This is a genomic window from Enterococcus sp. DIV0806c (assembly GCF_051710905.1).
Taxonomy (GTDB): Bacteria; Bacillota; Bacilli; order Lactobacillales; family Enterococcaceae; genus Enterococcus_B; species Enterococcus_B mundtii.
Window position 1 is genome coordinate 2,862,817 of the sequence record NZ_JBIOLO010000001.1, and the last position, 104,684, is coordinate 2,967,500.

69 protein-coding genes, 22 tRNA genes, 3 rRNA genes, 1 pseudogene, 1 riboswitch and 1 other annotated feature (2 of these 97 only partly in view) are annotated in these 104,684 nt (G+C 38.9%); of the genes and pseudogenes, 13 read left to right on the forward strand and 82 right to left on the reverse strand.

Annotation, left to right across the window (positions count from 1 at the left end):
* The 13 genes from IGK77_RS13295 to IGK77_RS13355 form a co-directional block, all read right to left on the reverse strand.
* On the reverse strand, window positions 1-7 hold the beginning of the coding sequence (locus IGK77_RS13295) for a metallophosphoesterase family protein (protein ID WP_074801236.1). 1,208 nt of this gene lie to the left of the window's left edge; 7 of the gene's 1,215 nt are visible here — the first part of the coding sequence; it begins with the start codon at window positions 5-7; the stop codon falls past the left edge of the window.
* A 204-nt stretch (window positions 8-211) separates the two neighbouring features.
* Window positions 212-327: ribosomal RNA gene (rrf, locus tag IGK77_RS13300) — 5S ribosomal RNA — on the reverse strand.
* 89 nt (window positions 328-416) lie between these two features.
* Window positions 417-3,331, reverse strand: a 23S ribosomal RNA gene (locus IGK77_RS13305).
* Window positions 3,332-3,561: 230 nt separating this feature from the next.
* Window positions 3,562-5,122 (reverse strand): 16S ribosomal RNA (locus tag IGK77_RS13310).
* Together the 16S, 23S and 5S rRNA genes form the textbook arrangement of a ribosomal RNA operon.
* Before the next feature lie 596 nt (window positions 5,123-5,718).
* Window positions 5,719-7,281, reverse strand: a complete 1,563-nt coding sequence (locus tag IGK77_RS13315) for a glycoside hydrolase family 43 protein (protein WP_074801318.1) — start codon at window positions 7,279-7,281, stop codon at window positions 5,719-5,721.
* Window positions 7,268-7,693, reverse strand: coding sequence for a DUF4064 domain-containing protein (locus tag IGK77_RS13320; RefSeq protein WP_071867563.1), 426 nt, complete (start codon window positions 7,691-7,693; stop codon window positions 7,268-7,270). The genes IGK77_RS13315 and IGK77_RS13320 overlap by 14 nt, the downstream gene beginning before the upstream one ends.
* Entirely contained in the window at window positions 7,694-8,599 is a 906-nt protein-coding gene (locus tag IGK77_RS13325) for a pectinesterase family protein (protein WP_074801322.1), read from the reverse strand. It abuts the gene before it with no gap.
* Window positions 8,599-9,480, reverse strand: coding sequence for an alpha/beta hydrolase family protein (locus IGK77_RS13330; RefSeq protein WP_071867561.1), 882 nt, complete (start codon window positions 9,478-9,480; stop codon window positions 8,599-8,601). Before IGK77_RS13330 ends, IGK77_RS13325 begins: the two co-directional genes overlap by 1 nt.
* Before the next feature lie 5 nt (window positions 9,481-9,485).
* Window positions 9,486-10,805: a glycoside hydrolase family 28 protein gene (locus IGK77_RS13335; protein WP_071867560.1), complete on the reverse strand. Its 1,320-nt coding sequence runs from the start codon at window positions 10,803-10,805 to the stop codon at window positions 9,486-9,488.
* Window positions 10,802-11,905 (reverse strand): glycoside hydrolase family 88/105 protein, encoded by a 1,104-nt coding sequence (locus IGK77_RS13340; protein ID WP_071867559.1) that lies wholly within the window; start codon window positions 11,903-11,905, stop codon window positions 10,802-10,804. Before IGK77_RS13340 ends, IGK77_RS13335 begins: the two co-directional genes overlap by 4 nt.
* 82 nt (window positions 11,906-11,987) lie before the next feature.
* Entirely contained in the window at window positions 11,988-13,493 is a 1,506-nt protein-coding gene (locus IGK77_RS13345) for an extracellular solute-binding protein (RefSeq protein WP_071867558.1), read from the reverse strand.
* Complete coding sequence (locus IGK77_RS13350) at window positions 13,490-14,131, reverse strand: YesL family protein (protein WP_071867557.1); 642 nt, start codon at window positions 14,129-14,131, stop codon at window positions 13,490-13,492. The genes IGK77_RS13345 and IGK77_RS13350 overlap by 4 nt, the downstream gene beginning before the upstream one ends.
* 15 nt (window positions 14,132-14,146) lie before the next feature.
* The gene (locus IGK77_RS13355) at window positions 14,147-15,118 is read right to left on the reverse strand and encodes an ABC transporter permease (protein WP_074801325.1); all 972 of its coding nucleotides are present in this window, start codon (window positions 15,116-15,118) and stop codon (window positions 14,147-14,149) included.
* A gap of 283 nt (window positions 15,119-15,401) precedes the next feature.
* Between IGK77_RS13355 and IGK77_RS13360 the strand changes: the two genes are divergently transcribed.
* Window positions 15,402-16,274, forward strand: coding sequence for a carbohydrate ABC transporter permease (locus IGK77_RS13360; RefSeq protein WP_023520460.1), 873 nt, complete (start codon window positions 15,402-15,404; stop codon window positions 16,272-16,274).
* Between the two features lie 164 nt (window positions 16,275-16,438).
* On the opposite strand, the gene IGK77_RS13365 is transcribed toward IGK77_RS13360, so the two are convergent.
* Entirely contained in the window at window positions 16,439-18,628 is a 2,190-nt protein-coding gene (locus IGK77_RS13365) for a helix-turn-helix transcriptional regulator (protein WP_074801328.1), read from the reverse strand.
* A gap of 372 nt (window positions 18,629-19,000) precedes the next feature.
* Between IGK77_RS13365 and IGK77_RS13370 the strand changes: the two genes are divergently transcribed.
* From IGK77_RS13370 to IGK77_RS13385, 4 genes are read left to right on the forward strand one after another with little or no spacing between them, the layout of a single operon-like run.
* Complete coding sequence (locus IGK77_RS13370) at window positions 19,001-20,413, forward strand: tagaturonate reductase (RefSeq protein ID WP_074801333.1); 1,413 nt, start codon at window positions 19,001-19,003, stop codon at window positions 20,411-20,413.
* A gap of 5 nt (window positions 20,414-20,418) precedes the next feature.
* Entirely contained in the window at window positions 20,419-21,924 is a 1,506-nt protein-coding gene (locus tag IGK77_RS13375; protein WP_071867553.1) for a UxaA family hydrolase, read from the forward strand.
* Window positions 21,925-21,969: 45 nt separating this feature from the next.
* Entirely contained in the window at window positions 21,970-23,373 is a 1,404-nt protein-coding gene (gene uxaC, locus IGK77_RS13380; RefSeq protein WP_074801336.1) for a glucuronate isomerase, read from the forward strand.
* Window positions 23,374-23,375: 2 nt separating this feature from the next.
* Window positions 23,376-24,062, forward strand: a complete 687-nt coding sequence (locus tag IGK77_RS13385) for a rhamnogalacturonan acetylesterase (RefSeq protein WP_074801338.1) — start codon at window positions 23,376-23,378, stop codon at window positions 24,060-24,062.
* A 234-nt stretch (window positions 24,063-24,296) separates the two neighbouring features.
* Here IGK77_RS13385 and IGK77_RS13390 read toward each other — a convergent pair whose 3' ends face one another.
* From IGK77_RS13390 to IGK77_RS13400, 3 genes are all read right to left on the reverse strand, one after another.
* Window positions 24,297-24,827 (reverse strand): hypothetical protein, encoded by a 531-nt coding sequence (locus IGK77_RS13390; protein ID WP_074801341.1) that lies wholly within the window; start codon window positions 24,825-24,827, stop codon window positions 24,297-24,299.
* A gap of 172 nt (window positions 24,828-24,999) precedes the next feature.
* Window positions 25,000-25,341 (reverse strand): YlbF family regulator, encoded by a 342-nt coding sequence (locus tag IGK77_RS13395; protein ID WP_010734167.1) that lies wholly within the window; start codon window positions 25,339-25,341, stop codon window positions 25,000-25,002.
* A 67-nt stretch (window positions 25,342-25,408) separates the two neighbouring features.
* On the reverse strand, window positions 25,409-27,583 hold the full coding sequence (locus IGK77_RS13400) for a PBP1A family penicillin-binding protein (protein WP_074801345.1): 2,175 nt from the start codon (window positions 27,581-27,583) through the stop codon (window positions 25,409-25,411).
* Between the two features lie 209 nt (window positions 27,584-27,792).
* On the opposite strand from IGK77_RS13400, the gene IGK77_RS13405 reads away from it, so the two are divergent.
* Window positions 27,793-28,647 (forward strand): RluA family pseudouridine synthase, encoded by an 855-nt coding sequence (locus tag IGK77_RS13405; protein WP_074801348.1) that lies wholly within the window; start codon window positions 27,793-27,795, stop codon window positions 28,645-28,647.
* 160 nt (window positions 28,648-28,807) lie between these two features.
* On the forward strand, window positions 28,808-29,269 hold the full coding sequence (locus IGK77_RS13410; protein ID WP_074801351.1) for a GyrI-like domain-containing protein: 462 nt from the start codon (window positions 28,808-28,810) through the stop codon (window positions 29,267-29,269).
* A gap of 42 nt (window positions 29,270-29,311) precedes the next feature.
* Here IGK77_RS13410 and IGK77_RS13415 read toward each other — a convergent pair whose 3' ends face one another.
* The 5 genes from IGK77_RS13415 to IGK77_RS13435 form a co-directional block, all read right to left on the reverse strand.
* A complete protein-coding gene (locus tag IGK77_RS13415; RefSeq protein ID WP_071867547.1) occupies window positions 29,312-29,581 on the reverse strand; it encodes a type II toxin-antitoxin system RelE family toxin in 270 nt (89 codons plus the stop codon).
* Entirely contained in the window at window positions 29,571-29,804 is a 234-nt protein-coding gene (relB, locus tag IGK77_RS13420) for a type II toxin-antitoxin system RelB family antitoxin (RefSeq protein WP_074801354.1), read from the reverse strand. Before relB ends, IGK77_RS13415 begins: the two co-directional genes overlap by 11 nt.
* A 184-nt stretch (window positions 29,805-29,988) precedes the next feature.
* Window positions 29,989-30,861 (reverse strand): ROK family protein, encoded by an 873-nt coding sequence (locus tag IGK77_RS13425; protein ID WP_074801357.1) that lies wholly within the window; start codon window positions 30,859-30,861, stop codon window positions 29,989-29,991.
* Between the two features lie 3 nt (window positions 30,862-30,864).
* The gene (locus IGK77_RS13430) at window positions 30,865-33,546 is read right to left on the reverse strand and encodes an alpha-mannosidase (protein WP_074801361.1); all 2,682 of its coding nucleotides are present in this window, start codon (window positions 33,544-33,546) and stop codon (window positions 30,865-30,867) included.
* A gap of 14 nt (window positions 33,547-33,560) precedes the next feature.
* Window positions 33,561-34,850 carry a glycoside hydrolase family 125 protein gene (locus IGK77_RS13435; protein ID WP_074801364.1) on the reverse strand — a complete coding sequence of 430 codons (1,290 nt, stop codon included), beginning with the start codon at window positions 34,848-34,850 and terminating at the stop codon, window positions 33,561-33,563.
* 150 nt (window positions 34,851-35,000) lie between these two features.
* On the opposite strand from IGK77_RS13435, the gene IGK77_RS13440 reads away from it, so the two are divergent.
* Window positions 35,001-36,068 (forward strand): GntR family transcriptional regulator, encoded by a 1,068-nt coding sequence (locus IGK77_RS13440; RefSeq protein ID WP_074801368.1) that lies wholly within the window; start codon window positions 35,001-35,003, stop codon window positions 36,066-36,068.
* A complete protein-coding gene (locus IGK77_RS13445; protein WP_074801371.1) occupies window positions 36,049-38,220 on the forward strand; it encodes a GH92 family glycosyl hydrolase in 2,172 nt (723 codons plus the stop codon). Before IGK77_RS13440 ends, IGK77_RS13445 begins: the two co-directional genes overlap by 20 nt.
* Window positions 38,221-38,501: 281 nt before the next feature.
* Here IGK77_RS13445 and IGK77_RS13450 read toward each other — a convergent pair whose 3' ends face one another.
* The 14 genes from IGK77_RS13450 to IGK77_RS13515 form a co-directional block, all read right to left on the reverse strand.
* Complete coding sequence (locus IGK77_RS13450; protein ID WP_229054132.1) at window positions 38,502-38,576, reverse strand: putative holin-like toxin; 75 nt, start codon at window positions 38,574-38,576, stop codon at window positions 38,502-38,504.
* Window positions 38,577-38,984: 408 nt separating this feature from the next.
* A complete protein-coding gene (locus IGK77_RS13455) occupies window positions 38,985-39,059 on the reverse strand; it encodes a putative holin-like toxin (protein ID WP_248299565.1) in 75 nt (24 codons plus the stop codon).
* A gap of 236 nt (window positions 39,060-39,295) precedes the next feature.
* On the reverse strand, window positions 39,296-40,750 hold the full coding sequence (locus IGK77_RS13460; RefSeq protein WP_071867540.1) for a response regulator transcription factor: 1,455 nt from the start codon (window positions 40,748-40,750) through the stop codon (window positions 39,296-39,298).
* Window positions 40,740-42,485, reverse strand: coding sequence for a sensor histidine kinase (locus IGK77_RS13465; protein ID WP_074801381.1), 1,746 nt, complete (start codon window positions 42,483-42,485; stop codon window positions 40,740-40,742). The genes IGK77_RS13460 and IGK77_RS13465 overlap by 11 nt, the downstream gene beginning before the upstream one ends.
* On the reverse strand, window positions 42,478-43,092 hold the full coding sequence (locus IGK77_RS13470) for a YesL family protein (protein ID WP_074801384.1): 615 nt from the start codon (window positions 43,090-43,092) through the stop codon (window positions 42,478-42,480). The genes IGK77_RS13465 and IGK77_RS13470 overlap by 8 nt, the downstream gene beginning before the upstream one ends.
* A 250-nt stretch (window positions 43,093-43,342) precedes the next feature.
* The gene (locus IGK77_RS13475; RefSeq protein ID WP_071867538.1) at window positions 43,343-44,803 is read right to left on the reverse strand and encodes an ABC transporter substrate-binding protein; all 1,461 of its coding nucleotides are present in this window, start codon (window positions 44,801-44,803) and stop codon (window positions 43,343-43,345) included.
* 25 nt (window positions 44,804-44,828) lie between these two features.
* Window positions 44,829-45,749 carry a carbohydrate ABC transporter permease gene (locus IGK77_RS13480; protein WP_071867537.1) on the reverse strand — a complete coding sequence of 307 codons (921 nt, stop codon included), beginning with the start codon at window positions 45,747-45,749 and terminating at the stop codon, window positions 44,829-44,831.
* Between the two features lie 11 nt (window positions 45,750-45,760).
* Window positions 45,761-46,708, reverse strand: coding sequence for an ABC transporter permease (locus IGK77_RS13485; RefSeq protein WP_034689760.1), 948 nt, complete (start codon window positions 46,706-46,708; stop codon window positions 45,761-45,763).
* Between the two features lie 1,141 nt (window positions 46,709-47,849).
* Complete coding sequence (locus IGK77_RS13490; RefSeq protein ID WP_074801389.1) at window positions 47,850-48,542, reverse strand: cell division ATP-binding protein FtsE; 693 nt, start codon at window positions 48,540-48,542, stop codon at window positions 47,850-47,852.
* 462 nt (window positions 48,543-49,004) lie between these two features.
* Window positions 49,005-49,724 (reverse strand): pseudouridine synthase, encoded by a 720-nt coding sequence (locus tag IGK77_RS13495; RefSeq protein WP_074801393.1) that lies wholly within the window; start codon window positions 49,722-49,724, stop codon window positions 49,005-49,007.
* 31 nt (window positions 49,725-49,755) lie between these two features.
* Window positions 49,756-51,405, reverse strand: coding sequence for a putative polysaccharide biosynthesis protein (locus tag IGK77_RS13500; protein WP_074801397.1), 1,650 nt, complete (start codon window positions 51,403-51,405; stop codon window positions 49,756-49,758).
* Between the two features lie 151 nt (window positions 51,406-51,556).
* Window positions 51,557-52,024 carry a hypothetical protein gene (locus IGK77_RS13505; protein ID WP_074801400.1) on the reverse strand — a complete coding sequence of 156 codons (468 nt, stop codon included), beginning with the start codon at window positions 52,022-52,024 and terminating at the stop codon, window positions 51,557-51,559.
* Between the two features lie 132 nt (window positions 52,025-52,156).
* Window positions 52,157-52,762, reverse strand: coding sequence for a hypothetical protein (locus IGK77_RS13510; RefSeq protein WP_074801403.1), 606 nt, complete (start codon window positions 52,760-52,762; stop codon window positions 52,157-52,159).
* Window positions 52,763-52,884: 122 nt separating this feature from the next.
* Complete coding sequence (locus tag IGK77_RS13515) at window positions 52,885-53,451, reverse strand: hypothetical protein (RefSeq protein WP_177187696.1); 567 nt, start codon at window positions 53,449-53,451, stop codon at window positions 52,885-52,887.
* 454 nt (window positions 53,452-53,905) lie between these two features.
* On the opposite strand from IGK77_RS13515, the gene IGK77_RS13520 reads away from it, so the two are divergent.
* Window positions 53,906-55,408, forward strand: coding sequence for a UDP-N-acetylmuramoyl-L-alanyl-D-glutamate--L-lysine ligase (locus tag IGK77_RS13520; RefSeq protein WP_071867530.1), 1,503 nt, complete (start codon window positions 53,906-53,908; stop codon window positions 55,406-55,408).
* A 431-nt stretch (window positions 55,409-55,839) separates the two neighbouring features.
* Here the strand turns inward: IGK77_RS13520 and IGK77_RS13525 are convergent, their stop codons facing one another.
* The 14 genes from IGK77_RS13525 to IGK77_RS13590 all read right to left on the reverse strand — a co-directional run bounded on the left by IGK77_RS13525 (window position 55,840) and on the right by IGK77_RS13590 (window position 79,853).
* Window positions 55,840-56,217 carry a hypothetical protein gene (locus IGK77_RS13525; protein ID WP_074801409.1) on the reverse strand — a complete coding sequence of 126 codons (378 nt, stop codon included), beginning with the start codon at window positions 56,215-56,217 and terminating at the stop codon, window positions 55,840-55,842.
* Between the two features lie 145 nt (window positions 56,218-56,362).
* Window positions 56,363-58,087, reverse strand: a complete 1,725-nt coding sequence (locus tag IGK77_RS13530; protein ID WP_074801411.1) for a hypothetical protein — start codon at window positions 58,085-58,087, stop codon at window positions 56,363-56,365.
* A 112-nt stretch (window positions 58,088-58,199) separates the two neighbouring features.
* Entirely contained in the window at window positions 58,200-59,093 is an 894-nt protein-coding gene (locus tag IGK77_RS13535) for a hypothetical protein (protein WP_071867527.1), read from the reverse strand.
* A 143-nt stretch (window positions 59,094-59,236) separates the two neighbouring features.
* The gene (locus IGK77_RS13540) at window positions 59,237-60,016 is read right to left on the reverse strand and encodes a cyclase family protein (RefSeq protein ID WP_071867526.1); all 780 of its coding nucleotides are present in this window, start codon (window positions 60,014-60,016) and stop codon (window positions 59,237-59,239) included.
* 486 nt (window positions 60,017-60,502) lie between these two features.
* Window positions 60,503-61,858: a PTS cellobiose transporter subunit IIC gene (celB, locus tag IGK77_RS13545; protein WP_019722564.1), complete on the reverse strand. Its 1,356-nt coding sequence runs from the start codon at window positions 61,856-61,858 to the stop codon at window positions 60,503-60,505.
* Window positions 61,859-62,377: a hypothetical protein gene (locus tag IGK77_RS13550; RefSeq protein WP_071867525.1), complete on the reverse strand. Its 519-nt coding sequence runs from the start codon at window positions 62,375-62,377 to the stop codon at window positions 61,859-61,861. It abuts the gene before it with no gap.
* Between the two features lie 21 nt (window positions 62,378-62,398).
* Window positions 62,399-62,719: a PTS cellobiose transporter subunit IIA gene (locus tag IGK77_RS13555; protein ID WP_071867524.1), complete on the reverse strand. Its 321-nt coding sequence runs from the start codon at window positions 62,717-62,719 to the stop codon at window positions 62,399-62,401.
* A gap of 12 nt (window positions 62,720-62,731) precedes the next feature.
* Window positions 62,732-64,711 carry a BglG family transcription antiterminator gene (locus IGK77_RS13560; protein WP_071867523.1) on the reverse strand — a complete coding sequence of 660 codons (1,980 nt, stop codon included), beginning with the start codon at window positions 64,709-64,711 and terminating at the stop codon, window positions 62,732-62,734.
* Between the two features lie 20 nt (window positions 64,712-64,731).
* Window positions 64,732-65,046: a PTS cellobiose transporter subunit IIB gene (locus IGK77_RS13565; protein WP_010734143.1), complete on the reverse strand. Its 315-nt coding sequence runs from the start codon at window positions 65,044-65,046 to the stop codon at window positions 64,732-64,734.
* Between the two features lie 158 nt (window positions 65,047-65,204).
* Window positions 65,205-68,975 (reverse strand): hypothetical protein, encoded by a 3,771-nt coding sequence (locus IGK77_RS13570; RefSeq protein ID WP_074801413.1) that lies wholly within the window; start codon window positions 68,973-68,975, stop codon window positions 65,205-65,207.
* Between the two features lie 719 nt (window positions 68,976-69,694).
* On the reverse strand, window positions 69,695-70,150 hold the full coding sequence (tnpA, locus tag IGK77_RS13575; RefSeq protein WP_100917284.1) for an IS200/IS605 family transposase: 456 nt from the start codon (window positions 70,148-70,150) through the stop codon (window positions 69,695-69,697).
* 260 nt (window positions 70,151-70,410) lie between these two features.
* Window positions 70,411-74,448, reverse strand: coding sequence for a hypothetical protein (locus IGK77_RS13580; RefSeq protein WP_438713221.1), 4,038 nt, complete (start codon window positions 74,446-74,448; stop codon window positions 70,411-70,413).
* A 583-nt stretch (window positions 74,449-75,031) separates the two neighbouring features.
* The gene (gene leuS / locus IGK77_RS13585; protein ID WP_074801970.1) at window positions 75,032-77,446 is read right to left on the reverse strand and encodes a leucine--tRNA ligase; all 2,415 of its coding nucleotides are present in this window, start codon (window positions 77,444-77,446) and stop codon (window positions 75,032-75,034) included.
* A 90-nt stretch (window positions 77,447-77,536) separates the two neighbouring features.
* Window positions 77,537-77,749: a binding site (T-box leader), on the reverse strand.
* Between the two features lie 70 nt (window positions 77,750-77,819).
* Window positions 77,820-79,853, reverse strand: coding sequence for a LysM peptidoglycan-binding domain-containing protein (locus IGK77_RS13590; protein ID WP_074801973.1), 2,034 nt, complete (start codon window positions 79,851-79,853; stop codon window positions 77,820-77,822).
* Window positions 79,854-80,218: 365 nt separating this feature from the next.
* Here IGK77_RS13590 and IGK77_RS13595 point away from each other — a divergent pair, with 365 nt between their 5' ends.
* From IGK77_RS13595 to IGK77_RS13605, 3 genes are read left to right on the forward strand one after another with little or no spacing between them, the layout of a single operon-like run.
* Complete coding sequence (locus IGK77_RS13595) at window positions 80,219-80,875, forward strand: phosphatase PAP2 family protein (RefSeq protein WP_071867920.1); 657 nt, start codon at window positions 80,219-80,221, stop codon at window positions 80,873-80,875.
* Entirely contained in the window at window positions 80,875-81,837 is a 963-nt protein-coding gene (locus tag IGK77_RS13600; protein WP_071867919.1) for a TIGR01212 family radical SAM protein, read from the forward strand. Before IGK77_RS13595 ends, IGK77_RS13600 begins: the two co-directional genes overlap by 1 nt.
* Complete coding sequence (locus IGK77_RS13605; RefSeq protein ID WP_074801976.1) at window positions 81,831-82,406, forward strand: tRNA (mnm(5)s(2)U34)-methyltransferase; 576 nt, start codon at window positions 81,831-81,833, stop codon at window positions 82,404-82,406. Before IGK77_RS13600 ends, IGK77_RS13605 begins: the two co-directional genes overlap by 7 nt.
* Window positions 82,407-83,207: 801 nt before the next feature.
* Here the strand turns inward: IGK77_RS13605 and IGK77_RS13610 are convergent.
* The 32 genes and pseudogenes from IGK77_RS13610 to IGK77_RS13765 all read right to left on the reverse strand — a co-directional run.
* Entirely contained in the window at window positions 83,208-84,977 is a 1,770-nt protein-coding gene (locus IGK77_RS13610; RefSeq protein WP_074801979.1) for an ABC transporter ATP-binding protein, read from the reverse strand.
* 2 nt (window positions 84,978-84,979) lie between these two features.
* The gene (locus IGK77_RS13615; protein ID WP_071867916.1) at window positions 84,980-86,692 is read right to left on the reverse strand and encodes an ABC transporter ATP-binding protein; all 1,713 of its coding nucleotides are present in this window, start codon (window positions 86,690-86,692) and stop codon (window positions 84,980-84,982) included.
* 436 nt (window positions 86,693-87,128) lie between these two features.
* Window positions 87,129-87,584 (reverse strand): IS200/IS605 family transposase, encoded by a 456-nt coding sequence (gene tnpA / locus IGK77_RS13620; RefSeq protein WP_100917284.1) that lies wholly within the window; start codon window positions 87,582-87,584, stop codon window positions 87,129-87,131.
* Window positions 87,585-87,799: 215 nt separating this feature from the next.
* Window positions 87,800-88,342: pseudogene (locus IGK77_RS13625) on the reverse strand (acyl-CoA thioesterase).
* 6 nt (window positions 88,343-88,348) lie between these two features.
* Window positions 88,349-89,140 carry an alpha/beta hydrolase gene (locus tag IGK77_RS13630; RefSeq protein ID WP_071867915.1) on the reverse strand — a complete coding sequence of 264 codons (792 nt, stop codon included), beginning with the start codon at window positions 89,138-89,140 and terminating at the stop codon, window positions 88,349-88,351.
* A gap of 57 nt (window positions 89,141-89,197) precedes the next feature.
* Window positions 89,198-90,676, reverse strand: coding sequence for an MDR family MFS transporter (locus IGK77_RS13635; protein ID WP_071867914.1), 1,479 nt, complete (start codon window positions 90,674-90,676; stop codon window positions 89,198-89,200).
* Between the two features lie 185 nt (window positions 90,677-90,861).
* On the reverse strand, window positions 90,862-92,055 hold the full coding sequence (gene metK / locus IGK77_RS13640) for a methionine adenosyltransferase (RefSeq protein ID WP_071867913.1): 1,194 nt from the start codon (window positions 92,053-92,055) through the stop codon (window positions 90,862-90,864).
* Window positions 92,053-92,133: riboswitch (SMK box riboswitch) on the reverse strand. It overlaps the preceding gene by 3 nt.
* 171 nt (window positions 92,134-92,304) lie before the next feature.
* Window positions 92,305-95,082 (reverse strand): hypothetical protein, encoded by a 2,778-nt coding sequence (locus IGK77_RS13645; protein WP_074801987.1) that lies wholly within the window; start codon window positions 95,080-95,082, stop codon window positions 92,305-92,307.
* Between the two features lie 360 nt (window positions 95,083-95,442).
* A complete protein-coding gene (locus IGK77_RS13650; protein WP_074801985.1) occupies window positions 95,443-98,304 on the reverse strand; it encodes a hypothetical protein in 2,862 nt (953 codons plus the stop codon).
* Window positions 98,305-98,457: 153 nt separating this feature from the next.
* Window positions 98,458-101,259, reverse strand: coding sequence for a hypothetical protein (locus IGK77_RS13655; protein WP_074801982.1), 2,802 nt, complete (start codon window positions 101,257-101,259; stop codon window positions 98,458-98,460).
* A gap of 1,493 nt (window positions 101,260-102,752) precedes the next feature.
* Window positions 102,753-102,824, reverse strand: a tRNA-Glu gene (locus IGK77_RS13660).
* Between the two features lie 20 nt (window positions 102,825-102,844).
* Window positions 102,845-102,918: transfer RNA gene (locus IGK77_RS13665), tRNA-Ile, on the reverse strand.
* Between the two features lie 11 nt (window positions 102,919-102,929).
* Window positions 102,930-103,000 (reverse strand) — tRNA-Gly (locus IGK77_RS13670).
* A gap of 4 nt (window positions 103,001-103,004) precedes the next feature.
* A tRNA-Phe gene (locus IGK77_RS13675) sits at window positions 103,005-103,077 on the reverse strand.
* A 3-nt stretch (window positions 103,078-103,080) separates the two neighbouring features.
* A tRNA-Asp gene (locus IGK77_RS13680) sits at window positions 103,081-103,153 on the reverse strand.
* Between the two features lie 18 nt (window positions 103,154-103,171).
* Window positions 103,172-103,245: transfer RNA gene (locus IGK77_RS13685), tRNA-Met, on the reverse strand.
* Window positions 103,246-103,257: 12 nt separating this feature from the next.
* Window positions 103,258-103,347, reverse strand: a tRNA-Ser gene (locus IGK77_RS13690).
* Window positions 103,348-103,360: 13 nt separating this feature from the next.
* Window positions 103,361-103,432 (reverse strand) — tRNA-Glu (locus IGK77_RS13695).
* Between the two features lie 14 nt (window positions 103,433-103,446).
* Window positions 103,447-103,534 (reverse strand) — tRNA-Ser (locus tag IGK77_RS13700).
* 24 nt (window positions 103,535-103,558) lie between these two features.
* A tRNA-Ile gene (locus IGK77_RS13705) sits at window positions 103,559-103,632 on the reverse strand.
* A gap of 12 nt (window positions 103,633-103,644) precedes the next feature.
* Window positions 103,645-103,715 (reverse strand) — tRNA-Gly (locus tag IGK77_RS13710).
* A gap of 1 nt (window position 103,716) precedes the next feature.
* Window positions 103,717-103,792: transfer RNA gene (locus IGK77_RS13715), tRNA-Asp, on the reverse strand.
* A gap of 18 nt (window positions 103,793-103,810) precedes the next feature.
* Window positions 103,811-103,884, reverse strand: a tRNA-Met gene (locus IGK77_RS13720).
* 11 nt (window positions 103,885-103,895) lie between these two features.
* Window positions 103,896-103,985: transfer RNA gene (locus IGK77_RS13725), tRNA-Ser, on the reverse strand.
* Between the two features lie 22 nt (window positions 103,986-104,007).
* Window positions 104,008-104,081, reverse strand: a tRNA-Ile gene (locus tag IGK77_RS13730).
* A gap of 14 nt (window positions 104,082-104,095) precedes the next feature.
* Window positions 104,096-104,169 (reverse strand) — tRNA-Met (locus tag IGK77_RS13735).
* A gap of 28 nt (window positions 104,170-104,197) precedes the next feature.
* Window positions 104,198-104,270, reverse strand: a tRNA-Ala gene (locus IGK77_RS13740).
* 17 nt (window positions 104,271-104,287) lie between these two features.
* A tRNA-Pro gene (locus IGK77_RS13745) sits at window positions 104,288-104,361 on the reverse strand.
* Between the two features lie 9 nt (window positions 104,362-104,370).
* Window positions 104,371-104,444 (reverse strand) — tRNA-Arg (locus IGK77_RS13750).
* A gap of 10 nt (window positions 104,445-104,454) precedes the next feature.
* Window positions 104,455-104,540: transfer RNA gene (locus IGK77_RS13755), tRNA-Leu, on the reverse strand.
* A gap of 17 nt (window positions 104,541-104,557) precedes the next feature.
* A tRNA-Gly gene (locus IGK77_RS13760) sits at window positions 104,558-104,629 on the reverse strand.
* 10 nt (window positions 104,630-104,639) lie between these two features.
* Window positions 104,640-104,684: transfer RNA gene (locus tag IGK77_RS13765), tRNA-Thr, on the reverse strand (it continues 28 nt past the right edge of the window).

A 104,684-nucleotide genomic window follows, 5' to 3' on the forward strand; every position in this document is an offset into this window, starting at 1 on the left:
TGACCATTAAGCTACTACCTCCCTATATACAAGATAATAAAATATAAGTTTGTCTGTATCGCTTTACTAAAACAGATCGATATCTGTTGACATTTTTTGTTTATACATGATTTATCATAACATTTCCATTGCTTTTTTTCAGCAAAAACCGAAAATTTGTTCGCATCCAGACAAAAAAAACAGCTGAACTTTCGTTCAACTGTTTTCATTTGCGTGGCGGCGTCCTACTCTCACAAGGGGCAACCCCTCACTACAATCGGCGCTAAGAAGCTTAACTTCTGTGTTCGGCATGGTTACAGGTGTATCCTTCTCGCCATCGCCACCACACTTGGTGTTATCTATATTGAGTAAATCTTGTTCACTCAAAACTGGATTTGAAGTATCAGTAAGAAACTCTCCGAGTTTTTCATTTTATTTTGGTTAAGTCCTCGATCGATTAGTATCAGTCCGCTCCATACATCACTGTACTTCCACTCCTGACCTATCTACCTGATCATCTCTCAGGGATCTTACTTTCTTAAAGAAATGGGAAATCTCATCTTGAGGTGGGCTTCACACTTAGATGCTTTCAGCGTTTATCCCTTCCCTACATAGCTACCCAGCAATGCCCTTGGCAGAACAACTGGTACACCAGCGGTAAGTCCATCCCGGTCCTCTCGTACTAAGGACAGCTCCTCTCAAATTTCCAACGCCCGCGACGGATAGGGACCGAACTGTCTCACGACGTTCTGAACCCAGCTCGCGTGCCGCTTTAATGGGCGAACAGCCCAACCCTTGGGACCGACTACAGCCCCAGGATGCGACGAGCCGACATCGAGGTGCCAAACCTCCCCGTCGATGTGGACTCTTGGGGGAGATAAGCCTGTTATCCCCAGGGTAGCTTTTATCCGTTGAGCGATGGCCCTTCCATGCGGAACCACCGGATCACTAAGCCCGACTTTCGTCCCTGCTCGACTTGTAGGTCTCGCAGTCAAGCTCCCTTCTGCCTTTACACTCTTCGAATGATTTCCAACCATTCTGAGGGAACCTTTGGGCGCCTCCGTTACTCTTTAGGAGGCGACCGCCCCAGTCAAACTGCCCATCTGACACTGTCTCCCACCACGATAAGTGGTGCGGGTTAGAGTGGCCATAACGCAGGGGTAGTATCCCACCAGCGCCTCCATCGAAACTAGCGTTCCGACTTCTACGGCTCCTACCTATCCTGTACATGCGGTACAGACACTCAATATCAAACTACAGTAAAGCTCCATGGGGTCTTTCCGTCCTGTCGCGGGTAACCTGCATCTTCACAGGTACTAAAATTTCACCGAGTCTCTCGTTGAGACAGTGCCCAAATCGTTACGCCTTTCGTGCGGGTCGGAACTTACCCGACAAGGAATTTCGCTACCTTAGGACCGTTATAGTTACGGCCGCCGTTTACTGGGGCTTCAATTCGTACCTTCGCTTACGCTAAGCACTCCTCTTAACCTTCCAGCACCGGGCAGGCGTCAGCCCCTATACTTCATCTTACGATTTTGCAGAGACCTGTGTTTTTGATAAACAGTCGCTTGGGCCTATTCACTGCGGCTGATCTGACGATCAGCACCCCTTCTCCCGAAGTTACGGGGTCATTTTGCCGAGTTCCTTAACGAGAGTTCTCTCGCTCACCTTAGGATTCTCTCCTCGACTACCTGTGTCGGTTTGCGGTACGGGTCGTTGTTTTCTCACTAGAAGCTTTTCTCGGCAGTGTGACGTCAGGAACTTCGGTACTATTATTTCCCTCCCCATCACAGCTTGTCCTTAAAGTTAGAAGCATTTGACTCCTATCAAGACTTACTGCTTGGACAGACATTTCCGATCGTCTGCATTCCTTAGCCTCCTGCGTCCCTCCATTGCTCAAACAAAAACAACGAGTACAGGAATATCAACCTGTTGTCCATCGCCTACGCCTGTCGGCCTCGGCTTAGGTCCCGACTAACCCTGGGCGGACGAGCCTTCCCCAGGAAACCTTAGTCATTCGGTGGACAGGATTCTCACCTGTCTTTCGCTACTCATACCGGCATTCTCACTTCTAAGCGCTCCAGCAGTCCTCACGATCTACCTTCAACGCCCTTAGAACGCTCTCCTACCAATACACCTAAAGGTGTACTCCACAGCTTCGGTAATATGTTTAGCCCCGGTACATTTTCGGCGCAGGGTCACTCGACTAGTGAGCTATTACGCACTCTTTAAATGGTGGCTGCTTCTAAGCCAACATCCTAGTTGTCTGTGCAACCCCACATCCTTTTCCACTTAACATATATTTTGGGACCTTAGCTGGTGGTCTGGGCTGTTTCCCTTTCGACTATGGATCTTATCACTCACAGTCTGACTCCCGGATATGAATGAATGGCATTCGGAGTTTATCTGAATTCGGTAACCCGAGATGGGCCCCTAGTCCAAACAGTGCTCTACCTCCATCATTCTCAATTCCGAGGCTAGCCCTAAAGCTATTTCGGAGAGAACCAGCTATCTCCAAGTTCGTTTGGAATTTCTCCGCTACCCACACCTCATCCCCGCACTTTTCAACGTACGTGGGTTCGGTCCTCCAGTGCGTTTTACCGCACCTTCAACCTGGACATGGGTAGATCACATGGTTTCGGGTCTACGACTACATACTCAAACGCCCTATTCAGACTCGCTTTCGCTGCGGCTCCGTCTCTTCAACTTAACCTCGCATGCAATCGTAACTCGCCGGTTCATTCTACAAAAGGCACGCCATCACCCATTAACGGGCTTTGACTTGTTGTAGGCACACGGTTTCAGGTTCTATTTCACTCCCCTTCCGGGGTGCTTTTCACCTTTCCCTCACGGTACTGGTTCACTATCGGTCACTAGGGAGTATTTAGCCTTGGGAGATGGTCCTCCCGGATTCCGACGGAATTCCTCGTGTTCCGCCGTACTCAGGATCCTCCTAGGTGCCTTCCAAATTTCATCTACGGGGCTTTCACCCTCTCTGACTGACTTTTCCAAGTCATTCGACTATCTGAAAGAACTACCATATCGGAGTCCTACAACCCCAATGAGCAAGCTCATTGGTTTGGGCTTTTCCCGTTTCGCTCGCCGCTACTCAGGGAATCGAATTTTCTTTCTCTTCCTGCAGGTACTTAGATGTTTCAGTTCTCTGCGTCTACCTCGTATACGCTATGTATTCACGTATACGTAACATCCTATAAAAGATGCTGGGTTCCCCCATTCGGAAATCTCTGGATCATAGCTTACGTACAGCTCCCCAAAGCATATCGGTGTTAGTCCCGTCCTTCATCGGCTCCTAGTGCCAAGGCATCCACCGTGCGCCCTTATTCACTTAACCTTATCAACCTTACGGTTGGGTTTTGATCTTTCTTCTAGCGATAGAAGTCCAATCAAGAAAAATAAGCAATTGAACTTATTAAAAAACTCATTCAACGCGGTGTTCTCGGTTTGTATTACTTACATTTTTACTTCAATATCCAGTTTTCAATGAACAAAATTTTGAGAGTAGACCTCTCAAAACTGAACAAAGTATCGACAAACGTGTGTAGTCTCCGTAATATTCCTTAGAAAGGAGGTGATCCAGCCGCACCTTCCGATACGGCTACCTTGTTACGACTTCACCCCAATCATCTATCCCACCTTAGGCGGCTGGCTCCAAAAAGGTTACCTCACCGACTTCGGGTGTTACAAACTCTCGTGGTGTGACGGGCGGTGTGTACAAGGCCCGGGAACGTATTCACCGCGGCGTGCTGATCCGCGATTACTAGCGATTCCGGCTTCATGTAGGCGAGTTGCAGCCTACAATCCGAACTGAGAGAAGCTTTAAGAGATTAGCTTAGCCTCGCGACTTCGCGACTCGTTGTACTTCCCATTGTAGCACGTGTGTAGCCCAGGTCATAAGGGGCATGATGATTTGACGTCATCCCCACCTTCCTCCGGTTTGTCACCGGCAGTCTTGCTAGAGTGCCCAACTAAATGATGGCAACTAACAATAAGGGTTGCGCTCGTTGCGGGACTTAACCCAACATCTCACGACACGAGCTGACGACAACCATGCACCACCTGTCACTTTGCCCCCGAAGGGGAAGCTCTATCTCTAGAGTGGTCAAAGGATGTCAAGACCTGGTAAGGTTCTTCGCGTTGCTTCGAATTAAACCACATGCTCCACCGCTTGTGCGGGCCCCCGTCAATTCCTTTGAGTTTCAACCTTGCGGTCGTACTCCCCAGGCGGAGTGCTTAATGCGTTAGCTGCAGCACTGAAGGGCGGAAACCCTCCAACACTTAGCACTCATCGTTTACGGCGTGGACTACCAGGGTATCTAATCCTGTTTGCTCCCCACGCTTTCGAGCCTCAGCGTCAGTTACAGACCAGAGAGCCGCCTTCGCCACTGGTGTTCCTCCATATATCTACGCATTTCACCGCTACACATGGAATTCCACTCTCCTCTTCTGCACTCAAGTCTCCCAGTTTCCAATGACCCTCCCCGGTTGAGCCGGGGGCTTTCACATCAGACTTAAGAAACCGCCTGCGCTCGCTTTACGCCCAATAAATCCGGACAACGCTTGCCACCTACGTATTACCGCGGCTGCTGGCACGTAGTTAGCCGTGGCTTTCTGGTTAGATACCGTCAAGGGGTGAACAGTTACTCTCACCCTTGTTCTTCTCTAACAACAGAGTTTTACGATCCGAAAACCTTCTTCACTCACGCGGCGTTGCTCGGTCAGACTTTCGTCCATTGCCGAAGATTCCCTACTGCTGCCTCCCGTAGGAGTTTGGGCCGTGTCTCAGTCCCAATGTGGCCGATCACCCTCTCAGGTCGGCTATGCATCGTGGCCTTGGTGAGCCGTTACCTCACCAACTAGCTAATGCACCGCGGGTCCATCCATCAGCGGCACCGTAAAGCGCCTTTCAAAACGAAACCATGCGGTTTCGATTGTTATACGGTATTAGCACCTGTTTCCAAGTGTTATCCCCTTCTGATGGGCAGGTTACCCACGTGTTACTCACCCGTTCGCCACTCCTCTTTTCCCGGTGGAGCAAGCTCCGGTGGGAAAAGAAGCGTTCGACTTGCATGTATTAGGCACGCCGCCAGCGTTCGTCCTGAGCCAGGATCAAACTCTCATAATATGCTAGTTCCTCACAGCGAAAGCTGATGTGGAACTGTAGTTCGAAATTTACTTTCGAACATCATAATAGTTCATTTGTTAAGCTCAATTGTTTGCTAGCATATTGCTTGCTTGTTAAAAATGTTTGTTGTCTTGAATTGAATCAAGACGCCCTACACATTTGGTTTGTCTTACTTTGTTCAGTTTTCAAAGGTCTACGTGATAAATGAAACACAACTGCCTCAACTTATCGTTTGTGATTGCCGTAGCAACTTTTATATCTTAGCAAACCCTCGGATGATTGTCAACTATTTTTTAAAAGTTTTTTGAACTCGTTTTTCACGAGGTCGTTTTAGCAACTCACTTATCATAACTTATCGTTTGTTATTTGTCAACAGTTTATTTTGTTTTTTTCTTTGCGAAATCAACACGTATGAACTTATCTCTCATAACCAACTTCGTTATATTATCATAAGAAAATATGATTGTCAACAAAACTTTTAAACAAATTTCATGATTGTTTTCATGTTTCAGCAACGTTGACTATACTATCATTAAAAAAAAGATTGGTCAAGGTAAAATTTAACTTTCACTGCACCTAATCTTTTTTTATTTATTTCACTCCATTTCTATTTCCTGATAGTTAAAATAATCAAAATCAGCATAGCTCCCTCCTCTTACATTTAAATCATGCACACCTATGCCAACAAAGTTTCCTGTAAAACCACCTGATAGTGTCTGCACATCAATTTTAGCACCGATTTTTTTCCAGTCTTGCGAACGTTTCACATAAAATTGCCCAAAAGTCTTTTCAACAACTACTTTGATCACTGTCTCTCTTCCTCTTAGCGGATAAATGTCAGGGCTAATCGTAACATGGCCTTCAACTGCACTAAGTAATCGGAGACACTTTCCTATCATTTCATCCCAGGTCAAACAGCAATAATAGTAATTTTCTTCATTTAGAAAAAGAAGTAGTCCAGCCATTTGGTTGAAGTGCTTTGGCTCATATTCCATTTTAGTTTGTGCAATAAATGAAAACGTTGTTTGTCGTACCGCTAATAAGTGTTGGTCAAACATTGACTGCAGTGATTCTCCTGCGAGCATCCTTAAGTAGCCATATCGACTAGTCAAATCGCACCAAGTTGTGTCTGGTAAACAACGACGAGCGTTCCAACTTTGTTTCATTTTACCTTCAAAATCATCAAAAAAACAAGAATTGATCTTTTGGATCACTTTCTCTTGTGTTGGAATGGTGACGCTCTCTCTTGGTTCATTTCCTCCTTCTTTTATACGCAACCAATTGTCTTCTGTCCAATACACTTCTTGAATAGCTGTTTCTCTACCTAAGATAGCAACGCCTTCGATAGGACGAGTACAAAGATGGACTATATACCATCTGTCGACTTCTGTTTGAACCAAACTTGCATGCCCTACACATTGTAAGCTTGAGCTTGGGTAACCATTTGCTGTCAACATTGGATTTTGGGGATCAACTTCGTAAGGGCCTAACAAATCACGACTACGACAAACGGTAACGGCATGTCCACTACCAGTACCACCTTCAGCAGTCAGCAAATAATAGTAATCATTGACATAGTAGAGATGAGGTGCTTCGGTCTTTGCGAGTTCCGTGCCTGTAAAGATCGTGTGAATCGGCCCGACCAGTTGTTTTTGTTTTGCATCATATTCTTGAATGACGATCCCTGCAGATTTATTAGGTGTCTTTAGTCGATAGTCCCAGATTTCATTCAACAGCCATTTCTTACCTGTACGCGGATCATGAAAAAGAGAGGGATCAAAACCACTACTATTTAGATAAATTGGATTCTCCCAAGGTCCCTCGATATCTTCCGCAATCATCATGTAGTTGTGAACATCTTTAAAAGGACGTGTTACGCTTTTAACATCTGTATAAACAAGATAAAACCGTCCATCTGAGTAACTGATTTGAGGCGCCCAGATACTTCCATTGATTGGATGATTCTTTAATGATACTTGATTCGTTAAAATATCCGTTTTATGTTCCCAATTGATTAGATCCGTTGACTCATATACACGAATGCCTGGTAACCATTCAAAAGAAGAAACGATCACATAATAGAAGCTACCCACTTTTAAAATATTCGGGTCAGGATTAAATCCACGAATGATTGGATTGATTGCTTTACTTTGAAACATCTGCTTCCCACCTTTGCTCTATTTTTTGGCGATACATACTTGAACCCGCTGCTAATAGATAGAAAAAGACAAAAGGATAAGCAATGAATTGTGTACCGAACAACAGCAAGACTCCTGAAACTAAATAAATGAGCGCTGCCATCGGACTTGCTTTTCCCTTCAACGATAAATAAAGAGCCAAACATAATCCACTCAAAGAGAGGAACAGACTCACACTAAACAATCCTGTTGTTTTTCTTAATAACTCAAACGTTTCTTCCACACTGCCAATGTACTCTAGTGAGAGAGCCTGATAGGTTTCTCGAAAATTTGAAAGAGACATTTGATTGAACGTTACAGCAATTCCACCGAAAAACAACAAAGCAGCAGATCCACCGATCAAACCAAAACTTATTTCCCATTTTTTCGTCATCTAATCGTCCTCCGTTTCAACAGTGATCCATGATTCGCGACAAATTTCCCCTTGGTATCTATTATTTTTTTCGTAATAGCGTGCGGTTTGTCTGTTTTGTTTCTCATCCCAATCATGCCAACCACTTTGGTGGACATGCGCTCCTACATCACACTCTTCAAATGTCACCTGAGCATATGGACGCCAAGGCCGGCCTAAATAGATAGAAGGCACCTCGAAATCTGCAACGATTGCACACCTAAAAAAAAGAAAACCTCGTTCTTGTACTTTTACCGTTGAAGCGGCTGTGATATAGCCATTAGAAAAACAAGCTAAACTCTTGATGGTACAATGGTCAAATACCGCATCTGCTCCACCAAAAATAAAATCGACAGTCCCTTCGATCCAACATCGTTCATAATATTGTCGACAATACTTGCGTTCCTTCGTCACTGGTGTAAGAAAGAGACGACCATCTTTTTGTGTAGCCGGCAACGGTCCTGTGCACAATGTATCTTGTTGCCCACACAATCGACAATTGATCAACTGGACTTGATGAGCATGATTGAACAGCGCGACTGCTTGCCCCACTTGTTCTCCTGCACCGGCGTTATTGATGATCTGTATATTTTCGAGACGAATGTTTTCTCCTTCAAGAAATAGCGTCGCGGTTCGAAACGTTTCTCTTGCTTCACCAGATGAAAGTGTTTGTTTCGAAAAACGGCACCCAACAATCTGTACTTCTCCTTGTCCTAGCATTTGGAAATTCGATAGCCGACATTCGACATATTCATGATAGACACCTTCTTGAATAATCATGGTCTTTTTTACGCTATCCGGCAATGAACTAAGATGAGCAATTCCTGCTTGGATGGTCTGATAGTCTGCTTGCTCTGAGAATGGGTCGATCACGATTTCTGTTTCCATTACAGGTGCTCCTTTAAAAATGCTTGCCACTTACTTCGCATGTCACGTGTTTCAAAGTGTCCACCATTTAAAGAGTGTCCTTGAAAATTCATTGGTACTCCCAGTTGTTGATAATACAAATCTAGCTGTTTATTCAAGTGATAGACGCCTTCTGTTGGACACATTCGATCGTTTGTCCCTACTATAGTAAGCCGTTTACGAGGAGCAATTTTTTGCTGGATAGCTAGGGTCGTATATTCCTTCAATAAATTAGGAATATAATAATAGTAACCGTGGCAATCTAACATCTGATGTTTCAAGAGCGTTTCAACCTCTACTTGGCTAGCTAGGTCAATACATACTTTCACACGTTCATCCAATGCACTTGTCCACCAACTTAATAGGCCACCCATAGATAACCCCATCGTTGCGATACGTTGTGTGTCAATATCTTCTCGTGTTTCCAAATAATCGATCAAGCTTAGCACATCAAAGATCCGCATTCCCCAAAGTGTTCGTCCTGTTAATAAGAATTGCTTAAAAAGTTCACTTTCAGCAATTCCGCTGCGTTCTTCAAATCCCCAAGCATCGATCGCCCATACCCCATATCCCATACTCGTCAAAACCTTCGCAAACGAAGGTTCCACAAAATAGGATGCACCTTCTAACAATTCACTTTTTCCAAGTGAAAAATCGCCACCATGCGAGTGCAGATAGATCACAACAGGCAGAGGCTCCCTCTTTTTTGCTGGATAAATATAAATGGCAGGAACAGGTTCAAGATCATTTAATGCCAATTGATAATACTCAATTACTTGATCATCGTTGTTTTTTTGTGATAAACAGCTACCACTCGGTCTCAAGCAACGTGCGTCTCTCCCTAAGTACTCGATCAACTCCATTTTATTTAAGTTCCTTCTATAATAGATACATTCTTTTTATCCAACTCTGTCGATCGCATACGTTTAATTTCGATATCTTCCGAATCTTCAATCATGATTGCTGGTCCTTCATGATGATTGATCGTGATCTGATGGAAAGAAATATGTTTACCAAACCGCACATAAAATCCCTGTTGGCGCATGGGTTCTAAACCCGTCATCATAGCTGGCACTCCCACTTTTGCATCTTTTGCCATTGATATATCGACATGATCGAAAGAAATGTCTTGAACCGCTTGTTCTGCTAACCCGTAAATAAAACCTGCGGAAGCATGGACATTTCTAGCAGTTATCGATGAAAAATGAATACGCCGAACTTGTGGCGTTCGCTCATCGATTGGATACACTTCTTTGTCCCAGACGTAAGGATCTTTGCCACGAGGCCCGCAAAAATAATAAAGATTGATGACAAACGGACACAGTACTTGGTCCATGATCAAATTAGTTACTCGGACATCTTCGATCATCCCCCCTCGACCTCGGCGTGTCTTTAATCGAATCCCACGATCGGTTTGTTGGAATACGCAGTTCGAAATCGTTACATTCCGAATCCCGCCACTCATTTCACTTCCTAACACTACGCCACCATGACCGTGTACCATCGTACAATTGGTGATCGTGATATTTTGACAAGGTACCTTATTAACGGCATCCTCTGTCCCTGCTTTGATTGCAATACAGTCATCCCCAACATCAATATGGCAGTTACTGATATGCACATTGTGACAAGACTCTGGATCAATACCATCTGTGTTCGGGGAATCAGCAGGATTACAAATGACTACATGATCGATCGTCACATCTTGGCAATGATTCGGATGGATCGTCCAACTTGGTGAGTCGACCAACTGGATATCACGAATTGTTACTCGTCGACAATGATCAAAACCAAGCAATTTTGGCCGAGGGTACTCAAGTGTTTCATGCTCCTCTCGAAAAATGCGCCACCAGCTAGGACCACTACCATCTAATTTCCCTAAACCAGTGACAGCAATATTTTCTGCATGTTGCGCATAGATACATGAAGCATAGACCTTTTTAGGTACACCCTCCCAGCTGGATAAAATAGCTGAATACTGAGCTGGGTCATCTGTAAATTTCAATACTGCTCCAGGAGAAAGATACAACTCCACATTACTTTTCAAGCACAATGGCCCCGTTAAAAACTGCCCACTTGGAATGATTACTCTTCCCCCACCTGCTTCGGCTACTTGATCAATGGCTTGTTGGATCACCGTCGTGTTGAGTCTATCGACTGAGGCACCTAAGCTTAAAATATTTATCACTTAGATACACCTTCCACTTCTACTAAGGCTTGCAAAAAGGCACCAACACCTTTTTGATCGTTACATACAATTGGTTCACTAATATAGTAAGCATAAGAACCATCTCTTTGGTCTGCACCGCCTAGACCTGCAACTTGGCAATTTTTATTCAGATTCAGCCAGCCTTCTTTTGTTTCCAAAACAAATTCATCAAACAAACCTTGATAAGATTTTTTCAACTGAGGAAACCACACTTCTTTCTCCAGTATTCCTAAGCGAATCCCCTTTGCCATCGCATAAACGAACATACTGCTTCCTGAAGCTTCTAAATAATTCCCTTTACGTTTCGTTTCGGTTGTTACTTGGTACCAGGTGCCAGTTTCTGATTGATAAGGCAATAATGCTTCCAATGTGGATGTCACAATTTGCCCCAATAATCGACAGTCCACTTCTTTATGCAACAACTCGTAAGTATCGACACACGCCATCAAATACCAACCAATTGAGCGGCTCCAAAAATGATGGGATAATCCCGTTTCTAGATCTGCCCAAGGTTGCTTCATCTTTTCATCCCATGCATGGAACAATAAATTCGTTTTTGAGTCGAACAATCGCTGATAACTGATCTCAAATTGACGTAAGACATCTTGATAATCTTTTTTCGGCGTAAAGGTTTGGATAAATTCTGCATAAAAAGGCGCTCCCATATACAAACCATCTAACCATATTTGCCAAGGATAGATCGCCTTATGCCAAAACACACCTTCAGAGGTCCTTGGATGATTCGACAATTGTTTGGCGCAATTTTCTGCTGCTTTGCGATATTTTTCATCTCCTGTTTCTTTATAGAGGATAAAGAACAGTTTTCCAGTATTGATATGATCGATATTGTATTCTTCTAATTTATAGCCTTTGATCGAGCCATCTTCTTGTACGAAGTAGTCAATATTTGTTTGAATAAAGTCTAAGTACTTCTTCTCCTTCGTTTTCAGCCATAACAACTGAAATCCTTTCAAAACGACACCATAATCATATGACCATTTTCGTTCATATCCTTTATCTTGATACAAATAAGGTGTACGTGCCATAATACTATCTGCTAATTTCTCTGACCAATTCAATCTTCTTCCTCCAATCAATCATTTTAAAAGAGAAAGGGCTGCGGTTGGAATAGTTACAGCCCTTTCTTTGATACATCTACTATTACTGTGCAGCTTTATAAGCCTCTTCATATTCTTCAGCAATTTGATCGCCACCTTGGGCACGCCAATTGCTGATTGCTTGTTTGAATCCATCTTCATCTATTTGTCCCATAATATACTGGACAGTTGCATCGATCATGATTTTTTCGATTTCTGAACCGACTTCATTGTTTTTCTCTGAATCTAATGGAACCGTTGGATCTAACACAACAAACTGTTCATTTTCTTTGACTAATTGATTGGATAATTCTTTCTCTGGATCAGCATCTTTAAATGAAAATGTAACTTCACTTGGTCTTGAACTGGATAATGGTTGCACTTCCTGTTGCCAAAGATCCATGTCGATGTATTCAATCGCGCCATCTTCTTGCAATTGGTAGTGTGTTCCTTCAATACCACCTGTCATCAATTTATACATATCTTCTTCTAATAAATCATCGACAAACTGGAGTAATTTCTTCAATTGTGCTTCATCTTTGACCGAGGATTTAGGAAATGCCAATAGTCCCCCTACGCCATTTCCTTCTGACCATACATGGTAATCCCCATCTTCACCATCTGATATTTTATTTACTGGCACAAGCTCCATCTCTGGTTGAATATCTTTCCCCATATTTTTTAGGTTTTTGATATCGATCATCCCGGTATAGATCCCTGTTTTACCTTGTGCAAATTGTTCCTGTTGATCTGTCTTTTGAGTCACTGCAAAGTCTTGCGCTAAGTAACCGTTTTCAAATAAGTCTCTAGAAAAATTCATCGCTTTCATATACTCATCTGTATCAAATTCAGGTGTAAATTGACCGTTACTCTCTACTTTCCAACCATTCGGTGCACCGTAATACGATGTAAATAATTTGAAGCTCGTGTAACGGATATCACTCGGGGCGCGATCGCCAAAACCAACTGTATCATCGACACCATTGCCGTCTGGATCATTTTCTGTGAATTGCTTCGCTACTTCATAAAGTTCATCCAATGTATCTGGTACTTCCAATCCTAGATTGTCCAACCAATCTTTTCGGATAACTAAACCTGCACGAGCGTAATCTTTTTGCATAGGTACGCCATATAGTGCACCATCGATACTTGCCGCTTCGATTCGATCCTCTGATATCTTACTTAAATTTTTGTAGTCAGCTAAATAATCAGACACATCCCAGAAAACACCGGACTTTAACGCATTTCGCACAGAGGAATTTTTCAACATAGCAATTTGTAGTGTTACGATATCTCCCAGCTCATTTGAAGCTAATGCAGTGGTCAACCGTTCCTCTTTTGACGCATCAGGAATCCAGTTGAACGTCAATTCTGAATTGGTTTTCTCCTCGATTTTATCAACGATCGTATCATTAGGCGGCGAAGCTGTATGTAAAATGTTCAACCACGTGATTCGTGTTTTTCCATCCTCTGTATCTGCGGATGTATCACTTGAATCATTGCCACAAGCTGATAAAGCAAGTATGCTGAGCAAACCGATTCCTGCTGTTACTAACATTTTTTTCTTCATAATTGTTCTCCTTCACTGAATGTATTTTTATCTATTGCTACTTCTTTCTTTTTAAGACGATCAAATAGTTGCACCGCTGTCCAAGTGATGGCAAAAAAGAAGAAGCTACTCCCCATGAATGTCAACATACCAGGCACTAAGCGAATAATTACCGCATAACTGCCAATAATGATTAATAGTAAAACAAGTGAATAATGTAACTGAGAAAAACCAAACAAAAAAGCCATTTTGATTTTATAAAACATCCCTTGCCATTGGTAATGGGCCATAATCGGGAAAATATACAGCGCAGATAACACGTAAAAAAAGCTGATGACCAAAATCACTACGCGTAAGTACCAATTTTGGATATAGGCAAGATCTACGTACAGGACGAAAGCAACTGCAAAATATAACCAACTGATCAACAACGTTTCTTTGTAATTTTCTTTAAAATAGCGAAAGTACGTATGTGTCAGTGGAAAATCTTCAGATGAGCGTAGCCACTTTCGGATCACTGAGACCATTGCGTAAGACGCTGGACCAAAAGTGAATAGTCCGAGACCCAAAACGACTAATATTCCCCACAAAAAATTTAAGTAAACGAGTTGCAGGAGTCTGATCAAATTTTTATTTGTACTCTCTAACTTTTGCAACATCTGTTTGCTCCTTTTCTAGTACACACCGTCTTCACCCAATTTTTTTGCTACCTTGTTCGCAAGTACGACCATAAACAAGCCCACTACACCTTTGAATAAGCCCATTGAAGTACTAAAACTTAATTGTCCATTTTTCAATCCAGCAGTATAGATATATGTATCAAAAATCTCTGCCACACTGCGATTCAATGAATTGAGTAGTAAGTACATATGCTCAAATCCTAAGTCAAGTGTTTGACCAATTTTTAAAATCAACAAGGTAATGATCACTGGACGGATCGCAGGTAATGTCACATGCCACGTCTTACGTAAACGTCCTGCCCCATCCATTTCGGCTGCTTCATATAATTGCGTATCTACTGCGGTGATTGCAGAGAGATAAATGATCGTTGACCACCCTAGTTCTTTCCAAATCACCTGTCCAATGTAGACTGTTCGTGTCCAGTCAGGCGACGTCAAAAAACTTATTTTATCTAGCCCAATACTGGCCAAAAATTCATTGATGACCCCACCGTCCACATTCAAAAAGACATAGGTGATTGAGACGATGATGACCCAAGACATGAAATGCGGAATGTAAATGATTGTTTGGATACTATTCTTGAATCGCTTGTTCGTTACTTCATTCAATAGAAGTGACAGAATGATCGGCATTGGGAAAAAGACAAAAATATTCAGTCCAAACAAAATCAGCGTATTCCTCAACAGCATAAAAAATGTTGGCTCAGTAAATAATCGAATGAAGTGCTTGAAACCAACCCAAGGACTACCAAGAATCCCCAGATAAGGTTGATAGTCTTGGAACGCAATCACTAAGCCACCCATAGGTAAATATCTGAAAACAATGAAATAAAGGATTCCTGGAAGAATCATCAAGTACAAAAATTTATTCGTTTTGATTCCAGCAATCGTCTTCCTTCTTCTTTTTATTCGTTCTTCCTTTTTTGATAAAGTAATTGAACCCAGCTCTCTTTTTACACTCTCCATAAGCCCTCCTTGTTAAACATTGTGTGACTTTAACCGCTATCCACAGCATAAAGGAAGAAAAGTAATTCCGTATATAATCATTTTCACTGACGTAGGTAACTGCCGATCATCACTTGATTCCTCACTTTCCGCTTCATCTGATCGATTTTTTAGGTAATGCCCGTTGCAGCTATATGAAACCTCATGATTTTCCTTCCCTAAAAAATGATTATGTACGTAATTTCAAGCAGATGATAGATTGGAGGTACAAAAATACTTATGGTTTAAGGAGGGTTCTCTCTAAATGAAAAAAAAGGTTTCGCTTGGAGAAAAAAGCTTTACGATTTTTAATTCCATTTTTCTACTATTATTAGCTTTGATCTGTATCGTACCGTTTTTAAATATCATCGCCACTTCATTTGCTTCTACACAAGAAGTCGTAGCAAAAAAATTCATCCTTTTCCCTACTACGTTTTCTTTAGATGCCTATCGTTACATCTTATCTACACCAACGATTTTCCGAGCTTTAGCTGTTTCTATTGGGGTTACTGGGCTTGGGACGGTCGTCAGCATGTGCGTGACTTCATTGATGGCCTATGGATTATCACGTAAATATCTTTTTGGGCGAGGATTTTTTAACTTTATGGTTGTCTTTTCCATGCTCTTTAGTGGTGGAATGATCCCGACATTCTTAGTGGTGCGCTCCTTGGGATTGATCAATTCGTACTGGTCGATGATCCTACCTGTAACTGTCAACGCCATGAACATGATCATCATGCGTAACTTTTTTCAAGCTTTACCTAATAGTTTAGAAGAATCTGCCAAAATGGATGGCTGTACTGATTTTGGAGTCTTTTTCAAAATTATGTTGCCCCTTGCTTTACCTTCCATTGCGACGATTTCACTTTTTTATGCTGTGACCTATTGGAATACTTATATGACGGCGATTTTATACATTAACGATTCCTCAAAATGGCCGATTCAAATCTTGTTACGTCAAATCGTGATCGTGTCAAGCGGGATGCAGGCAGAAAGTAGTGCTGTCGATATCATTCCACCGGCACAAACGATCAAAATGGCCGTCATCGTGATTGCTACAGTGCCAATGTTGGTTGCTTATCCATTTGTTCAAAAGTACTTTGTAAAAGGGGCATTGGTCGGCTCTGTCAAAGGTTGACCCTTTCATACTTAAAGATACGCTTAAAATTAATTATTCATTTAAATAGCACGATCTAAGAAAAACTAATTTTTCAAAGATCGTGCTATTCCTCACAATAAAAACAAATATTTTTCCTGAGTAACTCATGTAGGACTTTAATGATCGGTGTCACTAAGTTGTCCTCAGCGGTTTTTCTTACGGTACTCACCAGGAGTGACGGATTCTTTCTTTTTGAAAAAGCGAATAAAATTTTGTGAGTTACGATATTTGAGCCTTTCTGCTATTTCTTTCACGGATAACGTCGTCTCCGTCAACCACTTCTTAGCGATCTCTAAGCGATAGTTCTGAATGAAATCTCCAAAGTTTTCACCGGTTTCTTTTTTAAACACGTTACTCAAATAGTTAGGATTATAATGAAGGCGATCTGCCACCATGTCTAGCGACAGATCACAATCATATTCGCTATAGATGATATGGATCATTTTTTCTGATAACGATTTAAACTCTTGCTCCGTGATTTCTTGAGAGTTTTTTGTGATCGGTTGAACAAATTGTTCTAACAGCAATTGTTCAAGTTCTTGAGGATGATAAGTATATAACACCTTAACATATATTTGCTTCAATTCTTCAAACTGCGTAATATTCACACCCAATAGTTGCCCCAACTGAACAAATTCATTGACTAAACGAATAGCTACAACTTCTCGATTCAATCGATTTTTATTTTGAGTGAACATCTCAACGATCAATTCGTGAAGAAGGCAACTGACGTGTTCGTTTCCTGAACGGATTGCTTCAAATAAACGATTTTGTTTTTCCATCGGATATTTGATCAGTGTCTTCTCCTGTTGCTCTGAGATGATTTCATGGTAGAACACAATTGAATTTGGTCCAGTGTTTACCCGATGATATAAGGCTTCTTTCGCTTGGTCGACAGATTGCTTACTGTCATTCAGTGTAGTAAAACAATCACTGATCCCAATGCTAACAGTCAATTTGAGATATTCTTGAATCATTTTTTGTATCTGGCGACAGTGATCCATTACTTTTTTATTCGCGAATACTTCTTCCTTTGGACTTCGATAAATCGTTGCTTGCATTTCTTCGTTTAGCACGATAGGAATCATTCGTTCTTCTTTAGGAACAATCTCAGCAATCATTTGGTTGATAGCCAATAGCAATAAATCTCGTTCTCCTCCATGGCTCTCTTCTAAAAAATCGATCTGCACGATTGCTGTATAGTAACATTCATTTTGCGAGTCATAGTTGAACTGCTGTAATCGTTGATCCAATTCCCGTTTTTCCACACGATTTCTAAAGAGGCTCAAGACAAATAAAGTTTCTAGCTGTGGTTTCTGTGTAATCAAATTCGCACTTAATAGTTCATTTTCACCAATTACTTGGCTCACTGACTGGACAACGTTCTCTAGTTTCTTCCCAGACAAGCCTTCCGAATGGAGATTCAGTCGGTCTTGAATCTGACTGATAGGACGAACATATCGTTCAGAAAAGATATAGGACAAGCCCCCCAGTAAAATGATCAAAGTAAAGGATACAGTGGCTAATCCGATTTGCAAGTTTCGGACAGTCGTACCTATAGTTGCAGGATCGATCTCTAATTGATACTGCCATTGATTGTAATCAGATTGGAGCAAGATGAAATTCCGACCATTCCTTTGAACCACTGTTGGTACATTCGCTTCTATATTTTTGACTGTTATCATCCCTTCTCTTGATGATTCAGCATCGGTAAAAAGGATCTCTGCTCCATAATAGATCGTTAAGCGGTCTTCATTGCTTCGTTCAATGATTCGTTTCAGCGCCTGGTGGTCGATCGAAGCAAAACCTAGCGCATATTTTTCACTGACTGCTTTAGGTAATGCAACAACCATTTCAATTCCATCAGATTGTTTCGTCCAAAAAACTTGTTGATCTTGATGGACGTACTGGGCTTTTAAATCAGTCGCTTCTTGTGGTGATAGTTGATTCAGTGAACCATTGACGACACCCCAACCGCCTTTTAGGCTGACTAACTTAAACGCATTTTCCTCCATTGCGATCGTTTCAATAAAATTAAGTTCTTTTCGTACTTCGGAATAAATAGCGTAGTCGGTATGATTCAAGGGAGATTGAAATATTTCGGAGAAGTTTTTAGTGGAGCCGTATGTAGCGAAAGAATACTCGATTGTTCGAAACTTCCATTCTACATTTGTTTTGATTTGTTTCAATAGATTTTGTTTATCTAGTAAATAGTTCTCTTCAATCGAGTCATAGGTGTTGGTATAGATAAATAAGCTAAAGCCAATGACCAGTACCATACCGATAATAAAAATCGGTAAAAACATTTGATAAAACAACATTTTATTTTTCATCAAACTTCCTCTCCTCCCGAAATTAAAAGGCTTACATTTTATGTAAAATTGATTATCTTCTAAAGCAATGAGTATCTTCACTCTTTCAGATTAACATACTACTATTTAAAAACATAAGTTTTTTTGAAAGAGTCAAACCTAACGATATCAAGCTATGTTGACTAAAACTTCTATTCATATTACGATGAATGCGCCACCAATTGATTGATTTAAGCATGAACACGAGCAATAGATTTTGCTATCAACAAAAAACACCAAATTCGTGAAAAATAAGCATGTAGCCGTCATAAAAATAACAACTATTGATAATTCTCGTTACGTTTCAGAGATTTTTATCATAAAATTTTTGTCTCACAGAAAGGAAATCATTCAATGGAAAGATTAACTAAAAAGCAATACCCTAAAAATCAAGCTGCAATTACTTGTCTACAGTTTGGTGAAGGGAATTTTATGAGAGGATTCGTTGATTGGCAACTTCAGCAGTTAAACAATCAAGGCCTCTATCAAGGAAATGTTGCAATCGTCCAACCACTAGCTCACGGACTAAGTGACAAGCTGGCTGAACAAGATCAACTCTATACAGTTCTACTCCAAGGGTTAATTGATGGTAAAGTCATCGATACGACAGAGCCGATCACTGTGATCGACCGTACGCTCAACCCTTACGAGCAATGGCAAGAGTTCCTCGCATTGGCAGAAATCGATGAATTAGCCTTTGTCTTTTCTAATACGACAGAAGCTGGTATTAGTTATCATGAAGCCGATACGCAAAATGATCTCCCCCCAACAAGCTTCCCCGCAAAATTGACTGCCTTTTTGTATCATCGATTCAAAATGAATAAAAATGGACTCACGATCATCCCATGCGAACTGATTGATCGCAATGCAGAGCTTTTAAAAAAATTCGTTTTACAGTATGCAAAAAATTGGCAGCTTGAAACAGAATTTATCGATTGGTTACACCAAGAAAATCATTTTTATTGTAGTTTGGTGGATCGGATCGTTCCTGGGTTCCCGAGAGATGAAATCGATGAACTGCACCAACGATTGGGATATGACGATCAACTGTTGGTAAAAGCTGAACCATTTATGTTGTGGGTGATCGAAGCACCGGAGGAATTGAATGAACACTTACCATTAAAAAAAGCAGGTCTGAATGTTGTCTTGACTGATGATTTGACGCCCTATCGTGAACGAAAAGTCCATCTACTCAACGGTCCTCATACTGCAATGGTGGCGATTGGTCTACTGTCAAACGTCTCAACAGTCGAAGAAGTCATGAAAGATCCTCTACTATCCGATTACATCAACACATTAGTGACTAGGGAATTGATCCCAATGCTACGCTTACCTGAAGAAGAGTTGCTGGCATACGCTAGACAAATCAACGAACGGTTCTTAAATCCTTTTGCACATCATCAATTACATGCGATTGCTTTGAACAGTGTTGCCAAATTTCAAACACGATTACTACCTATTCTAAAAAAATACATTGAAAAAAGGGAAGCACTTCCTTCCTATCTGACTGTCTCATTTGCTGCCTTGATCTTGCTTTATCGTGCCGATCATTCGAAAATCCATGTAAACGATGACCCAATGGTACTCGCTAGTTTCGCTGAAGCTTGGGCTGAGCCAGAGACTGCTGTCCTTCAACTATTGAAAAATCCAACGCTTTGGGGCGAAGATCTATCCGTACTTCCTGATTTAACAGAAACAGTTTCACATTACGTGACAGAGATCGATCAAAAAGGCATTCGTAACGTATTATATGAATTGAAAGGATGAAAAACATGACTGATCCAGATTTCTCCACTCGAATCATCCAATTACACCCACAGGACAGCGTTGTCGTAGCTACTACCACGATTCCAACGAATACAACACTTCGCTTCGATGATGTTACATTAACTACCTTTGAAGAAATCCCCTTAGGTCATAAAATTGCTTTGTCTGATTTGAGCGCAGGGGCTGATGTGATCAAGTATGGCTATCCGATTGGTCATCTCTTGACGGATGTCAAAGCAGGACAATGGATACATACGCATAATATCAAAACAAATCTTTCTGGTGAGGAAAGCTACCAATACCAACCAAAATCATGCCCCATCGTCTATCCACAAGAAAATCGCACCTTTCAAGGCTATCTTCGTGAAGACGGACAAGCTGGGATTCGCAATGATCTCTTTATCGTTCCAACCGTTGGCTGTGTCAATGGAATCGCTGAATTGATCATCCAAGAATATAAAAAACGACATGCAGATGACAATCCTTTTGATCATCTCACGATTTTAAAACATCCTTATGGTTGTTCTCAATTAGGCAAGGATCATGAGAATACGAAAAAGATTCTAGCTGATGCGATCCATCATCCGAATGCTGGCGGTGTGCTTGTATTTGGATTAGGTTGTGAGAATAATACGATACAAGAATTAAAGGCTAGTTTAAATAAATATAACAAACAACGAGTAAAATTTTTAACTGCCCAAGATGTCACTGATGAAATAGGACATGGCGTCTCTTTGCTTGAAGAATTAGCAGAAATCGCACGAAGAGATTTCCGTGTTCCTGTTCCTCTGGATAAACTAACGATTGGGCTAAAATGCGGTGGTTCAGATGGGTTGTCAGGGATTACTGCAAATCCATTGCTAGGTGCCTTTTCTGACTATTTGATTTCACAAGGTGGTAGCACGATCTTGACGGAAGTGCCCGAAATGTTTGGTGCCGAACAAGTTCTGATGGCACGAGCAGAAAATCAAGCAGTCTTTGAATCGATCGTTCGATTGATCAATGATTTCAAACAATATTTTCTCTCTTATAATGAACCAGTCTATGAAAATCCTTCTCCCGGAAACAAAGCAGGTGGTATCTCTACCTTAGAAGACAAGTCACTTGGTTGCACCCAAAAAGCAGGAAATTCAACGGTAGTCGATGTGTTAGCTTATGGTGAAAAAGTACGTAAAACTGGGCTGAGTTTACTGGAGGCACCTGGTAATGACCTTGTTGCCGCATCTGCGTTAGCTTCTGCTGATTGTCAACTCGTCTTGTTCACCACAGGCAGAGGAACACCTTTTGGTTCTTACGTTCCCACGCTAAAAGTATCAACCAATACACCTTTATTCGAACGAAAACAACATTGGATGGACTTTGATGCTGGTGAATTGTTGACTCAATCCATGGCAGAGGTCTTACCTTTATTTATCGATAAAATCATCCGTGTTGCGAGCGGAGAAGAGACAAAAAACGAAGCCAACGATGTAAGAGAACTAGCTATTTTTAAAAATGGTGTCACACTTTGATTTTTCTTATCACTACCCAATCTGAAATTGAAAGAAGTGAAGTAAATGTTTTTATCTGATGATTTTTTATTAACCAATCAATGGTCAAAAAAACTGTACCATTCATCTGCTGAAAAAATGCCGATCATCGACTATCACTGTCATCTATCACCAAAAGAAATTTATGAGAACAAACCTTTCACTAATTTGACAGAAGCCTGGTTGAGTGGCGATCATTACAAATGGCGTTTGATGCGAGCCTGTGGTGTTCCAGAAGAAAAAATCACTGGTCACGCCTCAGATTACGAAAAATTTTACGCTTGGTGTCAAACGGTGCCGAAAATCATAGGCAATCCTTTGTATACTTGGACACATCTTGAATTGAAACGTTTCTTCCAAATCGATTTACTGATCAATGAAGAAAATGCTCTTAATATCTGGGAACAAGCAAATAAACGGTTAGCTGAACCAGCGTTTCGTCGACGAGAGATTGCGAAAAATGCGAAGGTGACTGTCATTTGCACAACAGATGATCCCATTGACGAGTTAGTCTATCACGAATTATTGGCAAAAGAAGAACCTGATCTCACAGTATTACCAGCGTTTCGACCAGATGCTGCATTAAATCTCACCCACGAGGGATTTTCTGAATGGTTGTCAAAATTGTCTCACGTAATTGGCAAACCAATCGCTGATTACACTTCTTTGATCACCGCATTGAGTCAAAGGATCGACTATTTCCACCTGCATGGCTGTCGCCTATCGGATCATGGATTAGATCGCTTGTCCTATCACAAAGCTTCTGAAAAAGAACTTGAACAGATTTTCCAGAAAGCATTGGCAAAAGAAACACTGACACAGACAGAAATTGATGCTTATCGAACAGAAACACTCAACCGGCTGATCCCTCTGTATCATGCGCATAGTTGGACGATGCAGTTGCATCTCCATGCTTATCGTAACTGCAATACCCAAGCATTCACACGCTTAGGGCCAGATACTGGTTACGACGGGATCAACGATCAACCACTAACCAGCCACCTGCAACAGTTGCTGGATCATGCCGAGAAAAACGATCAATTACCGAAGACCATCCTTTATTCGCTCAATCCAAATGATTATCCCTTACTGCTTGCTCTGATGGGTAGCTTTCAAAAGGAAACGGCTGGAAAACTCCAACTCGGTTCTGGTTGGTGGTATAACGATACCCGAGCAGGCATGCGTGAACAGATGACACAACTTGCCAATAGCGGTGTTTTAGGAAATTTCGTCGGTATGTTGACGGATTCTCGCAGCTTTCTCTCTTATACACGACACGAGTATTTCCGACGTGTTCTCTGTGAGCTGATCGGTGAAATCGTGGAACGAGGCGAAGCGCCCGAAGACATCCCTCTTTTAGGAACCTTAGTGGAAGATATCTGTTATACAAATGCGCGAAACTATTTCGGTTTCTTTGAGGAAGAAAAGTGACTATGCAAACGATCCATATCGCAGGCGATTCCACTGCTTCAATCAAAAACATGACTGCTCGACCAGAGACCGGCTGGGGAGAAGTCCTCGGTAAATACTTCCAACCTAAGATTCGGATAAACAACCGAGCAAAAAATGGCCGTAGTTCAAAATCATTCATTGAAGAAGGACGATTCACTTGCTTGAAAGAAGAATTTCAAGCGGGAGACTTTTTACTGATCCAGTTTGGCCACAACGACCAAAAAATCACTGAAGCAAAAGGAACAGAACCATTTGGTGGGTATCTGGAGGCACTTGATATCTATGCGCAAACAGCCTTATCCTTAAATGTACAGCCAATTTTCTTGACCCCTGTCACACGACGCCTTTACTTAAAAAATGGGGAATTAGATCCGCACTGCTTAGGAGAATATCCAAACGCAATGAGGCAATTCGCAGAAAAAAATAACTACCCTATTTTGGATGTTTTTACTCGATCACAAACTACTCTTCAACAGTATACGCAAGAAGAAACAAAAAAATTCTACTTGCATTTACCAGTTGATACTTATGAAAATTATCCCTCAGGCCTTTGTGACAACACCCATTTTAGTCCAGAAGGCGCTGCTTTAGTCGCTCAACTCGTCGTTGAACTACTAAAAGAAACAGATTTTTCATTAGTAAATTACCTTGAAACCTCTTCTATCTAAAACTCGATTCAAAGAATTTACAATTTTCCCCAGACAAAGCGTGTCTGAGACATTAGGACTCTCGCCCCCCTAAAACCGAATAAACGGCGGGAACAGAAGTAACCTCTTCGAAAAATAAGGAGCCACCCACAAAAATTTTAAAAACAATTTTCGTGGATGGCTCCTTATTTCTTGAGGCTAAACACTTCTGTCCCGACCTCATTCAGTCTATTAAATTATGACTCACCGACACAATCAAAGACTTTGTGTTTGATTGTTATTCTTTGGTTTTTCCGCTAGCGAAGGCCTTCTAGCCGTAATTGCCAAGCTGACACCCTCTTTTAATTTTTCAAACATAAAAAGATCTTTATTTTCTATTTGTGGACTTTGGCGGATTTCTTGAAAGATCATTCGTTGGTCTTTCACCGTATAACGTGCATATTCGTGGATATAACGATGAGTTATCATGAGCGAAAGAAGAGAAAAAGGCGTGTGGTTCTTTTGTTTTTCTGTTAACCGCTGGTAAATGACTCGATCCAGTTTTTCTGCCCAAATCAAACTGTTTTGATAATGCTCGAAATGCGTTTTTGTGGATACCCAACGAAAATGTTTATCATAGGCCCATGAATCTTCGACAAGTTGATGTTTCATTTTTTTTAGTGTCTGTAGTAACTCTTTTGTTCGTTTATGTAGAATAAATTGATTGAAAAGGGCTAAGTCAAAAGGTTTTGTAACATTCAATTCTTTAATAGGTGCGTTAATTTCAATTGTCATTTTTTTTCGCATAGGTTCACATCCTCTCATTTGTTTATTGGTGTCTTTCTGCAACTTAATGATAACAAAGGATGATCCTTGCCTGTCCATCACTTTTTCTTCTGAAAGAAAAAATTGTTTTTTATAAAAAAAACTGGCATGAAATCTATAAAGATTTCATGCCAGAGAGTTATTTTGCTGATGACTATTCGCTGTATAAGTCGCGTACTGGTGTCATGATGATACGGTTCAAATCATTGATGATCGTGCTGAATCCTTGTTCTTTTTGCATCAAGTCATTGATAACTTCTTCTGTTTGGATTTTCATTGCCATTTCTTGGGCTCTGGCAGCATCTTCATCGCTGAATTCTTGTCCGCTCATTTGTTTTTCTTGTAATTCGATTTGCATTGCTTGGAAATCTTTGAATAGTTGATGTGCTTCTTCATTCGCTTTTACTTTTGCATAAGCTTCTTCTAACTCTTTGAATTCTTTTAGTTCACGAATCTCACGTTCGATTTGATTTGCACTATCATAAATATTTGACATACGACGGCCTCTTTTCTTCTATTTAATAAACTCTATTGTAACATGAGGTGATTCGTTTTCAAAGTGCCTACTCTCCCTGGAATCGACGCCATAGATCTCGTGTTGCATCACCGATACCTTGTACGCCTTCTCTCAGCATATCACCAAAATTCCTTAGACCGTCTTTCGCTTGTTCGCCATAACGATCTAAATTGTCTTGCCAGTTCCCCTGATTCTCTTCATTGGTTTGTGAATTATCTGGTACTTGATCTGCTGGGACGACTTGACCACCGGTAGCATAGGCATCCGCAACATTGAATCTTGTTTGCTCAGTGTAAGGCAAGATGCCTTCTGCTGCCGATTTGAAGACTTTCCCCACCACATTGCCACTTGTACCTTCTAAGTAGTGAAGTTCACTCGTTTCTTCAAATCCCAACCAAGTAGAGATGACTACATCTGGGGTATATCCAACAATCCATTGGTCATTCGCTTTTGTTGCATCAAAATTGGTTTCTGTCGTTCCTGTTTTTCCTGCCACCGTATAACCATATGGATTCGCTGCAACACCCGTTCCATTTGAGAACGTACCTAGTAACATGCTGGTCATTTGGTTCGCCGTTTCTTCGGAAATGACCTGCTTTGGTTTACTGTTGGTATTATCAACGATGACTGCTCCAGTAGAGTCAACGATCTTGGTGATCAAATGCGGTGTATACATCTTCCCATTATTGGCAAATGAACCATAAGCCCCCGCCATAGTCATAGGAGATACCCCATTTTTCAAACCACCTAACGCTAACCCATAATACTTGTCTGAATCAGCTAAAGGTAAGCCAAATTCTTTTGTCTTATCAAAGCCTTTTTGAAGACCGATCTCATGAAGTAACCACACAGCTGGTAAATTCAAGCTTTGAGCAACCGCTTGATACATCGGTACTTCCCCTTGATAGGTCCCATCAAAGTTATGTGCATCATAATAAGATTGTGGTTTATCTTCAAGAATACTTGACGGTGTATAGCCAGCTTCTAATGCGGGAGCAAACACACTAAGCGGTTTGATCGATGAACCAGGTGAACGTTTCATCTGCGTCGCAAAGTTGAATCCTCTAAAGACATGTTCCCCACGTCGACCAACGAGCGCTGCAACCCCGCCTGTTTTCGGATCTAGTGCAACTGAACCTGATTGGACCATGGCACCATCTGTCGCATTTGGAGGGAATAACGCATCATTTTGATAAGTCGCTTCTAGTTGTTGCTGATAATTCTGATTCAATGACGTATAGATTTTATAGCCTTTATTCATGACATCTGCTTCATCTAAGCCATATTCACTAACAGCTTCATCAATCACTGCATCAAAATAATAAGGATAACGATAACCAGACTCCGAACCAGTATACGTATCATTCAAATAGTGCGTGATGTCCGTTTGAGACTCAGCAGTTGCTTGTTCTTCACTGATTTTACCATTTTCTGCCATCACACTTAGCACTGTGTTTTTCCGATTATTGGCATTTCCCGGATGATCGATTGGGTTGTAGATACCAGGCCCCTTTAGCATCCCCGCTAACGTAGCAGCTTCAGACAGAGTGACATTGTTAGCATCCACTCCGAAATAGCGTCTAGAGGCATCTTGCACGCCCCAAACCCCATTACCAAAATAGGCATTGTTCAGATACATCGTTAAAATTTCTTCTTTGCTGTACTTCTTCTCGATCTCAATCGCTAGAAAAAGTTCTTTTGCTTTTCGGTCAAACGTTTGATCTAGTGTAAGATACGCATTTTTGGCTAACTGTTGGGTAATTGTACTTCCGCCACCCCCGCCTGTACCACCAGATGTAATCATCCTTACTGCTGCTCTGGCAATCCCTTTGATATCAAAACCAGGATGTTGATAAAAATTCCGGTCTTCGGTCGAAATAACGGCATCTTGGATCAATGGAGAAATCGCATCTAACTCCACATAAGACCCTTTTTGCGCATACAACGTCCCAGCCTCTTCATTATTTTTATCATAGATCACGGTCGATTGACTCAAACCAGATTTCAGTGTTTCAACATTCGCTTGTTTTGCTAATACAAATAGATAAATACTCGTGATCAATACGAAGATCAGTCCGATCAGTAAAATCAACTTGTTGATATGATATTTTTTCCAAATACGCTTGCGCCAGCGATGGAATTGTCCAAGGTAAGGCTTAATCCATCGCCAAAAACTGATGAGCGCAGTTTTTATTCTTCCTAGCATGCTCTGAAAATCCATTCACTTCTTCTCCTGTCTATTGATCTCATTCTTCTCATTTTAACATAACTAATTATGCGTGACGTCCTGCTTGAGATGTAGGTGTACGCTTTGTTTATTCACAATGTGGATAGTTTAGCATATGAAATGACAGAAATTTTCCATTTTTTTCTTAAATATCTGTTAAAAATGTTACAATGAATCTGAATTTCAATGAAAGGTGTGAGCATGTGGACATCACGATCACGTTACCTGAATCTCATCCAACGATGACGATTCGAGAATTACTAGAAAACGAGTGGCTTGTACCAAGAAAAGTCCGTCACTTTTTGCGTATACGTAAAAACGTCTTAGTGAATCGCGAACCTGTTTTATTCCATCACGAAGCAAAAGCTGGGGACCAGATCACTTTGCACTTTGAGGAAACTGACTATAGTTACCAAGATGTTCAATTGGGGGAAGCAACAAAAGTCAGCGTGTTGTACGAGGACGAGCACTTGATCATTGTTAATAAACCAGTCGGTATCAAAACGCATCCGAATGAACCGACGGAAACGAATACGTTATTGAATCATCTGGCTGCTTACTTAGCTCAAAAAAACCAACGTCCATATGTCGTTCACCGATTAGACAAAGAAACAAGCGGGGCTGTTCTATTCGCTAAAAATCCTTTTATTTTGCCTATTTTAGGTAGAATGTTGGAACAGAAAAAAATCTACCGCCGTTATCAAGCCGTTGTCTGGGGTAAAATTTCTCAAGATGTAACAATCACAGACAAAATCGGCAGAGATCGTCATGATCGTCGCAAACGAGTGGTCGATCCAAGAAATGGGCAACCAGCCAGCACACATGTCCAAGTCGCCGAAGTTTCGGCAGATAAAACAAAGGTCTATTGTGTCCTAGATACAGGGAGGACGCATCAAATCCGCGTACACTTAGCGCATCAAGGCCACCCCATTGTTGGTGACCCGCTCTATCAAACGAAGTTAGCGAAACGTTTGATGCTCCATGCGTTGGAACTCCATATGACCCATCCATTTACACAAGAAAAAATCATTGCACGAGCATTGCCGGGATTATGGTAAACACTTGAAAATAGTCATAAAAAAAGCTGAGATTTGGGAACTTAATACGGTCCCGATTCTCAGTTTTTTCCTATTTCTATCAAAAAATATAAATCGACAGTAAGCATCTATATGTTTCACTTACATTATATGTATATAAAACATCAAGGAAATCATTCATATGAATATTGAAAGAACTAACCTTTCGTCACAAATTGCTGTAGCAACCAAAGCGACTGCTGTTACTATGGAGAACATGACCGCTGCAATAGATACTGGCTATGAAAAATTGATGCAAGCTGTTGCCCAACAAGGTGCCCAACTGATTAGCGCCCCCTACTGTGCTTATCTGAATAGCAACGAAGACTTTACCGTCTTTGACATTGAGTTAGGGATTCCTATCAATACAGCTATTTCTGCAAGTGATGAGGTGTATATGAGTCAAACGTATGGTGGAAAAGCCGTTATCGCCACACATCAAGATTCTTACGCCACACTTGAGGCAACATACGAGGCAATGCTGGTTTATCTCCAAGAAAATCATTTGGAAAATACAGGCGTTTATTATGATTACTATCTAAGTAATCCGCTTGATACACCGGAAGACCAATTATTGACACAAGTTGTTTTTCCAATCAATTAAGTTCGGATTCATGTTGCTCCAAACCAGTCTCATTTGCAACGATTATTTCTTGTAAATAATACTTCTATGACCAATAGCAAATATTTCAATTATAATTTCAGAGTCAATTATATTTGCTAGTATGCGATAATTCCCAATGCGGTACCGCCACTCACAACCTCGATTTCCCGTCAATCCTTTACCGTGTTGTCGAGGGGTGCTGGTTCCTTCCAAATTTTTTCTAATCCAAGCAACGATTATTCTTGCTTGATTTCGATCCATCTTTCTTAACTGTTTCTGCGCTTGAGGCATATAGATAACTTTATACTTCATCTAACAACTTCTCCATGCCAGACTGAGAAATCCCCTTCTCTTTTTTCTTTTTAGAAAGTGCCATTGCATCTTTTAATAATTTTAAATCAATCTCATCTTCGATTTTATCAAGTACTGAAGTCCTGTAAAGTTCCGTCAATGATGAGTTATGTGCTTTAGCATATTCTGCTACTAGTTCTTTTTCATCATCTGGAATTCTAAATGTAATTGTGGATTGTCCCATAATCTACCCCTCCCTCTAATTTGTAACAACATCGTACTAAAAATACATTCTTTTGTCAACACAACGTTAGTACGTAACATATAGAATAAAAAAGAACGGCTACCAATAATGACAGTCGTTCTCTATACCTATTTTTATTCAAGTTTCCATCTAAAAATTAAAAGTCGCTATTTTCTTCTTAGATTTATGCAAATGCGTTTGCTTCTCGATGTGCCTTTTCCGCTAACAGCAGACTTCCAATGATCCCACTTTCATTCGGCATGCCCCATTGAACAATATACTCATCTACTGGCGGTGTTTCCATGTAACCAGCCATCAATGTCATAAATTGTTCTCTCACTTTTTGTAGTAAGTGTGCTTGATTCATGACACCACCACCTAAAATGATTTTTTCTGGCGCTAACGTCAATGTATAATTGACTAATGCTTGTGCAAGATAATATGCTTGGATATCCCAGACAGGATGATCCTCAGGTAAATTTTGTCCTTTGATTCCTGTACGTGCTTCGATCGATGGTCCAGCAGCTAATCCTTCTAAACAGTCTTTATGGAAAGGGCAAGTTCCTTCGTAGTTGTCTTCTGGATGACGTTTGACCATGATGTGTCCCATTTCCGGATGCGCACTACCAGAAAGGATATCGCTATTCAACACGACTCCGCCACCAATACCTGTGCCGACAGTCAAATAGATGCAGCTATTTTTACCTTGCGCCGCCCCTTTCAACAATTCGCCATATGCCGCAGCATTGACGTCGGTTGTCCATGCCAAAGGAACGTCGTATCGTTGTTTGATGCTTCCTAAGAAATCAAAATCTCGCCATCCTTGTTTAGGCGTAGCTAAGACATAGCCATAACGCTCATTGGTTGGATCAATACCGATGGGGCCAAAGGAACCGATTCCAATTGCTTCTAATTCAAAACGATCAAAGAAATCAAATACTAACGCCAACGTTTCCTCTGGTAAAGTTGTCGGTACACTGATTTTTTCAATGATTTCTCCCTGATTTGATACTGCACAAATAAATTTTGTTCCACCTGCTTCTATTCCACCATACATCAATTATTCCTCCTCAAAGCCGACTGTCCGAATCTCATAAGGCTGGAGCATTTCGTCAATCGTCTCTTGACATTCTTCTTCAAGGAGATTCAACCGTTTGCCTTTTTTGCCATTTTTCATCAAATGTAACGATTCTAAATGACTAGACATATTGAATCCTCTCGCTACTAGTTTATCATTAAGTTTGCTTCGTTTCAAAGCAGTAATTGCAAACGTTTCCCCTTCGATTGATAAATATTGTTTTTTCGGTGATAGTTTGCCTACTTGATTGGACAATTGCTTTGTCGAAAATGGAATTTGAGCTGCATAAGCATGTTTGTATGTGTCAAATTTATCTTTTCCGGAGTGAACCTCTAAACTGTAATCGAATTGGTGAACACCTAAACACTGTGCCTCCGGTGTCGGGAAATAACCCCAGTCGCCCATCTCACCGACGCAACGCAGTAATGTCACCGCAATAGTTTTTCCATCCAAGATTTCATATTCATTCAAACCAAAATTACCAATCGTTATCCCTTGGCTTTCATCCCCTAATTGGACAAAGGCATGTTGATGCTGGGGATTGGTCGGGTTCTCCCAACTTGCAGAGACTTGATTTGGACGAGCTACGACTTCAAAAATACTATCTGCTTCGTGTTGTTCCACATGTAACTTCGTCGGGAATAAGACACGTAAGCGATGATCTTTCATCTGATTGTCGATAGTTGTTTTAAAATCGATCTTTTTGCTCTCTGCACGCAACGTAATCAGTGTTGTGATTGTCAGTGGCTTTGTTTCTTTTGCGCGTTGGGCTTGTCTAAAGCGGAACTCTCGTACCATTTGTTGCTCTTTTTCTAACCGAGCATCTGCAGAAATAGGGATGTCAATGGTTTGAGTTAGCTTGATTTGAGCGATTTCAGATGTATCCTTGATGATCTCAACAGTACTTCTCGGTTGGTCTTTTGAAAGAATCGCTTTTTCATTCTCTGGTTGCTTGAAGATATATTCGTTACCGATGTCACCGACGTCTTCAAATGTCAATAACTCTTCAAATTCTTGCCCGGTCGTTTTATCCAATAAGGTCAATGTCCCATTTTGCTCAATGGATACATGCACGAATTGATTTTCAATACAGCTTCCTGCTTGAGTAATCATCGACTCTTGTTTTTCATCCGCAACTCCTTCAACTAAAGCGAATGTTTCCCAAGAAAATGCGGGCATTTCATCAATTGGTAGCTCAATCGTGACATATCTTGCCATATATGGCACTCTAAAGCGATCTTTCGGTAAATCATAGCCAAATGATACAACTTCTTCAGAAACCAAAGCTGGGATCTGTTTTTTGTCAGACGTTTCCACATGGTAGTATTTCTTAGGTTGCTCCGCCAATTCTTGATATAGCTCCTCTGGAATCCCTTCTGCAAATCGTTTTCGTTCCAACTCTAAAGTGATTACGGCTGACCCTGTTTTGGGCATTCCAGCGGTATTAAAAACGACAAAAGGATAACTTTCCTTCGAAAATCCACTGGTATCAATAGCTGTTGCCAGTTGATCCAACGCTTCTTGTGCTAAAAATCTCCCCACTTCATTGGCTTTTTCAAAACGCGGGATCATTTCTCGATGTACGGAGTCAACTGAACATCCGCAAATGCTATCGTGAGGATGGTTTTGCATCAGTGTTTTCCAAGCATAATCTAATTGATCGTGGGGATACTTTCCTGTTACTTCATACGCCATCGTTGCTAAAGGTTCTGTGACATTTTCAAGTTGACGCTGTACTTTTGTGTTCCACTGTTTGAGATAAACTCTCGCAGAAGCTGTATTGGCTAACGTATACCAGCCATCGGTTTCTTGACTCGTCAATTCTCCTTCAACTGCGCCAAGATCCTGAGGAAGATCCTGTTGTACAGTTGCTAGATAATCCGTAAAGTTGGAATGAATAAATTCATATTCAGGATACAATTCATTGGCTAATCGAATTGCTTTTGTTATATCTTTTTGTACAGGCTGGTGATCCACCCCATTCATCATCAGTAAATGGTCCGTTGACGCATATTGCTCGGCATCTGCTAACTTCTGATCCCAAAAACGAATCGCAGCCTCTTTCTCAGCTGGAATCTCATTCCCATTACTGTACCAGTTGGCAAACAATAACCCAAAGATCTCCGTTTGATCAGGACCTTTCCACCACATCTCAGAATATTGTGACGAATAGTTCTCAGCTTCTAGTACTTGATTATCAAAGCCAATCGGTTTCACCCCACGACCAAACGCAGCAGCTTCTAGTCCTACTTGCTTCATCATTTGTGGCGTTTGTCCCATATTGCCAAAGGTATCAGGGAAATAACCTAGCATGACCGGCGTTCCCCATTTGCGACTTTCTTCCATACCGATCAACATATTCCGAACATTTGACTCTGAGCTAATTAAAAAATCATCCTGTAAAATATAAAATGGTCCAATCCGTAATTTCTCTGCATCGATGGCTTGTTGGATTGCTTCTCTTTTTTCAGGACGTACTTGTAGATAGTCATCTAAAATAATGGTTTGTCCATCTAAATGAAAGCTGTTGAAGTCTGGATCGGTTTCAAACAGCTCCAACAAATCATCCATTAACTCCACTAATCGCATGTGATGTTGCTCATATGCCATGTACCACTCACGATCCCAATGGCTATGAGAAATGATATACACTTTTTTATTCATATCTATTCTCCTCCTTATTTTTCCACTCGGATATCAAAGTAATCCATGACTAACTCACAAAACATCATGTTTGCCCAAGAAAACCACTCTCTTGTATAGTTTTGCGGGTTGTCCACATCAAAACCTTCGTGCATCAAGTGTGTCCCTGCATCGGTCGCTACTAGTAAGTCAAGGATTCGTTCTTTTTCTTGTTTGTCTTCTGTCGTCATTCCTTCCATCGCTAGGGCGATTGGCCAAATATAATTCTCGGGCGTATGCGAAGAACCAATTCCTTTTGCATACTTCCCTTCATAATAGTAAGGATTCTCTTCACTTAACAAAGTGTTTCGCGTATTTATATAGTGTTCATCTGTACTGGAGCAATAACCCAAATAAGGTGCTGAAATCAAATTAGGCACATTGCTATCGTCCATTAATGAGGCATTCCCTAAGCCGTCTACTTCATACGCATAAATCGTTTCACCTTGTTGATTTTCGATTTTTCCATAGGTGGCAATCCCCTCTTGGATGGCTGTTTTTAAGTCGTTTGCTTTTGCAACGATTTCTTGGTCTTCAAGAATTGAGGTAAAAATCTCTTCCACATATCCTAGAATAACTACAGCAAACATATTGGATGGGACAAGGTAGCCATATTGACAGGCATCATCGCTCGGACGAAATCCTGACCAAGTCATACCCGTGGGCGCAATCGCCGATCCACGTCCCTCGTTGACTAACGTATCTTCTTTTCTTGTGGTGTCTCTTGTAAAGGTGTAAGGCGATTGTCGATGGTCTTGTTCTACTTGGAAAACTTCTAAGATTTTTTTTATTCCCTCAATAAATGAGTGGTCAAATTGATCTGTACGTCCGGTATTCTTGTAAAGTAAATAAGCTAGTTGAACAGGGTAGCATAAAGAATCGATTTCATATTTTCTTTCCCAGATCCAATCGTTCATTTGAGTGTGATCGGTTTGATGCCCTGCGCCATTTGCTTGTTCATTGAACGCATTTGCATATGGATCGATCGTGATATAGTAAAATTGCTTTTTGACTAACCCACTGATCATGTCAGCTAAATCTTCATCCTCTTTCGCAATCACTAAATAAGGACGAACCTGCGCGGTGGAATCACGTAACCACATTGCAGGGATATCTCCTGTGAGTAGAAAAGTTGTCCCATCCTCTTGCCTTTTGACTGTGGTCAATAACGTATTCGCAAAGGCAGAAGAAAAATTCTTAGCCCAATCTGCATGCTCTTCTCCACATTTTTGTATCATGTCATCCATAAATCGCTTCACTGAATTAGGTATATCTTTATAAGCCATATTATATAAACTCCCTTTTATTTGATATGTCATTATGGATTATACCTGCTTATACTATAAATGTCTACGCTTTCAATAAACTTTTTTCTATTTACTTTTTCAATTATTATGCTATGATTTAGTTATGATATATCATTAAGAGGTGTAATTATGGAGCAACCATTATATAAAACAATATTTTTAGCGCTAGAAAAAGCAATACATGATGGAACTTTACCTGTCGACAGTCAAGTTCCCACTGAAAAAGAACTATCCCAACAATACAATGTTAGTCGGATCACATCCAAACGGGCATTGACAGAATTAGAACAACTAGGATTGATTTATCGTGTACGCGGAAAAGGAAGTTTTGTTAAAGCTCCCAAAAAAGGTGTTCCTTCACGTAGTCTCTCTACTCAAAAAAGAATCTTATTTCTTTTGCCTTACTTGTCTGATTTATCCGTGGGTGACTTTACTCAGGGCTTGAATCCAATCATGCAAGAACATCAATTCGAGGTCATGATGACGACTTTAGATTTTTTAGAAACAAAGACAGCCAATGATCTGATGCAAGAATTTGATGGCTTGATTTATTATGCTTTTGAAACAGATCAACATCTTGACTTGCTTTTTGAGCTTTCCTTAAAAGACTTTCCAGTGCTCATGCTAGATAAAAAAATATATGAGTTACCTTTTCCAACTGTCTTATCGGATAACTTTCAAGGTGGTTCTTTAGGAACCAATCAGCTGATTGAACAAGGACACAAAAAAATTGCTTATCTTTTTGGCGATTTATCCCATCCACAATCCGTGAGACAACGCTATCTCGGTTATCTTGAAGCACTGAATAAAGCAGAGTTATCGTTCCATACTGCATTAAATGATCCAATGGCGACCACTAATGAATTAGCTAACTACATTCATACACATGGCGTTACAGCGTTTGTTTGTGAGAATGACTTAGTGGCAATTCAAGCAATGACTACGTTAAAACAATTGGGTTACACCATTCCCAATGATTTTTCCGTCATTGGGTTCGATGATATCCAAGCTGCTGCTTTGGTTGATCCGCCTTTAACAACGATTGCCCAAGATTTTCTCCAATTAGGCGAACTTGCGGGCAAAGCGATGATCCAGTGGTTACAAACAAAAGAAAAACCGGCTGACATCAAACATCCTGTTACTTTGATCCAACGACAATCGACAAAGGAGTATACACATGGACATTCAACAAATTGATACACGTCATGGCACTGCGAATCAAGCCAACTTTTCTAATGGGAATTGCCTGCCTTATACAGGCGTTCCTTTTGGTATGAACTATTTTGCCCCACAGACAAATGAACAAAGAGGTAGTTGGTGGTTTCACCCCGATGACCGGATTTTCCAAGGCTATCGTTTGACTCATCAACCTAGTCCTTGGATGGGGGATTTCAGCCACTTTTTGATGACTCCGTTCAGTGGAGTATTACAAGAACCCACGGTGTTCCATGCCCAAAGTTCGTATCGCCCAGAAGAATGTACTTTTTGTCCCACCCACCTTTCCATTGACCAATTGCGTTACGGTATTCAATCGACATTAATCCCTAGTATGTATGGCGGCATCCTTTCCATCACTTACCAACAAAATGATAGCGGTTTATTACTAACTTTTCCTGGCCGTTTCCGTCTTACTGCAAAAGATGCCTACACGCTAGAAGGCCAAGTCACTCATTTTGCGGGTGCAGAAGATCCGAATTTCACTTTTTATTTTGTTTTGAGTCTCGATCAGCCTCTGACAAGTAGTGAACTCGAGCATTCTAGCGAAAAAGCAGACACTGTAGCTCTTAATTTTGGTCATATCAAGCAACAGACGATTCGGCTAGGGACGTCATTCATCAGTAATGAGCAAGCTCACCACAATTTGGAACAAGGGCAAGAAAAACAAGAAAAAGACTATCTTTTAGACAGTCGGGAGCAATGGCAAAACTACTTTGATCGAATCAAAATCAACCATCATGATCAAAAACAAACGCAAACGTTCTATCACAATTTATATCGGACATTCCTATTCCCACAAACCTTTTACGAAATTGATCCAGAAGGAAAAAAAATCCATTATGATACCACTAGTTGTACAGTAAAAAATGGGATTCTTTATACAAATAATGGTTTTTGGGATACGTACAAAACGGTTTACCCACTCTTTTCATTGATTGCGGTCGAAAAATATGAAGAGATGTTGGAAGGTTTTTTAAACAGTTATCGAGAAACTGGCTTCTTACCTAAATGGCTTTCTCCAGATGAACGAGGTCTCATGCCTGGAACATTGATCGATGCAGTGATCGCTGATGCTGCCATCAAAGGTATCGGCAGTCAGAATATGCCGGAATTTTTAGAAGCCATGAAAAAAGGGGCGACAGTTCAAAGTGATCAACAAAATTATGGTCGCCAAGGGACAATCGATTATTTGAAGTATGGCTACGTGCCAAACCATTACCATGAATCGATCAATCACACACTTGATTATGCCTACAGTGATTTTTGTATCAGTCAAGTTGCTCAAACACTAGCTGATGTTGAAACAACTCATCACTATCAGCAACAATCCATGAACTATCGCAATGTTTTTGATACAACAACTGGTTTTATGCGTTCAAAAGACTGCTCAGGACAATTCCGTCCTGATTTCTCCTCTATCTCTTGGGGCACAGATTACGCAGAAGGAAGTGCATGGCAAAGTAGTTTTGCTGTTTTCCATGACTTTGCAGGACTGATCGAAGCGCATGGTGGAAAACAAGCTTTTGAGAACAAATTAGTTGAATTATGTAATCAACCGCCTAAGTTTGAAGTCGGTGGTTATGGGTTTGAAATCCATGAAATGAGTGAGATGGCAGCAACTGAATTTGGACAATTAGCCATCTCTAATCAACCAAGTTTTCACTACCCTTATCTTTTCCATTACCTTGGGAAACCCGAAATGGCACAACCTTTGATCAAACAGTTGCTTACGCAACTTTTCGATGCATCACCTACTGGCTATCCTGGCGACGAGGATAATGGCAGTATGGCCGCTTGGTATATCTTTAACAGTTTAGGTTTTTACCCAGTTACACCTGGAACCGGTGAGTATGTCATTGGTATCCCACTGTTTGATCAAGTGATCTTAACACTTTCAAACGGCAATCAATTGACTATCCATGCTACGCCTAATCAGCCCCAACAACAGTTTATTCACCATGTAAGTCGAGATGGCTACACTTATGAAAAGCTATATTTTACTCATAAAGATTTACTAAACGGTGGCACGATCAACTACCATTTAGGCATTGTTCCTCATACTAAAACTTATTCAGAGGATAGCTTGCCTTATTCTTTAAGTCGCCAAGAATCATATCAGTGGTTCAGCTAGAAAAGAAGCGTGGTTAAGGAAGCTTCTACCCCAGTGCTTACTCTGTAGTTAATTCCATTTGCCACCCTCTTCAGCACTAATTTTAGAGAATGTGCGACTTCATTAGGACTTTATTGAATGATTGATTTCACTCATGACTCGTTGTTTACAGATGACTCGTTGAGATGCTATACTAATGAAAAGAAGCGATGCGTGAACATCGCTTCAATGTAGCCGTTTTGTGGTAGCATGTTTTGAGCTAAAATAAACCCGTCAACTTCTGCTAAAAGTTTATGACGGGTTTATTTTTTATCGCTTTTGCTTATTGTCAGCATAATGCCAACAAGCGCAAGCATCAACGATCCGAACTGGATCATCAATGCCAGTGCTTCCGCAACAGACAAAAGGCTACTCCCTTCGTTGAAGTAGGAAAATGCTCATAGGCATCACCCCCTGAGTAGCTACCATCATAAACAATCTACATGGTTTATTTTACCATATTTCCTTTCACATATTTTCATTTTTTGTTTTTTTATATGATTGTTTTTACTTATTCAATCATATAAAAAAAGAATATAAGAGAACAGCATCCGCACACACTATGTTTTTTTATTTCCTTACTCAAATGATTTTTTATCCATGACTCTTTATTTACAAATGACTCGCTAAGATGCTATACTAAAGAAAAGAAGCGATGCGTGAACATCGCTTCAATGTAGCCGTTTTGTGGTAGCAAAATTTTACGTAGTAAACCCGTCAACTTCTGCTAAAAGTTTATGACGGGTTTATTTTTTATCTTTTTTGCTTATTGTCAGCATAATGCCAACAAGCGCAAGCATCAACGATCCGAACTGGATCATCAATGCCAGTGCTTCCGCAATAGACAAAAGGCTACTCCCTTCGTTGAAGTGGGAAAGTGCTCATAAGCATCACCCCCTGAGTAGCTACCATCATAAACAATCTACATCGTCCATTTTAACATAGAACCCATCACATATTTTATATTTTTTGTTTTTTTATATGATTGTTTTTACTAATTCAATCATATAAAAACAGAGATAACGAGATATTAAATCTCACGATCTCTGTTTTTTATTTAGATGAAACTTCCTTCTGTTTGACCTTGATTTTCTCGGTATTCTGAAGGCGACTGTCCGACGATTTTTTTGAATAATTTTGAAAAATAGGTCGTATTATTATAGCCGATTTCATTAGAGATCTCATTGATATTTTGATTACTATGGATCAGCAACCATTTTGCTTGTTCCATTCTTAAGTGATTCAAGTACGCAGAGAAGCTTTTTTTAGTTTCTTTTTTAAACAGTTGTCCTAGATACATGACATTCAGATGCAAATGTTCTGCGACTTCTTTCAAGGTTAACGGTTCTTTATATTTCTCATGTAAGATTTGAAGAACTTTTTCGACATTTTGACTATATTTTTGATTATGCTGATTTTCCAATAAAGATAATAGGAGTTGATGCAACTCTTGGACAGATTTTGCTTGATTGATTTTTTGGATGCCTGTTAAATATTCATCATCTTCTAAACGGATCAGCTCACGATGGATATCCATAAATAATAAAAAACTGAAATGACGGATGTCTTCAGGCGACATGACCGCCTGTTGGAATTGCTCAAAAAAGTCAGAGATCATTTGTTGCGCGACCGCTAACTGACCACTTTTCAACACACGACTAAATGATACAAAATCAATTGATTGTTTGATTCCTGCTTGTTCGGCATAAAAAATACGTTGATTTCGATCCCCATAGAATTGATGTAGTTGTAAATTATCTTTAGCATGCTGGAAGCTTTGCGGTATCGTTTCCGGATCACAAGATTCATCCCCAATACTGATCAGCCAATTCTCACACATCAGCGACTGTTCGACAAAATAGCTAAACCGCTCTACTGCCTCTTCCTGAAGCAACAAAACAAATAAAACAAGTTCCCCATAATTCCGTTGGTAATAAAAAGGTTCTTTTCTTTTTGTCAGCCACTGACTGATTGTTGTTTCAGCCTGTCTAGGTACTTGTGCAAGTAAGACACGTCGCTGACGCTTGCCTAGTTTTTCTAATAGTTCTTCTTCACTAGGTTCATCCAATTCATCATTCAACCATTGGCTAAATAGAATTTCTTGGTACACTTCTTGTTGGTTTTTTTGTTGTCTTCGATGATCCAAGCGTTTCTTGACGGTTTCAAGACTAGTAATCAGTTCTGCTTTATTGACAGGTTTCATCAAATAATTAACAGCGCCTAACCGCATCCCGCTTTTTAGATAATCAAATTCTTGATAGCCCGATAAGATCATAAATTCAAAAAGATGTTCTTTTTGAGCAGCTTCAATAAATTCTAATCCATTCATCTCAGGCATCGTTACATCTGTGACGACTAGATCAATTGGCTGCGTCTCTAAAATCGATAGTCCCTGCATAGCATTTTCTGCAGTAGCAACAACGTTAAATCCTAAATTTTGCCAATTGATGATTTTTTGTAAGCCAGCCAAGATCATATATTCGTCATCAACTAGTAGTACATTATAAGACATCAGCAGCTCCCCTTTTTATTTTAAAAGTAATATGGATCGTTAATCCACCAGTTGCATTTCTAGCTAGGGTCATCTGATAACTCGGTCCAAAACTAGCACGTAACCGTTCATTGACATTTTGTAAGCCGATCGATCCACTGAGTTTTACTTTGCTTTGCGCCAACTGTGCGCTGATTTCAGCTAGTCGCTCTTCTGTGATTCCTTTGCCATTATCACGGATCAAAAGATGAACAAGTCCATTTTCTTCAAATACTTTTACACTCAATGCGTTATCAAAACGAGTAAAATCAACGCCATGTTTAAAATAATTTTCTACTAATGGCTGGATGATAAATTTCGGTACTTCAATCTCTTCCAATGATGATTCGATCGTGAAATGATAAGCGATGCGACTAGGATAACGCATTTGATAGAGGTACACATACTTCTCACAAAAATCCAATTCTTCTTTTAAATGAATCGTCTTTTCTTGATTGGTGTTATTACGTAATAATGCAGAGAAAGCATAGACAACATCTGCTAGTTCTTCACTGCCTTCACTGATGGCATACATTCGAATATATTCCAATGTGTTGTATAGAAAATGCGGATTGATTTGCGCTTGTAATGCGCGCATGTGCGCATCTTGTTGTTTGATTTCTAATTTGTAGATATCTTCCACATATTGATTGATACTGCCTAACATCTCATTGATTCCAACTGATAGGTCTTTTAGCTCGTATTCAGTGATACTAGTATCCACACGAGTATCTAAATTCCCTCTAGCCACTTCATCCATAGCTTCCATGACACGATCGATTTGTTGAGAGTAACGTTTGAACGTCTTGTATAAAAATAAAAGCAATAACCCATCCAATAAAATGACGCCAATAATCAACGGTGCTAAACTTTTTTCTGTTACTTGGCGAACCGTACGCTTATCCAATGTGGCTAAAATACGATAATCGTCGGACACCTCTTGCGATTGGATAAAATTCGATTTTTCTAATTTCTCTACTGGTAATGTAGAATCTGCTTGTAGGGTCTGACTGATCAACTTTTCTTGCTCAAAGATTCGTTCTTTGCCCAGTGCTCGATCATGAAATGTATACAGCCGATTACTCGTTCCGGAAATCATGTAAAGAGATAACCCATTAAACGTATTTAAATTCGTTAGCGCTGCATCAAGTTCATCTTTATCAAAACCTACAAACATACTGCCAATTTCTGCGCCACCTTGTGTAATCGTCATTTTGATATAAAAAGCCTGTTTTAATTGTGGCGTTCCCTTCTTGACTGTCCCGCCTTTGTTCTCTCTAGTGGACTCAAAATATTCTGGTAATTGGTTGAACACAAGGTACACACTACTTACCTCTTCATAATTGACATACATATCACGAACTACGTTAGGGAATGAAAGAAAATCAGCAGATTGTCGTTGTCGGTCATACGCATACATCAAATATTGATCGATCGGTTTAGTTAAATAAGTGGTGGTATTCTCGATTTTATCTGAATCCCCTACAAATTGATCTTTGATCACTTTACTTAACGTTGTTTTATCACTAAGCGTTCGCAACGTACTTTGAACTGCCTCATTTACTACTTGTTGTGCTTGGATTTGTCTTTGGATGAATGTATGCACACTGATGATGATCGTTGCAATCATCGTCAGAGCAATCATCATGATGGCATATTTACGCAATAAGCGGTTTAACAACGTTCCTTTTGAAAAGATGAAATCTAACCTATTCATATGTTTCCAACTGCAAGTCCAGATTTTCCCGCCATTGTTTGGTGATCGTTCCGTTCCAAACTGTAAGTAACCCAATCAATCCAAATAAAATCAACCCTTTATAATTCCACGTCACCCAAAGAATCAAACCACTACCAAGGATGATTTTTAAGAAAGTTGAAAAACTAGCGAAACTGGAAACCAAACTTAACTTTAATAGATTTCTTAAAGTCATTTGATAGCCACTATCCAAGATCATACTATATTGATACGTCGCATAAGCGTACAACATGCTGAACAGTATAATAAAATCAATCACTAAGAAAAGAATCCCTTGGATCTGTACAGATAAATACAAGTTATAACTAAGCAAAAAAAGACAAGCCGAAAAAAGACCAAATAATTGATTTCCTCTTACGAAGGATTGTTTGAACATCTGCCAACTTTCGCTGATCGTAATGTCTTTATATTCGAAACCATGGAGATAAAACTGTTCATTGACAACTTTCCAAGCTGGTCCGATTCCTAAAACGACTCCGCCACATACAGCTAAGCCCCAAAAATACAATGTCAATTTCATGATGACCCATACGCGTATGAATACTGTTTCCAATGCTCTACCTAACACAGGACTTTCCCCCTTTATTCTTCATCATATCCTATTATACAAAAACATACTGTAACATTGAGCATATTGGAACCTTTAAAACCAAATAAATGGTCTTCGAGGAGCAACACTTCGGTTATCAGCTAGATAACCGATACCAGAAGTAACTCCTTCGGAAATAAGACGGAATCCACAAAAATTCAAGAGCAATTTCCGTGGATTCCGCCTTATTTATCGGAGCTAGACACTTCCGTCACAACCTCAGTATGGATTAATCGTTTTCTTGTCGGAATGTATCATATTGTTTTTGCATTTCTGTCAGTACTTTGTCGTATCCAGCTTTATCTAAGGCATCCATTAGTTTTGGTAAGGTTTCATCTGGATCGACAGTTCCAGTGTTCAACCCATCAAGGTATTGATTCATGACATTTGAGATATTACTCAATTCAGTTTTTACACTGTCTGTATTAAAGCTGAAGCCTAAGATTGGAGAAGTTTCAGCTTCTGCAATCGATTGATCTCTTTTAGCAATCATTTCATCGGTAATCGTATCTTGTGTGTAAAGAATTTTATTATTACCGGTATTCCAAGCAGACATGTGAGTTTTTGGCTGATATCCGTCTAATAATTTCACTTTGTCATCGCCAACTTTTTCCCATGCTTCTCCTTCAATCCCCCAAACCAAGCCGTTAAGTAATTCAGGATCGCTATTCAATAACGCTAAGAACTCTACTGATTTCTCTTTGTTTTTTGACGTATTAGAGACAACAAAATTTGCCATTTGTGCTTGTCCTGTTGATTTCAACGGAACCGTGATCGGTTTAGACACTAATTCTTGATTTGCAGCATTTGTTAAAATCGTATCGCCGTAATCGTATGGTCCTTGTGTTTCTCCACGCATCAACCATGTATTACCTTCTAACGGATAATCTTTGTTACTAGTCGCTGCATCACTAGGGATCAATCCTTGATCATACCAACTATGCATCGTCCGTAACAGTTCAATGTAATTTTCGTTGTCATATTGGTTGATAATTTTTGTTTTGTCACCATTCAAATCAACCGCAAATGGCAAAGTATTTCCTAGTGGATAATCAAAATCACCTTGTACTTTAAATCCTTGACCAATGGCAAAAGCCGCTGTATTCGGTTCTTTTTTATGGAACTCTTGTAAAACTTTTTCTGCATCTGCATACGTTTCAATACCATCAATCGATAAATTGTATTTATCTAATAGTGGCTTATTGAAGGTCAACACTTGTTGTGCAAAGACATTGCCGTTTACTGGGAACGCATATAATTTCCCATTGACCAGATTACCTTTGATATATGCTTCATCCAAAGAATCATACGCTTCTTTTCCATACTCAGGAGCTAATTCAGTCAAATCTGCAAATGCGCCTTTTTGTGCATTTGATACGTAGTTGTTGGCAAAAGCAATATCGTAATTTTCACCAGATGAGATGATCACGTTCATCTTCTTCTCATAGTCACCCCAACCAATGTAATTGATATTGACTTTTACACCAATTTTTTCTTCAATACGTTTATTCGCGACTTCCAGCAGCTGGTCAAGGTTATCTGGTTTGTCACCGATCTGGTACATTTGTAATGTCGTTGTATCACTGGCCGCTGCATCGTCCTTGTCACCTGACCCGCCCCCACAAGCTGCTAAACTGATTGCTGTTAGTGCTGAGAATCCTGTAAAAGCTAATTTTTTCCATAACTTCATATCTTTTTCCTCCTATTTTAGTGCTTTATTCTTTGACGCCGCCAATCGTTAACCCTTTAACAAAATATTTTTGGAAAAATGGATAGCTGATCGCAATCGGTAATGTTGAGATAACAACGATTGCCATACGAGCAGACTCTCCAGGAACAGAAGCAAGACCGCCGGCTAACTGACTACCTGCTCCAGCATTTTGAGTAAGATATTGGATATTGCTTTGAATCTTCATCAATAAATATTGCAATGGTACGAGATTATCGTTTTGGATATACAGCAACGCATTGAACCAGTCATTCCAATAACCTAAAGCTGCAAATAAACTAATTGTCGCAATTCCTGGAATCGCTAAAGGTAAGACGATTTGTACAAAAATCCGAAGTTCACTCGCCCCATCTATCCTAGCAGATTCAATGATCGAATCAGACACCGAACGTTTAAAGAATGTTCGCATCACGATAATATTGAACGGACTGACCGCCATCGGTAAAATCAATGCCCAAATCGTATCTTTCAGTTGTAATAAATTCGTCATCACTAAGTAGTTCGCAACCATCCCTGGTGAGAACAACATCGTAATCAAACAAAAGACTGTAAAGAAACGACGAAATGGAAAGTTGGATCGAGAAATAGCATAAGCATATAAAGAAGTTGCTGTACTATTGATCAACGTTCCTACTACTGTCACAAGAACAGTGACGAAAAGAGCCTGAAAAATTTTGTTTTGCATCTGGTCAAACAAAAAAGTATATCCAAATGTACTAAGTGTTTTAGGCCAGAAACTATACCCTTGCGTGGACAAAATGGATTCATCTGTAAAAGAGATCGCAATGACAAAAATAAATGGTAATACACAAGAAAAAGCAAAAAGTGCAATCAAAATATTGGAGAAAAAGTTGGTGGTTTGACTAAACGAGCGAATCTCTACTCGTTGAACTTTCTTTTTATTCATTTTTCTCCTCCTTAGAACAATGCCGATTCGCTGTCAAAACGACGAGCAATCGTATTGGTGATCATTAATAAAACAAAGCCGACGACCGATTGATACAGCCCAGCTGCGGCCGTCATACCAAAGTCGCCAGTGGATGTCAGCCCATTATAGATATAAGTATCTAAAACTTGTGTCACTTCATAAAGCGCTCCGGAATTTCTTGGGATATTGTAGAACAAACCAAAGTCCGCTCGGAAAATATTTCCAACTGCTAATATCGTCAAGATCGTCATCAGAGGGATCAATTGTGGAATCGTCACATGTTTGATTTGTTGCCACTTGCTTGCGCCATCCACCATCGCTGCCTCGTAATACGTCGGATCGATTCCCATAACTGAAGCAAAATAGATGATACTGTTATAGCCGATCCCTTTCCATGTTCCAATAAAGACTAAAATAAACGGCCAATATTTAGGATCATTATACCAATTGATTGTTTCTCTCCCACTTGCTGCCAGCCATTGATTAAAGATCCCTTTATCTGGACTTAAAAACGCATAGACAAAGTAACTAATGATGACCCAAGAAAGGAAATAGGGCAGCAATGACATGGTCTGGTATACTTTTACCAATCGTTTATTTCGCAATTCACTCATAATGATTGCAAACACGACAGATATCAAAAGATTCAGTAAAATAAATGTCACATTATATAAAATCGTATTTTTGGTAATCAGAAAGGCTTGATCAGAAGAAAATAAAAATTTGAAATTCTCCAATCCAACCCATGGGCTCTCTCTTAAACTGGCAAGAAAGCCATCCGCAGAAATATGGAAATTTTTAAACGCAACGACATTTGCTAATACCGGGATGTAAAAGAAAAAAATCATCCAGATCATCCCAGGGATCGCCATCAAAACAAGCGCCTTATAACGCCATAAATTCCCAAAAAAACCTTTTAACCCCTTCCTTTTTCTCATATAAAAACTCCTTTCACCTCATTCGCACTGTCATTATAGCGCTTTCAAAAGATATAATAAATGAACAAATCATAGGGAAAATGAAACAAATTATAGAGAAGATTGTAAAAGAATCATTTTGATCTGAGGCGTGAGACAGAAAAACGAAAAATAGCTGTTTTAGGTTGCCATCTATAATGATTTCAATAAATAAACAAAACCTACTTACAGGATTTAGGAACACGTTCCTGAATCCTATAAGTAGGTTTTGTTTCTATTGCTCTATCTATTTTTAGTTTAAATGCAGTTAGAAAAACTTTTATGTACTTTGCTGTTGGATGCTTACATAATAATGTATGGCTGTGGTTGGATACTAGTTAAGTCAATGGATTTTCTCTGCATGTGCATATTTTTTAATAGCTCTGTACTTTTATTTAGTGAGAATGTGAAAAAAAGAACTCCGTAATAAAACTGATTACACATGTACAAAAAAAACAATAATATTTATGAAACCTTTTCACTGTATTAGTACTAATACAGTGAAAAGGTTCTCTTAAATCTCTGAATACTAATAAATTCTATTATAATAGTGTAGAATACTAACACTATAGAAAGTATTAACATAAAAAAAACCATTGAAAAGAAAATCGAGTTTCTATGATGTCCCTGTAAATCATAAGGCAAAATAGAATTGAGCAAAGAAACTAGTTTCATATTTAGAAAGATACAAATGATATAACTAAGACTTAATCCAATTATGTAGATAAAAAAATTTTTTAGTAGTAATTCTCTCAATACATATTTAGGTTGGATTCCCAAATATATTTTTGTTTCAACATCTGTTCTATCAATTACCTTGATTAGTAAAATTTTATTTCTAAAGTCAAATAATATATATATGCTAATTATCACTATTAAAAAGGATAAAATATCCCTCCCAAAAGAAATTTGCATAATTAAAAACTGATTTCCATCTAAACTTAGTTGTGCCGACTTTAAATCGCTACTCATTATTTCTTGTTCCATTATTTGAATAAATCTTTGTAAATACAGTTGCAAAAAGACACACTCAAAAAATAGGATGCCAATAATAGTAATCGAAACAACATATCTAAATCCTACTTTACATGCGCTTTTAATACTTCTCCTAACAAGATATAGGTTAGATAAAATAGTTGGACCCACATTGATCATATACCTTCTCTCCTTTAGTTAACTTAATGATTCTAAATTCAGATTCTTTTATAAAGTTAGGATCGTGAGTAGACATAATAATCGTAGAGCCAAGTTTATTCTTTTTTTTCAATAACTCAAATACTATTTTTGCATTTGCCTTATCTAAATTAGATGTCGGTTCATCAGCAATAATAATTGGGGGATTCGCAACGATTGCTCTGGCAATATTCACACGTTGTCTTTCACCACCAGATAAATTTCTAGGTAAATTTTTTATACATTGATCTATTTTTAGATCTGCTGTAACTTCCTCAACTTTCGACTGTATCAATGAGAATGGATAACCTAAATATTCCAATTTATAAGCTATATTTTCAAATACTGTCCACTCTTCAATCAATCTTGTGTCTTGAAAAACTACCCCCATCATTTCCCTTAAATTTTGTAATTCGATATAGTTATATTGACATAATTCTTTATCCTTGATTTTCAAGCTACCCGTATTATACATTCGTCTCCCTTGAATCAACTCAATTAAAGTGGTTTTTCCCGAGCCACTTTCTCCTATCAAAAATACAAATTCTCCATGTTCAATTTGCATATTTATATTTTTTAATACTTTATTGTTTTTATGTTCCACTCCAAGATTATCCATCAAGATGAAATTATTCTTTTTCATACTTCACCTCTGCATTGTTTTGAAATATTGACATAGAACCTACCTATAGATATTTTCTCTGAACTACCATCTCACATAAATAAATTATTATTCCTGGTTATAAACTAAATAAACTTTTAAAACAGCTTTTTTTCATTCGTTATGTACCTCCCATTTTGGGAAAATAGAAATATAATAGAGCATAATATTTCCTAAAATATTATTTGAGCAAATTACATAATTAATATTTTTAGTTAATAAAAAATTCAAATGATTTATACACTGAGTATAATACATTATATATTTATTATTTTGTTTTATCCGTCATAATTGGTTGATTTAACATCATAATCGTATATGGAAATTACTTTTTAGTTCCTTCTTGTGTTTAGACTTTCCACTATACACTTCTTTGTCAGCCCTAAACAAAAAGCTTATAGGATTGAGTAGTATACCCCAATCCTATAAGCTGTGTTTCAGGCTCTATTTACTTCTTACTTGTGCCAATTCATCTGGTGTCATTTGGCGATACTCTCCTAGAATTAAATCTTCTGGCAGAAGAAAATTCCCCATACGTATCCGTTTCAAGTAAGTGACTTCTTTTCCAACGGCTTTTACCATCCGTTTCACTTGATGGAATTTGCCTTCATGTAAGATCAAGCGGATACGAGAAGTGTTTGTTTTTTCATCGACTGAGTCAATGAACAGTTTTGCAGGCAGGGTCTGTTCCTCTCCATCAATGAGTAACCCTTCTGCAAAGGCTGACACATCTGCTTTCGTCATCACACCTTTGACCTCTGCCAAGTATTCTTTTTCTACGTGTTTTTTAGGAGAGAGTAATTGATGTGAAAACTGTCCATCATTGGTCAGGATCAACAATCCTTCTGTATCTTTATCTAACCGACCGACTGGAAATAGATCTTCCCGAAAATCTTCATCAGAAAGTAAGTCGATGACGGTTTGATCATGATTATCTTGAGTTGCTGAAACTACGCCGGCAGGTTTATTCAAGATATAATAAAAATCTTTTTGATAATGTAAGGATTCATCTAGATACATCACCGTGTCTTCGGTTTCTTTCACTTGATATTTATCACTTTTAATACAGTTTCCATTGACTGTGATCAAGCCTTTTTTGATTAGCCCTTTGACTTCTTTGCGGCTGCCAAGACCGATGTCAGCTAAAAATTTATCTAAACGCATGTGATTGTCCCCTTTTCAAGCAATGCCTGTCTTATTTGATGCGCAAACGTCGGCGTAAGCGAATCATCCCTTGACGACCTAATAACTTATCTGCGAGACGAAGCTTAAGTGCCAGATACGTATAAACCAAACCACCCACTCCAGCGACTAAAACAATTAATATTAGTGATTGGAACTTACTGTCTTGGTTCAAGAACATCCCAAAAATCATTTTCGTCAGCCCAGCTGCAAGGAGCATCAACAGAGTAAGAATAAAAATCAATAAGGTGCGGCGCCATACAAATTTCCGATTGAAGCGAGCCACTTGATGGATTTTCTTTAGTATCAACGAACAAGAAATGATAAATCCAATCATCGTTGCGAGCAATGGTCCATACACTTCAAAAATACGGATTGCTGGATACTGCAAGACTAATTTTACGAGAAACCCAACCAGTAAGTATTGGATCGCCGCTTTATTTTCAAACATCCCTTGGAGCATATTCGATACAAGCATATAAAGTCCTAGAAAAAGACCGACAAAACTTGCTTGGATCAATACTTGGCTTCCTAGTTGATCTGGTGTATAAAATAAAGTATTCAAAGGGTATGCCAAGAGCATCACTCCACACGTTGCAGGAAACATAATAAAGGAAAACAACTGTAAATTACTGCTTGTTAATTTTGCTAGTCCACGACGATCCTTGATCGTTACCGCTTCCGTGATCAAAGGTAAGCCTGTCGCAGCAATCGACGTCGCTAAAGCAATGACGACCATTGTCAACTTGTCAGGATTCGCACTGAAAATCGAAAAAAGATCCAATAATTGGGCATTGGAATATTCAGTGGTATCCGCCATGATTTTAATAAATGTAAATTGATCGACTAATTTAAAAATCGTGATCCCCGATCCTACGATGATAAAAGGAATCGCTTCTTTGATCGTATCCAACAATAATTCTTTCGTGGCAATGGTCACTTGGTTTTCACTGTACTGCACACGAGCTGCTGTATACGCTTGATGTTTCTTCAAAAAATATAATAAGACAGCCAAGCTGACAATCATCCCAATAAATGCTGCAAAAGTCGATTGAGTCACCGCAGTTACGTAGTCACCTGACAGGACTTTCATGATGATGAATGTAGAAAGCAACAGATAAAAAACGCGTGCAATCTGCTCAACGATTTGCGAAAGTGCATAAGGCATCATTTCCTGATTCCCTTGGAAGTATCCTCGAATAACACTCATACAAGGAAACACTAGTAGTGCTGCACTTAATGAGCGCATGATTGGAATCAATTCTTCCCCACCACCAGAGGCACGAGCTAACCAAGGCGAGGCAAAATACATAAATCCTGCAAAAAACACTCCTAAAACAGCCATCATTTGCATTGCTCTTAGAAACAACCGGTGAGACGTCCCGTATTCATTCAATGAATTGTAACGTGCGGTTTGTTTCGCAATGGCAGCTGGGATCCCTGCAGTTGAAATCATTAAGAATAACGCATAAATATTGTACCCCATATTGAATAATCCATTGGCAGCCTTTGCATTTTCGCCCATCCAAGCATACCAAGGAATAATATAGACCGCACCAAGTAATCGAGAGATCATATTACTTGCAGTCATCCAAGCAGAACCTCTAGCCATTTTCTCTTGAACTGTCAAATTTTCTACTGCTGGTTTTCTTTGATTAGTCATTGATCAGATTCCAACTTTCTTCAAAACATTACTCATATTTTAAGTGTAAATCCACAAAGTAGCAATCTTTTTATCGGCTTTTTTTATTTTGTAGCAGTTGTAGTTTTTACGTAATCACTGTTTTATTTCACTCACAGGATGAACTGGTTCTCTATCTTCGTTCTTTCGAAATCATCGCTTTTTCATTTTTTTCTAAGTTGCCATTTACAACAGTTGCATATTTTTTTGCATAATCACATTTTCTATTAAAACCTTCTATTTCGAATTTAGTATATAATTTTCTACTATTTTGATCAGAGGTAACTATAGCGTCTCTTGTCTTTCCATCATTCGTTGATTTTATAGGAAACATTTTGCTTGTAGGTACAGTCTTTTTAGATGAACGCTTGCTAGGAATTAGTTCTTCTGCAAATTTACGATCTATCTTATTTAACACATAGTCTAACGCTGCTTCCCCTTTAGTCGGACCTCCTTCTTTAGCTAACAATTCTTGCAGTTTAGGGTTAGTTTCTACTTCTTGTATTAATTTAATTAATTCATATACATCATATTTTGCACGTTGTCGCCTATACTTGTTGATACATGGGATGATCGAATTCATAGTGATTTCTGGATTCATTGTCCTATTCCTTCTTCCATTTTTTATTTAAATAACAATTTTTAGATTGAAACAAGATAGATTATTCTCTTTACCATCTACCATCCTTTTAAGGTTTTGTTTTACTTAGACTTTCACGCTCCGACCAAACGTTTATCTTCGTTCTTTAGAAATCGGATGATTTACCTTTTTAGTTAATGCGGTGTTTACTGCCTGTGCAAATTCATTCGCCGAACGAATTTTACGTGTGAAGTATATCGGACTCTCTTTCATATCCTCAATGGATTTTTTGGCCATTTGTGGGCTCTGCGGCGAATCTTCTGTAGCCTTTACATCATCAAATTTGTTTGCGTGTTTTGTTCTACTTGTAGTCAAGTCGCTTCGACTGATTCCTGCTTTTGATTGTTGTTCGTTGTTGCTTTTAGTGACAACTTGCGCCTTCTTCGCCTTTTCTAAAGCAATTCTATCGGACTTTCGATCGCCTCTTATCATTCCCCATGCTCTTCTCCACAGTAACTGAATTGCTCGACCGATTTGCTTTAGGGGTCTGAATCTTTGTTCACGATGAGGTTGATCTATCGCCTCATTAAATGAGTCTTCTTTGCGTACAAAGTTGTTTTCTAGTCTGGCTATTACATCATCTTCTGGTATATTATAATGTGAAACTATATATTTAAAGGCTATAAGCTTCTCATCTTTCGATAGATCCTTTTTGTTAAATAACTTTTCCCCAAATTCACGTATTTCTTCATCAATCATTTTCTATTCCTTCTTTCTTTTTTATTTAAGACTCGCCTTGCAGATACTATCAGATAGACCTAGTTTGTTTCTGTCCTTTTACCATTTTTTCTACTAAAAGGTTAAAGCTGAGACCAAACGATTTACCCTCGTTCTTTAGAAACCACAGCTTTTTCTTTTTTTGAAAATAAGTTATTTGCCGTTTTGGCAGCTTCATTCGCCGAACGAAGTTTATGCGGCAAGTAGCTTGGACTATCCCTTACTATCTTAGTGGACTGCTTCTCATTTTTTTGGATCGTTTTTGGCTTTGGTAACGAATAATTCCCAACTGTTCTAGGTTCTTTCCTCTTTGTTCTCCTGCCTATTTTTTGGATTTTTTCAACTATGTATGACAAAATTCTTCGTCGTTTTGATTTAAGCTGTAGAGAGGTTCTCCCTAAAGATGGAACACTGTTGACTGTTTTTTTTGTTCGTTCTTCTGAATGTTGCGTGATTCTGCCTCCACCGAACTCTTCCTTCGCCTTATTTAAGGCTACGCTATTTAAAAATTTAGAATCTAGTAGATTTCTCCACACCCTGGTCATCATTCCCAGTTGTTTCCCACTGTCTTGACTCGCTTGTTTGGCTTGTTCCCTAGGTATCAAATGATCTTGTGAACTATAGCTATCGTCTAGACTATAGTAGATTGAGTCAGATTCTATACTATACATTGAACTATCCTCTAGATGATTTTTTGAATGTAAAGATTCAACCTCTCTGCTCCGTTCAGATTGCTCTCGTTTCTCTTTAGATACAGTATTTCTCTTTGATAACTGCTCATTAAATCCGCTTATTTTTTCAGAATTCATTTTTAGACCTTCTCTCTTTTTATTTCAATCAGTGATTCCTTAGTAAGATTTCCTTATCTCGCTTGATCTGCTGTTGGATATCAGCGATGGAACACTTCTTTGCTACATTCGTTGTTTTTTTGTGCACTATTTCCTGTTGGAATATCACTTTTTTATTATGGAAATCTGCCCGTTTCTTTCGTATCCAATCATTTGTTCCTGTCCACTTTCCATATTCTATCTTCTTTCATTTTTACTTAAATCAACTGTTCCTGAAAATACGTAACAAAAAATATGCTATAATAAACCAAATAAATACAAAGTGAGGGATGATTCAATGAGCTTCTCCTTAGAAGATATCCGCAACTTATTGTTAAAAGAAAATCTGTTAAAAGAATTTGTATCACCACAGGGGTGGCATCTTTATGCTCCAGAAAATAGAGTATTCAAGAAATTAAGTTATGACTCACGTCAGGTCGACGCTGAGACATTATTTTTTTGTAAAGGATTAAATTTTAAAGAAGAATATTTAACTGTCGCAATTGCTCAAGGGCTTAATTACTACGTCGCCGAAGAACCTTATGAGAATGAAGCATGTGGCATAATCGTGACCGATATTCGCAAAGCAATGGCGATTCTTTCCATGGCTTTTTATGATTATCCACAAAACAAGATGCTAGTCATCGGATTTACTGGGACTAAAGGTAAAACCACCGCTGCATACTTTACAAAAGCCATTCTAGACCATACGACTAACTATAAAACTGCCCTTTTTTCAACAATGAATACCACATTAGACGGCAAGTCTTTTTTCAAATCGAATTTAACGACCCCAGAGTCACTTGACTTGTATCGCATGATGGCTGAAGCAGTAGAAAACGGTATGACACATCTTGTCATGGAGGTTTCTTCTCAAGCCTACAAGACGCAACGTGTTTATGGACTAACTTTAGATGTTGGGATTTTCTTAAATATCTCTCCAGATCATATCAGTCCGATCGAACATCCTACGTTTGATGATTACTTTTATTGCAAACGACAGTTGATCTTAAATTCAAAAAAAGTGATTTTAAACCGTGAGAGTGATTACTTTGATTTATTAGTGGAAACAGGTCAAGTCCACGGTATTCCTGCAATCACTTACGGACGAGCAGATACAACAGACGTTCAAGTGAAAAGTTTAGAAAATCAAACACAGGCGTTTCAATTGATCACACATGGTTCTGATTTACCTGTTGAAGCGGAGTATGAGATCAAATTAGCTGGTGGCTTCAATCAAGAAAATGCAGCTAGCGCAATCATTGCGGCGACTTTAGTCGGTGCCTCGATCACCGATGCCCAACAAGGCCTAAGAGAAGCTAGAGTACCGGGACGCATGGATCAGTTGACCCATAAGAACGGCGCCCATGTTTACGTTGATTATGCCCATAACTATTTAAGTTTAAAAACACTTTTAGCATTTGCTAAAAGTGAACATCCCAATGGTCGTGTGATCGTCGTTCTAGGAAGTCCAGGAAACAAAGCGATTTCCCGCAGAAAAGACTTTGGAGAAGTCTTGTCAGAAACAGCCGATATCGTTTTCTTGACTGCAGATGATCCTGCTTTTGAAGATCCACAAAAAATTGCAGAAGAAATCCACGCAGCAATCACCAATACAGCGCTTGCTGTTCATTATGAAATGGACCGTCCCACTGCGATCCAACTAGCATTAGCAGAAAGCCATCCAGAAGACTCTGTTGTGATTGCTGGTAAAGGCGTGGATGCGTATCAAAAAGTTGGTGGCGTAGATGAACCTTATGAAGGTGACTATGACATAGCAAAACGCTTGATCGAACAATGATTGCTTTATAGAAGAACCAGATTTTCTAATTTAGACAGCTAACACCAACTAAAAAGCCAACTCATCATGAGCTTTCCTTTTTTATGATGAGTTGGCTTTTTTATATGGTTATCTCTGTATTTTTTGAAGTAAGAGTAAGTGAATGATTTTTTCTTTAGATTTCTCACCTTTCAATCATTTTTTTATGAATCTTTGCTTTCAAGTTATTGAGAGATGGTCATTTCGAAGCACTGTATTAGGTCGTGCTTTAACGATTTTTTATTCTAAAAAAACGACTATTTCTTTTAATGCAACCTACTAGCGAAAAATATAGCGCAGTTCTTTACACGTATAATCACTTTCGTAATGTCCATAACAATTTTTCTCAGAGATATTGTGCATATTCAGTTTGTCTAGTACAACATATATCCTAAGATTAGAATAGTGGATGGCTATTTCAATGCTGTTTTTACACTCTCTTTCGATAGGCTTATTAAATATTTTTTCTTTTTATACTTGTTGCGATAGTAAAGTGCGCCCTTTTCCACGAATAATCGTCTTTCAATCACCACTTTTTTGAATCTATTCAACAAGCGATTTTTAGGGTCCCATTGCATACACTGCCAGTATCTTTTCCAATGCGGTCGATACTTATGTTCTTCTGCTAATAAGCTAGGCCACACTTTCTCAAATCCTTGCAACTCTTCTACAGTTTTAATTTTTTCCAACACTTTACTAACGATCCATTCATATAGCTCTTTATTGTAGTGATCAATGGCATATGCCGATGAGTTTAGTTCTGTCAGACTAGGAGATCCTTTCAGTGTCACTTTTCTCAAATTACACCTTGGTAAAATAGTTTTCGCTGCTCATCCATCCCAAATCATAAAAGGTACACTTTGTCTGTATCCCTTCCACTATCCCACTTTCTTAAACTTAATCATTTACACGTAAATACGAAAATTGATATTCCTCTTACTTTTCTACCTGAACGGAATGTCTCCTTACTTTTGTTTGAGCTTGTTGTCTGATCCTCTGTTCATTTAGCGCACTTGCCTGTTTGCCAAACATTTCTACTTTTTCCCGAAAGGCTGGATTCATATCTTTTCTCATTTTTTTGACCGTTTGTATGATATTCTCGTCATGAATTGTCTGTATTAATTTATTCATTCGGTTTACTTTTGTCAGAGAAGAGGGGATGTTTTTCTGTTCCAGTTTATTTTTTTTACGCTCAAAATATCTTTGCCACTCTAGAACAAATGCGCCCTTGATCCAAGGTGGAGCTACTCTTTTTCCGTTTTCAAAGAAAGTAACTTTCTCCCCTAGTTCTGAATAATTCCGGTAAATTTGTCGGAGTGCACGTAGCAAAAGCTCATTTTTAAGGACCTTCTTAGGGAGTAAATCCACATTGTGTTTTTGAAGTTTAAAACATATTCCACGCAGGTCAATACCATCTAAGGAAATATAAATCGGGATATTCTCTTTTATAGCCATATCCACTGCAATCTCATAAGCTTGTATTTCAAGCCCTTTTACAGGTGCTTTCATTTTATGATCTTTATAACAGTAAAATTCATAATATAGTTTTTTTCCATCTGTTTTTAAACTACCGGGTGATGTTTTGGTAAAAAACACTCCCATTATTTTATTTAATCGATTGAATTGATCTTCCCTCTCTAACCCCATCGTTCGAAGATACTCAGGTACATGTACTAGCTTTTCGCTTTGTGATTCCAACAAAGAAGGTAATTTATTAGTAAAAATCTCCCAATCTTCCTTGGTTATCAGTTTCCCTTCCTCAACATGTCCCATGATCAACTTTTCGATTGCTTTATTACAAGCGTCAAACATATGCGCCTTATAGTCCTTGTTGACGAGTTTCTCCTCTATTTCAGGGGTTTTAGCTAACGATTCACAGGCGCTTTCATGACCAAAAAATAATATTTTTCTATTATTTTTTGGTTCTTGATTCGTTTCTGATTCTGACTTTTTCGTGTCAATTTCTTGCTTAATGTAAGCTTGCCAATCTTTGATATAATTTCCATCAATCCAAGGTGGTGGCACACTTTCTATGTTGTTTATAAAAAGAAACTTTTCTTTAAAATTTTTTAATTGCGAAAATTCTCGATAGATATAGTGAATCGATTCGCGAAAAATAGCTGTTTCAGAGCGGTTTAAAAAATCGTAATCGCTGATATCTCTTTGATTGAAATGACTTAAAGAAAATAAAATAGTTAGCTGATGACTCATTGCCGTATCTAGAGCCGTCTTGTACCCATGTTCCTTAAGTAGATTGATTGAAATTTCATTTCCAACAGCATTGGTATAGAATAATCTTTGGCCATCTGTCTGAAGATTTCCTGCTTGAATGGCTCCTTCAAAAACGTTTGTTAAGTGATTCTCAGGATAGCGATTCATTGACTCATAGTATTCAGAAAAATAAATTAATTTTTTTTCATTTTGTGGAAATAGTAACAAAGGTAAGTTATCAGAAAAATCCTCCCAGTCTTTTAATGTAAGTAGTTTATTTTCCTTAACAAACTGAATGATCAACTTCTCTATTTCATTATTACATGCGTCAAACATTTGTACCTGATAGTCTTTACCCGGTTGGAATCGTTCCGATTCATTTGACTCAAATAACCATTGATACTCACTTTTCTTCCCAAAAAACAAAATTTTTATTTCATTTGCTATCATTCTTTTCTCTCCTGTTCCTCAGTGACGCCTGTTTATTCTACGAATACGCTTCAATAACCAAATATTTGTTGCCGTAACAGCCAATAATATATACACGAATCATCTAAATACTTCACAACGTGAACGCTCGCTGTCTACCGATAGATTTTTCCATTTTTTTTTGGATGTGTCCTTTCTCACTTACTTCTAAAAGCAGTGATTTGAAAGACTTTAATTTATTTTTCTTCTTCTCTTCTGGGAAAACATCATATGTTAGATCGTCCACAGATTTAGAGATCTCTTTCCCTAACTTTTTCTTACGATGCTCATGATACTTTTGCCATTCATGAATGTGATCTCCTTCAATCCAAGGAGCATTTACAATTTTTCGATTTAGGAAAAATAAGACTTTTTCCTTTAATTGATACCAATGTCGGTAAATATAGCGTAATTCTTTACAGGTATACTCACTTTTGTACTTTTTTTGGCGATTTTTTTTCATGACTTCTTTCATCTTTATACCATCCAACACGAAATAAATGAGAATATTGGGATAATGGATGGCCATATCGATGCCATTTTTACAGCCTCTAGTAATATGGTCATTACAACTTATTATCTCGCCTTCTGCATTTTGAAAATACAATACGACACCTTCTAGTCGAAGATTTTCATGAAAGATTGGATAATTGAACGTTGCCCATAAACAGTTCTTAGGACTCCAGTCCATACACTGCAAGTATTGTTTCCAAAGCGGATGTTCATACCAAAATCGGAATAACACAAAAGGTAGTTGTTCTATAAATAGACGCCACTGCCCAAAAGTGCGTAACCTTCCTGATCTTTTTCGTTCAACTATCGCCATATGTAGCCTGTTATTATAATAATCAATAATATGTGCATGTTCTGATTCACCAGATAAGGTTGGATAGCCTTGTAGATCAACTTTATTATTCTTTACATCGGCAAAAAAAGCTTCACGTTTCTTATATAAGCCATAAAGCAAGATATCTTTTTCTGAATCCATTGATCTATCCCTCCATGAACTTGCTTTGTCTCCGCTTTGTCTACTTATTCTTGTTCGCAGTTCTTCCATTTACAGATCTGAACATTCAGCGCCCCCACTATAGGCAGACGCTAGATGTCTAAATCCGTTCATTCTTTTTCAAATCAACATTGATTTTCTTCCATGATCGCGACCACTCGTGTCCAACCAGCACTCGCTTTTTTGATTTTAGTTGGGAAACAGCTTAGCTTGAAACCAGTGGATGGCAGTTGATCTAAGTTCGTCAATTTTTCAATATGACAGTATTTCTTTTCGATTCCAGCAAAATGACCTTCCCAAATAATCGAGGGATTGCGAGTCTGTTTAAATTCTTCCGCAATAAACGGTAATGGTCGATCCCACGACCAAGCATCCGTACCAACTAAACAGATTCCTTGTTCTAATAACCAAAGGGTTGCTTCTCGTCCGACACCACATCCACTGATCAAATAGTTTGGCGTCCCCCAAAACGGCGCAGCACCTGTCTGAATCAACACGATATCTTTTTCTTTGAGTGTATAGTTGATATTTTTCAAGGCGTGTTGAAAGTCAGTGATTGTTAACTGATAGCCATTTGGTTTATCTGAAAAATCAAGCATGACGCCTTCTCCATAACACCAATCAAGGGGCACCTCTTCAATGGTCCAAGCTGGCTGTCCATTATCCATCGTTGGATGATAATGATAAGGTGCATCCATATGAGTGCCAGTATGCGTAGTGAGCTGGACACTTTCCATCGCCCAAGCTAAGCCATTAGGTAAGTCTTCCTTTTTTGCTGTTTCAAAAAAGCGTAACATATCAGGCACGCTTTTCTCGTGGTCTAAATAGTTGATCACCGGAATCATTTCTTGCGGATCACTTGGCACTTCATTTTCAATTGTGATACTTAAATCAATCAATTTCATTTACTTGTCCTCCTTTTTCTAAACATCTTTATTTCATACTTGTATCTAGTATACGGAGGATTTCCCACATATTTGTCCTTTTTTTTCTGTTATTTGATATAAATATCAAGCATCCTTGAGTTGCTATCGACCATGTTTACATCCTTTTATGACTGTCCATATATGAACCAGACTATTCTCCTTATTTTTATCATGTTGCGCTTTTGACTCTCCTGGCAATTGAAATGTTGCGGCTTCCTTTAAGAGGGGGAGCAACTGTTTTCTACTATTTCATGCCTTACTTTGATAGTGTTCTCCCTCTAGAAGTAACTTTGTAGGTTCTATTGACCAATAGATATCTATTTTTTTGTATACAAGGTTATTTTTACAAGCTTCTCCAATTTTCTCATTATTCAACATATATAGGCTTTCCTTTTTTCATAACAACTCACTAAAAAACTCAGTTACCATCTCTAACGAATGGCAACTGAGTTTTCTTTTGAATCACTAAGCCACTGAACCTTCTCTTGCTAATTCTGCGGCTTTTTCTTGTTCTTCAGTCAATAATTTATTGTCATAAAACTTGATGAATGGCAACCAGATGATAAAGCCGAGAATCGCACATAAGACGGCTAAGACAGCGGCTTTCCAGTCACCTCCACTACCAACAAAGGCGCCGATCCCTACTGGTGAAGGCCACGGCATTTGAGCTAACATTGGTCGAACGATTTCTAGTTTGATGGCAAAGTATGCTAATGATGCGGATGCCATTGGTGCCAAGAAAAATGGTACTGCCAGGTAAGGGTTATAAACGATCGGCATCCCGAAAATGATTGGTTCATTGATATTGAAGATCCCTGGTACTAATGAAGCTTTTCCTAATACTTTTAACTGATCGGATTTTGCCATAAAAGCAATAAAGATAATTAATCCTAATGTCGCTCCAGAACCACCAACTGTTACATAAGAATTATTAAATTCGCCGGCTAAAGGATAATTTGCACCTTGCGCATTTGCTGCCATGTTCGCTAAAACGATTGGTGTCAAGAATGAGGTAATAATGTTCGCCCCATGAATCCCTACGATCCATAACGCGTGGATCAAGAAATAAATGATCATGATCCCTATCCACGTATTCGTCAATTCTGTTACAAATCCAAATGGAATAGCGATCATTTTGAAAATATCTGTTCCTAACGCAACTAATGTGCCGTTGACAATCATCACCACAAAGGCAATCACAAACGTTGGGATCAATGCAGTAAAGGAACGTGAAACCCCAGGTGGTACAACATCTGGCATCTTGATGACCCAGTTACGTTTCACACACATACAATACAACTCAACTGCAATGTAAGACATGATGATGGCGGTAAAAATACCTGACGTACCTAGACGTTCGACAAATGCGCCCATACGTACACCACTAACCACAGTTTCTGCATCGGTCATACTAGAGATCAAGCTGATTTTTCCGTCTGAAATGATCAACTCTGGAATACACATAAAGAAAGCAAAAACAGATAATAGCGCGCCAGTTAAAGGATTGACGTTCAGTGCTTGTTCATCTCTTTCGATCGACGTTAATTCATAAGCAAATACAATAGCAAAATAAACAGATAATATCCCCATCGTCATCGTGTTGACGATCATATACAAGTCGCTGACTTTAAAGAAAGTTGCATTGAAAAATCCTTCTAAAAATGGAAATGGTAACGGTAAAATATTCAAAACTAAAAACATCGAGCCTACGATCGTAAAGGGAATCGACGCCATCCCAGCAGCCATTACTGCGCGTACGATCTTGAACTGTGCCACTTTCCCCATCGGTCCCATCAAATATTTCTGTAGAAAATCAAACATCTATTTACTCCCCTTTCCAAAATGTACTACACGTTCATACTCTTTGATTCGTTGATAGTGACGATCCGTATTTGCATGGATTTTATTCAAGCGTCGCTGACAAAACAGACAGATTAGCAACCCACTGGCAATCACAAATAAAATCAATGCTTGCCCATTTGAACCATTCGCCATAAAAGGAAACAACTGAGAATACCCTGGTGAAAATACTGCTAATAGGAGAAATACGTTGGTTACCGCTTGCAAGCGGTAATAATTTCGAGTAACCGTTGCATTATTTTTATGTGTGCGATAAAGTGCCACTTGTTCTGCGACGACTGGTAAAAGAAAGAATAATAGCCCTAATGGTACCCAAAACATCTTGCTACTCGCAAGAAGTAAGGCAACCAGCCAATAAAGATTGGTAAAAAAGAACCCAGCCGTTAAGTAGCGAATGATCAAATAACGATTAAAATACAAGACTTTCAAACTAAATGCCTTTTTCTCTAATTCTCGTTGTTTTTTTTCAGCTTCACTCATTTTTTCACCCCCTGTTCTTGTTTATTTTTGATATAGATAGCTCATTTCTTTTGCAACTTCCAATAACGTCATCGTCGTCATCAGATGATCTTGCGCATGGACCATAATGATCTCCATTTCAATTTTTTGTCCACTCGCGTATTCCTTCAATAAATGCGTTTGTGATTTATGGGCTTCTAAAATTTCTTGATTTGCTTCATTTAGCTTTTCTTCTGCTTCTGTAAAATCTTCTGCTCGTAACAAAGCAAATGCCTCGTGGATCAATGTTCGTGCATTGCCACTGTGAAAAATAATATCAAAAGCGGTTACTTGGAGCTCTTCACTCGTCATTTTCTCCGTCATCAAGACTCCTCCTTAATAAATCATTTTTATAAATTGTTCATTAAAATTTTCAAACGTTGGTTCAGCTAAAATCTGCTGCTGTAGATCCAATCGATCAATAAATTTCACGATTGCTTTCGTTACAACAGTGATTCCTTCATTCTCAATACAAGAAGGAGAGACTAGAAAGACAAAATGGATCGCCCCTTGTTCATCCCATTCCATCCCATCAGGAATGATCCCCACTGCAATTTTAGCAGTAGCCCCCACTGGGATCGCTGGATGCGGGACAACTACTTGTTCACTGAAAATGATTTGCCCCATTTTCTCACGACGTTCGATTTGGTGAGCCATCTCAGACGTATAATTCTCCGTTTCATCTTCTTGTAAAAGTGCCAATAAATCATTGATAGCTTGGACTTTTGTTGGTGCTGAAGGATAAACTTTAAACCAATTTCTAGAAATCTGCTCTTCATAAAAACTTACTTTTTCCTTCATAAAAGATAACGCTTCTTGTGGTTTCACAAAACAACTTGGACGATATTCTTCAATCACTTTACGGATCTTTTGAACATCCTGATCATTCAAGAAAACACTGACATGGAGAACAGGTACTTTGAAAAACATCGTAGATAAATCAATAGAAGAAATGATTACATCAATATCTTCTAATGCCTGTTCATCGATTTCGTAGTAGCCTTTTACTTGTTTCACTGCAATGTTTTTCCCAAATTCACTCAATACCCGATTTTTCAGCAATTGTGCACTTCCATAACCAGTCGCACAGATGATCAACGCCTGTAGTTTACAATCGACCTTATTTTTTTCAATCGCTGCCATTAGGTGAAGCGCTAAATACGCCCATTCATCCTCATTGATTTTATAACCTTTCAAAGAAGGCATCTGACTGAAATAGTGTTTAGTCAATTCAAAGGCCCGGGGATCTTCTTTTTTGATCTCTTTTGTTAAAGGATTTTCCAAAGCAATCCCTCTCTTTAAACGAACCAACATTGGTTCTAAATGATTGAGCAAGCCATTCCTGAATTGATAATCTTCGACGATTGACTGACCAAGAACCTGAGCAAGTTCTTTAAGAACTGACATTAGCTCTGTCACTAACTCCTGATTCTCCCTTTTATGGCTTTGATTCGATTTAGCCATCAAATGTAAGGCTAAATAAGCAATTTCATCTTTTGGGAAACGAACATTCATTATAGACTCGATCCGTCTGGTTATATTCTTGGCTGCTTGATATTCGGTCTCATGGATTTCTTCTCCAGTGATTTCAGGCACTTGTATCTCAAATCCGGCTCGCATTCGCTTGATTGCCAATGCTAAATGTAACGCTAAATTTTGTATCACAAAATCGGACACCTTTAATTTGGATTCACGAATCTCGTCCAAGATGATGATCACTAATTCTTCAAAATTGATTTCCTTGAAGAATTGACTGTTACCGAGATATTCTTTTAAAGAATTGGTATACTTATTTCCAAAAAAGGTATCCATGATCACATGTCGCTTGTCTTGTTCTTGACCCTCGATCCACATTCCCTGTTTATGTTTCGACACAATTTTCAACGAATATTCGGCTAACTTCTCTTTGATTTCTTGGATATCATTCACTAAACTCGAACGGCTGATATATAACTCTTCTGCCAAATCATCGATCACGATTGCGCGATCTTCCAAAAGTAGTTTATTTAAAATATACTTTTTTCGATCTTCTGAACCATAGAACTCAGTCACCTGATCGCCATATTCCACAGTGACTTCTCGTTGCTTTAAAAACAGCGCAAAAGCAAGCTTGTTGACGACCTCTAATTGATACCCTTGCCCTTGCTTTGCAATGAGTCTTCCGCCATTGGTTTCGATCACTTCATTCAATGTTTTCAAATAGTTTCGAATCGTACGGTCAGATAATAATAATTCAGAAGCGAGGTACTGGCTTGTGAGGTATTCTCCTTGATGATCAATCAATTGCCGCAATAACTCTTTTTCTGTTTGTTTCATTATTATCTTCCCCTATTCGTCTATATATTTTCCTCAATCAGCTCTGCTAATTTTTGGATACCCGTAGGGATAGGAACATACGCTTGGAATGGTATACTTACGACCGGTTTCCCTACTGTTTTTCCTAGTTTAACAAATTTATCCAAGTACATTGTAGTTTGAGGACTGATCAAGAACAAATCGAAATCACTTGTCTTGATTTGGTTGTCCCCTTCTGTTGCAGAAACCGCGTCAACAAATACCTCTTCGCCTTTTCCTTTAAAATATTCTGTTGTTTTTGATGCCATCATCGAAGAAGACATTCCTGCGGCACAAATAATCAATGCTTTTTTCATTACGATCACTCCTCTATTTTTTTGATTGAATTTCTTACATTCACTATAAAATGAAATCGCTTTCTTTTCAAAATAGATTTTTCCGTATCGCTTAGGAAAATAGTTATAAAATTACGTAAAAAAAAAAGAAGTCACACGGCTGTGCAACTTCTTCTCAATTATTGCGCACTGAAATTCAAACGCATACTGTAAATCGGATTTAATGGATCATCCAAGCTTTCAAAATCAAAATTTTCGCCAACTGTACCAAATAATGAGAAGGAAAAAGAAGTGCTATGTCCTTCGATCGTTCCTAGTTCTCTGCGGTTATTGAGGTTTTTACCTGATGAGATCAACATGACTTGATTGTCATTCAGATTGTTTTTCACCCCTAGATCGATTTCTGTTAGTTTTTCGGTAGCTGATTGACTAACGACCGAACTCACTGACACTTGGACCGCACGTTCCGCATTGTTTTGGATTTGATAAGTTGGTGAGACAATACCATTACTTTCTTTACTCTCCGCAAAGGATACATTTGTAGGAATCGTCACATCAATGTACTCGGACGTATCTTCTAGAATCGTGACTTGACTGTTCAATGTCCGAGCATTGCCAGCTTCGTCTGTTAAGGTGATCGTTACACCATGATCACCTACCGCTAAATCGGTAAATTGCACATTGTTTTCATACGCAACTTCGACTTGAATATCTGGTGATAATGACCAGTTGTCGGTCGGATCACCATCTAAAAATTCACGAGGCGCTGGTGCTGTTTGCCCATTCGTGAACACTAACGGATCTTTTAATGTTCCGTCAGGTGCCGTAGTATCTTCAATCCGTGGCATGGCATTATTAAAAATATATTCATTTCCAGCTTCATCGGTTGCTGTAATATTCATTGGATGGTAGGCATTGAATCCATTCGGAGATAAGTCATATAAGTGACGATGATTTATCAACTGGATATTTTCTAACTCTGACCAATTGTCCGCTAAATCGCTGATTAGTTCCCTTAATTCTTCCTGGGTAAAATCCCGATGACGATTGGCTTCAAACACCGTCCAATGGTTTCTAACTATACCAGTTGGTGCTTGCGTATCGATTACGCGATAGTTAACCGAATAGTCCGTATAGTTTCCTCGGATATCTTCTAGACGAACATTCGCATCATAAACGGTTGTCGATGGGGCAACATTGACAATACTTACGATATCCCCGTTATCATTACACAAGGAAAGATCAATTTGATCGGTTGGTGTCGTGTTGTCCAATGGGTCCTCAGTAAAGAACTGCAATAGTTCATCTTTCGTCAATTCATCTTTTCTTCGTGCTTGAAAATCAACAGGTTGCGTGACGACATTTCCTGTCGGACCTTCGTTATCTCCCGCAAGAAATTTGACTTCTTGTAACGCCGATTGATTTCCTTGTTCATCTTCTAAACGAATAAAGCCAATATATTCTTTGTACTCTAAGTCGTCTAACTCAAATTCATTCCCTTCACTATCGACTAATTCGATGGTGATGTTTTCTGGCAAGCTCCAGTTATCATCGGGGGCACCGTTGAAAAACTGCAACAAATCCGTTCGAGAAAACGTATTCGAAGTGAGCGTAGAAAAATCAATGACTTCATCTTTGAAGCTAGCGGTTGGCGCCGTAGTATCCACTACCCGTGCCATGGTATTGTCAAAAATGTGTTCATTCCCGGATTCGTCGGATGCCGTGAGATCCAGTTGATGGTAAGTCCCTCCACTATTCGGAGACAAATCATATAAGTGACGATGATTCTTCAGTTGAATATTTTCTAACTCTGACCAATTATCTGCTAAATTATCAATTAGCTGGCGCAATTCTTCTTGGGTAAAATCGCGATGACGATTGGCTTCAAACACCGTCCAATGATTTCTGACTGTTCCTGTCGGCGCTTGTGTATCCACCACCCGATAATTGACTGAATATTCTGTCTTGTTGTTTGCTTGGTCTTGTAAACGAACTTTCGCATCATAAACAGTCGTTGACGGTGCGACATTGACAATACTCACGATATCGCCAACATTGTTACGTAAGGAAAGATCAATCTCATCGGTTGGTGTCACGTTATCTAGAGGATCATCCGTAAAGAAACTTAAGAGTTCCTCTCGCGTCAATTCTTCACTTCTTCGCGCTTGGAAATCAACTGGTGATGTTGTGACATTTCCTGTTGGACCTTCCGCATCTCTTCCCTGGAATTTTACTTCTTGTAGGTTTGATTGATTTCCTTGTGCGTCTTCTAAGCGAATATAGCCTGTATAAATGTTATCCTCTGACTCTAAATTTTGTAAATTGATCACTGAACCATTACTGTCAACGAGTTCGATTTTGATGTTTTCTGGTAATGTCCAGTTGTCATCCAGATCATTATTCAGAAATGCCAAAAGGTCTGTCCGTGAAGGAATAGCCGTTGTTACCCCAGAGAGGTCGATCGTCTCTGATTTCACTGTCCCTGTTGGCGCTATGGTATCAGTAATACGCAACTTCGTATTGAGCAATGAACGTTCATTACCAGATTCATCTGTCAATTTCACCCAATCTTGATAACTTGTACTAGGACTAAGGTTATATAATTTTTTTTCGAAAGTTAATGTGATGTTTTCTAATTCTGACCAATTATCTTTCAATCCGTTCACTAATAATCGTAACTCTTCTTGGGTAAAATCTCGGTGACGATTGGCTTGGATTGTGACGAAATCTTCGACTGCCGTTCCTTCTGGTGGTGTGGTGTCCACCACGACATAGTTTGTCGAAATGCGTTCATAGACGATTGAATTGGAAGAATCTGCTACATTGACTGTCATTGAACCAGTTCGACCTGGATACCACATATTGTTGTTTATCGTACCAGCAACATAGTAATAATAATTACGCGCATACGTAGGTACGGAATCAAACCAAGTATCACGTATTGTATCACTGGGTACACGAGCTGGACGTTGGGCTTCGATCGTCACAGGATTTTTAATTACATAAGTTATTGTTGGATTGATCGTCAATCGTCCAATCGTTTCATTTGAATAACTAAGATTCATCACTTTTCTTGGTGTCGCAATGTTTGGATATAGCGTCGCAACCCCTGTCGTACCTAAACCAACATTTCCGCGAATATCTAACGTTACAGCTTCATTTCCCGCCTGTACTCTTGTTACTGTGAAGTTGATAGTTGCAGTGAAATTGTTATTGATTGTCACCGTTGCTGCTACACTTATAGCAGCATTACTTGAAGAAATATTCGATAAAGTATACGTGTTTCCATGCGTTGAATGGTTCCCATAATACATCTGTGTGTAAAACTCGTCCGGCATTCCGGCATCACTGTCCGTGACGATCGATGAAATCCAACCATTATTTCCATTAACACGCTCAACCAATGAGTGTGTTGGTACAGTGACAGAGAAACTGGCGGTTGAGTTTGCGGCATTCGCTAAATTAATGGTTCGGTTGATCGCATTTTGTAATACACCTTCAAGATAAGAACTCCTACCATGATTCGTTAATTGAGTCACATTTTCTGTGGTCAAATTCAAGCGTGCTAAGTAATTCACCACTAGCGAATTTTCATCAAGTGGTGGTAAAACTGTTGCCTCAGTTGGTATATCCGTCGTTGGTTCTTCTGAGACAACTGGCTCTTCTTCGACCACTTGTGTTTCCTCTACAGTCGCTGGTTGCTCAGAGAGGATCGATTCCTCCGGAGCCTCTTCTTGTACTGTTGGTTCCTGTACTGTTGATTCTTGTACTGTTGGTTCTTCTATAACATCTTCTGGTGTTTCTTCAGATAAGTGGCTTTCTGACTGCTCTTCCATGATTTCCGTACTAGCAATCGTCTCATTTTCTATGGCAAATACTGCCGATGGCAACAATGTATGTTGGAACAATAGGACTGAAGTAGCGATCATCCGAATTTTTTTTGCTTTCAAAAATTCTGTCCCCCTTTCTCTTTCTTTTAGAATGTGCATGTTAAACCTACTGACTGTATGCATCTTTGAGATCAACTGGTAACTATATGTAGGCGTTAAAAAACTATGTGCTTGATCACAAAAAAGCTGCCTAATGGCTCATACAGATAGAGGATGTATCTGTTTCATTCAGTATAAACAGTTCGCAGAATCGCCTTCTCACGATCGAATAATTGTTTTATGTAATTCTTTCACTGAATGTTTTTTAATATCTAACAAAGATAGTACACATTCCACATTAAAATTATCCACAATTCCAGTATAGGAACAAAATCTTTTTTTACCGTTAGAAAGGCAAAAAAAATGGTTTTAACTTTAAATTAGAGAAACAAACATTGAATTTTAATCATATTGTTACCGAATTGCTCGATATGTTTTCTTGATATTCACTATATATTGCTGATTTCTCTTCATGTTTCCGTATTCTCACCCTCTATCTAAAACCAAAATTTCTATAAGTACAAATTAATGTTTTTTTCTATGAGAACTTCCAAACCTTTTCCTCATAAATAATTTTTTTAACTAAAATCATAACCACCCTTCAAAAGGGTGGTTTGCTCTAGGGCTATAAGCCCTTAACACCGGCCAGCGCCTAAAGACGCTGGCTTTCTCATTTCATGTTCAAGCCATATTGCCTTTGTCACTTTTGCCTACCTTTAAAAAGGTTTTTGTTCTACTCTCTAACCCTTAAAAGGGTCCTCGTATTCTCGAACGCTCAATTTATCTAGCGCTATATCATGTTTCTCTTGTTCTTGAATGTATTTCCTTATGGTCGCTTCATTCAATCCCACTGTGCTTACATAATATCCTTCTGCCCAAAAATGTCGATTGCCAAATTTATATTTTAAATTTGCATGTTTATCAAAAATCATCAATGCACTCTTTCCTTTAAGATAACCCATAAAACTTGACACGCTTATTTTTGGTGGGATACTCAATAATAGATGGACGTGATCTGGCATCATATGTCCTTCCAAGATTTCTACTCCCTTATACTTACATAGTCGTTTGATAATTTCTTGAATACTTGCTCGATATTGATTATAGATGATTTTTCTTCTATACTTTGGTGTGAATACAATGTGGTATTTGCACAGCCACTTTGTATGGGCTAAACTATTTGCTTTATTAGCCATTTCTTTTCCCTTCCTTTCGTTATCAATATGACCTGAACAATCATATTTTAACGATAGGAAGGGCTTTTTGGTAGAACCTTTTATTCCCCACCCGCATAGCAGGTGGTTTTCTGTTTCACTCGCTTTGCGAGCTCAACTTGGTCTAAAGACAATAATAAAAAAAACAGTAAGAAAGCATTTACTTTCTTACTGTTCTCTTATTATTCTATAAAGAATGCTAGGTTTTCTCTTCACCTATTTCATTTGATAAAAATTTTTTTTTACTGTGCATTGAAATTCAAGCGCATACTGTAAATCGGATTCAATGGATCGTCCAAACTTTCAAAATCAAAGTTTTCGCCAACTGTGCCAAATAATGAGAAGGAGAAAGAAGTACTATGTCCGTCAATCGTTCCTAGTTCTCTGCGGTTATTGAGATTTTTACCTGATGAGATCAACATCACTTGATTATCATTCAGATTGTTTTTCACTCCAAGGTCGATTTCTGTTAGTTTTTCCGTTTCTGATTGACTAACGACTGAACTTACTGACACTTGGACCGCACGTTCCGCATTATTTTGGATTTGATAAGTTGGTGAGACAATACCATTACTTTCTTTGCTTTGGGCAAAGGACACATTCATCGGGATCGTCACATCGATATACTCGGACGTATCTTCTAAAATCGTAACTTGACTGTTCAATGTTCGAGAATTTCTCTGTTGATCCGTCAAAGTGACTGTCACACCATACGTTCCCACTTCTAAATCTGCGAACGCGACATTGTTTTCATATGTAACTACCACTTGAATATCTGGTGACAATGACCAGTTGTCGGTCGGATCACCATCTAGAAATTCTCGTCCGCTTGGAGCTGTTTGTCCTTTTGTGAATACTAACGGATCTTTTAATACCCCCTCAGGTGCTGTGGTATCTTCAATCCGAACTTTCGTTTTTTCAAACGTAGTCGTATTTCCTGCTTCATCCGTGGCATCCACCTGTAGCTCATAATACCATTCACCAGGACTATGAGGAGGCATAGTATGTAACGGAACATTATTTGTTAACGTGATTGCTTCTCGTTCTGTCCAATTATCTTCTAAATCAATAAGTAAAGAACGTAATTCTTCCTGTGTAAAATCACGTGTACGCGTCGCTTCAAAGACAGTCGTTGTCTGATTGATCGAACCGGTCGGTGCTTGTGTATCGATCACGCGATAGTTAACAGCGTATTCCGTGTAATTGCCTCGAATATCTTGTAGACGAACGTTGGCATCATAAATGGTTGGCGAAGGTGCAACATTGACGATACTCACAGTTTCGCCAATATTATTACGTAAAGAAAGATCAATTTGATCGGTTGCTGTCGTATTATCCAATGGATCTTCGGTAAAGAACTTTAATAGCTCGTCTCTCGTCAATTCATTCACTCGACGTGCTTGAAAATCGACTGGTGTCGTGATGACGTTCCCTGTCGGTCCTTCGTTATCTCCTGCAAGAAATTTGACTTCTTGTAGATCCGTACGATTCCCGTGTTGGTCTTCCAAACGAATATAGCCTGTATATTCTTGGAACTCCAAGTCATCCAACGCAAATGCATTTCCTTGACTATCGACTAATTCGATGGTGATATTTTCTGGTAATGTCCAGTTGTCGACAGGGGCGCTACTGAAAAATCGCAACAAATCCGTTCGAGAGAACGTATTCGAAGTGAGCGTAGAAAAATCAATGACTTCATCTTTGAAGCTAGCAGTTGGCGCCGTAGTATCAACTATTCTTGGCATAGTTCCTCTAAAAATATGTTCATTTCCAGCTTCATCAATTGCCGTGATATCCATTGGATGGTATCCATTTGGATCATTCGGAGATAAAACATATAAATGGCGATGATTTTCTAATCGAATATTTTCTGGTAATGTCCAATTATCCGAAATACTATGAAATAGTAGTCGTAATTCTTCTTGGGTAAAATCGCGATGACGATTAGCTTCAAAAATTGTCCAAGTTCCTTTAGCACTTCCTGTCGGCGCTTGTGTATCGATTACGCGATAATTGATCATTTTATTTCTATTCGCATTGCCTGCTTCATCTTCTACATTTAAAAATCCTGTATATGTTTGGAGTAAGTTAGGTGCTACTCCAGCAATCGAAGTAGCCGTACCCAGCGAGTCAAGCAATGATAATTTAATCTCATCATTCAAGGTCCAGTTATCCGACATCGAATCAACAAACGGTAATAACTCTGAGCGTTCAAGTCCGCCAATTCGTCGTGCTTGTAAATCTCTAGTAGTTGTATTGGTCGTAACGTCTGGAGATATTGTATCTATTACACGATACGTAACTGGTAAATCACGAAAATTACCAAATTCATCAGTTAGACGGATTGCTGCGTCATAGACATTTGTTATTGACGGAGCAACATTTCTGATACTTACTGTATTCTCAGAACTATCGATTAATGAAATATCGATTTGATCCGTTGGTGTACTATTATCCACTGGATCATCGATAAAGAATTTCATAATGTCTTCTTTTGTCAAATCATTCACTCTTGTGGCTTCAAAATCTACTGGCGTAGTCGTGACATTTGCTGTTGGTCCTTCGATATCTCTCAGATTAAATTTCACTTCCTGTAGCGCCGATTGATTCCCAAATTCATCTTCTAGACGAATATAACCTGTATGAACGCTATTTGATGGTTCTAGATTTTGCAAATTGATAACTTCCCCATTACTGTCTAACAGTTGGACGATAATTTCATCTCTTAATGTCCAATTGTCCTCCAAATCATTATTCAAAAATTGCATGATTTCCGAACGAGAGGGAATGCTTGTTTCAACATTAGAAAGATCGATTATTTCTGATTTCACTGTCCCTGTAGGGGCTAATGTGTCTATAATACGCATTCTTGTTTCGTAAAAATTTTGTGTATTTCCACTTTCATCTGTTGCATTTAGATTAATTAAATGAGTGGAGTTAGGTTCTAATTCCATCAAGCTTCTTGTAGATGCCATTCTAATATTACTCAACGTAGACCAATTATCTTGAAGATTATTTATAACCGAACGTAATTCTTCTTGGTTAAAATCTCGGTGACGATTTGCTTGAATATTTGTCCATTCAGTTTTTTCCATACCTGTAGGTGCTTCAGTGTCTACGACCGTCACATTTGTCCAAAATCGTGTGATTCCACCAGTGGAATTATTGATAAGATAAACTGGTAATTGATTAGTATAACCAGGAAACCAACCAGATCCAAGGCTTGTCGTGGAGAAACGCCAATTTCCTGAACCTGGTAATGTATGGAACCAACTTCGGATCACTTCTTGTGATAACGTTTGATTTCTTGTGGCCTGAACCGTCACATTCACATGAACACCGACTTCTTCCTTTTCCTCCTCTTCTTCCTCTTCTCCCTCATCTTCCGCATTCACTGTCAATTGTCCAATCGTTTCCCCTGTATAACTAAGATTCATCACATGTCTTGGGGTCGCAATGTGTGTAAACTGAGTCGCAACACCTGTCGTACCTAAACCGACATTTCCACGGACATCTAACGCTACGGTCGTACTTGCCGCCTGTACTCTTCTAACTGTAAAATTGATCGTTGATGTAAAATTGGAATTGATGGTCACAGTGGCGGATACACTCACCGCTGCGTTACTTGACGAAATATTCGTCAGTGTGTAGGTATTTCGGTGAGTCGAATGGTTTCCATAATACATCTGTGTGTAAAATTCGTCGGGCATTCCGGCAGGACTATCCGTGACAATAGAAGAAATCCATCCATTACTATTGCCTACTCGCTGAACCATTGAATGTGTCGGTACGGTCACAGAGAAAGTCGCTGTTGCATTCACCTCGTTGCCTAAAGTAATGGTTCGGTTGATGGCATTTTGCAAGATAGCTTGGATATAGGAAATTCTCCCATGATTGGTTAATTCTGCTACGTTTTGTGCAGTTAAGTTCAGCCGTCCCAAATGGACAGATAGCGGACTTTCATCAAGTGGTGGCACTTCTTCTTGCGTTTCCTCCGTCGCTGGTGCTTCTGATGGTGCTTCCATAGGTGGCACTTCTTCTGCCACTTCTGATGGGGCTTCAGGAGTTTCCACTACTACTTCAGGCTCTTCGTGAGTAATTGGTTCTTGTTCTTCGACCACGTCTGTTGCTTCTTCAGATAAGTGGCTTTCTGGCTGTTCTTCAATGATCTCTGTATTAGCTATCGACTCGTTTTCTATTGCCATTACCACTGAAGGTAGCAATGCCTGTTGAAACAATAGGAATGAGGTAGCGATAATCCGTATTTTTTTTGCTTTCAAAAATTCTCTCCCCTCTCTTATTTTTTGACAATGCATGTAATCATCTATCTTTTTGGATAAGCTGATTGAGATAAGTAATCGTTTAAAACGAGCTACTCGATCGTAAGTTTTCTGCAAAGTTCAGCTATAAATAAAAGGTATGTAGTTAGCTCAGGCACCTTCGCAAAAATCATTGCGAGTTATAAGTAGGATTTTTATGTGGAATCAATGGTTCAAACCCGCTAAAAAATGAAAAAAAACTCAAAAAATAATAATGCAAATGCCATACAAATATTATCCATAATTTTAAAATACTAATAAAATCTTTTTTTACCGTTAGCAAGGTAAAAAAACATCCCACATATGAACTTCAGTTGATAACTATTTTTTCGACTTTACCTTTTACTTATCTACACTAGATTAGTTACTATTCCTTGGACAAAAGGGGATAACTATTATATAGAGTAAAATAAGAAATTATTACTGATAATAAAATTTCCCTCAAAAGGAAATTTATAAAAAAAACCACATTCTCATGAAATCCAAATGATTTTCATGAGAATGTGGCATCTCGTTTTTATTCTTTTCTATTAGTACTTACTTATTAATTTGCGACGATATTGACTAATTTATTTGGAACCACGATCACTTTTCTGATTGTTTTTCCGTCTAGTTGTTCTTTTATACTATCATCGTCCATCGCTGTTTTTTCTAGTTCTTCTTTTGATAAGTCACGTGCAACACTAGTTTTTGCACGAACTTTTCCATTGATTTGGAAGACGACTTCTACTTCGTCTTCAATCAAAGCAGCTTCATCATAAGTTGGCCATGGTGCATAAGAAAGATCTTGTTCATTTCCTAGGATCGCCCATAGCTCTTCACCGATATGTGGCGCGATCGGTGCAAGTAATTGTACGAATCCTTCGATATATTCATAAGGTAAGGCATCGACTTTATATGCTTCATTGACAAAGACCATCAATTGAGAAATCGCTGTATTGAAATGTAGATTTTCGTAATCTTCTGTGACTTTTTTAACTGTTTGGTGATATACTTTGTCAAGTTTACCGTCATTCAGTGTCGTGATACGATCACGCATTTTATTGTTTTCGTCCACGATCAAACGCCAAACACGATCTAAGAATTTACGGCTACCTTCTAAGCCATTTTCACTCCAAGCAATCGATGCGTCTAATGGTCCCATGAACATTTCGTAGAGACGTAAAGTATCCGCACCATATGCTTCCACGACATCGTCAGGATTGACGACATTGCCACGAGATTTAGACATTTTTTCGTTGTTTCCTCCAAGGATCATTCCTTGATTGAACAATTTTTCAAAAGGCTCTTTTGTTGGTACCACGCCAATATCGTAAAGGAATTTATGCCAGAAACGAGCATACAATAGGTGAAGTACTGCATGTTCTGCCCCACCGATATAAATATCTACTGGTAACCAGCGTTCTAGTTTTTCATAGTTAGCTAGCTCTTTTTTATTGTGTGGATCGATATAGCGTAGGTAATACCATGAGCTTCCTGCCCATTGAGGCATCGTATTCGTTTCACGACGTCCTTTTTTACCTGTTTCAGGATCAACGACATTGACCCACTCGTCAATGTTTGCTAATGGTGATTCCCCTGTTCCACTTGGTTGGATATTGCTTGTTTTTGGTAAACGTAGTGGTAATTCTTCTTCTGCTACTGTTGTCACTGTGCCGTCTTCCCAATGGATGACTGGGATTGGTTCACCCCAATAACGTTGACGAGAGAATAACCAATCACGCAGACGATAGCTGACTTCTTTTTTCCCAACACCATGTTCTTCCAACCATTGATTCATCGCATCAATGGCTTCTTCTTTGTTCAATCCGTTCAAGAAATCAGAATTGATATGCGCACCATCTTCTGTGTAGGCAGCTGTTGAAATATCGCCACCTTCGATGACTGGTAAGATTTCTAGATCAAACGTTTGTGCAAACTCATAATCACGTTCATCATGTGCCGGTACTGCCATGATCGCACCTGTCCCATAAGAGGCTAACACATAATCAGCGATCCAAATAGGGATTTCCTTGCCATTTACTGGGTTGATCGCATACGCCCCTGTAAATACACCTGTTTTTTCTTTAGCAAGATCTGTTCGTTTGAGATCTGATTTTTTTGCTGTTTCTGCGATATACGCTTCGACTGCTTCTTTTTGTTCCGGAGTTGTGATCTCACGAACTAAATCTAGCTCTGGCGCTAGCACAGAGTAGGTTGCCCCAAATAACGTATCTGGACGTGTGGTAAAGACCGTATATTCTTTATCTGTGCCAGCCACTTTAAACGTGACATTTGCTCCGACTGAACGACCGATCCAGTTACGTTGCATTTCTTTGATGCTTTCGGGCCAATCCACAAGCTCTAGGTCATCGATCAAACGATCTGCATAAGCGGTGATTTTCAGCATCCATTGACGCATTGGTTTGCGGATAACATCATAGCCACCACGTTCACTTTTGCCGTCGATCACTTCTTCGTTTGAGATCACGGTGCCTAGTTCTGGTACCCAGTTCACTGCTACTTCTGCTTCATAGGCTAAGCCTTTTTCGTATAATTTAGTAAAGATCCATTGAGTCCATTTGTAGTACTCAGGATCTGTTGTGTTGACTTCACGATTCCAATCGTAACTAAAACCAAGTGAATTGATTTGGCGACGGAAGGTTTCAATATTTTTTTGCGTAAATTCTGCAGGGTCATTGCCTGTGTCCAATGCGTATTGCTCTGCCGGTAGTCCAAATGCATCCCACCCCATTGGATGTAATACGTTGAAACCTTGACTACGTTTGAAACGAGCTAGGATATCTGTTGCTGTATAGCCTTCTGGATGCCCAACATGTAGACCTTGTCCTGATGGATATGGAAACATATCCAACGCATAGAATTTTGGTTTACCTGGTTCATCATGCGTATTGAAGGTGTTATTTTTTGCCCAATATTTTTGCCATTTTTTTTCAATTTCTTTGTGATTATAGCTCATCTTGAACCCCCTATTTTGATGTAATGATCTGTTTCTCTTTTAGAAGCTGGCCTTGAAAAACAAAAAAATCCTATAAAAAGATTGCTCTTTTTATAGGACGTAATCTACGTGGTACCACCTAATTTTGCCTTACTAAACAAGGCCTTGAACGTTGTAACGGTCGTCACCGCCTCTGCTTACTGGGAGAACTGTTCAGCAGGTGCAACTCAAAGGCGAGTTCAAAAGCGTCCGTACACATTTTCACCAACCATGTGCTCTCTAAAACTTTCGACTTTTTACTACTTCCTTTTCAAACGTTGATCAACTAAATTTTTAGTAGCTTCATAGTAACAAATATTATTGAATCAATCAACTATTATTTCAGTTAGAACGATTATTTTGCAACGATCAAACTTTGACCTGGGTAGATAAAGTTATTTTTGATGTTGTTCCACTCGATCAATTGAGTCATTGAGATGCCATGGCTATCAGCTACACCCCAAACGGATTCACCTGCTTTGACTGTGTAACGTTTGCCATCATTAGACGTAGGTGCTGCTGTTGTATTTCCTTTTTTCACGACCACTTTTTGGCCTGGATAGATGAAATTGTTTTTGATATTGTTCCATTCGATCAGTTGATCCATCGTGATGCCGTGTTTGTCAGCTACACCCCAAACGGATTCACCTGCTTTGACCGTATAGATCGTATCACCAGACGTTGATGTGTTCGTTGCTGCTGACGTATTCGGTGTGCTTGGAGCAGCTGCCGGTGTTGTTGTCGGTGTAGATGTTGCCGCCGCTGTACTACCGCCTTTTACAATCAGCTTTTGACCTGGGTAGATGAAGTTATTTTTGATATTGTTCCATTCAATCAATTGATTCATTGAGATCCCATTTTTATTTGCGACGCTCCACACAGATTCCCCTGCTTTGACCGTGTAGGTGCCTGAGCCTTGGCTTGCTGTGTTTGAAGTCGTTGGATTATTCGTCGTTGTTGAAGGTGCTGGATTCGTTGATGCAGTGCTTGATGCGCCACCATTTGAAACAACCAACTGTTGTCCTGGGTAAATAAAGTTGTTCTTGATGTTGTTCCATTGGATCAACTGTGCCATTGAGATGCCATGGGCATGAGACACACCCCATACAGAATCACCTGCTTTGACCGTATATTTTGCACCAGAAACTGAAGCACCTGTACTTGGTGTTGATGGTGTTGTGCTTGGTGTCGATGGTGTATTTACAGAAGCAGACCCACCATTAGAAACGATCAAGCTTTGTCCTGGATAAACAAAATTATTCTTGATATTATTCCATTGGATCAATTGTGCCATTGAGATGCCGTGGGCATTCGAGATACCCCAAACAGAGTCACCTGCTTTGACTGTATAACGCGTACCGGACGAATTGTTTGTTGTTGTTCCAGCAGAACTGCTACCTGTAGAAGCTGTATTGTTTCCTGAATTTGTTGTTGAAGAACCGCCAGCTGTACCACCTTTGATCGTCAACTTTTGTCCTGGATAAACAAAATTATTTTTAATATTATTCCATTCGATCAATTGCGCCATTGAGATGCCATGAGCATTTGAGATGCCCCAAACAGAATCACCTGATTTTACTGTGTACGTCGTTGAACCAGTAGTCGTACTTCCACTAGTATTTCCTGTATTCGTGCTTCCAGTGTTGGTGCTTCCTGTATTTGTACTTCCTGTGTTCCCTGTATTGATCGTATTGCCGCCGCCAGTAGTCGCACCACCGCCTGCATTTCCAGTTGCTGGTGTGTCATATTTAGTCAAGCCATACGTCATGATAAGATTGTTTAATTTTGTCGCATAACTTGGGTCCGTCGCATAGCGTCCTGTCAAATGGGCAGTAGCATCCGTATAAGAACGAGTATTACTCTTCCAAGCGCCTGCATAGTAGTAGCCATTACCAAATGAAGTATTTCTAAGTACATAGGCATTGTCACTAAAAGACTCTGCGAAAGAAGGATATTGACGGAAAGGTTCTTTTTTCGTCACCCATTGGTTGTTCAAGAATTCAAGCGTGTCCATATAAACAGTTTGTCCTTGGTAGCTTCCTTTGATCCCAAATAAGTTATGATACGGTGCACGTGATAATGTACTGCCACCCCAACCACTTTCGACGACTGCTTGAGCGATCATTACTGACGCATACAAATCATTCGCGTTTGCGATCGGTTGTGCAAATGTGGCAATTTCTGTGATAAATGCGGCGGTATTGATCCGAGAGTTCATTTGGATCGGTGTTTCATCCGCATTGACAGCGACTGATTGTAATACTGGTGCGACAGCTGAACAGCCCACCATTGCGGTTCCGACGATTGCCGCACTTCGCTTTACTTTACGGTAACGCTTTGCTTGTTCCAGACGTCTGCGTTCTTTTCGTCCTACTAATTCCTTTTGCATATACTATCCCCCATATTTAATTACTTTTATCTATCCTTATCAATAATTATAACTTCTCTTAATATTTATTAAAAGTTATTTAAGACTATTACGTTGTTTTGTAATCTTTATGTAATCTTTCGTAATTTTTTGATTTGACGCTTTTGTTAACCCTTTAATCAAACGATTCCGAGTTATTAAATTATATATGACCACCTATTTTTTAAATTAAATATGTCGGTTATATTACTTGAGGGTTGCTATTACATTACAACTTGCATAACAATATGTTTTTATTCATTGATCCAAGTGAACAGGAATAGAAAACTCTTGTTTTTCGTTCTTATAATAAATGCTATAATGGTTGGGCATGAAGGAGGAGTTAAATGAAAAATAAAAGAATCTTCCAAATCTCAGCCGCAAGTTGCTTCTTGCTTTTTCTAGCGTTGAGTCTACTTGTCTTATTTCGCGTGGATCTATTGTCTAGTTTTGACCAAACACTGACCCATTGGATTCGTATTCCTTATCCTGATTGGAATCCATTTCAGCGGTTGATCACGACATTTGGAAATGCAATAACTGTCATTTTAGTATTTGGATTAGTTGCTCTTTGGTTGTGGCACAAGAAAAAAAGAAAAGAACTGTATTGGTTCATCTTCAACTTTGTGCTAGTTGCTGGGATATTAAATCCACTAATCAAGCTGTTGGTGATGCGTGACCGTCCAAGTCTTCAACATTTAGTGGTCGAAACGACATATAGTTTTCCCAGCGGACATGCCGCAACGAGTATGATCTTGTATGGCACACTGATTTTTTTGATGCCATCTTTGATCAAGACGAGAGAATGGGCATGGATGATCCAAGTATTGTTAGGTTTATTGATTCTGAGTATTGGCGCTAGTCGTGTCTATCTGGGTGTCCATTATCCTAGTGATATCCTCGGTGGTTATAGCTTGAGCCTGTTTTGGTTATGCTTGACTTATCCTTGGTATGTCCAACAACGCTTGCCATTTACACAATCAAATAGGAAGAAGGGATTTTAATGGAATTTCCTTATGCTGAAGGAAATAAACGTTACCATTCTTGGAATTATGCGTTACGCCATGAATTTGGTGGAAAAATTTTTAAAGTACCGATCGATGGTGGCTTTGATTGTCCCAATCGTGACGGGACAGTTGCCCATGGTGGCTGTACCTTTTGTAGTGTTTCTGGCTCTGGTGATATGATCGTTGCTCCAGAAGAGCCACTACCGATCCAATTTCAAAAAGAAATCGATATGATGCACAAAAAATGGCCACAAGTGAATCAATACATCGTTTACTTTCAAAATTTCACAAACACCCATGCGCCAGTCGAAGTCATTCGTGAACGATTTGAACAGGTCATCAATCTACCGGGTGTCGTTGGTTTATCAATTGGTACTAGACCAGATTGCTTACCCGATGAAGTCGTTGATTACTTAGCTGAATTGAATCAACGTTTATATTTATGGGTAGAATTGGGCTTACAAACGACTTATGAAGAAACCTCCATCCTGATCAATCGAGCCCATGATTATCAGACGTACCTAGACGGTGTTGCGAAATTACGGAAGCACGACATACGTGTATGTACGCATTTGATCAACGGTTTACCGGGAGAATCCTTGGAAATGATGCGGGAAAATGTTCGTCGCACGATCTTAGATTCTGATATCCAAGGAATCAAACTACATTTGATGCACTTGATGCGTAAAACGAAGATGTTACGAGACTATCATGAGGGCAGACTGCAGTTGATGAGTCGAGCAGATTATGTATCTGTCATTTGTGACCAACTGGAAATGATTCCTCAAGAGATCATCATCCATCGTTTGACTGGTGATGCACCTTGGGACTCCTTGATCGGGCCAATGTGGAGTTTGAAAAAATGGGAAGTCTTGAATGCGATCGATGAAGAAATGATTCGTCGCAATAGTTACCAAGGAAAGTACAATATTCGAGAAGGAGTCAAAAGCGGATGTTAAAAACGGCACTTCATTTTAGCCATACGCTATTGGAGGAAATCATCCAACCGGGAGATCATGTGATTGATGCGACGATGGGTAATGGGTATGACACCGTTTTTCTAGCAGAAAAAGTCGGAAAAACCGGTCAGGTATATAGTTTTGATATCCAAAAACAAGCATTGGCGTCCACGCAACAGAAATTGTCAGAAAACGGCTTATTGGAGCGGACGACCCTGTTTTTACAAGGACATGAAACCATTGGTACGGTCATTTCTGAACAACAACCCATCAAAGCCGTCATCTTCAACTTAGGCTATTTACCCAAAAGTGATAAATCCGTCATCACGCTACCTGAAACGACAAAAACAGCGATGGAAGAAATCTTGAAACGTTTAGTTCCACAAGGTCGCATGATCATCGTCGTTTATTATGGCCATCAAGGTGGCGAAGCAGAACTAGATATGGTACAAAACTTTTGCCAAGCGTTGCCTCAAGAACAATTCAATGTTTTGAATTATCAATTTATCAATCAAAAAAATAATCCTCCGATCTTGTATTGTATCGAAAAAAAGAAAAGCCACAACTAATAAAAACCTCCTTATCTTCTAGTGTGATAAAACTGAGAAGATAAAGAGGTTTTTCATTTTTTTACCAAAACCTAACGACCAATTAGAATGCCATTTTCTTAATGGTATTCACTTGATTTACATTTGTCCTATGATTTGGTGAAATACTGTTTTAGCACACGAATGATCAATATTGTTACGCCTACTGCCAAAATAAAACTGATGATGGCTATTAGGATTCCTAAAATACCCATGATGTTCTCCTTACTATGTAACACGCTTAGACAAAAACCACTAGCCCGCCAGCTAGTGGTTTTTGGTCGTAATATGAACCTGTTCTTTGTTGAATACATTATACTATAATACAATTAACATTCAAGTGTGTCTGTGTATTTAGAATAGAAATTCATCGTTACTTCTATTGATCAAACGATTATCAAGAGAAATACTTGATTAAGTGCTTTTTATTTTACATAGTCATGGTTCCTAAAATCATTGACCTGACTTAATAAGAAATCACAGATTCACTTTCCAATAACTGAAAACTATTTGCCACAACTTTTGTTACATAAGTACATTAGCCTTGCTAATTTTCCAAGGTTCATGTTTGGATTCATCCAAAAGCACCAATCAGACTGCATTACATGAAAAACACCAAACCAAGGGCTTCTTGATTTGGTGTTTTTCGACTTCCATTTGAACATTCGTTACACAATGACGGGAGTAAGACATTCGTTCTCTCCCACCACCTAAAACCGAATAAACGGCGGTAACAGAAGGAACCTCTTCGGAAATAAGGCTGAACACTTCTGTCCCAACCGCCTACTCAAACACAAACTGATTATGATACAACTCCGCATAGAAGCCATCTTCTGCTAATAGTTGGTGATGGTTTCCTTCTTCGATCACTTTACCATCACGTAAAACGACGATACGATCAGCATTCAAAATCGTCTTCAAGCGATGGGCGATCACGAAACTTGTCCGACCTTTGATCGCTTCATCCATTGCTTTTTGGATTCTTGCTTCAGTTACTGTATCCACGTTACTTGTTGCTTCATCTAAAATCAATAGGTCTGGATTCGTGATGATTGTTCGCGCGATACTGATCAATTGCTTTTGCCCCGTACTGAACAAATTATTTTCTTCAGAGACGTGAGTATCATAGCCATGTTCTAGCGTCTGGATAAAGTCATGGATATTTGCTTGTTTCGCTGCGCTAACTACTTCTTCATCCATTGCATCTGGTTTACCAAAGACAATATTGTCTCGGATCGTGCCAGAAAATAGAACTGATTCTTGTAGAACGATTCCGACATGTCGACGCAAATCGTCTAAATCATACTCGCGGATATCTGTTCCGTCAATGCTCACAGAGCCACCGTTCACATCATAGAAGCGATTCAACAAGTTCATGATCGTTGTCTTACCTGAACCAGTTGGGCCTACTAAAGCAACCATCTCGCCTTTGTTCACATCAATGGAAACATCATTTAAGACTAATTTCTCTGGACTATAACCAAAATCAACATTCGTTAATGATAAGCCTTTTTCGATTCCAGCAAATGGTTTGCCATTTTGTGGCTTCACTTCATCTTTTTCAGCAAACATTTCATTCAGTCTTCGCGCTCCAGTGATCGCTAATTGGATCATACTGTAGCCAGAAGAAATTTGCATCAATGGTTGATAATATTGTTGGGAATATTGGACGAAAGTAACTACTAATCCTAGCGCTACTGAACGTTCCAGATCACCATTCAACGCTAACCATCCACCAAAGAAAATCACGATCGCGGTGTTAACTAAAGACATGCCTTGCATCATTGGGAAAAGCAACCCTGAGTATGCTTGTCCTTTAAATGTTGCTTCACGAACAGTTTGATTATGGGCTAAGAAGCCTTCGATTGTTTCTTCTTGCAGACCATTCGTGATGATCACGCGTTGGCCACTAATTTTTTCATCCATGTAACCATTCAATTTACCGACTTCATCTTGTTGGATGTCTACATATTTGCGGGCTTTTTGAATGACTAGGACAGCAATCAAAATCGCTACCGGTGTAGAAGCAATCGTCGCCCAAGCAAGTTGGACATTTTGGCGGAACATCATGATCAAGATACCAACTAATAGAACCGCATTCGTGATCACTTGAAGAAGTGCTTGGTTCAAACTATTTTGGATATTATCCAAATCGCTAGTGAAGCGACTAAGAATCTCTCCGTCTTGATGGGAGTCAAAAAAGCGGATCGTTAATTTTTCTAATTTATTGAATAGACCAATACGCATCCGGTTCGTTGATTTCCCGACCACTTGTGTAAATAAAATACTGTAAATAAAATTTGCCGCACTGGCTAAAACATAAAACATCAAAAGCTTCCAAATAATCGAAAGGAAATTACTTTTATCATCGACACCTTGCATCAAAGCACCGATGTAATTTGCTAATTCTTGGAAAGCTTCCCCGATATATTGAGGTGCTTTCACCTGTAAGTAAGTTGCTGCAATCACAGTAATAAAGATAAAGAAGAAGGAAACCTTGTACCGCTTTAAATAATGATAGAAAAACTTACTTGCTTTAATCAAATCAGTCATGGCTACTCCTCCGTTCCTTTTTGAGTTTCGAAAATCTCTTGATATACCTGATTGTTCGCAACGAGTTCTTCATGCGTTCCTTCACCCACTAGTTTTCCTTCATCCAATACCAAGATGCGGTCTGCTTTGACAACAGAAGCAATCTTTTGGGCGATAACGATCGTTGTCGTGTCTTTCAACTCACGATCAAGGGCTTCGCGAACTAGTTTTTCTGAACGAGCATCTAATGCACTGGTACTGTCATCTAGAATCAGGATCTTTGGATGACCAATCACACCACGTGTGATAGATAAACGTTGTTTTTGTCCACCAGAAAAGTTACTACTACGTTCTTCGACTGGTGCTTCATAACGATCAGCTAATTTCTCGATAAATTCTTTGGCTTGAGCGATAGAAGAAGCATTCTCCATATCCTTTTCTGTTGCATTCTTGTTCCCTTGACGTAGATTCTGGGCAATCGTGCCTGAAAAAAGAATCGCTTTTTGTAAAACAAACGAAACGGTATTTCTTAAACTGTGTTCATTCACTTGTCGTAGATCAACACCACCAACTTCTACTTTTCCTTCTGTTGGATCGAACAAGCGTGGAATCAATTGTGCTAAAGTTGACTTTCCTGCTCCGGTTGCCCCAACAATACCAATCATTTCACCAGGCTCGATCGAAAAAGTGATATTTTTGAGTGTGTCTGCATCATCACCAGGATAACGGAAAGACACGTTTTCAAAACGAACAGAACCAGTCAATTCTTGTTCAGGTACATCTAGATAAGTTAAATCTGGTTCAGTATCCAAGATTTCTTTGATCCGTTTCAATGAAACGGCAGCTCTTGAGGTCATCATCATCATCATACCGCCAATGATGATCGCCATCATGATCTGCATCAAATAGTTCATAAATGAAGCAATACCACCAATCAGGGTTGGATCATCTTTTGCAAGATCACTGACGAAGAAGATTGCGCCCACCACAGCTAAGTTCGCAGCTAACATAAATGAGGGAATCATGACTGAAAATAATGTTCCAACAATGATATTGTGCTTTGTTAAATCTTCACTGACTTTACTAAACTCATTCAACTGATTTTCTTCTTGGACAAACGATTTGACTACTCGAATCCCCATTAGATTTTCTTTTGCGATACTATTAACTTTATCGATCAGTTTTTGGATGATCATAAAGTGCTTGCCCATACGTGTAAAGGACAGCGCTGTGATCAAGAATACAGTAACGATCAAAAGAACGATGATCCACCACAACTGAGGCATTGTTGCCATCGCAAGAATAAATGCACCAATAAACAGAAACGGGATACGGAACAAAGATTGCAAAGAAATCATAACTAAGTTTTGGATCTGCGTAATATCGTTCGTTAAGCGCACCACTAAATTACCAGCAGAAAACTGTTCAATATTACCAAATGAGAAGGTCTGGATCTTGCGAAACGCTTCCTCCCGGATATCTGCACTGACACCTTGTGCGACTTTAGCAGAAAATATCGTATTCGTGACTCCAGCTGCTAAACCTAGGAGTGCTAAACTAATCAAAGAAATGCCAATCGTACGCATTTCATCGCTGTCTTCCGTGATGATTGCTTCTAGTACTTGTTGCAACAACTTAGGTTGCCAAAGCGTAGCTGTCACCATAAGTGCGACAGAAAGCAAAGAAACAAAAACAGCTAATCGATAGTTTTTTGCATGTTTTAAAATAAGCTTCATATTTGTGACTTACACCTCTCTTTTTTTATAATAAATCGTCCTATTTTATAATTCGTAAAAATAGACCGACTAACAATTTACCATGTTTGAAAAAAGAAATCAACCTGTAATTTTTTAACGCTGGAACTACTTTTATAATAGAAAGAAACTTTAAAGTGTCTGTTTTTAAATACACCTTCTTTCTTCTTGAGTTTATCTTCCTCTCACTATAAAAGGTACGTTATGGAATTCTTCTTTATTATGCTTATTTCCAATCCGTTTAGCACCTATCTTGCTCGCCACAATCATAACCACCCTTCAAAAGGGTGGTTTGCTCTAGGGCTATAAGCCCTTAACACCGGCCAGCGCCTAAAGACGCTGGCTTTCTCATTTCATGTTCAAGCCATATTGCCTTTGTCACTTTTGCCTACCTTTAAAAAGGTTTTTGTTCTACTCTCTAACCCTTAAAAGGGTCCTCGTATTCTCGAACGCTCAATTTATCTAGCGCTATATCATGTTTCTCTTGTTCTTGAATGTATTTCCTTATGGTCGCTTCATTCAATCCCACTGTGCTTACATAATATCCTTCTGCCCAAAAATGTCGATTGCCAAATTTATATTTTAAATTTGCATGTTTATCAAAAATCATCAATGCACTCTTTCCTTTAAGATAACCCATAAAACTTGACACGCTTATTTTTGGTGGGATACTCAATAATAGATGGACGTGATCTGGCATCATATGTCCTTCCAAGATTTCTACTCCCTTATACTTACATAGTCGTTTGATAATTTCTTGAATACTTGCTCGATATTGATTATAGATGATTTTTCTTCTATACTTTGGTGTGAATACAATGTGGTATTTGCACAGCCACTTTGTATGGGCTAAACTATTTGCTTTATTAGCCATTTCTTTTCCCTTCCTTTCGTTATCAATATGACCTGAACAATCATATTTTAACGATAGGAAGGGCTTTTTGGTAGAACCTTTTATTCCCCACCCGCATAGCAGGTGGTTTTCTGTTTCACTCGCTTTGCGAGCTCAACTTGGTCTAAAGACAATAATAAAAAAGAAGTGATCTTGATCGATCACTTCTACATTTCTTCTACCATTCATAAGTAGACTTATTCGCCTTCTCGTTCTCTTGCCCAAGGGAGGTCCAAAGATAAACTAGCGGCAAATGCTTTATAGGCTGTTCTCTCCTGCTGTCTCGTAGCACGTCATTCATCATATCCCTTGCAGACTAATTGTTCTTCTGCTGATTCAGGCATGACATGTGGCACCGTAAATTCTTTTTCAAGGTTCATATGTGAAGGAACCGCAACGAATGTCGTAAAGCAAGTAGCAGCCAAATAGCGTTCACCTGTCGTTAAGTTTTCACCGATGATCTTCACAAAAACCTCCATTGATTTCTTATGGGCACCCGACACGTAAGATTCCACACAAACGGAATGATTTTCATGCAAAGGCTTCAAAAAATTCAAACTATCTAAAGAAGCAGTGACTGCCCCTCTGCGACAATGACGGGTGACCGAAATCGATGCTGCATCATCGATCATTGCCATTAGTTTCCCTCCAAAAAGATACCCAAATGGATTCAAATCAAAGGGAAAGATCCGATGTGTTTGGATAACCATCGAGTCTTTGCAATACTTTGTTTCTTCCATACGTGGTCAGCTCCTTTTGTTGAACAACCAAGCGAGAGCTCGTTGGATCCATTGGTCCCAAAAAATCCAATCATGTTCACCAGGACCATGTTCGAATGTCACATCGATGTTGTTTTCTTTTAAAATTTCTGCCATTTCTTGGTTGGCTTGATAGAGAAAATCGGATTCACCACAAGCAAGATACATACGTGGTGGTTCTTTGTCACTTTTTGCTAAGGTTTCAACAAGGTAAGCTGGATCATTTACTGAACCTTGGATGCTATCTAGTGGACCAAAAATCCCTTCCCAGAACTTGGCTTGACGGATCATCAATAAGTCGTCCATTCGATTACCAACTGAGACCGCACCTGAGAGAGAAATAATAGCTGAAAAATGTTCGGGCTTTGCTAACCCTAATTTCAACGCACCATATCCACCCATTGAAAGACCGGCTGCATACGTTTTTTCTCGTTTCGTTGTCAGTTGTGGGAACAATTCGTGACAGATTTCTGGTAATTCTTCTGAGATAAACGTCCAGTACTTCATATCATACGTTGTGTCTGTGTACCAACCTAAATCCGTTGATGGCATGATGACGGCTAACCCGTAATCCGCCGCATATCTTTCAATGGAAGTCCGTCGTTGCCAAACACTATGATTACCTCCCATACCATGTAACAGGTAAAGCACTGGAACATCCGTCATATTGGCCGACGTACTTGTCCCAATCACTTTTTTGGTTGTCTGAGGTAAAATCACATTTAGATTGACTTCCATTTCTAATACGTTTGAATAAACATTTGCTTGGATAAATGCCATATGTTTGTCGCCTTCTTTACTTTATTCAGATCGTTTTTCTGATAACAATCTGTAAATTTACTTGTATTCTTTTATTGTAGCATTTTTTTGACGAATTAAAAATGTTAGCCCTAGCGCGATGATGACTAATAACAAGCCCACCAGATAGACTTGGTGTAACCCATGATACAAAATTTCTCGTAATGGTGTTAATATTTCTGCGTCAATCATTTTTGCTGTTTGTGGATTGACTAATTTGTTCATAATATCCGGATCGTCTGTCAATTGTTTGGCAGCAAGTTCAGCTTGCGTGACCCGGTTGATCAATAATCCAAAAACTGCGACCATCACTGTTTGCCCAATGGTGCGGACTAACGTATTAAACGAAGTGGCAACACCCATTTGTTCTGAAGGCACACTGTTTTGTGCGCTGACAGTCGATGTTGTCATTGTGATCCCTAAGCCGACACCGATGATCGTTGAAATCAGGAAGAACCATAAAAAATTACTTTGAAATGGCATCAGCCAAAGTCCTGCACCACCGATAATGGTAATGAACAACCCAATACGTAACACTCGATAGGTGGTCATCTGGGTCATCCACTTACTTGCTAAGAACGAACCAACCATCCAAACAAGAGAAAGTGGTGCCAAAACTAATCCACCAATTGCCGCATTAAGTCCTAATACTCCTTGCATCCACATTGGGATATAGACATCAATCCCCATTAAAAAACCACTTGCTAAAGCTGCTGCTGCATTCACAACGACAAAAAGCGGGTTTTTAAATAGGTGTAGCATGATGACAGGATCTTCTGCTCGTTTTTCGACGAACAGGAATAAGAAAAAGAATAAAACACTACCTATCAATAATGCCAACACAAATGGTGTCAGCCCTTGATCACCTAATAATTGAAAACCTAGTAACAGCAGAACCAATGTGAACATCAAACTAAAACTACCTTTAAGATCCATCGGTTTTGCTTCACGAGTTGTTTTTGGTTCATTGAGATAGAGCCAAATCAGTACCATCAGTAATAACCCAATTGGCACATTAATGAAGAAAATCCAGTGCCAACTCAACGCTTCCACAATAAACCCACCAGCTAATGGACCAAACACACTAGCGATTCCCCAAGCTGAACTATTTAAACCCAATACTTTTGCTCGTTTTTCAATCGTGTACAAATCGCCAATGATCGTCAATGCGACTGGCATCATTGCTCCTGCACCCATCCCTTGAATTGCCCGCGAAATAATCAAGCCAAGCATAGATTGAGAAAGCCCACAAAAAAGTGAACCGATAATAAATAATAGCGTACCAAAAATAAAAATCGGTTTTCTTCCAACTTTATCTGCAAGCTTCCCATAGATGGGTGTCAACATGGCATTCGTCAATAAATAAATCGAAAACACCCAGTTCATCATTTCCATGCCGTGCAGTGAACCAACGATCGTTGGCATTGCAGTCGTAACGATTGTCCCCTCAATCGCCGTCATAAATGTAGCGATGAACACGCAGATCGTTACGACTTTCACGTTTGTTTTTCTTTCCATTCTCAAGCCCACTCCTTATCGTAACTTCCGTTATTTAAATGGCATCATCTGCCTAATAAACTTCGACTCTGCTAAAAAAGCCAAAATACTCTAAAAGTAGCATAAGCTACTTTCGAATATCCCGGCTTACTGGTCTACATTTGATGTGCGTCACACGTAGCGAACACATTCAATTCAAACATAAATTATTTAGCTAAACTAGCTTTTAATGCATCTATTTTATCTGTTTTTTCCCATGGCAAGTCAACATCTGTACGTCCAAAATGACCATATGCGGCTGTTTGTTTATAGATTGGACGACGCAAATCAAGCATTTCGATGATTCCCGCAGGACGTAAGTCAAAGTTTTCTCTTACCGCAGCAATCAACGCTTCTTCTGGCACTTCTGCTGTTCCAAAGGTATTGATTGAGATCGAAACGGGTTGAGCGACACCGATTGCATAAGCCAATTGGACTTCTACTTTACGAGCAAGTCCTGCTGCTACGATATTTTTCGCAATGTAACGTGCCGCATAACTTGCTGAACGGTCAACTTTCGTTGCATCCTTACCAGAGAAAGCACCGCCGCCATGACGGGCATACCCACCATACGTATCAACAATGATTTTTCGTCCTGTCAATCCAGCATCTCCTTGAGGTCCGCCGATTACAAAACGTCCAGTAGGGTTAATATAATATTTTGTTTGTTCGTCCAGTAGTTCTGCTGGAATAACTTCTTTGATCACTTTTTCAATGACATCTTGACGAATCGTTGCGTTATCAACTGCATCATCATGTTGTGTCGAAATAACGATCGTATCGACTCTTTCTGGTTGTCCTTGGTCATTATATTCTACAGTGACTTGTGATTTTGCATCTGGGCGCAAATATGTTAATTCTTTTGATTTACGCAATTCAGCTAAACGACGTACTAAGCGATGACTTAAAGCAATTGGTAAAGGCATCAATTCTGGTGTTTCGTCCACTGCAAAACCAAACATCAACCCTTGGTCACCAGCGCCGATTTCATCTAATAAATCTCTTTCTTTTTCGTCACGGATCTCAAGTGCTTCATCCACCCCTTGAGCGATATCTGGTGACTGCTCGTCAATTGCTGCCAATACTGCTACAGTATCACCATCAAAGCCGAATTTTGCACGAGTATAACCAATTTCTTTGACTGTCTCACGTACCACTTTTTGGATATCCACATATGCTGTCGTAGAGATTTCGCCAAATACTAAAACTAACCCCGTTGTTACAGACGTCTCACAAGCTACTCTTGCATTTGGATCTTGTTCTAGGATCGCATCTAAAATCGCATCACTGATTTGATCAGCGACCTTATCCGGATGTCCTTCTGAAACAGATTCTGATGTAAATAAATGTCTTTCTACCATAATTATGATTCCCCCTAGTTAAATTCGGTTACAAGGCATCTCCGTTCGTACGGATCCTCTCGGGAACTTGCAACGAGTCAAGTATAGCAGATAAACAGATTTTACGCTCGTTTTTTTGTTACTTTTTAGAAAAAAGAGAAAGTTGTAAAAATGATAAGGAAACGAATTTTTTAGAATAAAGAAATAGAAGGAGTTCGTGTGTTTTAGTTCGTAAAATCAGTTATTGAACGTATTTAATTGGCTCTTTTTCTATTGCCTTTTTAGTTCATTTATTGCTGGCTTTCTGGCTAGATCTTTACTTGTTACTTTTGCCTGATGTTTGACTTGAGAAAGCATATAAGAGATTCGATTTTCTCGTGAGGAACAAATAGCAACTTCTTCCGAAGCAGTTGCCAGTGTGTGAACAGCTTGCCTACTGGTATTATGCCAAGGTAAGGGAATCCATTGTTTACTTATTTGATTTGAGTGATTAAATTTTTCAATTCTGTTGCGGTGATTGATTTCTTTCTGAATTTCTATTGTTTTTTCCTGAAGAAAATCAATCGAAGAATCGATTATTTCTTTTGCTATTGGTATCTGGGTATAGGTGTTTCGATCTGTTATGAGACTTATTTCATGTCTAATACTTAGAAGTGCGCGATGCAAGTCCGACAAATCAACTTCACTGATCTCACGTTGATATAATGTCCCCGGTGCCTCTGCTACTTTTAAGATTTTTTCTGTTATTTGTTCGTCGACTGTTGGTGGAATACTGCCACCTCTATTCAAGATTACCTTTATATAAGGATCTTCTCTGTATAATGAACGGATATTTCGATACCATTCATCTTTACTAAGACTACTACCCGATTGTTGCGCATGCGCATATATCGAATTTCTAAATCGACAATAACCAAAAACATAATCAAAGTTTTTATTCCATTCCCGATTGTGTTCCTTCATTGCATGAAGAAATCTTTTCTGCATCTCAAAAGTTGCGTTCTTATGCTTATTATTCCACGTTGGCGTTATTTTAGGGCCATCAACTAATTCAAATAGGCAATCATTACAATTGAACAAAATCAATATTAAAGATGTTTCGATGCCACTTACTCCATAATTATTAGTCGTTGGCGGTTCCAATTTTATGGCAGGAATCTTTTTGAATTGGTGAGAAAGAGCTTCGATTTTTATTAATGTTCCATATGGATAGAAATTTAATAAATCCCGTGCAGAAAATAAAATATTACTCAATTCTTCAGCTTTAGTAGCTGATACCATCACATAAGATACAGCCCCCGCACCAATCTCTTTTTTCTTATCTACTTGCATCACCAGAAACTGGTCATCCTTTTTATAGACAGTTAACCCACAGACATGTCCAGCTTGGTCAGAAGCTAACGTAGAATAACTCGTCGGAAAAAGCATAAAATCTGTCGGATCATTATTTCTCAAATTCTCTAAAACAATTTTTAACTTCTCCATTCGGTCAAAACGATACAACGCAATCGTTCGTTCCAATGACTGAATGATAGATAGTTGCCTTTTTTTATCAATAAAAAAGCCATCTTTGTCATTTTTGAGCATTTTTATGTAAGTTGAAAATAATAATATGTAATTTTCCGGTCTGACAAAATAATCCTTGTTACTCTTTAGCGACAAAGTTAATGCTAACATATCCATTCTTCTTGCAAATTCATATAACTGTTTTGTTTCTCCAATCTCTGATGATAAAAAATAGGCGCTAGTCCTTGGTATCCACTTCTCTGCAAACTGAACCAACCACCCTTTATCACTTAGCAATCCCCATTCTTTTTTTCTTAATTCTGTTCGTCTCTTTATTTCTGCGTAGTTTTCTTGAAAACGCTCATCAATCCTTAAAAGTAGATGTTCATTCATTTTTTTAGCTACTGGAATTTTTATGAATGCTAATCGTTCTTTGATGATGGATCGTAAACATCCATCAAATTTGAGCATGAGCACTAACTTATCATCAGCAACCTCCTTAATATCCTCTTCATAAAGTTCACTTAATGATTCTACTGCTCGATCAAGTCTTTTGATTAATTTCGCTTCATTTAGAATTGGAAGATCTCCATTACCATTTTGTATAGCGAGGATATAAGGATCCAATTTAAAAACCGTTTCAATAAGCTTATACCAAATTTTTTCTTGTCTGTGGTGATGGATGATCGTAGTTTCTATATCATACCCTTTTCGGTATAAATAATAGCCAAAGATATAATCAAACTGAGCATTCCATTTTTTGTTTTTTCCTTTGACTACTTTAAGAAACCTTTCGCGCATTTCTACTGTTGGATTCGGATGAACTAGGTTCCATGTCGGTGTCACTCTCTCATTTATATCAATCGAAAATATATCTCTTTGGCAGTGATACAAGGCTAATTTTAACGTAGCCTCTAATTCCAGAATCACACAATTCCCTGTCATCTGTTCTTTCATTTGTATTGTTGGAATAGATTGAAATGCTGCTGAAATTGCTTCGATATCTTTAAATATATCAAAAGGTTTATGCCCGTAATGATCTCGATTAACAAAGAGTATTTTACTTAAGTGCTCGATCTTCGTTAGCGGTATCTGGGTATAGGAAACAACGGTCTGTTTAAAGTATCTTTGTTTGTCTACTTGGATCGCCAATAAATGATTGTTTTTCCGATAGAAGATCAAGCCACATAGATGAGCAGATAGATTATGCTCAAACACAGAAAAAGTAGCCGGGAAAATTAGAAAGTCTGTGGGGTCATCACTTCTCAAGTTGAGTAATAATTCTTGTATCTTCATGGGTTTCTTGATCTCGAAAATCTGTTTCGAGTATATTAATGATTCAATAATGTGTGCCTTTCGTTCCTTATCAATGAAAAAGGCATCTTGATCATTTTGGATCATTTTTTCATACAGTGCAAAAATCATTTCTAGTCCGTCATAAAAGCGATCATTTTCTTTCAAAGACAGATTCATGGCAAGTATATCAATTCTTTTCTTAAAATCATTTATTTCCATTCGTTCTTTTTTCGATTGTTTTTTCATTATTCATAGTTACCTCCAAAATAAATAATTTTAGTTTTTGTTGCAACATTCATCGTATGGCTAACAAAATATGACACATTTTATAGCCCATTTTGGGCTTTTAAAAAGAGAACGGACGTACAAATACCTTGCATATCATGGTAGGAATTTAAATCTATCCTTTCTCGTATGTATTTCTTTATATGCTCACTTGATATATCAGTTGTAATCAGCAATCTATGCTCGTCGAATGAATCAAAACTCTTTATCTTCTTTTAATGCCAAGCTTAAAGCGAACTTAGCTGATTTTTTATCCATTCATTTCCATAGTTATTGTTTTCGATCCTCTCATCACTTTCCATTAAAATAAATAACGCAAAATCACTTTTCTTGTCTATGATTCTTCTTGTTTGTTGCTTCTCTTACTAGATTATTGCTTACAGAACCAGATAAATTTTTTGCTCGATCACATAGTTCCGAAAAGTGCCCTTTTAGAGTATCACCAAAATTTGTACTTCTCGCTAGCAAATTAGGTGAGGTACGAGAGCTGTGTGCAACTGGACTTGATGTTTCTGTAATTGGCATAGTGGTAGAGCGATAGATTGGTTCTTCCTTTTGTCTCTTTTGTGCGAGATCTACACGGCGCTGATACTCTCTTTGCAATCTGTCGTTCTTTATTTCGGTACAATAAACCATGTGTTCAGACATTTCTTTGGCTACCGGAATTTTGATAAATGGGATTCGTTGTTTTATAAAACCTTGCACATACGCGTTAATTTGAATTTCTTGCTGGATCTTAGATGTCTCCATTACTCTCAGGACATTCTCAGGTACCGATCCCATTGTTTCAACCATTTTCTTCACTTTTTTTCTTAGTTGTTCATCAAAGATCGTTGGAATCTGCCCCCCGCTGTTTACCATTTCTTGAATATAAGGATCATGCTGAAAAAGATATCGGATATTCTTAAGAAGGGCTTGTTTTTGATCAATTCCTGAATGTTCCATTTTTTTACATATATTTTTAAAATAAAAATAATAGTCGTAGATATATCGCAAATTCTTATTCCAATTTCCATTAATTCCTTGAACTGCCAAAAGAAATCTCTCTTTCATTGTTAAAGTTGTTCCAAGATCTTCCATCCACCAATTTTGGTGTCTCTGAGGCCTTGCTGAAATAGGCTCATTCAACTTGCCCCATTTTGGTGTTACCTTCTCCTGGTCATTCAAACGAAATATATCTTTTTTACAATTAAACAGGATAGTTCTCAACGATGCTTCTATTTCACTAATGACGGAATTATCAATGGTTTGCTCTTTGAGTTGTATTGCTCGAATCGGGCGAAACTCATGTGATAATCCTTCAATTTTTTTAAGTATATCGTATGGTTTTTCATTTGAAAAATGACGTTTTGAAAAAAGCAATTGACTTAGCGCTTTTGCCTTTTCAAAAGGAACTTTCACATATGATACCGCACCTGTACGATAGGACTGTTCTTTATCCACTTTCATCACAATAAAATTATTTTCTTTTTTGTAAATCGTCAGACCGCAAACATGCCCAAAATACTTCTGTGGATGATCAGTGGAAAAAGCTACCGGAATAAGCATAAAATCGGTAGGGTCATAATTCTTCAGTTTTTCGAAAATAGTTTGGAGACTTCCTGCGCTATCCATGCGATACAACTGTATTGTTCTATTTAACGAATGGACAATATTCATTGTTTGTATTCGATCAACAAAAAAATTATTATAATCAGTTTTGATCATCTTCGCATAGATTGAAAATAGTAATTCGTAACTTTCCGGTGAAACAAATGATTGATCATTCGGTTTCAACGATAATGACATAGCTAGCATGTCCACTCGTTTTGCAAATTCTTGTCTTTGCTCCATTGTCTCTTGGTTCGGAGTGATATAATCCATGATACTAGTTGGTACTACTTTGGAGACAAACTGCGTGATTCTACTGCTTTCATCCAGTTTTCTTCTTATTGTCATACGACGCTTTAATTCACCCTCTATTTCTTCAGAGCGAACTTCCATTTTTGAAAGACAAAGTTGAGTCATCTCCTTAGCGATCGGAAGTCTGATTAGAGGTAATCGTTCTCTATAAACGCTAATGATTTCGCGATTCTTATGAAGCCCATTTACTAACTCATTAAATGGTAAATCGATGACCTCTCCCCCATCTAATTGGTCTAATGTATCTAATACATCTACTACGGACATTTCCATTCTGTTTCTTAGATAAGATAGTTCCGTGCTAACAGTCCTTGAAATATCACCGTTGCTTTTACGCAATGCTACTATATAGGGATCTTCTACAAATAGGAATTCAACGATGTTCGGCCACGGTGGATAAAAACTCTCTGTTGCTACGACAGAATTTTCAATCAATCGATTTTTCTTATATAAAAAATAATCAAAAACATAGTCAAACTGTTCGTTCCATTCTTGTTTCTTACCTTTGACCGCTTCAAGAAATCTTTTTTTCATTTCAATATTCGGATCAGGATGTTTCATGTTCCATGTTGGGAGCGGTGGTATAGTGGACTCAATAAAAAATTCATTTGTGCGACAATTGGACAAAATGATCCTCAAAGCACTCTCTACTTTACTGATCCAATGATCATTGAACGCTATAGTTTCTTTTTTATCAACGGGCGTAGACGTAACTTGGTATTGGTCTGAAATTCCTCTGATTTCATCCACTATATTGGGTACTTCTGAATCAATTGACCCAATAGCATTACGATCAAAGGTGATAATTTCACACAAACTAACTACGTCCATTAAAGGTATCCAAAAATAATCCTGTTGTCTTAGCTCATCCAGTTGTCCATTCTCTACCTGCGTCACAACAAAATAATCTTCTCTTTTATAGATTGTTAAGGTACTTAACTGAGGCATCATATATTCGCTAATCGGACTCTTAAGAGGAATAGGAAATATCATAAAATCTGTTGGATCATTATCCCTCATATTTTCCAACAATTTTTTCAGGTTCTCTCTATTTTCAATGCTACAGAATTCTTTTGATCGTTGTAATGATTCAAGTACTCTCGCCCGTTGCCCTTTCTCAGTGAAAAATTCATCAGGATCGTTCTTGATCATGCTGATATACGTTGAAAAAACCAATTCATACATTCCTAATGATGAACGAAAGTTTTCCGACATTGTATCCAGTGATAGTGCTAAAGCTAGCATATCTAGTCTTTTAATAAATTCATCTTCCGTGTCCATATCATTCTCTCCTCCTAGGTAGTGATTTTGGATTTCCCATACCATATTACGAACTTATCGTTATCCGTCAATTTATTAAGTAAGTTTACAACTAAAAGAACTCTATTGTTTGACTTATTAAAACCACAATTTATATTTTTCAAAATCCATCAGTTACTTTGTCAATGTATTCTGCACTTTACATTTGACTTGTTTACTGACTAAACGCTGATTTTTATCTTTTGACACCTGTTTTACTTGATCAATCATTGAAATAAAACGATTCGACACAGATACCATAGTCCCTGTTGTTCTTTGAGAAGTAGGTGATGATAGTGGAGGGCTTTGAACGCTAGCAGGAGGGGATATTATTGGCAGACGTTCCATCATTTGGCAGGTAGATTCTTTTGGTTCAATGCCGATACGTCGATTGATTTCCTTCTTTATTTCTATATTCTTTATCATTATGCGAGCAATATAGTAGTCTAACATTTCTTTTGCCACAGGGATTTTGAGAAAGGAGAGTCTTCCTTTTAATAATTCTAGTTCATAGGTATTCTCTCGAATTTCTTTGTATAGGTCAGATAACCCGACTGCTTTGATTTCTCTGTTCAACAATATACCTGCTTTTCCTACGAGTTCTATCATTTTCTCTTTTAAAGATACGTCAAAGTCAGCTGGGATCATTCCCCCGCTATTCAGTATTTCTACAATGTAAAGATCATTAGAATATAAATGACGTATGGTTGTATACCAATAATCTTTATGTATAGATAATTGTGCTTCTCCCCATTTTATCGATTGTTTTTTTCGATAAAGATAATAACCCAATACATAATCAAAATTTTGATTCCATTCTTGATCTGTTCCTTTCATTGCCTCAACAAATCGTACCTTCATCTCTATGGTTGCTGAATATTGACTATCTTTACCCCATTTTGGTGTGATTCGATCACACGTTTGTAAAGCAAAGAGATCCTTTTTACAGTGGAATAAAATCAATCTCAAAGTAGCTTCGATTTCAATAATTCCACAATTACCAGTAGTTTGATGGGCTAATTTTATCGATGGGATCGCTTTAAATTTATGAGAAATAGCTTCGATTTTTCTTAAGATACCATATGGCTTAAAATCAAAAAATTCTCGTGCAGAGAAGATAATTTGACTTAACTCCTGAATATTTTTTAACGGTGCTTTAACATAAGAGACTGCACCTGATTCAAAAAAAGACTCTTTATCTACTTGCATAATCATAAATTCATTGTCTCTTTTATATATGGTCAATCCACAAATATGCCCGCCTTCTTTTGGATCTAACATATGATAATAAGCTGGAAACAGTACAAAGTCCGTTGGATCATTATTTCTTAAATTCCCAAAAATATTATGTAAGTCTTCTATGTTTGTTAGTTTATAAATCTCTATGGTTCGTTGTAAGGACTGTATAATATGTGGTTGCCGTTGCTTATCAATAAAAAAATCTTCTTGGTCATTTTTGATCATTTTAATGTAGGTCGAAAATAATAGATCATAAATTCCTGGGAAACAATTGATATCATCATTGGATTTTAACGATAACGTTAAAGCCAACATATCTATGTTTCGTGAAAAAACATATTTTTTCTGTTGTTTCATTATTTCTGTTTGAACAAAACTACTATCATTTGTTGATACTACGTTTGTTCCTAGCTGAACTAAACTATAACTATTACTTTCCAGAGTTAGTTCTTCTGGTTGATTCTTTATGATACGTCGTTTCATTTCTTTATTTATTTCTTGGTATCGCTCTTGTAGTCTTGAAAGGAAACGTTGATTCATTTCTTTTGCTATAGGGTTCTTGATCATAGTCAACCGATCTTCATAGATAGTGATCATTATTCCATCATGATAGAGTGTATTCATCAATTCAATCGAACTGACTAATGGGAGTTCTCTATCATACAGTACATTTAATGGTTTGACGGTTAAGACAAGATTTTTTTGCAATAGCTCCTCATCTATATCTAAAATCTTTCCATCGCTATTCATCAATGCAAGGATATAAGGATCCCTATTAAAACTTTTTTTGATACTGTCCCGCCACTCATTTTGTTTATTACTAGGTAAAATTGCCTTGATTCCAATATTTCCAGTTTGATACAAATAATAGTCAAAAATGTAGTCAAATTGGTCATTCCAGATGTGATTGTCCGTTTTTATCGCTGCAAGAAGACTTTCACGTATTTGTATAGTCAGCTGAATATTAGCCCCATGCCAGAGTGACTTTATCCTATCAGTAGTATTTACCGAAAAAATGTCTGCTATATAGTGGAACACTAGTATTTTAAAGATATCTTCTAAGGCACTGACCGGATTGTCCATTCCTTTTTTTACTATACTATTTAAAACAGGAATTTCCTGAAACCCAGCTGAAATTGACTTGATCCCATGGAATAAAGAGAAGTCTTCTGAATTTTGCACATTCAACTTCAAAAAAAATAGTTCACTTAAACAAGGTGCTTTTGTTAGTGGAATCCTAGCATATGACACCTGTCCTACACCAAATTTCTCTTTTCTATCTACTTGAACAACAAACAAATCATTTTCCCTTTTATAAACGATCCAGCCACAATAATGTTGTAAATTATTTCCATCTTTATCTAGATTATTCAAATTTTGGAAAAGCATGAAGTCTGTTGGATCATCATTGGTCATTTTTTCAATGATTTTCTGTAGAAAACTTGGATGATCACTGCTATAAAAATCCATAGATCTTTTCAGTGAATCAATCACTTTTGACTGGTTTTCTATATCAATAAAGGATTGATCATCATCATTTTCTAGCATTTTTATGTACGTTGAATACAGTGAACTATAAAAATCTGGTGAAGCAACTCTTTGATTATTTTCCTTTAACGAAAGTGCTAATGTTAATATCTGTAGTTTTTGGAGAAATTCATTTTTATTGTTTTCTTTCATCATTTTTTCGGTATTCATATTTTCCTTTGCCAAAATTCTGTAAATAGTTCTACCCAATTTTAAAAGTTATCAGATCAATGTTTATTTTCTGTTTCTACATTTCCGATTCTACGGCTGCTGACTACTCTCATTTGGTTCAATACGAGACGTCTATTCAGATAAAACAAATTCGATACACCTACTTTTTTGTTTGATGAATGCTCGTATAACCGACACTGTAACTAAATCCAGACTAAGATCGTCATCTCTATTCGCTGTATGTCCAGCATTGTCACATTGATAGGTACAACAGGTTTCAATCATTCGGGATATGATTTGAAGCTAGGGTAGAGTCGCTTCTGCTTCTATGGATACAACGCCATTATCTTCAAGCTTCATTTCAGTTGACGGTTAATAGGGGGATAGTGCGGACGAAAATTGGTTTGTTTTCGATGTATCTATCGAATCTTCTTTTCTAATTTATAGATATTACTTGTTTTGACTAAACAGGTTCCCTCCCTACTCATCGTATCTTTTTACTTGCATTTACTTTCTTATTTGAGCGCTGACTTTCAAGTTCCGAGTCTCCTTTTGCTTGATAATTTTTGTACCAATTTGTTCCTAAGGAATGAAAAAATCTTCTGACCTACAAGGTAGCCTATTTATTTCTTTTTTAAAACCAGCAACATTTCTATGGTTTTCTGTTGCTTCTTCTCCTACCATATAATCCTTCTAACTAAATTTTTCTATCATCTAGTTAAAAATTTATGGATTTATGACGTCATATTTCGTACATTCTAACTAATTATAGTATAGTGACTACTCCTATAAAAATTACCCATTTATTTTAAAATCACGAAAAAAATACTCTCCCATAACATCAGCAAATTGATAGGTTTAAGAAAATAGTAGATTTATATGATGAGAATAATCATTTTCTCAGCTCTACAGCCAAAAGATGATACAGGCTCTGATGATACAGTCTCTATAATGAAGTAAACTGATAAAAACAAAGCTGCTCAAGAAAGGATATCTCCATGGATGAACCTACAAAAAATTACTTAGTTTAACAGACAAAAAAATCATTTTCCAAAGAATTGGCTTTCTGAAAAAAGAAGGTAGACCTTCTCCTACATGATTCATGTAGGGTTAGATAATCAACCAACAGCGGGTTATATGAGATGTAGGATGAAAGTGATCAAATATAGAAAGGGAATCAAAAATACCTTCTAAATACCTTATAGTAACGGGACATTGGAAGGAACAATAATATTAAGGTCAGCAAACGAGTGACTGATAGATACCGCCATTCCTTCCATTTTTTTTACCATATTGACTTGATCCAGGGCTAGGTTTTCCAAGATCGATCCAAAAAAAAAAGAATCAATCGAAGCCTATTTCTGCTTCGATTGATTCTCGATGAAATTCTTCTAATTTGAACTCACCAACACTACTTGTCGAAGAGCCATTTAAACTCGCCAACACTACTTGTCAAAGAGCAAAAAAAAGATACTTACATGAAGTATCTTCGATGACCCGTACGGGATTCGAACCCGTGTTACCGCCGTGAAAGGGCGGTGTCTTAACCGCTTGACCAACGGGCCAGGTAAAAATATGAAAGTAATGGGCCTAAATGGACTCGAACCATCGACCTCACGCTTATCAGGCGTGCGCTCTAACCAGCTGAGCTATAGGCCCATAAAAACTAAAGCGGGTGACGAGAATCGAACTCGCGACAACAGCTTGGAAGGCTGTGGTTTTACCACTAAACTACACCCGCAGTATGGCGCGGGACAGAATCGAACTGCCGACACATGGAGCTTCAATCCATTGCTCTACCAACTGAGCTACCGAGCCAAACGGTTCCGACGGGAATCGAACCCGCGATCTCCTGCGTGACAGGCAGGCATGTTAACCCCTACACCACGGAACCAATGTTTTTAGTTTTTAATTGCGGGAGCAGGATTTGAACCTACGACCTTCGGGTTATGAGCCCGACGAGCTACCAGACTGCTCCATCCCGCGATAATATGAAAAAGGAGGATAAGGGATTCGAACCCTTGCACGGTTTTACCCGCCTGACGGTTTTCAAGACCGTTCCCTTCAGCCGGACTTGGGTAATCCTCCAATATAAAGCTAATGACCCGTACGGGATTCGAACCCGTGTTACCGCCGTGAAAGGGCGGTGTCTTAACCGCTTGACCAACGGGCCAGATAAAAATGAAACGGAGAAGGAGGGATTTGAACCCTCGCGCCGGTTTCCCGACCTACACCCTTAGCAGGGGCGCCTCTTCAGCCACTTGAGTACTTCCCCAAAACCATTAAGATTTTGAATAAATGGGCCTAAATGGACTCGAACCATCGACCTCACGCTTATCAGGCGTGCGCTCTAACCAGCTGAGCTATAGGCCCATAAAAACTAAAAGCGGGTGACGAGAATCGAACTCGCGACAACAGCTTGGAAGGCTGTGGTTTTACCACTAAACTACACCCGCGTGGCGGTCCCGACGGGAATCGAACCCGCGATCTCCTGCGTGACAGGCAGGCATGTTAACCCCTACACCACGGAACCAATGTTTTTAGTTTTTAATTGCGGGAGCAGGATTTGAACCTACGACCTTCGGGTTATGAGCCCGACGAGCTACCAGACTGCTCCATCCCGCGATAATATGAAAAGGAGGATAAGGGATTCGAACCCTTGCACGGTTTTACCCGCCTGACGGTTTTCAAGACCGTTCCCTTCAGCCGGACTTGGGTAATCCTCCAATATGAAATACAACGTCGCTATGGACCTTGTAGGACTCGAACCTACGACCGGACGGTTATGAGCCGTCTGCTCTAACCAACTGAGCTAAAGGTCCAGGCTCTTAAATAATCGCGGCGGAGGGGATCGAACCCCCGACCTCCCGGGTATGAACCGGACGCTCTAGCCAGCTGAGCTACACCGCGAAAAAAAGTATTCATTATTTAAATGAAATGGAGCCTAGCGGGATCGAACCGCTGACCTCCTGCGTGCAAAGCAGGCGCTCTCCCAGCTGAGCTAAGGCCCCTTGAAACTATTTACTAATCGGGAAGACAGGATTCGAACCTGCGACCCCTTGGTCCCAAACCAAGTGCTCTACCAAGCTGAGCTACTTCCCGTAAAACTAACGCGCCCAAGAGGAGTCGAACCCCTAACCTTTTGATCCGTAGTCAAACACTCTATCCAATTGAGCTATGGGCGCATATTTGTAATGCCGAGGACCGGAATCGAACCGGTACGGTGATCACTCACCGCAGGATTTTAAGTCCTGTGCGTCTGCCAGTTCCGCCACCCCGGCGCGTAGTACATTGGCAAAGCGGAAAACGGGGTTCGAACCCGCGACCCCCACCTTGGCAAGGTGGTGCTCTACCACTGAGCTATTTCCGCGTATTTACGATGCCGGCTAAAGGACTTGAACCCTCGACCCTCTGATTACAAATCA

What these genes read in the sequence shown, in the direction of transcription:
- IGK77_RS13360 (WP_023520460.1), top strand. Translation starts at nt 15,402, where the DNA reads ATGAAAAAAAAGGTTTCGCTTGGAGAAAAAAGCTTTACGATTTTTAAT.
- IGK77_RS13375 (WP_071867553.1), top strand. Translation starts at nt 20,419, where the DNA reads ATGACTGATCCAGATTTCTCCACTCGAATCATCCAATTACACCCACAG.
- IGK77_RS13320 (WP_071867563.1), bottom strand. Translation starts at nt 7,693, where the DNA reads ATGACGAAAAAATGGGAAATAAGTTTTGGTTTGATCGGTGGATCTGCT.
- IGK77_RS13490 (WP_074801389.1), bottom strand. Translation starts at nt 48,542, where the DNA reads ATGAAAAAGAATAATTTCATCTTGATGGATAATCTTGGAGTGGAACAT.
- IGK77_RS13555 (WP_071867524.1), bottom strand. Translation starts at nt 62,719, where the DNA reads ATGACGGAGAAAATGACGAGTGAAGAGCTCCAAGTAACCGCTTTTGAT.
- IGK77_RS13370 (WP_074801333.1), top strand. Translation starts at nt 19,001, where the DNA reads ATGGAAAGATTAACTAAAAAGCAATACCCTAAAAATCAAGCTGCAATT.
- IGK77_RS13390 (WP_074801341.1), bottom strand. Translation starts at nt 24,827, where the DNA reads ATGCGAAAAAAAATGACAATTGAAATTAACGCACCTATTAAAGAATTG.
- IGK77_RS13425 (WP_074801357.1), bottom strand. Translation starts at nt 30,861, where the DNA reads ATGTATGGTGGAATAGAAGCAGGTGGAACAAAATTTATTTGTGCAGTA.
- IGK77_RS13645 (WP_074801987.1), bottom strand. Translation starts at nt 95,082, where the DNA reads ATGAAAAAACAATCGAAAAAAGAACGAATGGAAATAAATGATTTTAAG.
- IGK77_RS13655 (WP_074801982.1), bottom strand. Translation starts at nt 101,259, where the DNA reads ATGAATACCGAAAAAATGATGAAAGAAAACAATAAAAATGAATTTCTC.
- IGK77_RS13480 (WP_071867537.1), bottom strand. Translation starts at nt 45,749, where the DNA reads ATGAATAAAAAGAAAGTTCAACGAGTAGAGATTCGCTCGTTTAGTCAA.
- IGK77_RS13535 (WP_071867527.1), bottom strand. Translation starts at nt 59,093, where the DNA reads ATGGATTCAGAAAAAGATATCTTGCTTTATGGCTTATATAAGAAACGT.
- IGK77_RS13355 (WP_074801325.1), bottom strand. Translation starts at nt 15,118, where the DNA reads ATGGAGAGTGTAAAAAGAGAGCTGGGTTCAATTACTTTATCAAAAAAG.
- relB (WP_074801354.1), bottom strand. Translation starts at nt 29,804, where the DNA reads ATGGGACAATCCACAATTACATTTAGAATTCCAGATGATGAAAAAGAA.
- IGK77_RS13435 (WP_074801364.1), bottom strand. Translation starts at nt 34,850, where the DNA reads ATGGCTTATAAAGATATACCTAATTCAGTGAAGCGATTTATGGATGAC.
- IGK77_RS13325 (WP_074801322.1), bottom strand. Translation starts at nt 8,599, where the DNA reads ATGGAAACAGAAATCGTGATCGACCCATTCTCAGAGCAAGCAGACTAT.
- IGK77_RS13460 (WP_071867540.1), bottom strand. Translation starts at nt 40,750, where the DNA reads ATGTCTTATAATGTACTACTAGTTGATGACGAATATATGATCTTGGCT.
- IGK77_RS13650 (WP_074801985.1), bottom strand. Translation starts at nt 98,304, where the DNA reads ATGGACACGGAAGATGAATTTATTAAAAGACTAGATATGCTAGCTTTA.
- IGK77_RS13475 (WP_071867538.1), bottom strand. Translation starts at nt 44,803, where the DNA reads ATGAAGTTATGGAAAAAATTAGCTTTTACAGGATTCTCAGCACTAACA.
- IGK77_RS13440 (WP_074801368.1), top strand. Translation starts at nt 35,001, where the DNA reads ATGGAGCAACCATTATATAAAACAATATTTTTAGCGCTAGAAAAAGCA.
- IGK77_RS13505 (WP_074801400.1), bottom strand. Translation starts at nt 52,024, where the DNA reads ATGAATCCAGAAATCACTATGAATTCGATCATCCCATGTATCAACAAG.
- IGK77_RS13315 (WP_074801318.1), bottom strand. Translation starts at nt 7,281, where the DNA reads ATGTTTCAAAGTAAAGCAATCAATCCAATCATTCGTGGATTTAATCCT.
- IGK77_RS13530 (WP_074801411.1), bottom strand. Translation starts at nt 58,087, where the DNA reads ATGATAGCAAATGAAATAAAAATTTTGTTTTTTGGGAAGAAAAGTGAG.
- IGK77_RS13415 (WP_071867547.1), bottom strand. Translation starts at nt 29,581, where the DNA reads ATGAAGTATAAAGTTATCTATATGCCTCAAGCGCAGAAACAGTTAAGA.
- IGK77_RS13615 (WP_071867916.1), bottom strand. Translation starts at nt 86,692, where the DNA reads ATGAAGCTTATTTTAAAACATGCAAAAAACTATCGATTAGCTGTTTTT.
- IGK77_RS13410 (WP_074801351.1), top strand. Translation starts at nt 28,808, where the DNA reads ATGAATATTGAAAGAACTAACCTTTCGTCACAAATTGCTGTAGCAACC.
- IGK77_RS13485 (WP_034689760.1), bottom strand. Translation starts at nt 46,708, where the DNA reads ATGAGAAAAAGGAAGGGGTTAAAAGGTTTTTTTGGGAATTTATGGCGT.
- IGK77_RS13500 (WP_074801397.1), bottom strand. Translation starts at nt 51,405, where the DNA reads ATGACTAATCAAAGAAAACCAGCAGTAGAAAATTTGACAGTTCAAGAG.
- IGK77_RS13365 (WP_074801328.1), bottom strand. Translation starts at nt 18,628, where the DNA reads ATGAAAAATAAAATGTTGTTTTATCAAATGTTTTTACCGATTTTTATT.
- IGK77_RS13330 (WP_071867561.1), bottom strand. Translation starts at nt 9,480, where the DNA reads ATGGAGTTGATCGAGTACTTAGGGAGAGACGCACGTTGCTTGAGACCG.
- tnpA (WP_100917284.1), bottom strand. Translation starts at nt 87,584, where the DNA reads ATGGCTAATAAAGCAAATAGTTTAGCCCATACAAAGTGGCTGTGCAAA.
- IGK77_RS13350 (WP_071867557.1), bottom strand. Translation starts at nt 14,131, where the DNA reads ATGTTGCAAAAGTTAGAGAGTACAAATAAAAATTTGATCAGACTCCTG.
- IGK77_RS13610 (WP_074801979.1), bottom strand. Translation starts at nt 84,977, where the DNA reads ATGACTGATTTGATTAAAGCAAGTAAGTTTTTCTATCATTATTTAAAG.
- IGK77_RS13540 (WP_071867526.1), bottom strand. Translation starts at nt 60,016, where the DNA reads ATGAAATTGATTGATTTAAGTATCACAATTGAAAATGAAGTGCCAAGT.
- IGK77_RS13520 (WP_071867530.1), top strand. Translation starts at nt 53,906, where the DNA reads ATGAGCTTCTCCTTAGAAGATATCCGCAACTTATTGTTAAAAGAAAAT.
- IGK77_RS13385 (WP_074801338.1), top strand. Translation starts at nt 23,376, where the DNA reads ATGCAAACGATCCATATCGCAGGCGATTCCACTGCTTCAATCAAAAAC.
- tnpA (WP_100917284.1), bottom strand. Translation starts at nt 70,150, where the DNA reads ATGGCTAATAAAGCAAATAGTTTAGCCCATACAAAGTGGCTGTGCAAA.
- IGK77_RS13565 (WP_010734143.1), bottom strand. Translation starts at nt 65,046, where the DNA reads ATGAAAAAAGCATTGATTATTTGTGCCGCAGGAATGTCTTCTTCGATG.
- IGK77_RS13560 (WP_071867523.1), bottom strand. Translation starts at nt 64,711, where the DNA reads ATGAAACAAACAGAAAAAGAGTTATTGCGGCAATTGATTGATCATCAA.
- IGK77_RS13345 (WP_071867558.1), bottom strand. Translation starts at nt 13,493, where the DNA reads ATGAAGAAAAAAATGTTAGTAACAGCAGGAATCGGTTTGCTCAGCATA.
- IGK77_RS13395 (WP_010734167.1), bottom strand. Translation starts at nt 25,341, where the DNA reads ATGTCAAATATTTATGATAGTGCAAATCAAATCGAACGTGAGATTCGT.
- IGK77_RS13400 (WP_074801345.1), bottom strand. Translation starts at nt 27,583, where the DNA reads ATGGATTTTCAGAGCATGCTAGGAAGAATAAAAACTGCGCTCATCAGT.
- IGK77_RS13465 (WP_074801381.1), bottom strand. Translation starts at nt 42,485, where the DNA reads ATGAATAGGTTAGATTTCATCTTTTCAAAAGGAACGTTGTTAAACCGC.
- uxaC (WP_074801336.1), top strand. Translation starts at nt 21,970, where the DNA reads ATGTTTTTATCTGATGATTTTTTATTAACCAATCAATGGTCAAAAAAA.
- IGK77_RS13630 (WP_071867915.1), bottom strand. Translation starts at nt 89,140, where the DNA reads ATGGCATTTATCCAAGCAAATGTTTATTCAAACGTATTAGAAATGGAA.
- leuS (WP_074801970.1), bottom strand. Translation starts at nt 77,446, where the DNA reads ATGAGCTATAATCACAAAGAAATTGAAAAAAAATGGCAAAAATATTGG.
- IGK77_RS13590 (WP_074801973.1), bottom strand. Translation starts at nt 79,853, where the DNA reads ATGCAAAAGGAATTAGTAGGACGAAAAGAACGCAGACGTCTGGAACAA.
- metK (WP_071867913.1), bottom strand. Translation starts at nt 92,055, where the DNA reads ATGGTAGAAAGACATTTATTTACATCAGAATCTGTTTCAGAAGGACAT.
- IGK77_RS13430 (WP_074801361.1), bottom strand. Translation starts at nt 33,546, where the DNA reads ATGAATAAAAAAGTGTATATCATTTCTCATAGCCATTGGGATCGTGAG.
- IGK77_RS13595 (WP_071867920.1), top strand. Translation starts at nt 80,219, where the DNA reads ATGAAAAATAAAAGAATCTTCCAAATCTCAGCCGCAAGTTGCTTCTTG.
- IGK77_RS13600 (WP_071867919.1), top strand. Translation starts at nt 80,875, where the DNA reads ATGGAATTTCCTTATGCTGAAGGAAATAAACGTTACCATTCTTGGAAT.
- IGK77_RS13510 (WP_074801403.1), bottom strand. Translation starts at nt 52,762, where the DNA reads ATGATTGATGAAGAAATACGTGAATTTGGGGAAAAGTTATTTAACAAA.
- IGK77_RS13635 (WP_071867914.1), bottom strand. Translation starts at nt 90,676, where the DNA reads ATGGAAAGAAAAACAAACGTGAAAGTCGTAACGATCTGCGTGTTCATC.
- celB (WP_019722564.1), bottom strand. Translation starts at nt 61,858, where the DNA reads ATGTTTGATTTTCTACAGAAATATTTGATGGGACCGATGGGGAAAGTG.
- IGK77_RS13495 (WP_074801393.1), bottom strand. Translation starts at nt 49,724, where the DNA reads ATGCGTTTAGATAAATTTTTAGCTGACATCGGTCTTGGCAGCCGCAAA.
- IGK77_RS13605 (WP_074801976.1), top strand. Translation starts at nt 81,831, where the DNA reads ATGTTAAAAACGGCACTTCATTTTAGCCATACGCTATTGGAGGAAATC.
- IGK77_RS13445 (WP_074801371.1), top strand. Translation starts at nt 36,049, where the DNA reads ATGGACATTCAACAAATTGATACACGTCATGGCACTGCGAATCAAGCC.
- IGK77_RS13550 (WP_071867525.1), bottom strand. Translation starts at nt 62,377, where the DNA reads ATGAGTGAAGCTGAAAAAAAACAACGAGAATTAGAGAAAAAGGCATTT.
- IGK77_RS13515 (WP_177187696.1), bottom strand. Translation starts at nt 53,451, where the DNA reads ATGTATAGTATAGAATCTGACTCAATCTACTATAGTCTAGACGATAGC.